Annotated in this window: 108 protein-coding genes and 1 riboswitch (1 of these 109 running past the window's edge); of the genes, 47 read left to right on the top strand and 61 right to left on the bottom strand. The window is 59.8% G+C overall.

Annotated features, from left to right (window positions below; genetic code table 11):
- The 3 genes from AB5Y86_RS15525 to AB5Y86_RS15515 all read right to left on the bottom strand — a co-directional run.
- A protein-coding gene (locus AB5Y86_RS15525; RefSeq protein ID WP_368193307.1) for a FapA family protein crosses the window boundary here: on the bottom strand, positions 1-611 show its beginning. Its footprint begins 1,057 nt before the window's first position; only the first 611 of its 1,668 coding nucleotides appear in the window; the start codon lies at positions 609-611; its stop codon lies off the left edge, out of view.
- 255 nt (positions 612-866) lie between these two features.
- The gene (locus AB5Y86_RS15520) at positions 867-2,015 is read right to left on the bottom strand and encodes a CinA family nicotinamide mononucleotide deamidase-related protein (protein WP_368193305.1); all 1,149 of its coding nucleotides are present in this window, start codon (positions 2,013-2,015) and stop codon (positions 867-869) included.
- A 43-nt stretch (positions 2,016-2,058) separates the two neighbouring features.
- Positions 2,059-3,297, bottom strand: coding sequence for a DUF3391 domain-containing protein (locus tag AB5Y86_RS15515; protein WP_005336014.1), 1,239 nt, complete (start codon positions 3,295-3,297; stop codon positions 2,059-2,061).
- A 144-nt stretch (positions 3,298-3,441) separates the two neighbouring features.
- Here AB5Y86_RS15515 and metA point away from each other — a divergent pair, with 144 nt between their 5' ends.
- Positions 3,442-4,389 (top strand): homoserine O-succinyltransferase, encoded by a 948-nt coding sequence (metA, locus tag AB5Y86_RS15510; protein ID WP_042053667.1) that lies wholly within the window; start codon positions 3,442-3,444, stop codon positions 4,387-4,389.
- Here the strand turns inward: metA and AB5Y86_RS15505 are convergent, their stop codons facing one another.
- Entirely contained in the window at positions 4,390-4,908 is a 519-nt protein-coding gene (locus tag AB5Y86_RS15505) for a cyclin-dependent kinase inhibitor 3 family protein (protein ID WP_043825993.1), read from the bottom strand.
- A 143-nt stretch (positions 4,909-5,051) separates the two neighbouring features.
- On the opposite strand from AB5Y86_RS15505, the gene AB5Y86_RS15500 reads away from it, so the two are divergent.
- Positions 5,052-5,522, top strand: coding sequence for an Lrp/AsnC family transcriptional regulator (locus tag AB5Y86_RS15500; protein WP_005336001.1), 471 nt, complete (start codon positions 5,052-5,054; stop codon positions 5,520-5,522).
- A 90-nt stretch (positions 5,523-5,612) separates the two neighbouring features.
- On the opposite strand, the gene AB5Y86_RS15495 is transcribed toward AB5Y86_RS15500, so the two are convergent.
- Positions 5,613-7,577, bottom strand: a complete 1,965-nt coding sequence (locus tag AB5Y86_RS15495) for an LTA synthase family protein (RefSeq protein WP_368193303.1) — start codon at positions 7,575-7,577, stop codon at positions 5,613-5,615.
- A gap of 259 nt (positions 7,578-7,836) precedes the next feature.
- Here AB5Y86_RS15495 and AB5Y86_RS15490 point away from each other — a divergent pair, with 259 nt between their 5' ends.
- From AB5Y86_RS15490 to AB5Y86_RS15480, 3 genes are all read left to right on the top strand, one after another.
- A complete protein-coding gene (locus tag AB5Y86_RS15490; protein ID WP_005335997.1) occupies positions 7,837-8,094 on the top strand; it encodes a DUF2442 domain-containing protein in 258 nt (85 codons plus the stop codon).
- Between the two features lie 245 nt (positions 8,095-8,339).
- Complete coding sequence (locus tag AB5Y86_RS15485; protein WP_368193301.1) at positions 8,340-10,307, top strand: TonB-dependent copper receptor; 1,968 nt, start codon at positions 8,340-8,342, stop codon at positions 10,305-10,307.
- A gap of 109 nt (positions 10,308-10,416) precedes the next feature.
- A complete protein-coding gene (locus AB5Y86_RS15480; RefSeq protein ID WP_368193300.1) occupies positions 10,417-12,045 on the top strand; it encodes an alpha-amylase family glycosyl hydrolase in 1,629 nt (542 codons plus the stop codon).
- A gap of 83 nt (positions 12,046-12,128) precedes the next feature.
- Here the strand turns inward: AB5Y86_RS15480 and AB5Y86_RS15475 are convergent, their stop codons facing one another.
- Positions 12,129-13,568: a RimK family alpha-L-glutamate ligase gene (locus AB5Y86_RS15475; protein ID WP_021231661.1), complete on the bottom strand. Its 1,440-nt coding sequence runs from the start codon at positions 13,566-13,568 to the stop codon at positions 12,129-12,131.
- 186 nt (positions 13,569-13,754) lie between these two features.
- Between AB5Y86_RS15475 and AB5Y86_RS15470 the strand changes: the two genes are divergently transcribed.
- The 3 genes from AB5Y86_RS15470 to AB5Y86_RS15460 are packed head-to-tail and all read left to right on the top strand — an operon-like array spanning position 13,755 to position 15,356.
- Positions 13,755-14,276: a GNAT family N-acetyltransferase gene (locus tag AB5Y86_RS15470; protein WP_021231662.1), complete on the top strand. Its 522-nt coding sequence runs from the start codon at positions 13,755-13,757 to the stop codon at positions 14,274-14,276.
- 31 nt (positions 14,277-14,307) lie between these two features.
- Positions 14,308-14,553, top strand: coding sequence for a DUF3624 domain-containing protein (locus AB5Y86_RS15465; protein ID WP_202005688.1), 246 nt, complete (start codon positions 14,308-14,310; stop codon positions 14,551-14,553).
- Positions 14,554-14,609: 56 nt separating this feature from the next.
- Positions 14,610-15,356, top strand: coding sequence for an SDR family oxidoreductase (locus AB5Y86_RS15460; protein WP_368193298.1), 747 nt, complete (start codon positions 14,610-14,612; stop codon positions 15,354-15,356).
- A gap of 61 nt (positions 15,357-15,417) precedes the next feature.
- On the opposite strand, the gene AB5Y86_RS15455 is transcribed toward AB5Y86_RS15460, so the two are convergent.
- Complete coding sequence (locus AB5Y86_RS15455) at positions 15,418-16,890, bottom strand: C69 family dipeptidase (protein ID WP_368193297.1); 1,473 nt, start codon at positions 16,888-16,890, stop codon at positions 15,418-15,420.
- Between the two features lie 474 nt (positions 16,891-17,364).
- Here AB5Y86_RS15455 and AB5Y86_RS15450 point away from each other — a divergent pair, with 474 nt between their 5' ends.
- A complete protein-coding gene (locus AB5Y86_RS15450) occupies positions 17,365-17,820 on the top strand; it encodes a hypothetical protein (protein ID WP_368193296.1) in 456 nt (151 codons plus the stop codon).
- A gap of 143 nt (positions 17,821-17,963) precedes the next feature.
- Positions 17,964-19,115, top strand: coding sequence for an iron-containing alcohol dehydrogenase (locus AB5Y86_RS15445; protein ID WP_368193295.1), 1,152 nt, complete (start codon positions 17,964-17,966; stop codon positions 19,113-19,115).
- An 89-nt stretch (positions 19,116-19,204) separates the two neighbouring features.
- Here the strand turns inward: AB5Y86_RS15445 and AB5Y86_RS15440 are convergent, their stop codons facing one another.
- The 3 genes from AB5Y86_RS15440 to AB5Y86_RS15430 all read right to left on the bottom strand — a co-directional run bounded on the left by AB5Y86_RS15440 (position 19,205) and on the right by AB5Y86_RS15430 (position 20,662).
- Positions 19,205-19,663, bottom strand: coding sequence for a methylglyoxal synthase (locus tag AB5Y86_RS15440; RefSeq protein WP_005363178.1), 459 nt, complete (start codon positions 19,661-19,663; stop codon positions 19,205-19,207).
- A gap of 171 nt (positions 19,664-19,834) precedes the next feature.
- Positions 19,835-20,311, bottom strand: coding sequence for a bacterioferritin (gene bfr, locus AB5Y86_RS15435; protein ID WP_005354959.1), 477 nt, complete (start codon positions 20,309-20,311; stop codon positions 19,835-19,837).
- A gap of 144 nt (positions 20,312-20,455) precedes the next feature.
- Positions 20,456-20,662 (bottom strand): bacterioferritin-associated ferredoxin, encoded by a 207-nt coding sequence (locus AB5Y86_RS15430; RefSeq protein WP_127006029.1) that lies wholly within the window; start codon positions 20,660-20,662, stop codon positions 20,456-20,458.
- 136 nt (positions 20,663-20,798) lie between these two features.
- Here AB5Y86_RS15430 and AB5Y86_RS15425 point away from each other — a divergent pair, with 136 nt between their 5' ends.
- Together AB5Y86_RS15425 and AB5Y86_RS15420 are read left to right on the top strand one after the other, a co-directional pair.
- Positions 20,799-21,110, top strand: coding sequence for an HlyU family transcriptional regulator (locus AB5Y86_RS15425; RefSeq protein ID WP_005354958.1), 312 nt, complete (start codon positions 20,799-20,801; stop codon positions 21,108-21,110).
- Positions 21,107-23,173: a tRNA(Met) cytidine acetyltransferase TmcA gene (locus AB5Y86_RS15420; protein WP_368193293.1), complete on the top strand. Its 2,067-nt coding sequence runs from the start codon at positions 21,107-21,109 to the stop codon at positions 23,171-23,173. Before AB5Y86_RS15425 ends, AB5Y86_RS15420 begins: the two co-directional genes overlap by 4 nt.
- Here the strand turns inward: AB5Y86_RS15420 and AB5Y86_RS15415 are convergent.
- Positions 23,160-23,879, bottom strand: a complete 720-nt coding sequence (locus AB5Y86_RS15415) for an SDR family NAD(P)-dependent oxidoreductase (protein ID WP_368193291.1) — start codon at positions 23,877-23,879, stop codon at positions 23,160-23,162. The two genes, AB5Y86_RS15420 and AB5Y86_RS15415, sit on opposite strands and share 14 nt — an antisense overlap.
- Positions 23,880-24,080: 201 nt before the next feature.
- On the opposite strand from AB5Y86_RS15415, the gene AB5Y86_RS15410 reads away from it, so the two are divergent.
- From AB5Y86_RS15410 to AB5Y86_RS15400, 3 genes are all read left to right on the top strand, one after another.
- The gene (locus AB5Y86_RS15410) at positions 24,081-25,097 is read left to right on the top strand and encodes a chemotaxis protein (RefSeq protein ID WP_005335957.1); all 1,017 of its coding nucleotides are present in this window, start codon (positions 24,081-24,083) and stop codon (positions 25,095-25,097) included.
- Positions 25,098-25,271: 174 nt separating this feature from the next.
- The gene (locus AB5Y86_RS15405; protein WP_005354955.1) at positions 25,272-25,751 is read left to right on the top strand and encodes a hypothetical protein; all 480 of its coding nucleotides are present in this window, start codon (positions 25,272-25,274) and stop codon (positions 25,749-25,751) included.
- Between the two features lie 17 nt (positions 25,752-25,768).
- The gene (locus AB5Y86_RS15400; protein ID WP_368193290.1) at positions 25,769-26,383 is read left to right on the top strand and encodes a superoxide dismutase; all 615 of its coding nucleotides are present in this window, start codon (positions 25,769-25,771) and stop codon (positions 26,381-26,383) included.
- 84 nt (positions 26,384-26,467) lie between these two features.
- Here AB5Y86_RS15400 and AB5Y86_RS15395 read toward each other — a convergent pair whose 3' ends face one another.
- The 3 genes from AB5Y86_RS15395 to AB5Y86_RS15385 all read right to left on the bottom strand — a co-directional run bounded on the left by AB5Y86_RS15395 (position 26,468) and on the right by AB5Y86_RS15385 (position 31,063).
- Positions 26,468-27,328, bottom strand: coding sequence for a vancomycin high temperature exclusion protein (locus tag AB5Y86_RS15395; protein ID WP_368193288.1), 861 nt, complete (start codon positions 27,326-27,328; stop codon positions 26,468-26,470).
- A 187-nt stretch (positions 27,329-27,515) separates the two neighbouring features.
- Complete coding sequence (locus AB5Y86_RS15390) at positions 27,516-30,275, bottom strand: collagenase (RefSeq protein ID WP_368193287.1); 2,760 nt, start codon at positions 30,273-30,275, stop codon at positions 27,516-27,518.
- Positions 30,276-30,745: 470 nt separating this feature from the next.
- The gene (locus tag AB5Y86_RS15385) at positions 30,746-31,063 is read right to left on the bottom strand and encodes a hypothetical protein (RefSeq protein WP_005354947.1); all 318 of its coding nucleotides are present in this window, start codon (positions 31,061-31,063) and stop codon (positions 30,746-30,748) included.
- 91 nt (positions 31,064-31,154) lie between these two features.
- Positions 31,155-31,241: riboswitch (cyclic di-GMP riboswitch) on the bottom strand.
- Between the two features lie 807 nt (positions 31,242-32,048).
- Between AB5Y86_RS15385 and AB5Y86_RS15380 the strand changes: the two genes are divergently transcribed.
- From AB5Y86_RS15380 to AB5Y86_RS15355, 6 genes are all read left to right on the top strand, one after another.
- Positions 32,049-32,591, top strand: a complete 543-nt coding sequence (locus AB5Y86_RS15380) for a fimbrial protein (RefSeq protein WP_026034942.1) — start codon at positions 32,049-32,051, stop codon at positions 32,589-32,591.
- Between the two features lie 99 nt (positions 32,592-32,690).
- Positions 32,691-33,080 carry a hypothetical protein gene (locus tag AB5Y86_RS15375; RefSeq protein WP_019445468.1) on the top strand — a complete coding sequence of 130 codons (390 nt, stop codon included), beginning with the start codon at positions 32,691-32,693 and terminating at the stop codon, positions 33,078-33,080.
- A gap of 67 nt (positions 33,081-33,147) precedes the next feature.
- Positions 33,148-35,682 (top strand): fimbria/pilus outer membrane usher protein, encoded by a 2,535-nt coding sequence (locus AB5Y86_RS15370; protein ID WP_110303626.1) that lies wholly within the window; start codon positions 33,148-33,150, stop codon positions 35,680-35,682.
- A 10-nt stretch (positions 35,683-35,692) separates the two neighbouring features.
- Entirely contained in the window at positions 35,693-36,424 is a 732-nt protein-coding gene (locus AB5Y86_RS15365; protein WP_139741653.1) for a molecular chaperone, read from the top strand.
- A 5-nt stretch (positions 36,425-36,429) separates the two neighbouring features.
- Positions 36,430-37,458 (top strand): fimbrial protein, encoded by a 1,029-nt coding sequence (locus AB5Y86_RS15360; RefSeq protein ID WP_368193285.1) that lies wholly within the window; start codon positions 36,430-36,432, stop codon positions 37,456-37,458.
- A gap of 11 nt (positions 37,459-37,469) precedes the next feature.
- Positions 37,470-38,021: a fimbrial protein gene (locus tag AB5Y86_RS15355; protein WP_368193283.1), complete on the top strand. Its 552-nt coding sequence runs from the start codon at positions 37,470-37,472 to the stop codon at positions 38,019-38,021.
- A gap of 2 nt (positions 38,022-38,023) precedes the next feature.
- Here AB5Y86_RS15355 and AB5Y86_RS15350 read toward each other — a convergent pair whose 3' ends face one another.
- From AB5Y86_RS15350 to AB5Y86_RS15315, 8 genes are all read right to left on the bottom strand, one after another.
- Complete coding sequence (locus AB5Y86_RS15350) at positions 38,024-39,259, bottom strand: transcriptional regulator (RefSeq protein WP_368193281.1); 1,236 nt, start codon at positions 39,257-39,259, stop codon at positions 38,024-38,026.
- 301 nt (positions 39,260-39,560) lie between these two features.
- Positions 39,561-40,964 carry an o-succinylbenzoate--CoA ligase gene (gene menE, locus AB5Y86_RS15345; RefSeq protein ID WP_368193279.1) on the bottom strand — a complete coding sequence of 468 codons (1,404 nt, stop codon included), beginning with the start codon at positions 40,962-40,964 and terminating at the stop codon, positions 39,561-39,563.
- Entirely contained in the window at positions 40,957-41,886 is a 930-nt protein-coding gene (gene menC, locus AB5Y86_RS15340; protein ID WP_368193277.1) for an o-succinylbenzoate synthase, read from the bottom strand. The genes menE and menC overlap by 8 nt, the downstream gene beginning before the upstream one ends.
- Positions 41,886-42,734, bottom strand: a complete 849-nt coding sequence (gene menB, locus AB5Y86_RS15335) for a 1,4-dihydroxy-2-naphthoyl-CoA synthase (protein WP_197971580.1) — start codon at positions 42,732-42,734, stop codon at positions 41,886-41,888. Before menB ends, menC begins: the two co-directional genes overlap by 1 nt.
- Before the next feature lie 4 nt (positions 42,735-42,738).
- Positions 42,739-42,864 (bottom strand): hypothetical protein, encoded by a 126-nt coding sequence (locus tag AB5Y86_RS15330; protein ID WP_259265626.1) that lies wholly within the window; start codon positions 42,862-42,864, stop codon positions 42,739-42,741.
- The gene (gene menH, locus AB5Y86_RS15325) at positions 42,857-43,654 is read right to left on the bottom strand and encodes a 2-succinyl-6-hydroxy-2,4-cyclohexadiene-1-carboxylate synthase (RefSeq protein ID WP_368193275.1); all 798 of its coding nucleotides are present in this window, start codon (positions 43,652-43,654) and stop codon (positions 42,857-42,859) included. The genes AB5Y86_RS15330 and menH overlap by 8 nt, the downstream gene beginning before the upstream one ends.
- The gene (menD, locus tag AB5Y86_RS15320; protein WP_368193273.1) at positions 43,614-45,371 is read right to left on the bottom strand and encodes a 2-succinyl-5-enolpyruvyl-6-hydroxy-3-cyclohexene-1-carboxylic-acid synthase; all 1,758 of its coding nucleotides are present in this window, start codon (positions 45,369-45,371) and stop codon (positions 43,614-43,616) included. Before menD ends, menH begins: the two co-directional genes overlap by 41 nt.
- 32 nt (positions 45,372-45,403) lie before the next feature.
- Positions 45,404-46,726, bottom strand: a complete 1,323-nt coding sequence (locus AB5Y86_RS15315; protein WP_368193271.1) for an isochorismate synthase MenF — start codon at positions 46,724-46,726, stop codon at positions 45,404-45,406.
- A gap of 208 nt (positions 46,727-46,934) precedes the next feature.
- On the opposite strand from AB5Y86_RS15315, the gene AB5Y86_RS15310 reads away from it, so the two are divergent.
- Entirely contained in the window at positions 46,935-47,840 is a 906-nt protein-coding gene (locus AB5Y86_RS15310; RefSeq protein WP_042053617.1) for a 1,4-dihydroxy-2-naphthoate polyprenyltransferase, read from the top strand.
- Between the two features lie 75 nt (positions 47,841-47,915).
- Here AB5Y86_RS15310 and AB5Y86_RS15305 read toward each other — a convergent pair whose 3' ends face one another.
- A complete protein-coding gene (locus AB5Y86_RS15305) occupies positions 47,916-49,310 on the bottom strand; it encodes a PepSY-associated TM helix domain-containing protein (RefSeq protein ID WP_368193269.1) in 1,395 nt (464 codons plus the stop codon).
- Between the two features lie 268 nt (positions 49,311-49,578).
- Here AB5Y86_RS15305 and AB5Y86_RS15300 point away from each other — a divergent pair, with 268 nt between their 5' ends.
- Entirely contained in the window at positions 49,579-49,986 is a 408-nt protein-coding gene (locus AB5Y86_RS15300; RefSeq protein WP_216947442.1) for a hypothetical protein, read from the top strand.
- 26 nt (positions 49,987-50,012) lie between these two features.
- Here AB5Y86_RS15300 and AB5Y86_RS15295 read toward each other — a convergent pair whose 3' ends face one another.
- On the bottom strand, positions 50,013-50,303 hold the full coding sequence (locus AB5Y86_RS15295) for a YkgJ family cysteine cluster protein (RefSeq protein ID WP_005341481.1): 291 nt from the start codon (positions 50,301-50,303) through the stop codon (positions 50,013-50,015).
- A gap of 89 nt (positions 50,304-50,392) precedes the next feature.
- The gene (dbpA, locus tag AB5Y86_RS15290; RefSeq protein WP_236272699.1) at positions 50,393-51,772 is read right to left on the bottom strand and encodes an ATP-dependent RNA helicase DbpA; all 1,380 of its coding nucleotides are present in this window, start codon (positions 51,770-51,772) and stop codon (positions 50,393-50,395) included.
- A gap of 542 nt (positions 51,773-52,314) precedes the next feature.
- On the opposite strand from dbpA, the gene AB5Y86_RS15285 reads away from it, so the two are divergent.
- Positions 52,315-53,520 carry a NupC/NupG family nucleoside CNT transporter gene (locus AB5Y86_RS15285; RefSeq protein ID WP_005363118.1) on the top strand — a complete coding sequence of 402 codons (1,206 nt, stop codon included), beginning with the start codon at positions 52,315-52,317 and terminating at the stop codon, positions 53,518-53,520.
- A gap of 64 nt (positions 53,521-53,584) precedes the next feature.
- On the opposite strand, the gene AB5Y86_RS15280 is transcribed toward AB5Y86_RS15285, so the two are convergent.
- The gene (locus tag AB5Y86_RS15280; protein ID WP_213387784.1) at positions 53,585-54,085 is read right to left on the bottom strand and encodes a metal-dependent hydrolase; all 501 of its coding nucleotides are present in this window, start codon (positions 54,083-54,085) and stop codon (positions 53,585-53,587) included.
- Positions 54,086-54,210: 125 nt separating this feature from the next.
- Positions 54,211-54,660: a YaiI/YqxD family protein gene (locus tag AB5Y86_RS15275; RefSeq protein WP_005335916.1), complete on the bottom strand. Its 450-nt coding sequence runs from the start codon at positions 54,658-54,660 to the stop codon at positions 54,211-54,213.
- Positions 54,661-54,800: 140 nt separating this feature from the next.
- Between AB5Y86_RS15275 and zntB the strand changes: the two genes are divergently transcribed.
- Positions 54,801-55,766, top strand: coding sequence for a zinc transporter ZntB (gene zntB / locus AB5Y86_RS15270; protein ID WP_368193313.1), 966 nt, complete (start codon positions 54,801-54,803; stop codon positions 55,764-55,766).
- 13 nt (positions 55,767-55,779) lie between these two features.
- Complete coding sequence (locus tag AB5Y86_RS15265) at positions 55,780-56,292, top strand: mechanosensitive ion channel domain-containing protein (protein WP_005335914.1); 513 nt, start codon at positions 55,780-55,782, stop codon at positions 56,290-56,292.
- Between the two features lie 61 nt (positions 56,293-56,353).
- Here AB5Y86_RS15265 and AB5Y86_RS15260 read toward each other — a convergent pair whose 3' ends face one another.
- The 7 genes from AB5Y86_RS15260 to lpxL all read right to left on the bottom strand — a co-directional run bounded on the left by AB5Y86_RS15260 (position 56,354) and on the right by lpxL (position 64,525).
- The gene (locus AB5Y86_RS15260; protein WP_005363113.1) at positions 56,354-56,602 is read right to left on the bottom strand and encodes a hypothetical protein; all 249 of its coding nucleotides are present in this window, start codon (positions 56,600-56,602) and stop codon (positions 56,354-56,356) included.
- Between the two features lie 64 nt (positions 56,603-56,666).
- Positions 56,667-57,239, bottom strand: coding sequence for a DNA-J related domain-containing protein (locus AB5Y86_RS15255; protein WP_368193267.1), 573 nt, complete (start codon positions 57,237-57,239; stop codon positions 56,667-56,669).
- Entirely contained in the window at positions 57,236-59,023 is a 1,788-nt protein-coding gene (locus AB5Y86_RS15250) for a cation:proton antiporter (RefSeq protein WP_368193266.1), read from the bottom strand. The genes AB5Y86_RS15255 and AB5Y86_RS15250 overlap by 4 nt, the downstream gene beginning before the upstream one ends.
- Before the next feature lie 190 nt (positions 59,024-59,213).
- Positions 59,214-59,735 carry an MltR family transcriptional regulator gene (locus AB5Y86_RS15245; protein WP_005335907.1) on the bottom strand — a complete coding sequence of 174 codons (522 nt, stop codon included), beginning with the start codon at positions 59,733-59,735 and terminating at the stop codon, positions 59,214-59,216.
- Between the two features lie 133 nt (positions 59,736-59,868).
- Positions 59,869-61,014, bottom strand: a complete 1,146-nt coding sequence (locus AB5Y86_RS15240) for a mannitol-1-phosphate 5-dehydrogenase (protein ID WP_368193264.1) — start codon at positions 61,012-61,014, stop codon at positions 59,869-59,871.
- Between the two features lie 37 nt (positions 61,015-61,051).
- Positions 61,052-62,974, bottom strand: a complete 1,923-nt coding sequence (locus tag AB5Y86_RS15235; protein WP_136502367.1) for a PTS mannitol transporter subunit IICBA — start codon at positions 62,972-62,974, stop codon at positions 61,052-61,054.
- A 627-nt stretch (positions 62,975-63,601) separates the two neighbouring features.
- Positions 63,602-64,525: an LpxL/LpxP family Kdo(2)-lipid IV(A) lauroyl/palmitoleoyl acyltransferase gene (gene lpxL, locus AB5Y86_RS15230; protein ID WP_021231687.1), complete on the bottom strand. Its 924-nt coding sequence runs from the start codon at positions 64,523-64,525 to the stop codon at positions 63,602-63,604.
- 204 nt (positions 64,526-64,729) lie between these two features.
- Here lpxL and hldE point away from each other — a divergent pair, with 204 nt between their 5' ends.
- Positions 64,730-66,157, top strand: a complete 1,428-nt coding sequence (gene hldE / locus AB5Y86_RS15225) for a bifunctional D-glycero-beta-D-manno-heptose-7-phosphate kinase/D-glycero-beta-D-manno-heptose 1-phosphate adenylyltransferase HldE (RefSeq protein WP_058058377.1) — start codon at positions 64,730-64,732, stop codon at positions 66,155-66,157.
- Between the two features lie 116 nt (positions 66,158-66,273).
- Here the strand turns inward: hldE and tolC are convergent, their stop codons facing one another.
- On the bottom strand, positions 66,274-67,593 hold the full coding sequence (tolC, locus tag AB5Y86_RS15220; protein ID WP_236288755.1) for an outer membrane channel protein TolC: 1,320 nt from the start codon (positions 67,591-67,593) through the stop codon (positions 66,274-66,276).
- Positions 67,594-67,897: 304 nt separating this feature from the next.
- Here tolC and nudF point away from each other — a divergent pair, with 304 nt between their 5' ends.
- From nudF to parC, 6 genes are all read left to right on the top strand, one after another.
- Entirely contained in the window at positions 67,898-68,539 is a 642-nt protein-coding gene (nudF, locus tag AB5Y86_RS15215) for an ADP-ribose diphosphatase (RefSeq protein WP_005335901.1), read from the top strand.
- Between the two features lie 108 nt (positions 68,540-68,647).
- Positions 68,648-69,097 (top strand): DUF1249 domain-containing protein, encoded by a 450-nt coding sequence (locus AB5Y86_RS15210; RefSeq protein WP_042052480.1) that lies wholly within the window; start codon positions 68,648-68,650, stop codon positions 69,095-69,097.
- A 22-nt stretch (positions 69,098-69,119) separates the two neighbouring features.
- Positions 69,120-69,938, top strand: a complete 819-nt coding sequence (cpdA, locus tag AB5Y86_RS15205) for a 3',5'-cyclic-AMP phosphodiesterase (RefSeq protein ID WP_160880987.1) — start codon at positions 69,120-69,122, stop codon at positions 69,936-69,938.
- A 12-nt stretch (positions 69,939-69,950) separates the two neighbouring features.
- Positions 69,951-70,538: a YqiA/YcfP family alpha/beta fold hydrolase gene (locus tag AB5Y86_RS15200; protein WP_368193261.1), complete on the top strand. Its 588-nt coding sequence runs from the start codon at positions 69,951-69,953 to the stop codon at positions 70,536-70,538.
- A 132-nt stretch (positions 70,539-70,670) separates the two neighbouring features.
- Positions 70,671-72,581: a DNA topoisomerase IV subunit B gene (gene parE, locus AB5Y86_RS15195; RefSeq protein WP_368193259.1), complete on the top strand. Its 1,911-nt coding sequence runs from the start codon at positions 70,671-70,673 to the stop codon at positions 72,579-72,581.
- 83 nt (positions 72,582-72,664) lie between these two features.
- Positions 72,665-74,959 carry a DNA topoisomerase IV subunit A gene (gene parC / locus AB5Y86_RS15190; RefSeq protein ID WP_368193257.1) on the top strand — a complete coding sequence of 765 codons (2,295 nt, stop codon included), beginning with the start codon at positions 72,665-72,667 and terminating at the stop codon, positions 74,957-74,959.
- Positions 74,960-75,017: 58 nt separating this feature from the next.
- Here parC and AB5Y86_RS15185 read toward each other — a convergent pair whose 3' ends face one another.
- Complete coding sequence (locus AB5Y86_RS15185; RefSeq protein WP_368193255.1) at positions 75,018-75,362, bottom strand: hypothetical protein; 345 nt, start codon at positions 75,360-75,362, stop codon at positions 75,018-75,020.
- 1,477 nt (positions 75,363-76,839) lie between these two features.
- Between AB5Y86_RS15185 and AB5Y86_RS15180 the strand changes: the two genes are divergently transcribed.
- A complete protein-coding gene (locus AB5Y86_RS15180; RefSeq protein ID WP_368193253.1) occupies positions 76,840-77,220 on the top strand; it encodes a VOC family protein in 381 nt (126 codons plus the stop codon).
- Between the two features lie 105 nt (positions 77,221-77,325).
- Here the strand turns inward: AB5Y86_RS15180 and AB5Y86_RS15175 are convergent, their stop codons facing one another.
- From AB5Y86_RS15175 to AB5Y86_RS15145, 7 genes are all read right to left on the bottom strand, one after another.
- The gene (locus tag AB5Y86_RS15175) at positions 77,326-78,813 is read right to left on the bottom strand and encodes a peptide MFS transporter (RefSeq protein ID WP_368193251.1); all 1,488 of its coding nucleotides are present in this window, start codon (positions 78,811-78,813) and stop codon (positions 77,326-77,328) included.
- Between the two features lie 525 nt (positions 78,814-79,338).
- Positions 79,339-80,241, bottom strand: a complete 903-nt coding sequence (locus tag AB5Y86_RS15170; RefSeq protein WP_368193249.1) for a hypothetical protein — start codon at positions 80,239-80,241, stop codon at positions 79,339-79,341.
- Between the two features lie 11 nt (positions 80,242-80,252).
- Complete coding sequence (locus tag AB5Y86_RS15165; RefSeq protein WP_139733520.1) at positions 80,253-81,020, bottom strand: hypothetical protein; 768 nt, start codon at positions 81,018-81,020, stop codon at positions 80,253-80,255.
- A 12-nt stretch (positions 81,021-81,032) separates the two neighbouring features.
- Complete coding sequence (locus tag AB5Y86_RS15160; protein ID WP_042032639.1) at positions 81,033-81,575, bottom strand: hypothetical protein; 543 nt, start codon at positions 81,573-81,575, stop codon at positions 81,033-81,035.
- Positions 81,576-81,598: 23 nt separating this feature from the next.
- Positions 81,599-81,883 (bottom strand): DnaJ domain-containing protein, encoded by a 285-nt coding sequence (locus AB5Y86_RS15155; protein ID WP_005343121.1) that lies wholly within the window; start codon positions 81,881-81,883, stop codon positions 81,599-81,601.
- A gap of 280 nt (positions 81,884-82,163) precedes the next feature.
- The gene (locus tag AB5Y86_RS15150; protein WP_368193247.1) at positions 82,164-82,916 is read right to left on the bottom strand and encodes an SDR family NAD(P)-dependent oxidoreductase; all 753 of its coding nucleotides are present in this window, start codon (positions 82,914-82,916) and stop codon (positions 82,164-82,166) included.
- Positions 82,913-83,791: an NAD(P)-dependent oxidoreductase gene (locus AB5Y86_RS15145; protein WP_279500870.1), complete on the bottom strand. Its 879-nt coding sequence runs from the start codon at positions 83,789-83,791 to the stop codon at positions 82,913-82,915. The genes AB5Y86_RS15150 and AB5Y86_RS15145 overlap by 4 nt, the downstream gene beginning before the upstream one ends.
- A gap of 130 nt (positions 83,792-83,921) precedes the next feature.
- Here AB5Y86_RS15145 and AB5Y86_RS15140 point away from each other — a divergent pair, with 130 nt between their 5' ends.
- A complete protein-coding gene (locus tag AB5Y86_RS15140; protein ID WP_368193245.1) occupies positions 83,922-84,746 on the top strand; it encodes a LysR family transcriptional regulator in 825 nt (274 codons plus the stop codon).
- A 76-nt stretch (positions 84,747-84,822) separates the two neighbouring features.
- On the opposite strand, the gene AB5Y86_RS15135 is transcribed toward AB5Y86_RS15140, so the two are convergent.
- The 4 genes from AB5Y86_RS15135 to AB5Y86_RS15120 are packed head-to-tail and all read right to left on the bottom strand — an operon-like array spanning position 84,823 to position 88,568.
- Positions 84,823-85,338 (bottom strand): protein disulfide oxidoreductase, encoded by a 516-nt coding sequence (locus AB5Y86_RS15135; RefSeq protein ID WP_150389743.1) that lies wholly within the window; start codon positions 85,336-85,338, stop codon positions 84,823-84,825.
- A gap of 3 nt (positions 85,339-85,341) precedes the next feature.
- On the bottom strand, positions 85,342-86,085 hold the full coding sequence (locus AB5Y86_RS15130) for a DsbA family protein (protein ID WP_005354886.1): 744 nt from the start codon (positions 86,083-86,085) through the stop codon (positions 85,342-85,344).
- A 9-nt stretch (positions 86,086-86,094) separates the two neighbouring features.
- The gene (locus AB5Y86_RS15125; RefSeq protein ID WP_150389741.1) at positions 86,095-88,137 is read right to left on the bottom strand and encodes a protein-disulfide reductase DsbD; all 2,043 of its coding nucleotides are present in this window, start codon (positions 88,135-88,137) and stop codon (positions 86,095-86,097) included.
- A 53-nt stretch (positions 88,138-88,190) separates the two neighbouring features.
- Positions 88,191-88,568: a hypothetical protein gene (locus tag AB5Y86_RS15120; protein ID WP_108570753.1), complete on the bottom strand. Its 378-nt coding sequence runs from the start codon at positions 88,566-88,568 to the stop codon at positions 88,191-88,193.
- A gap of 186 nt (positions 88,569-88,754) precedes the next feature.
- Between AB5Y86_RS15120 and AB5Y86_RS15115 the strand changes: the two genes are divergently transcribed.
- The 4 genes from AB5Y86_RS15115 to pspG all read left to right on the top strand — a co-directional run bounded on the left by AB5Y86_RS15115 (position 88,755) and on the right by pspG (position 90,832).
- Positions 88,755-89,483, top strand: a complete 729-nt coding sequence (locus AB5Y86_RS15115; RefSeq protein WP_005335875.1) for a 1-acylglycerol-3-phosphate O-acyltransferase — start codon at positions 88,755-88,757, stop codon at positions 89,481-89,483.
- A 210-nt stretch (positions 89,484-89,693) separates the two neighbouring features.
- A complete protein-coding gene (gene pspA / locus AB5Y86_RS15110) occupies positions 89,694-90,356 on the top strand; it encodes a phage shock protein PspA (RefSeq protein WP_304520505.1) in 663 nt (220 codons plus the stop codon).
- Between the two features lie 2 nt (positions 90,357-90,358).
- The gene (locus tag AB5Y86_RS15105) at positions 90,359-90,565 is read left to right on the top strand and encodes a PspC domain-containing protein (RefSeq protein WP_005335873.1); all 207 of its coding nucleotides are present in this window, start codon (positions 90,359-90,361) and stop codon (positions 90,563-90,565) included.
- A gap of 48 nt (positions 90,566-90,613) precedes the next feature.
- Complete coding sequence (gene pspG / locus AB5Y86_RS15100; protein ID WP_005335871.1) at positions 90,614-90,832, top strand: envelope stress response protein PspG; 219 nt, start codon at positions 90,614-90,616, stop codon at positions 90,830-90,832.
- Between the two features lie 90 nt (positions 90,833-90,922).
- On the opposite strand, the gene AB5Y86_RS15095 is transcribed toward pspG, so the two are convergent.
- The gene (locus AB5Y86_RS15095) at positions 90,923-91,267 is read right to left on the bottom strand and encodes a GIY-YIG nuclease family protein (RefSeq protein WP_304520506.1); all 345 of its coding nucleotides are present in this window, start codon (positions 91,265-91,267) and stop codon (positions 90,923-90,925) included.
- 44 nt (positions 91,268-91,311) lie between these two features.
- Between AB5Y86_RS15095 and AB5Y86_RS15090 the strand changes: the two genes are divergently transcribed.
- Positions 91,312-92,046, top strand: a complete 735-nt coding sequence (locus AB5Y86_RS15090; RefSeq protein ID WP_368193242.1) for a substrate-binding periplasmic protein — start codon at positions 91,312-91,314, stop codon at positions 92,044-92,046.
- On the opposite strand, the gene rarD is transcribed toward AB5Y86_RS15090, so the two are convergent.
- Positions 92,028-92,918, bottom strand: coding sequence for an EamA family transporter RarD (gene rarD / locus AB5Y86_RS15085; protein ID WP_368193240.1), 891 nt, complete (start codon positions 92,916-92,918; stop codon positions 92,028-92,030). The two genes, AB5Y86_RS15090 and rarD, sit on opposite strands and share 19 nt — an antisense overlap.
- A gap of 99 nt (positions 92,919-93,017) precedes the next feature.
- Here rarD and AB5Y86_RS15080 point away from each other — a divergent pair, with 99 nt between their 5' ends.
- On the top strand, positions 93,018-93,605 hold the full coding sequence (locus tag AB5Y86_RS15080) for a uracil-DNA glycosylase family protein (RefSeq protein ID WP_021231710.1): 588 nt from the start codon (positions 93,018-93,020) through the stop codon (positions 93,603-93,605).
- Positions 93,606-93,608: 3 nt separating this feature from the next.
- On the opposite strand, the gene AB5Y86_RS15075 is transcribed toward AB5Y86_RS15080, so the two are convergent.
- Positions 93,609-94,466, bottom strand: coding sequence for a DMT family transporter (locus tag AB5Y86_RS15075; protein ID WP_021231711.1), 858 nt, complete (start codon positions 94,464-94,466; stop codon positions 93,609-93,611).
- Between the two features lie 91 nt (positions 94,467-94,557).
- Here AB5Y86_RS15075 and AB5Y86_RS15070 point away from each other — a divergent pair, with 91 nt between their 5' ends.
- Positions 94,558-95,448 (top strand): LysR substrate-binding domain-containing protein, encoded by an 891-nt coding sequence (locus tag AB5Y86_RS15070; RefSeq protein WP_069526908.1) that lies wholly within the window; start codon positions 94,558-94,560, stop codon positions 95,446-95,448.
- 9 nt (positions 95,449-95,457) lie between these two features.
- Here the strand turns inward: AB5Y86_RS15070 and znuB are convergent, their stop codons facing one another.
- Both znuB and znuC read right to left on the bottom strand, forming a co-directional pair.
- The gene (gene znuB / locus AB5Y86_RS15065; protein ID WP_005354863.1) at positions 95,458-96,237 is read right to left on the bottom strand and encodes a zinc ABC transporter permease subunit ZnuB; all 780 of its coding nucleotides are present in this window, start codon (positions 96,235-96,237) and stop codon (positions 95,458-95,460) included.
- Positions 96,238-96,258: 21 nt separating this feature from the next.
- Entirely contained in the window at positions 96,259-97,035 is a 777-nt protein-coding gene (gene znuC, locus AB5Y86_RS15060; protein WP_108612112.1) for a zinc ABC transporter ATP-binding protein ZnuC, read from the bottom strand.
- A 93-nt stretch (positions 97,036-97,128) separates the two neighbouring features.
- On the opposite strand from znuC, the gene znuA reads away from it, so the two are divergent.
- Positions 97,129-98,061: a zinc ABC transporter substrate-binding protein ZnuA gene (znuA, locus tag AB5Y86_RS15055; RefSeq protein ID WP_368193237.1), complete on the top strand. Its 933-nt coding sequence runs from the start codon at positions 97,129-97,131 to the stop codon at positions 98,059-98,061.
- Between the two features lie 67 nt (positions 98,062-98,128).
- Positions 98,129-98,803, top strand: coding sequence for a transglutaminase-like cysteine peptidase (locus AB5Y86_RS15050; RefSeq protein WP_368193235.1), 675 nt, complete (start codon positions 98,129-98,131; stop codon positions 98,801-98,803).
- Here AB5Y86_RS15050 and AB5Y86_RS15045 read toward each other — a convergent pair.
- Entirely contained in the window at positions 98,798-99,739 is a 942-nt protein-coding gene (locus AB5Y86_RS15045; protein ID WP_368193233.1) for a TAXI family TRAP transporter solute-binding subunit, read from the bottom strand. The two genes, AB5Y86_RS15050 and AB5Y86_RS15045, sit on opposite strands and share 6 nt — an antisense overlap.
- Entirely contained in the window at positions 99,736-101,034 is a 1,299-nt protein-coding gene (locus AB5Y86_RS15040) for a LapD/MoxY N-terminal periplasmic domain-containing protein (protein ID WP_279500889.1), read from the bottom strand. Before AB5Y86_RS15040 ends, AB5Y86_RS15045 begins: the two co-directional genes overlap by 4 nt.
- A gap of 260 nt (positions 101,035-101,294) precedes the next feature.
- Here AB5Y86_RS15040 and mepM point away from each other — a divergent pair, with 260 nt between their 5' ends.
- Positions 101,295-102,632 (top strand): murein DD-endopeptidase MepM, encoded by a 1,338-nt coding sequence (mepM, locus tag AB5Y86_RS15035; RefSeq protein ID WP_042081590.1) that lies wholly within the window; start codon positions 101,295-101,297, stop codon positions 102,630-102,632.
- 71 nt (positions 102,633-102,703) lie between these two features.
- Here mepM and AB5Y86_RS15030 read toward each other — a convergent pair whose 3' ends face one another.
- A complete protein-coding gene (locus AB5Y86_RS15030) occupies positions 102,704-103,648 on the bottom strand; it encodes a D-2-hydroxyacid dehydrogenase (protein WP_005363043.1) in 945 nt (314 codons plus the stop codon).
- 162 nt (positions 103,649-103,810) lie between these two features.
- Here AB5Y86_RS15030 and AB5Y86_RS15025 point away from each other — a divergent pair, with 162 nt between their 5' ends.
- Entirely contained in the window at positions 103,811-104,392 is a 582-nt protein-coding gene (locus AB5Y86_RS15025; RefSeq protein ID WP_021231718.1) for a YjaG family protein, read from the top strand.
- 212 nt (positions 104,393-104,604) lie between these two features.
- Here AB5Y86_RS15025 and AB5Y86_RS15020 read toward each other — a convergent pair whose 3' ends face one another.
- From AB5Y86_RS15020 to AB5Y86_RS15010, 3 genes are read right to left on the bottom strand one after another with little or no spacing between them, the layout of a single operon-like run.
- Positions 104,605-105,174, bottom strand: a complete 570-nt coding sequence (locus AB5Y86_RS15020) for a membrane integrity-associated transporter subunit PqiC (protein ID WP_368193231.1) — start codon at positions 105,172-105,174, stop codon at positions 104,605-104,607.
- Positions 105,171-106,820, bottom strand: a complete 1,650-nt coding sequence (gene pqiB / locus AB5Y86_RS15015; protein ID WP_005335774.1) for an intermembrane transport protein PqiB — start codon at positions 106,818-106,820, stop codon at positions 105,171-105,173. Before pqiB ends, AB5Y86_RS15020 begins: the two co-directional genes overlap by 4 nt.
- Positions 106,813-108,084 carry a paraquat-inducible protein A gene (locus AB5Y86_RS15010; RefSeq protein ID WP_279500922.1) on the bottom strand — a complete coding sequence of 424 codons (1,272 nt, stop codon included), beginning with the start codon at positions 108,082-108,084 and terminating at the stop codon, positions 106,813-106,815. The genes pqiB and AB5Y86_RS15010 overlap by 8 nt, the downstream gene beginning before the upstream one ends.
- Positions 108,085-108,260: 176 nt before the next feature.
- Between AB5Y86_RS15010 and hfq the strand changes: the two genes are divergently transcribed.
- On the top strand, positions 108,261-108,620 hold the full coding sequence (gene hfq / locus AB5Y86_RS15005) for an RNA chaperone Hfq (protein WP_005335772.1): 360 nt from the start codon (positions 108,261-108,263) through the stop codon (positions 108,618-108,620).
- Positions 108,621-108,752: 132 nt separating this feature from the next.
- On the opposite strand, the gene AB5Y86_RS15000 is transcribed toward hfq, so the two are convergent.
- The 3 genes from AB5Y86_RS15000 to AB5Y86_RS14990 all read right to left on the bottom strand — a co-directional run bounded on the left by AB5Y86_RS15000 (position 108,753) and on the right by AB5Y86_RS14990 (position 112,157).
- On the bottom strand, positions 108,753-109,343 hold the full coding sequence (locus tag AB5Y86_RS15000) for an HAD family hydrolase (RefSeq protein WP_368193228.1): 591 nt from the start codon (positions 109,341-109,343) through the stop codon (positions 108,753-108,755).
- 65 nt (positions 109,344-109,408) lie between these two features.
- A complete protein-coding gene (locus AB5Y86_RS14995; protein WP_368193227.1) occupies positions 109,409-110,512 on the bottom strand; it encodes an EAL and HDOD domain-containing protein in 1,104 nt (367 codons plus the stop codon).
- A gap of 4 nt (positions 110,513-110,516) precedes the next feature.
- Positions 110,517-112,157: a diguanylate cyclase gene (locus AB5Y86_RS14990; RefSeq protein WP_368193225.1), complete on the bottom strand. Its 1,641-nt coding sequence runs from the start codon at positions 112,155-112,157 to the stop codon at positions 110,517-110,519.
- Positions 112,158-112,492: the final 335 nt, after the last annotated feature.

Below are 112,492 nucleotides of genomic sequence, written 5' to 3'. Positions count from 1 at the left end.
GGAGCGCCTGCCTTGACGGTGACGATGGAGCCGAGATCCCGCAGGTCGACTTTGCCATGCCCTAACTCCTGCGGTTTGAGGATCCGTTCGGCCGGGGTCTCCACCAGCCGCTCATAGCGAGTGTCCTGACCATTGACGGCAGGCTGGCCGTTGGCAATCACCAGCTTGAGCTGACTGCCGGGGGCGGCCTCCTTGGCTGACTGGATGGCAGCGGTGAGCAGTTGCTCACTCACCCCCTGTTTGATTTCGCTGATGGCGATCGCCTCTTTCAGCTGTTCCAGCGTCACATACTTGCCACCCCAGTCGGCAGTGATCTGGGCGATGGCGCTCATGCGATCCTTCTCCACTATTACGGCGAGTCGGGCATCCTGACGCTTGCCGATGGGGATGGGGTTGGCAGGGACGGGGGCGGCAGGGTTGGTGAGCAGGGTATTGAGCAGGCTGATGGCCTGTTTGATCCCCTCGGGCAGCGGCTGATAGCGGCGACAGTTGGAAGCGAGCAGCAGAGCCTGCACATCCTGTTCCGTGACAGGCTTGGTGAGACCGGCGGCAATCCGCAGGCAGACCAGTTCCATATCGCTTGATAGCAGCAACCACTCTTTGCTTAACACCGCATCTCCTTGCTGGATGAGAACGGAACGATCGGCTCATTCCTCTACTGTTATTTAATCTCTCAATGATTAATAAAGCGAGTCACCAACCCTGAGAGTGGGCAGTATTCAGATATTTCCTCTGAATGGTCAATGAATTGAAGTCAAATCGGTGATGGCGGCCAGATAAATGTGGGCGCTGTTTGGAAACGGAGTGAAAAGACGGATCGCAGCGCCAGCGACATAGGGTCGCTGGCAGGTGAATGGCGGTTCTTATCAGCTGCGCTGGGCTGTTCTGGCCAGGGTGAGGTAATCGCCGAGCACCGGCAATCCCAGCAGATGGCGGCGCAGCATGTCGAGGGCGGCGAAGGCGAGGATCTTGCGGCGACTCTCCGGGTCGGGGTGGCTGACCTTGACCGTCTGACCGACGTGTTTTCCATCGGCGCTGAGTAGCAGTGGTACACCCTCAGTGCCCTCTCGCCCTATGGTCAGTTGCAGGCCCGCATCGGCGGTCGGCAATTGCGCCAGCTCATCGGCCAGTTGCGCGCTGAAGTTGGCCTCCAGCCTGGGATGGCCGTGACAAAGCGCCAGCAGCGCACCTCCACTCTCTCCCTCCAGCAGAGTCAGCGGTTTGTCTTGCAGCAGCGCAAGGATCTGCTGCGCCGGTTCCGTATCTCCGCTGCCAACCAGCCAGGGGCGGATCGTATCCAGCAGTCGGCGCTCGGCACTCTCCATGTCAGCGGCACTGGCGCTGTGGCCGATCAGTTTCAGCTCGATAAGGGGCATGGAGGAGCGGTAACCCAGCTCAATACCAGCTGGCCAGGATTCGGCATCCAGCATATCGCTGAGCGCCGACTCCGAGACGCCGAAGGTGTAAAAGCGACGCAGCTCGGTATCGATCTGCGCCCCGGCCAGCTGTTTGAGGCGCGGCAGAATTTGCTCGCGCACCATCTGCTTGAATTCGAACGGCACGCCCGGGGTGAAGAAGAGCTGGCTCTGGCCACTTCGCACCACAAAGCCGCAGGCGGTGCCGACCGGGTTGTCGAGGATTTCGCACCCCTGTGGCAGCCATGCCTGTTTGGCATTGCTTTGTGCCATGGGGCGGCCACGGCTGGCGTAGCTCGCTTCGATGGTAGAGAGCCAGTCGGGGAACAGGGTGAGCGGTTGTTCAAAGGCCTCGGCTGCCGCCTGAGCGGTCAGGTCGTCGGCAGTGGGCCCGAGCCCGCCACACACCAGCACCACCTCGGCGCGGCTGGCACTCTCTTGCAGCACCGTTTTCAGGTCAGCGAGGTTGTCCCCCACCGTCAGGCGACGGCGGACCTGCCACCCCTGTTCCAGCAGCAGAGCGCTTAGCCAGGCCGCGTTGGTATCCACCACCAGACCCGTCACTATCTCGTCTCCGGTACTGATGATCTCGATACGCATGGCAGGCTCCTTGGATTAAACGGTTGGCCTCGGGCCAACACAATCAGGCTTTGTTGTGCTCGAAGTAGTAGCTGATCCGGGTACGCGGATTGAGGTACTCGAACACGGCGGGCGGCAGCCGTTTGGGGTGGATCACCTTGGCGATCGACAGTTCGGCTTGCTGCAGGTCGATGATGGCGGCTTCCTGACGGGGAATGCGCGGATCGTAGACCAGCACCGAGGGGTAGAGCAGGCGGGAAGCGTTGACCGACATCACCAGCCCCACCTGACCGTTGGAGAGTTGCACCACGCTGCCGGGGGGGTAGATCCCCATCAACCGGATCAGCATGCTGAGGTACTCCGGATTGAACTGCGCCTTGCGCTGCTTGTAGAGGCCGCTCAGGGCCGAGTAGGGCACCTTGGCCTGCATATGGCAGAGGTTATCGTACTCGTTGATCAGCGACACCATCTGGGTCAGCGGATCGAGCTGGCCACCCTTGAGCCCTTCCGGCCCGCTGCCATCGAGATATTCGTGGTGATGGAGCACGATCCCCTTCGCCTCGGCCGGGAAATCCTTGGCCAGATTGAGCAGATCCAGCCCGTAGCGCGGGTGCTGTGCCATCAGGTTTTGCTCCGGCTTGGTGAGCGGCTCGGTCTTGCGCAGGATCTGGCTCGGGATTTTCAATTTACCGATGTCGTGGAACAGCGCCCCCATACCGACCTGACGGATCTCGTCGGCCGTCATGCAGCACTCCTTGGCCAGCAGCATGCTGAGCACGCTCACATTGAGGGAGTGGAAGTAGAGGTTGTTGCCATCCTCGCTGTCGGAGACCAAGTGCAGCACCATCTCGTCCACCGAGAGCAGTTGCTCGGTCATGGCGTTGACCAGCTCCTGCGCCTCGCCGATGGCATTGAGGGGGCGGGACTGGATCTTGCTCATCACGCTGCGCACCTGCGCCAGCGACTGCTGGAACTGCTTCTCGCACTGCTGCAGGTTGCGGCGATAGAGTTGCAACTGTTCGATGCGGCGATCTTTCTCCTGCTGCATCTGGGCCTGACGCTGGGCGGCGTCTGCGCTCTCTTGTTGCTGAGGTTGTACCTGATTGAGGGGCTTGGGCGGAACGTCGCTCTTGTCGGGAATGATGGTGACCAGTTTCAGGCCGAGACGGCGGATCAGCTCGATCTCTTCTTCACTTTTGATCTTGAAGCTGGAAAACAGGAACGGGTGTTCGCGCCACCCCAGTGGCAGGGATACATAGTTGCCGACTTGCAGTCGATCTACGGAAATCTTGATACCGGTCATTATCTTGGAAGCAGGAGACACACTGAGCCGTATGCTAGTCAAAGGCGGGGGTGAATACAAAAGGTATCTGATGACAGGGCAAGAGCTTTATTATAGGCTTCTGGATGTCCAGACATATTTACTGATGCAGTACAGGGAGTAAGCATGCCGATCAAGATCCCGGATCAGTTACCCGCCGCCGAAGTGCTGGGGCAGGAGAACATCTTCGTGATGACGGAATCCCGGGCCGTCACCCAGAACATCCGCCCGCTGCGGGTGCTCATCCTCAACCTGATGCCAAAGAAGATTGAGACCGAGATCCAGCTGATGCGGATGCTCTCCAACTCGCCGCTGCAGGTGGATGTGGATCTGCTGCGCATCGATGACAGGGAGTCAAAGAACACGCCTCAGGCCCATCTGGAGAACTTCTATCACGACTTCGAACAGGTGCGTGGCAATAACTACGACGGCATGATCATCACAGGGGCGCCGCTCGGGCTGGTGGAGTTCGAGGAGGTGGTCTACTGGCCGCGCATCGTCGAGATCATCGAGTGGTCCCATCAGCATGTCACCTCCACCCTGTTCCTCTGCTGGGCGGTGCAGGCGGCGCTGAAAGCCTTGTATGGTATGGAGAAGCAGACCCACGGCGAGAAGCTCTCCGGGGTTTACCGCCACCATCGCCTCGATGAGCACGAGCCGCTGCTGCGCGGTTTCGATGACGAGTTTGTCGCCCCGCACTCCCGTTACGCGGCGTTTGATGGCGATCTGATCCGTGCCCAGACCGACTTGCAGATTTTTGCCGAGTCAGAAGAGGCGGGAGTCTATCTGGCGGCGACCAAGGATTGTCGTCAGGTGTTTGTCACCGGGCACCCGGAGTACGATGCCCTGACGCTGGACGGGGAGTATCAGCGGGATCTGGCGGCAGGGCTCGACCCGGCCATTCCGGTCAACTACTACCCGAATAATGATCCGAGCCGGACGCCGCGCGCCAGCTGGCGCAGCCATGGTCATCTGCTGTTTGCCAACTGGCTCAACTACTACGTTTATCAGCTCACCAGCTATCGGGTGGAAGATATCGGCAAGGTCTTTACCTACGACCAGGGAGGCAAGTAGTCAGTCGCCCTGCGCCAGCCGCTCGGCCAGCTGGTCGAGCCATTGGCGGTGGCAGGCCAGGGTAAACGCCTTGGGTCTGTGGGCCTTGATGGCGGCCATCGCCTCTTGCTGTGGCTGGCCGAGGGTCATCAGCAGCGCGGCGGCGACCAGACCGGTACGACCGCTGCCCCCTTTGCAGTGGATGACCAGATGTTTGCCATCGCCCAGCAGCTCGCGCAGCTGTGGCAGCGCCTGTTGCCAGGCAGCCTCGAAGTCGGCATCGGGGGCCAGATCATCCTCGATGGGCAGATGGAACCAGCGCATCCCTTCGTGCTCGACTTGCTGGCCGAGCTGCGCCAGTTCGAGTCGGATCAACTCGGCGCTTGTCATCAGGGTCACCACTCCGTGGGCTCCGGCCAACCGCAGTTGATCGAGCGCCAGGGTCAGCGGCACCTGCTGGGTGCCGGGGCAGGGGGTCAGCAGCAGCTGACCGTCGACACGGGGAACCTCAAGGCTCCAGAAGGGGTGATACGGGTGCATGGCGGATCCTCGCGTGGTGGCCGCAGGGCTGCGGCCGGTGAATGGCGCCAAGGATAGGCGGGGCAGGGGGGATGTCAATGGCCGTTGTGTTTGCCCCGGTTTACGGGCAGAGTCTAAAAAATTGAGCGGTTCAAGGAGTTAAGATGAGAAACCTGGATCAACTGGATTTGGATATCCTGGCCCATCTGTTTCGGGATGCGGGCATGACCAACAAGGATCTGGCCGCGCTGGTGGGCGTTGCCCCCTCCACCTGTCTGGAGCGGGTGCGCAAGTTGCAGCAGGATGGCGTGCTCAAGGGAGCGCACTGCGAAGTGGATTATCAGGCCCTCGGTGGCCACATTCAGGCCATGGTCTCCCTGCAGCTGGCACGTCACAGCCGCCAGATCATCGATGCTTTCCGCGATGCCATTCTGGCGCTGCCCGAAGTGATCAGTCTGTTCCACATGGGGGGCAAGGATGATTTTCTGGTGCACCTCTGTGTCTCCGACACCGAGCACCTGCGCAACTTCGTCTTCGATCACTTCACCTCCCGCGAGGAGGTGGTGCACCTCGAAACTTCGCTGGTGTTCGAGCACAAGTTCAGCCGCTCCCTGCCCTGCTTTCCCCAGCCATAGCGGCCAGTGGGCCGACAATATGGGGAGATGAAAAAACCGCCAGCTGGCGGTTTTTTCTAGTCTGCTATCGGCTGAATCAGCACGGTTGGCTCAATTGGCGGCGGTGCGTTCATCCTTGGCCGTCTGATAGAGACTCTTCTGATAGGCCATGCTGCCCCACAGGGCCAGACCAAGCGCATCCTCCTTCAAGGCGTCCGGCTGCGCCGCCAGGGTCAGCTTCTCGCTGGCATTGTCGTAGACATAACCCTCTGCCGCCCGCTCCGGTTGCAGGATCACCACATCCTTGCCGCGCATCAGGGCGAAGTTCTTGTCGTACTGCATGATGGCGCGCCCTGGCCAGTCGGCAGGCATGCGGGTCAGATCCTTGCCGAGCATGGGGTAGTCGGCACTGATCCCCATCAGGGAGAGCAGAGTCGGCGCCATGTCGATCTGGCTGACGATGCGCGGATCCTTTCTCGGCGCAATGCCGTCGCCCACGATAACCCCCGGAATATGGAAGCGGGGGATGGGCACCAGACTGGCGCCACCGACTCGGCTGTCGTGGTCGGCGATGACCAGGAACAGGGTGTCCTGCCAGTATTCGGACTGTTTCGCCCTCTTGAAGAATTCGCCGATGGCGTAATCCGCATACTTGGCCGCGTTGTTGCGGGTCTGTTTGGGTTGCTCGAAGAGTTCGATGCGGTTGTCCGGGAATTCGAACGGATCGTGGTTGCTGGAGCTGAACACCAGACTGAAGAAGGGTTTACCCTCCTTGTGCAGCGCTTTGAAGGTCTCGTCGGCCTTGGCCATCAGATCCTCGTCGGAAGCTCCCCAGGAGCCCTTGAACACCGGATTGTCGAAATCCTTCTGTTCGACGATGGTGGTGAAGCCGTTGCCGAGGAAGAAACTGCGCATGTTGTCGAAGTGGCTTTCGCCGCCATAAATAAAGCTGGTGTCGTAACCCCGCTGCTTAAGCAGATCAGCGATGGTGAAGAAGTTGGTCTGGCTCTTGCCGAGTTTGACCACCGCCTGTGCCGGGGTCGGCGTGAAGCCAGTCAGTACCGCCTCGATACCGCGCACCGAGCGGGTGCCGGTGGCGTAGAGCTGCTCGAAGGCCCAACCCTGCTGCGACAGGGCATCGATGTTGGGGGTGAGCGGCAGGCCGCCGAGGGAGCCGACAAACTGGGCGCCCAGACTCTCCTGAAGCAGGATCACCAGATTCTTCGGTTTACCCTGGAAGCTCGCCTCGTTGAAGGTCTGGCTGGGCAGCAGATCGGAGTTGAAATCACTGGCCGGACGGCCACTCTCCTTGCGCATGACCTCGAGCACCTTCTGAGGGGTCATCTCGCCGTAAAACAGGCCGGCATCCTCCTCGGCGCCCATCTGCTTCATGGCAAAGAAGAGGGAGTAGGCGGAGTTGACGGTGAGCGAGTTGACCAGCGGATCCTCGGCAAAGGCGACCATGGCCGGGTTCAGGGCGCGGTGGCCGAGACTGGAGCGGGCACCGAGAAAACCTATGGCCAGAATGAGCAGGGCGAAGGCCGGACGCAGATACCAGCGGGGGAAGCTGAGGCCATGCACCAGACGGCCGCTCAGCCACCAGCCACCGGCCAGCACGGCGCCACTGAAGAGTACCGCCAGCAGCAGCTCGGCTTTGCGCCCCGCCCACAGCATGGCGAATACCTCTTTCGGATAGATGAGGTACTCCACATAGAGGCGGTTGGGGCGCACGCCATACTCGGTGACAAACGAGGGGGTGGAGATCTCGAGGAACAGCATCAGCCAGAGTCCGACGGTCAGCCAGACGCGCATCAGTTGCAGCCAGCCCCGGCCGATGGCATGGGGGCCTGCCAGCAGCAGAGTGAGCATGGCGGGGACACCCCAGACCCAGCAGAGGGTCGCAAAGTCGACTCGGATCCCTTGCAGCAGCATCTCCTGCCAACCGGCCACGGCATCCACCCGTTCCAGTTGCCAGAGACCGAGGGCGATTCGGCTGAAAGAGAGAGAAAAAAGCGCGAGCGCGCAGAAGACGGCGAAGGGCCAAAACGGGCCGAGTCGCTGTTTTAGAGCTGTCATGTTTGTTCCTGAATGAGACTGTAAACGTCTGTCCACAGACGTTTTTTTAGTTGTTGTGAGGTTATGACAGATCGAATTGGTTAAGGTTGCATTCAAGTTTGTTAAAAGTCGGCATTAACACATTTATCATCTAAAAATGTGATGTCGCGCCACTAATGAGCACAGCATAATCTGCTGGGTAAAATGTGAGCCGCCGCGTGTATGGATGGGGAGCTGGTGTTTATAATTGCCGCGAATTATCTCAATCGGAGCCGAAGGGATGCCGGTCTTTATCGATGTCGAGTATGTGCGGGGATGGCGCCTGTTTCTGGTGTTATCGGATGGCACCACGGGTGTGCTGGATCTGACCCCCTGGCGAACCCAGCCGCTGTTTGCAAAGCTGGAGAGCGAGCGTCACTGCGCCCGGGTCTTCATCAACCGTCACCACCAGCTGGAGTGGCCTGTTGGCTGCACGCTATCCGCTCATGAGGTCTATCACCTCATCTCTCCCATCGATGAGCGGGAAGCCTTCAGCTAATCCCCATTTTTTGTGAGCCAACGCCAGATTCCTGTTACTGGAATGTTTGCCCGTTTGCCTTTCTGAGCCAACTTGGGTAAAACCTGCGCAACATTTTGCCAACTTGCCTTCGCTTCACCTGACAGAGGCTTGCCGCTTTCGCGCCGCAGGCCTTTTTTACGGCCTGACGGCAAACCTTTCCCTTGCTGAAAGGTTTAGTTGGTTGAATGAAAATAACAAAACAAACAAATACATAAGGAAAATGTATGGCTTGTCATATGCGCACACCCCTTGCCCTGCTGGTTGGTGGACTCGCCTGTCACGGCGCTGCCGGTCAGGAACAGGTGCAACAGCTGGATCCCATGGTGGTGGTGGCAACCCGCCCCGCCAGCACCCTGGAGGTGACACTGGATCCCAAGAAGCCCGGTTCCCCCATGCCCGCTGCCGACGGCGCCGGTTATCTGAAGAATGTCACCGGCATGAGCATGGTGCGCAAAGGGGGGCTTGGTGGCGACCCTGTACTGCGGGGGATGGGGATGTCCCGCCTCAACGTGCAGATGGATGGCGGCATGCTGGCCGGTGGGTGTGGTGGCCGGATGGACCCGCCCACCGCCTATGTGTTCCCCCAATCCTTTGATCGGATCCGGGTGCTGAAGGGGCCGCAATCCCTGGAGCAGGGTGCCACCCTGGCGGGAACTGTGCTGTTCGAGCGGGACAGACCCGAGTTCACCGCACCGGGCCTCAAGGCCGATGCCTCGGCCCTCTATGGCAGCTTTGGCCGTGATGATCAGATGGTGGATATGACGGCGGGCTCGACCGACGGTTATCTGCGCGGTCAGTTCACCCACTCCGACAGCGACGATTACCGCGATGGTCACGGCAACGAGGTGCGATCTTTCTATCGCCGCGAGAACGGCACCGCCCAGCTGGGCTGGACGCCGGGGGAGCACACCTGGCTGGAACTCACCGCCGAGCGTAGCAATGCCCGTGCCGCCTATGCGGACCGCACCATGGATGGCCCCATGTTTGATCGCGAATCCTTCGGGCTGAAGCTCAAGCAGGAGCAGATCACCACTCACTGGCAGCGCAGCGAGCTGACCCTGTGGGACAACTACATCGACCACATCATGGACAACTTCAGCCTGCGGCAAAACAGCGGCATGAAGATGCTCTCCAACCCGGATCGCCGCAACACCGGCGGTCGCTGGGCCAACGACATCGCCTTGCCAGCAGACTGGCTGCTGACCGCCGGGCTCGACAGCAACCGGGATCAACACAGATTTCGCAAGGAACTGGATTATGCAGACAAGCCACGCCAGCGCACCCTGCGCTTCGAGCAGCGGGGCGGCTTTGCCGAGCTGGGTCGTCAGCAGGGGGCTCACAGCTACAAGGGCGGTTACCGGCAGGATCGGGTCGAGACCACCCGCTATGGCGCCGGTGAACAGACCCTCTACAGCGATACCCTGAGTCTTAACAGCGGGTTTGGCCGCTACGAATATCAGTGGTCGCCACGCTGGTCCAGCTATCTGGCCTGGGGGCAGGCAGAGCGTGCGCCGGACTACTGGGAGCGCAGCAAGGACAGTACCCCGTTCACCCTCAACCCGGAGCGCAGTCGCCAGTGGGATGCGGGGTTGGCCCTGCGCAGTCGCGAGCTGGACCTGACCCTCTCCCTCTTTAGCGCCGACATCAAGGACTACCTGCTCTACAACAGCAAGTCGAACAAGGTGCGCAATATCGATGCCCAGACCCGGGGTGGCGAGTTGGAAGGGCGCTGGCAGTTTGCCGAGCAGTGGCGTCTCGATGGTGGTCTGGCGGTGGTCTACGGCGAAAACCAGAGCGACAACAAACCGCTGGCGCAGATGCCGCCCCTCGATGGCAAACTGGCGCTGGGCTGGCAGCCGGACGAGGCGCTGAGTTTCACCCTGCTGGGGCGCGCCGTGGCGGCGCAGGATCGGGTGGATGTGGGCTCCGGCACGGTCGCCGGTCAGGATCAGGGGGAGACCCCGGGCTTCTTCACCATGAACCTGAGCGGCGCCTGGCAGTTTGCCAAAGGGTGGCAGCTTTCGGCCGGGGTGGATAACCTGTTCGACACCTTCTACTACGAGCACCTCTCCAAGTCGGTGCACGCCAGTCAGGCGGGGTTGGGCTATGAGCAGAGCGGCCGCATCCCCGAGCCGGGTCGCTCCTACTGGCTCTCGCTCAACTACCGTTTTGCCTCGGCAGGGGTGCTCTAACCAGTTGAGTCAGATAACGTTTTCAGTCACAGACACCGCTGTGTGAGCATCGCTATCATGGTGAAAAACAGGCGTATCAGACGCCTGCTCTCACAGCGGGAACATAACAATGAAACAGGGAACGTTACGCTATGGCGGCCTGCTCGGGGCCGCCCTGTTACTTGCGGCTTGCGGCGGCAGCGGTAGTTCAGGTGGGGAGAGCGCTCCCCCCGTCGTCAATCCGCCGGTCACCCACCCTCCGGTCGCCACGGCCAGTCGTGCCTGCTATGGCGACGATCAACCCGCCTGCAACCTGCGCATCTATCAGGTAATGGTGGAGTCGTTTGCCGATGGTGACGGCAGTGCCAACTACGGCGTCGGCTATGGCCCCTCCCAGCACAACGGCGATCTGCAGGGGATCATCGACAGTCTCGACCACATCAAGAGTCTCAACGTCAACGCCATCTGGCTCACCCCGGTGTTCGACTCCTGCGCGGGGCAAGGCGGCGATAACAAGCTCGATGCCACCGGCTACTTCGCCTGCGACTTTTTCACCGTGGATCCCAACTTTGGCAGCAATGCCAAGCTCAAACAGCTGGTGGATGGGGCGCACCAGCGCGGCCTCTACGTCTTCCTCGATGGGGTGTTTGGCCACGTCAACAAGGTGGGGATGAGCAAGCCCTCGCCAGAGGGGCGTCTGCCAGCCCTCACCAGCGGCGGTGCGGGTTATCCCGGCCAGCTGGTGGATTACAGCAAGCCGGAGAGCCTCGCCTACTTCAAGGAGGTGGCCCGCTACTGGGTCGAGCAGTACGGTATCGACGGCTGGCGCCTCGATCAGGCCTATCAGCTTGGGTTGGATGATTGGCGCGCAATTCGCAGCGAGGTGGAGCAGGCCAGCGCAACGCGCAAGGCGGCAGGGCAGCAGTGGGGCACCCTTGGCTACATGGTGGGCGAGGTGTGGAAGGGGGCTGACGATATTCGCGCCCAGGCTTACGGCAGCAGCGACAATCCGGCGCTTTCCTCGGCCTTTGACTTCCCGTTGCGCTACGGCATCGTGCAGGCGCTGGCGGTGGAGGAGTCCGGCAAGGGCGGGCAGGGGGCCAGCGTGCTTGACGCCAGCTGGAACAAGGTGGAGAACTACCCGAATCACGCCATGCCGAACCTGATGCTGGGCAACCATGATCTGGTGCGTTTTGGCGATCTGCTGGAGCGCGGCAACTTCAAGTCGGCCGAGTACTGGCAGCGCCACAAGGCAGCCTTCAGCTTTATGGCGGCCCGCTCCGGCCCCATCACCTTCTACTATGGCGAGGAGTTTGGCGACGAGGTGCCGGGTTTTGCTGCCAAGGTCAGCGGTGACTGTGCGGCGCAGGGCTTGTGCGACGATCATGTGGCCCGCAGCGACGGCAAGGTGCCCGCTGTCACCGGTTTTGTGCCGGGTAGCGAACAGGCTGAGTTGAAAGAGTGGCTCGCCCAGCTGCTGGCGATGCGTGCCGCGCACCCCGCTCTCTATCAGGGAGAGCGAGTCAAACTGGTGGCCGAGGGTAGTCTCTATGGTGACATCAAGCAGACGGCGGGAGAGCAGATAGTCTACCTGCTTAACCTCTCCACCACAGCGCTTAGCTACAACCTGCCAGCGGGCAAACTGCGCAGCGGTAGTGCGCTGGTGGATCTGCAAAGCGGCGAGAGTCTGGCCATCGGCGGCAGCAGCGTGACGGTGGAGATACCGCCCTTGAGCGGGCGTTTCCTGCGTCTGCAATAAGTCAGCCACAGCACGCTTTGATATGAGAGAGGGCCCCATCGCGGGGCCCTCTCTGTCATTGCGGGCGACAAAGTCATGGCGGGTTATGCGGTAGTCTGGCCCCGGTTTTCCAGCCGCTGGCGGAAGGCGCGGGCCAGTCGCTCGTAGAGATCCTGCGCCTCCTTGTCTTCGATATCGCCGCGGATCCAGGGGTTGTCGACGATCTCCAGCAGCACGCAGTCACGCCCTTGCTGGCGCAAATCGAGCCCGTAGAGGCCATTGCCGAGCTGATGCACGGCACGGCGAGCGGTCTGCAGTACCCGCTCCGGCACCTCGTTAAGCGGCAGCGCCTCGATGCGGCTCATGTCGAGGGGGTGCTTGCGGCGGCGAATGCGGTTGCCCGGTTCGGGCCGGTAGCGGCGACAGGCGAACAGCGGCGAGCCGTCGAGAAAGCCGATGCGCCAGTCAAACTCGGCGGGGATCCGGCTCTGCACCAGCAGCAGGGCGGAGCGGCCCAGCCCCTCGTCCAGCAGGCGGGCCAGCTGCTGCTCGTCGCTGGCCATGGCGAGATCGCGCCCCTGCGCCCCGTCGGGCACCTTCACCATCAGCGGCAGGCCGAGCCGCTGCACCAGCTCATCCACATGGTGGCGGCCGCGGCGGGTCACCACCATGGTGGGCGGCATGGGTACGCCGCTGCGCACCATCAGCTCGTAGAGGTAGAGCTTGTTGCTGCAGGCTAGGATGGCGCGGGAGCTGTCGATCACCGGCATCTTGAGCTGTTCGGCGCGATGGGCAAATTCGAAGGTGTAGTGACCGACCGCGGTTTCGGCACGCAGCCAGAGGGTGTCGAACTCCGGCAGCCGCTCGATGGCTGACGGTGGCAGGATCTCGGCCCGGATGCCCTGGGCGGCGGCAGCCCGGATAAAGCGCTCCAGCGCCAGCCCGTCACTGCTGGCACGGCCATCATCGGGGTCGACCAGAATGGCGAGCTGATAGAGCGGCGCCGCCTGCTCCTCGTCGCCGGTCCCCACCAGTGCCTGAGCGTGGTGCAGCATCAACTCTTTCTCGCTTGGGCTCAGCTCCAGCGGCGACAGGCTCTGCTGCTGGCGTACCGACCAGCCGTGGCGGCCGCGCTTGAGGGTCAGCTCCTGCAGCGGCAACTGGCTGAGGCCATAGTAATAGCGCGCCAGCCCCGCCAGCTCGCTCTGTTCACACTGGCCGAAGATGGCACGTACCCGGATCCGATCCTCGCTCTGCTGGGCCAGCCACCCTTGTGCCTTGCGCCACAGTTTGGCCGGTGGCTGCTGGGGTTGCAGCCGGCTGATGGCCTGCAAACCCGGCAGGCAGTGGTGGCCGCGGGCCTGGGCCAGCAGCGAGCAGTAGTAGCCTGCGCTCAGGTGCTCCAGATTGCGGCAGAGGTTGATGATGCGGGGTCGGCCGCCGGTGGTCGGCACGCCATGTTGCAGATAGGTGCGGGCGGTCAGCAGATAATCGGCATGGCAAGGCCAGTCGCCCAGCTCTTCGACGATGACATAGGTACTCATATTTTCGGCTCCACAGATCAGACTGCCTGAACAGGCAGGATCCCCAGTGGGCTTCGATGCACCGACAAGCACGACAATGGCGCGAGGGGAAACAAGAGGTTACAGTGCCTAATATGACGCCTTGGTAACTTGTGATACAAGTCGCATTTTTGGTGCTGAGGATAAATAACCGAACAAGGACTCCCCGTGTTGACCGTACGTGCGGCCCGAACCGATGATCTGGGCGCCATCGTTAATCTGGAACGCTACTGTTTTCCTCCCGAAGTCGCCTTTGGCCGCAGCCGCTGGCACTATCTGCTGGCCCACGCCAAGGGGCGCACCCTGTTACTGCTGGACGAGAAACATCAGCTGATGGGCTATCTCTGCCTGCTGGAGCACAGGGGCTGGGATCGGCTGGTCATTCAGGCGCTGGCTATCCGCTGGACGGTGCGCCGTCTGGGCTGGGCCCGCCGCCTGCTGGAGCAGGTGATCCGCGAGGGCAAGGCCGCTGGCTGGGGGGCGATTCGCCTCGAAGTGGGGGACGCCAACGAAGAGGCGCTGGCGCTCTATCAGGGATTGGGATTTCGTCCCCAGCAGCGGCTGGCGGACTACTATGGCCGCGACCAGCACGCCCACCGGCTGGTGCTGCCGCTGGTGAGCGACGAGGAGCGTGAGCGGCGCAGAGTGGCTCGCACTCAGGCGCGCAAGCCATCTTCACAGGCCAACTGATCATGTTGAACGAGCAGAATTGAGGAGCAGGATGAGCTGCGACAACTGTCTTGCCACCGCCATCAGGGCAAAGCTGGGGCGCTGTCCGGTCTGCGCTGGCCAGACCTTCATCATCGGTCTGAGTGGCTGGCTGGTCTGGTGGTGGTGTGGCGCCGATACCTCGGTCAACGCCCTCACCGGCCTGCTGTTCGCGCTGGGAGGCTCGGGCCTGTTGCTGCTCCATCTGGTGGTATTTGTCTGGCGCAAGGCGACCGGACGTGAATTGAGCGATGAATGAATCTGAATAGATTCAAACAGATAAACAACAATATCGGTGTAGATATGGAGGTTCAGATGATTGCAATGGTAACGGGCGCCTCGTCCGGTTTTGGTGAAGCTATCAGCCGCCAGCTGGTGCAGGCGGGCTACAAGGTGATCGGCACCGGTCGCCGTGCCGAGCGGCTGGCTGCGCTGGCTGACGAGCTGGGCGAGCAGTTCCTGCCGCTGGCGTTCGATGTGCAGGACAAGGTGGCCACCCGCGCCGCCATCGCCGGCCTGCCAGCCGAGTGGAGCGAGGTGGATCTGCTGGTCAACAACGCCGGTCTGGCGCTGGGGCTGGAGCCGGCCCACAAGGCGGATCTGGAAGATTGGGAGCAGATGATTGCCACCAACATCAGCGGCCTGACCCTGCTCACCCGCCTGCTGCTGCCGGGCATGGTGGCGCGCAATCGCGGCCACGTCATCAATATCGGCTCCATCGCCGGCACTTACCCCTATCCGGGCGGCAACGTCTACGGCGCCACCAAGGCGTTCGTGAAGCAGTTCAGCCTCAACCTGCGTGCCGATCTGGCTGGCAGCGCCATCCGCGTCACCAACGTGGAGCCGGGCCTGTGCGGCGGCACCGAGTTCTCCAACGTGCGCTTCCACGGTGACGACGCCAAGGCGGCCTCCGTCTATCAGGGGGTGGAGGCGATCCAGCCGGAAGATATCGCCAATACCGTGCTCTGGGTGAGCCAGCAACCGGCTCACGTCAACATCAACAGCATCGAGATCATGCCGGTGGCCCAGACCTTCGGCCCGCTCAATATCAGCCGTCGCTGATTGCTGCATTTGACGAAATGAAAGAGGCTCCCATGGGAGCCTCTTTGTGTTGGCGAGCCGATTAGAGGCTCATGATCTTCTTGAACTCCTCCTCCGAGTACTTCTTCTCGCTGCGCTTGGTCAGATCCGTCGTCAGCTTGTAGCGCAGATCTTTGGCCATCTGATAGGTCTGCTCCAACTGGCCATAGGAGTAGTCGGCAGCCAGCCCGATGGCGGTAGCCTTGTCGCTGGCATAGGCCTGCTTCAGGCTCTGGTCGAGTAGCGCTACCTCCTTGTAAAGCTTGCTGCTCTCCTTGCTCCAGACGCCGCGCAGCAGCGGCAGGTACTTGTCCGGATCGGCGCTGGCCAGCGCGGTCAGGCTGCGGAACTGCCAGTAGGCAGAGTCATCGGAGTAGCTGTCGCTACCGGTGCGATAGGGCAGGGGGTAGGACTCCAGGGTGTTGTAGAGCGGCACCATCACAGATTCAGCCAGCACGCCGTAGCTCTGCCAGATCAATCCCTGCAGCTCTTTGGGCATCTCCTTGCGCAGCTGGATGACGTGGGATTCGAGCTGCCTGTCGATGCGGATCGGCCGCTCCGCCTTGCCCGCCAGCGGCGTGCCCTCATAGGTGGCGCTCAGCAGCCTGGCCACGTCCGGCACGGCGATGGGGGCATCCGGCTTCATAAAGAGCGGATATTGCGCCTGCCGGGTCGGCTGCGGATGGCTGGCTGTCAGCATTTTCTGGCCGAGCCACTCCCGATCCACGTTATACGGGTCAGCGATGACCCCAAACGCCTTGGCGAAGTTGAACTCTTTCGGGTCGGCGTTATCCAGCAGTTTGTGCTCGCGTACAAACTCCAGCAGCTTGGGCGAGTGCAGCACATCGGCGCTGTCGAGATTGACGCCGTGGATGCGCAGGCCGTTGGCCACCATGGCGTAGCTGTCGTCCGGCACCCGTACCGCAATCCAGTGGTGGCCGGAGCCGATCTCCATCAGCCAGGCCTCGTTCACATCCGCCAGATAGAGGCTGTTGCCCTCACCGGCTCCATATTGCTCTACATAGCGGCCAAGCAGCTCGACCCCCTCTTTGGCCGTTTTGGCCTGCGGCAGGATCAGGGTGGGGATGATGGCTTCAATCACTCCCTTCTCGATCAGCGGATCGGCTTTTTGGGCCTTGTCGTTGACCTCGGCACTGGTGGTGGCCGAAATGGCGACGTTGAACTCGTTGATGCCGCGCTCCTCGTAATACTTGCCGTCCGGGTCGCTGGCTGTGGCATCCCAGTCACGAATGGCTGAGTAGGCGAAAAACGCCTTTGGCATCGGCACTTCCAGTCCGTTGCCCAGTTTCCAGAGTTTGCCCTCGTTCTGCTGCGCAGGCCGGAAGGCGAGGTATTTGTTCCAGTTGTTGACGCCAAAATCCTCGTTTCTGGCGATCATCACGCTGCCATCGGCACTGGCCCCCTTGCCGACGATAAGGCCGGTACAGGCGTCGGCACTGGTGCCAAGCAGGGTGAGCAGGGTGGCGGAGAGAAGACTCAAGGTGTGTTTTTTCATCGTTATGCCCGAAAGGTTGCGGTGAGTGAGAGTCAGACGAGGGGATGAGGTGTGGGGAGGCCGCAACTCCGAACTGGCAGCGGAGCGAGCTCGGCAGATTGGTCTGCCTGTTATTGGTTTGACGAACAGATCATCCATGACACGGCTGGCTGGTTGCGATGTGCGCCAAAATTGTATTCCTGATAGGTTGTTTGTTTTGTGATCGAACGGCTGTTCCTGACTTTTCTCTGGCGTCGTGGTGCGTGGACGGCGAAATGTGCCAAAACAGCGAGAACCGGCAGCAGATGAGTCATGATTCTGACGCCAGCCTTGCGTGTGGGGCGTGGTGAGATCCGCCATAGCGCGGGATCTTGCACCATCTGACAAGTTGGCCTGTAACTTGCTGGTTTAATTGATAATGGTGGGGCATGACGCCCCATGTGACCGGATCAGCCTGTGCCCATTGCCGCAGATGCGCACTGAATTGGAGCCCCCATGGATATCAAACCCTACAGCCAGCAGCTTGCCCAGAGCGCATCCAACAACCGCGCCCTCGCTACCCTCAACAGTGCCAGTAGCGGCGGTCAGGGCGGTGGCTGGGAGGAGATGGTCAGCCTCTCCACCCAACGCATGACCGGCCAGGCCCAGCAGGTGCTGACCTACGAACATCTGGCCAAGAACAACAAGTTGCCACCGGCGCTGGATATGAGCTCCGACAAGAGGGGCGTGGTGCAGCAGCTGGTGGACAAGGCGCTCGGTTTCGATCGCAAGAAGTTCAACGAGATCGAAGAGAAGCTCAAGACCATCGCCGATAACAAGAAGCTGACTCCGGAAGAGCGGGCGGAGCAGAGCAAGCCGCTCAACGAGCAGCGAGAGGCGATGCTCAAGGAGGCGATGGATCGCCTGACCGGCAAGAAGAGCTCATCCACAGATAAGGCCAAAACTGCCTGATCCTGCCGCTGTTCTGAGATCTACCCGGTCGGCACCGATGGGCCAGTGTCGACCGCCGATGGGCAAGCTTCTGCCACCTCTTTTGACCTCACCTCCCCACAGGCGCACAATGTCCGCGCATTGAGCCAGTCGAGGAGTCCGCCGTGTACAACTTCCAATATGCCAATCCGACCCGCATCTGTTTCGGCGAGGGGCAGATCGCCAGCCTGCCCGAACTGATCCCGCCCGGCAGCCGGCTGCTGGTGCTCTACGGCGGTGGCAGCATCAAGCAGAACGGGGTGTATGAGCAGTTGACCCGGGCGCTGGAGGGAGTGACGTGGCAGGAGTTTTCCGGCATCGGCGCCAACCCCAGATACGAGCTGTTGATGGAGGCGGTGGCGCAGGTGAAGCGCGAGCGCATCGACTTCCTGTTGGCGGTCGGTGGCGGCTCGGTAGTCGATGGCACCAAGTTTGTTGCGGCCGCCGCCTGCTACGAGGGGGATGATCCCTGGGATATCTGCGGTAAACAGGCGAGCGTGCACAAGGCGCTGCCGATGGGCTGTGTGCTGACCCTGCCAGCCACCGGCTCCGAGAGCAATCCCACCTCGGTGGTGAGCAGGGGGGATGTGAAGATCTCCTTCAGAAGCCCGCTGGTGCAGCCGCAATTTGCGGTGCTCGATCCGGCGACCACCTACAGTTTGCCGCCGCGTCAGACCGGCAACGGGGTGGTGGATGCCTTCGTCCATATTGCCGAGCAGTACCTCACCTTCCCGGTCGGCGGCGAGGTGCAAGATCGGCTGGCAGAAGGCCTGCTGCAGGTGCTGGTGGAGAACGGCCCCAAAGCGCTGGCTGAGCCGACCAACTATCAGGTGCGGGCCAATCTGATGTGGGCGGCCAGTCTGGCACTCAACGGCCTTATCGGTTGCGGAGTGCCGCAGGATTGGGCCTCTCACGCCATCGGCCATCAGCTGACGGCGCTCTACGGGCTGGATCACGGCCAGAGCTTGGCGGTGGTGCTCCCCTCACTGCTGCGTGAGCGGGCGAGCCAGAAGCAGGACAAGCTGGCTCAGTTTGCCGAGCGGGTGTGGCATTCGACCCGCGAGGACAAGGCCCTGCGCATCGAAGAGGCGATCATCCGTACCGAGCAGTTCTTCCAGAAGATGGGATTGGGTACCCGGCTGGCTGACTATGGCCTCAGCGAAAGTTGCATTCCGGCGGTCTGCTCCAACCTCAAGCGGGTGGGGCGCACCGCGCTCGGTGAACAGCAGGATATCGACCCGGATCGGGTGGCGCGCATTCTCGCCCGAGCGTTATAAGCCAGCGTCGATTTGTTTCCCTGGTTGATGCATTTTCCCAATTAAAGAGGGCCGCTTGTTGCGGCCCTCTTGTATGACGGGTTAGCCGATCACTCGGTGCGTGCCTTCAGATAACCGGCGTAATCCGGGATCTGTACGCTGAACGCTTGCCGCATATGGGGGCTGTCCATGATGAAGTCGGCGGTCGCTTCGTTGGTGGCGACCGGGATGTTCCAGACCGCTGCCAGCCGCAGCAGCGCCTTCACGTCCGGATCGTGCGGCACCGCATTGAGGGGATCCCAGAAGAAGATCAGCACGTCGATCTTCCCTTCGGCGATCAGGGCGCCGAGCTGCTGGTCACCCCCCATGGGGCCGGAGAAGAGGCAGGTGATGGGCAGTTGCGCCTTCTTGCCGAGCATGGTGCCGGTGGTGCCGGTCGCATAGAGATGGTGGAGCTTGAGCTCCTCCTTGCGGCGCATTACCCAGTTCAGCAGAGGGGTCTTCATGTTGTCGTGAGCCACCAGTGCCACCCGTTTGTGGGGCGCCATCTCGCGTGCAATCTGTTCCATGGAAATCGTCCGTAGCATTGTTATTGGAAGAGAGCCGTATCCTAATCGAAAGCCATGACAGATGCTGTGTCGGGCGTATTAACTGTGATCCTGTCGAAAAGTTTTCGGGTCATGGCTGCTCAAATGAAGAGACCCGCGCTGGCGGGTCTCTTTATTTGCTGGCCTGCTGGCTCAGGAGCCGTGGTGCAGTTGCGACTGCTGGTAGTTCTCCAGCCCGATGCGATCGATAAGGTCTAGCTGGGTCTCCAGCCAGTCCACGTGCTCCTCCTCATCCTCCAGGATCTCCTGGAACAGGTCGCGGCTGATGTAGTCCTGCACCGACTCGGCGTAGGCGATGGCTACCTTGAGGTCTGGGATGGCATCCATCTCCAGCGAGAGGTCGCAGCGCAGCATCTCTTCTACGGTCTCGCCGATGCGCAGCTTGCCCAGATCCTGCAAATTGGGCAGCCCTTCGAGAAACAGCACGCGTTTGACCAGCTCGTCGGCGTGTTTCATCTCATCGATAGACTCGTGATACTCCTTGTGCCCGAGCGCCTTGAGGCCCCAGTCATCGTAGATGCGGGCGTGCAGGAAGTATTGGTTGATGGCAATCAGCTCATTGGCCAGCACCTTGTTGAGGTGGGCAATGATCTTGGGATCTCCTTTCATCGACAGTGCTCCTTGGTTCGTGCCTGAGGCTTCGATCGTTAGAGCTTAGTCCAGAAAAGTGACAACAAGAGGTCTGGCGAGCCAGCTCGCCTGAGAAAAGGGGTGACCCTGTTGGCGGGTCGCATCAGAAAAGAGGTGTCCGGATCAGGCCACTTCGTAGTAGAGCACGGGTTGATCCTGCTCCATCTTGTCGAGTTCGGTGGCGATAATCTCCATGGTCATGCGCACGCATTTGCCACATTGGGCGCCCACCTCGAGCGACTGCTTGAGCTGGCGGAATTCGCTTTTACCTGACTGCACCGCTTTGCGGATCTGGGTATCTGTGATGCCGCGGCACAAACAGACGTACATGATGATCACCTCTTGTGGAATGAGATGAAATCTAAATGAGAATGGTTCGTAGTGCAAATAACCATTGGTAATAAGATCCCCTGCTTGCCACTGTGCAACCCCTTGGGGACAATGCTGGCAACCAGAGGAGATCACCATGCTCAAGAAACTGTTCAGCGCCCTGTTCGGGGGCGAGCCGACCAAGGCGCCGGAAGTCACTCCCACCGAATATGCCGGCTATCTCATCTATCCGGAGCCCATGGCAGAAGGTGGCCAGTATCGGCTGGCAGGACGCATCACCAAGGAGCTGGATGGGGTGCTGCAAACCCACCGTTTCATCCGCTCCGATCTGTTTGCCAATCCGGCCGATGCCGAGCGTTTCATGGTGCAAAAGGCTCACACCTTTATCGATCAGATGGGAGATCGCATGTTCGAGCCCCGCAAGCCGGCTGACAGCCAAGCTTCATGACACAGCAAGAGGTCACCCTGCTGCGCGAGGCGCTGGCCCGCGCCGGTGAACGGCGCCTGATATGGCTGGAGGGGGAGGAGGCCGAGTGCATTGCCCGCGCTCAATCCCTGCTCGGCGAGACCGTCTTCTGGCTGGGTGCCGGGCCCGAGAGTTATGCCCCGCAACCCGCCGCCAAGGCGCTGCAGTGGCTCGGTCAGGAGTGCGACACGCTGGTGTTCAACGCCTTCAGCGGCTTTCACCCCGACGCCTTCGGGGCGCTGGCGGGCACTCTATGCGCCGGTGGCTTGCTGTTGCTGCTGACGCCGCCCAGAGTAGAGTGGCCTTCATGGCCGGATCCTGACCGGATCCGGCTGGTGGCCCAGCCGGAGGAGGCGGGCCGGGCCGGCCACGGCTTTATAGCCCGGCTGGTGCGGTTGCTGGAAGGTGATCCTGCCCTCTCTCTGGAGCCTCCGGTTTGCTCGCAGCCGTGGCAACCGATTGGGCCGGAGCGCAGGCTGAGCTGCGATCAGACACGGGCACTGCCCGCTATCCACAAGGTGTTGCACGGCCATCGTCGTCGGCCGCTGGTGCTGAGCGCCGACCGCGGTCGTGGCAAGAGTGCCTTGCTGGGGCTGGCTGCCGCCGAGCTGCTGCGCCAGCAGCCCGCGCTGAACATAGTGGTGACGGCCCCCTCGCAGGCAACGGTAGCGACCCTGTTTGCCCACGCAGCTCGCGGGCTAGATACCACGCCTGAACAGCTGGCCGGACTGAGCTACTGCTCGCCGGATCGGCTGGTGCACGAGGCGATGAATCCCGATCTGCTGCTGGTGGATGAAGCGGCTGCCATTCCGACCCCGCTGCTCGAGGCCATGCTGGCCCGCCACAGCCGCATCGTGTTTGCCACCACCGAGCACGGTTACGAGGGGACGGGTCGCGGTTTTCACCTGCGCTTCAAGCGGGTGCTCGATAGCCAGACCCCGGAGTGGCAGGAGATCCACCTCTCTGAGCCCATTCGCTGGAGTGAGCGTGATCCGCTGGAGCCGCTGATTTTCCGCCTGCTGGGGCTTGATGCCGAAGTGGCAACGCCCTTGCCGCCGACCAGCCCGAGCTGGCGTCTGGTCAGTCAGGAGGTGCTGGCGAGCGACGAGACGTTGCTCAACCAGCTGTTCGGCTTGCTGGTGCTGGCTCACTACCAGACTACGCCGAGCGATCTTAGGTCCCTGCTGGAGAGCCCGGATCTCGACATCCATCTGCTGGAGCAGGATGCGAGCCTGCTGGGAGTGGCGCTGGTGGCGAGGGAAGGGGGGATAGAGCCCGAGCTGGCCGAGGCGATATGGGCCGGTCGCCGCCGTCCGCGCGGCCATCTGCTGCCCCAGTCGCTGCTGGCCCACGCCGGTTTCAAAACGGCGGGGGGGCGCAGCTACGCCCGGGTGATGCGTATCGCCATCCACCCCGAGCTGCACCGCCACGGGTTGGGTTCGCTGCTGCTTGGCAAGCTTGAGGAGCACTATCGTCAGATTGGCACCGACTACCTCGGCTCGGCTTTTTCGGCCAGCGCCGACCTGCTCCCTTTCTGGCGCAAGGCCGGACTGGCGGTGCTGCGCATCGGTTTGCAACGGGATGCCGCCAGCGGCTGCCACGCAGCCCTGCTGCTCAAGGCGCTGAAACCCGAGCATGAGCCCGAGCTGGATCAGTGGCAGCAGCGTTTCATTCGCCAGTTGCCTACCCTGCTGGCTGGTGAGTTGAGCGAGCTGGATCCCGAGCTGGTATGGCAATGTCTGCAAGGCAGCACCGTCACCGCGGCTGAGCTTGGCGAGTTCGAGCGCGATGAGGTTGAGTGCTTTGCCCTGCATCACAAGCCGTTCGAACTGAGCCAATCCAGCTTGCAGCTGTGGCTGGCGCGCAATCTGGATGTGCTGGCTTCGCTGACTCCTGACGAGCGTTATCTGCTGATCGCAGCCATCTGGCAATATGCCGACTGGGGAAGACTGGCTGCGAGGTTGCAACTGGCGGGCAAGCCCGCCGTGATCAAGAGGTTGCGGGCGCTGCTGGCGCGTCTCTTGAGTTCCTCTACCACTCGATAGGTTTGCCCTGCCAGTCGAGAAAGCTAAGTTCGCCATCCGGTTGCAGCCGGTTCATCTGGTTAATCAGATGGTCGGCTACCAGCTCGGGACTCTGCACATTTCCTGGCGGTACATTGGCGTGAAACGGGCGAGAGAGTTGGGTATCCACTGTGCCGGGGTGGAAAGCCAGCAATTTGACGCCTGGGGCCCGCCGGGCCAGCTCGATGGCGGCACACTTGAGCAGCATGTTGAGGGCGGCCTTGGATGCGCGATAGCCATACCAGCCGCCCGCTCGGTTGTCGCCAATGCTGCCGACCCGAGCGCTGAGAACGGCCAGAGTGCAAGGCTCGCGGCCAAACAGCGGTAACAACTGGCTGATCCAGCGCAGCGGCAGCAAGGCATTGGTCTGGTAGACGCGGGTCATGGCATCGAGATTGATTGTTTCGAGTCGCTTCTCTGGCTGGATTTCCCCCTGATGCAGTATGCCGTTGCAGATAACCACCCGATGCGGTCTCGGTGCCAACTCCGCGATGCGGGCTACCGCAGTTGCCATCTGCTCATCGCTGTAATCACAACATAGCCAGTGCAGGACTGGCGAAGAGGCTCCTGCAGTTGCGGGCTGGCGGCTGATGGCAATCACTGGCCCGACACCCGCCGCCAGCCAGTGTGTCACCAGAGCCGCCCCGATACCGCCAGAAGCGCCAATCACGACGATACCTTCACTCATCTCAGGCTCCTTGTGAGTGCATGATGGATTTCACCATCCGCCAATGTTGTCCTGATTGGCAGGTACGATCCCGCCAGTCTGCGGGATCAAGCGGTTAAGGCTGCAATCTTGCCGAGATCCGAGCCGTTGGGTGAATTCCATTCCTATACTGAGGGAAAACCGCAGCGGTCTGCTGCCCGCGCAACCAGAATGAGAGTCACCATGATGTCCAAAGATGGGGAAGAGCGTAAATCTATCCTGACCGAAAGTGGCACCAACGAGCTTGAGATCATCGAGTTTCACCTCAAGAAGCAGCTACCGGACGGTCGTGAAAAAACCGCTTATTACGGGATAAACGTCGCCAAGGTGCGCGAGGTGATCCGGGTGCCGGAGACCACAGATTACCCCAACGCCCAGCGTCATATGGTGGGGGTCTTCTCCCTGCGGGATCGGCTGATCCCGCTGGTGGATCTGGCGGGCTGGCTTGGCATCAAGACCAACCCGGACCCCAGCCACAAGGTGGTGATCGTCACCGACTTCAACAAGATGGCCAACGGTTTTCTGATCGATAGCGTCAGCAGGATCCACCGGGTCTCCTGGGAGGATGTGGAGTCCCCCAGCCAGTTTCTGGAAGCGGGGGAGAACGACTGCGTGGTGGCCGTGGTCAGGCGTGATGGCAACCTCATCATGATCCTCGACTTCGAGAAGATCATCGCCGATATCAACCCCGAGCTCAGCATGGAGAAGTACGACGTCACCCAGGATCGCAAGGTGCTCATCGACGATCGCATGATGGCGCTGCGCCAGGGCAAAACCATTCTGGTGGTGGACGACTCGGCCTTTATCCGCAAGATGATCGAGACCACCCTGCGTACCGCTGGCTACAACGTGATCACGGCCAAGGACGGCGGCGAGGGGCTGGAGATGATGACGGATTTCGATCGCCTGGCCCAGGAGGAGAGAATGCCGGTGACCGGCTTCGTCAATGCGGTGATCACCGATGTGGAGATGCCGCGCATGGATGGCATGCACCTGCTCAAGCGACTGCGGGATACCCCCTCCTACAAGGAGATGCCCATCGTGATGTTCTCCTCCCTGATGAGCGATGATAACCGCCAGAAAGCGCTACAACTGGGGGCCAACGATACCATCACCAAGCCCGAGATAGGGCGCATGGTGGGGATGATGGATCACATGCTGCTGGGGATCGCCCCGCCTTCGCCCGCCAACAACATCTGACCTGCCGTTAACTTCCAATTAGCCGGTCGAATCCACTGACCGGTGCCTCAAGCGGCCACTCCTTGCCAAGGGGTGGCCGCGCTGTTTTGGCTGTTTGCTGCGATCCCGACCCCCCTTGTCTCCCGGACATGATTCATGTAATGATAATTATTATCATTTGTTGGTGTGAAGCATATGACAGCAACCTGGGTGAAGGGGTGGGTCGAGTCGACCGAAGGTGGCAGCAGCATGAGTCACTGGAAACAGCAGACCAGAGAGGGCAACCGGCTGTTTGACTGCGGCGAGTATCATCAGGCGTTGGCCCATTATCAGCAGGCGCTCTGGCTGGCTCGTCAGCAATTGGTGCAGTGGCATGACGCCGATGAGGCGGTGGCGGCGCTGGTGGTGGCTCACCACAATCTGGCGGATCTGCTGGTGGCCATGACCCTGCCCGATCGCGCCGCCGACCTGCTCTGCTATGTGCACGACTGCCTGCTGGCGACCTGTCACTCCCCCGCTTGCTCCTCTCGGCTGCGAGAGGCGGCTTTGCGCCATACCCGCACAACCCGTGCCGAGTTGCTGACGTTCGTACAGCGCCACGGCAGCCACGCCGGGATCATGCGTTCGCTCGGTCACTGCCTGTGTCAGAGCGAGCCCTCATCCCGGCTCCATTAATCCGAATAGAGGTCATCATGAGTCATACCCTGCCTGCCCTGAACTATGCCTACGACGCACTGGAACCCCATATCGATGCACTGACCATGGAGATCCACCACAGCCGTCATCACCAGACCTATATCAACAACCTCAACGCCGCGCTGGAAGGGGCGCTCGAGCTGGCTGCAATGCCAGTAGAGGAGTTGCTGCGCCGCTTCGATACCCTACCCGCCACCTTGCAGGGGGCGGTACGCAACCATGGCGGCGGTCATGCCAACCACTCCCTGTTCTGGCTGGTGATGAGCCCGCAGGGGGGCGGTGAGCCGGGTGGTGAGCTGGCTCTGGCCATCGAGCGGGAATTGGGGGGATTCGATGCCTTCAAGCAGGCTTTCACTCAGGCTGCTCTGAGCCGTTTTGGTAGCGGCTGGGCCTGGCTGGTGGTGGACAACGCGGGAAGATTGCAGGTGGAGAGCAGTGCCAATCAGGATAGTCCCCTGATGCATGGACATACCCCGATCCTGGGGCTGGATGTGTGGGAGCACGCCTACTATCTCAAGTACCAGAACAAGCGTCCTGACTATATCGCAGCCTTCTATCAGGTGGTGGATTGGGTCGAAGTGGCCCGCCGCTATCAAGCGGCGCGAGGCTGACTTGGTCGCTGGGAATTGGTGTACAGGCTCACCGCCACAACCCGCGCTGTAATAACAAGACCCGCCAGTTGGCGGGTCGTCTGTTTATGGTGTGGCGGTGCTGGCGCTGGCGGCTGAAGAGGTCACCGGCAATGTGGGCAAGGCCGCGCTGGGCGCCTCTGCGGTGGTTTCTGCCGCAGATTTGGCGGGAGTGACCGGATCAGTCGTTGCCGCTGGCTTGGCCTCATCCACCGCCGGTTTGGGCTGTTTGAGGCAGGGTTGCAGACTGCCGATGGTACTTAGTGATTGGCAAGGCACAGGCAGACCGATGGGCACAGGAGCGCCGAGGAACTTGGGCCCCTTGTCCAGTACATAGAGGTCGAGCAGCCCCATCAGGCGGGCAAAGACTTCCCGTACCCGGGTGCGGATCCCTTGATAGGCGCTGGGATCCTCGGCATTAAAGCCAACCGCGTCGATACCGAAATGGCGGGCGATGAAAATGGCCCGCTCGTTATGAAAGCCCTGGGATACCACGGTAAAGCGCTCCTGGCCGAACACCTCCTTGGCGCGAACCACAGAGTCGAGGGTGCGGAATCCGGCGAAATCCATATAGATGGCGGAGGCGGGGATGCCCGCCTTGATCAGGGCGCGGCGCATCTGGCGTGGCTCGTTGTACTGCACGGTGGCGTTGTCACCGGAGACGATGATGAAGTCCACCTTGGCATTGTTGTAGAGCTCGGCCGCCGCCTTGATGCGGTATTTGAAGTAGTGGTTGGGGCCGCCACCGGAGAGATATTTGGAGGTCCCCAGCACCACCGCAACCCGGTTGTAGGGCACCTTGTCCACCTGATCGTAGGTGTAGTGACGGGCATCCGAGACGATCCACTCGCTGTAGCCCAGCAGCATGGCAATCAGGGCCAGCAGCAAAACGAGGCAGGCGAGGAGGATCTTGACAAACTTCTTCATGCGCGGTGCGGTCAGGGTCTGAAGTTGGGAGTGGCTATCGGCATTCTATTACAACTCGGCCGCCGGCGTCAGGCTTGATAACGGGCGGGCACCTCATTCGGGCAGAGGTTGTCGCAGCAGAGGCTGGGAGAGCGGGAGGATAAAGCGAGGGGCTGCGGTGGCAGCCCCTCTGGTAGGTGAAGGTTTATCAGTGGGCGGAGTCGTTACCCTTGCAGGCGTCTGACTCCTTGTTGGCTTGCCACCAGGGCAGCAGATCCCGGGCGAGCCACGCCTGATAGGCGTCGCTGTCGTTGGCGATCAGCCGGTCCAGCTCCCCTTCGAAGTCGCTCATCGCCTGCTGCCGATCCGGATTGCGCAGCGCCTGTGCCAGCGCCAGCCAGCTGGCGCCGCGACCGGTATCGTTGAGGAAGCGGTGCACGGTATAGGACCAGGAGTAGACCATCTCGCCACCCTGCTCGTAGTCAAGGTGGAGGATAGCCGCCAGTGTCGGGCGCTGGTTGGCGGGGCGGTTTGCCACGTTATCCAGACCCCGGGCAAAGCACTGGCCGTGGGCGATGTACTCTGCAATCCCCTCGGCCCACCAGGTGGTGCGGTTGAGTGGATAGTGGCCGAAGCTGCCGTACTGGTTGAAGCGGCCATCCAGATAGTGAACGTACTCGTGGCGCAGGTTCCACACCTGGAAGGCAGGGCGTTTCCACTCCGCCTCATAGGCGAAGAAGCGGGCCTGATTGCCGGGGCGAGCCGGATCCCCCTCGATATAGATGCCGCCATTGTCGGTGGAGACGCCAAACAGCGCGCTGCCGTAGCGGCCCCAGTCGGCGGAGGAGTTGAAGATCACCAGCTCCAGCGCTTCGTTGTGATCATCGGCCACCGGTTGCCAGCCAGTCTCCATCTGCTGGTGGAAGCGCTGCTCTTCATCACCCAGCTCGCGGCAGATCCCTTCGGCCTGAGCCTGAGTCAGATCCTGGGCGCGCAGACGCAGGGTGGGTGAGCAGGTGTGCTCGAACGGCAGAATATCTTCCATGCGGATCGGGGTACAAAGCCCGGCGAACTCGCCGCTGACACAAGCCTCGCTGGTGCGATCCGTGTAGGTGAGGTAGTAGCTGGAGAGGGTCAGGGAGACCTCTTCCAGCATGGCGGCCGGATGTTGGCCACCCGGGATCAGCCCCTGCTGGCGCATGATGGCGATGACATCGCGATCCAGCTGTTGGCGATAGGCGATCGCCTTATCCGGGCTGGTGTGATGGAGGTAGCGCATCATCTGATAGAGGCGGCTGTGGGCATCAAGGATGTTGTTGAAGATAAACAGATCCCGTGAGCCATCGCGCTGTTTCCAGAGGGCCAGCTCGCTCAGGCCCAGTTGCAGCAGGCTCTGGCGCAATGCTGCCTCCTGTTGCAGCACAGCTGCGCTGAAGTCAGCCTGCTGACCGTAAGAGGCGCTCTGATCGACCAGATTGAGCAGCTCGAACAGGCCATCGGCCCAGGGTTTGTGGCCATTGATCTGCGCCGCATGTTGCACCGCATAGCCGAGCGCCTGGTTGAGCTGGGCCAGCATGGGGGCGGCACTCTGGCGGAAGGCAGCTTGCCCAAGTTGTCCCTGCGCCGCCACGCTCCAGGCTTCCAGCACTGTGCCAGCCTGATCCTGTGGTTCGGCACCCAGCAGCAGGGGGTGGTTGAGCAGATCAATCATCACCCCGGCCAGTGCCCGGGCGGCCTGATCACTCTCCTTGCCAACGCCGCCGTGGTAGTTGTGGGCGCGCACATAGTAGAGCAGCTTGTCCATTGCCGGATGGGTCGGCTGGTTGGCCGCCAGCAGGGCACGCATGCCGCGCACCACCGCCATCAGCTTGGCGTCATCGTGGCCGTAATCCGCCTGCCAGGCAGGGCTGTTCTGGCCGCTCACGTCGGCCACCAGTTTGGCGGCATCGCTGTCGAGCAGATCCACATCGGGTTGCTCTGGCTCGGAGCAGAGACGACCGTTGGCGCGGCGACACTCCAGCAGCTCCTCCTTGCTGGCCAGCACGATGGGGCGATTGAGCACCCGGCTCTCCTGCCACTCTTTGCTCTCTGGCAGGGGTTGCCACTCGCCGCCGGCGACCGGGTATTGGTAGCCGCTATCTTGCAACGTTACTTGAACCTCGCTGCCAGCGGGGATCACCTGACGGCAGATGCGATAGCGGATGGTGTTGCTCCCCTCCTTGCGCTCCTGCGGCTCATCACACTCCTGCTGAGGCGTGAGCTGATCCAGCTGCCACTGATAGCGGCGCCAGACATGGATCTCGCTGACCTGAGCGGCAGCCTGACTGCCTGCCACCGGCTGCAGGCGGAAGAAGATCTGCTCCAACCGGCCATCCCGCTCACTCGGGGTCTCTTCAAGTACCTGCAACTGCTGCCAATCCTGCGGCTGATAGTGCCACTCCGACTCGGCGCAGCGGCCCTGCGCGTTGAGTTCGCAGCGATCCAGCTCCCTTTCGCTCTGACCCAGGATGATGGCTTGTGGCAGCGGCAGACGATCCTGCCGCTGGGCGGTCGGCGTGCCCGCCAGCTGCTCCCAGCGACCCTGCTTGAGGCCATAACCAAAGTCATAACTGCTGGCGGGAATGAGCTTACCCGCCGGAATCCGATCTTCACAGCGCACGAAGCGGATCTGCCAGCCTGCATCTACCTTGAGCTGCGGCTCGCCACACTGCTGCTCGGCCAGTGCGGCGAGATCGCTGCTCTGCCAGTCGAAGCGACGGTAGACCCTAAGCTGTTGGTAAGGAGCATTGCTGCTGCGCGCCTTGAGCTCGTAGGTGATCTCGGTGATGCGAGCGGCCAGTTGCTGGCTCGATTCGCCAGTCAGCTGATACTGTCGCCAGTCATTGGGGGAGTAGTTGGCTTGCGCCGAGGATGTCGCCAAAAGCAGGGGGCCTGCCAGCAGCAGCCACCCGGTACCTGAACGGTTCATTTTTATCCCTTTGTTCTTGTTTGTGTATTGTCTTGCGAGTAATCGCAAGGCAATTTACAGGGACTCAAAAGAATATCAATGATTTTTTAAATGACATACAAATCAATGATATGGCGTTGATTTATATGCTTGCTGTTTTTGAACTCCTGCTGCCGTAGTGAGGGCTCACATGCGACTTTATTGAAGAAGTTGTTAGTTGTGTAAAGTGCGTGTCAGATCTCATTTAATCAACACGAGACATGCAGCAAATGACCTGGAAAAGCGAGATGTCCCTATGGCTTAAGCCACATTATCTGGGCGGATGATGACTGGTGACTCAATCAGCAAAGCCAGCTATTTGTTCGTGAGGAGGCGGGATGAAAAGATATTGGCCGCCTGTATGGGTAGCACAGGCGACCTGATAAGAGTTGCTTTCAACATCACCTGCTCATCTGTTTCGCGCCAATTTCAGCGTCACTACAGATGAGTCATCAGAGATAGCTGACAGTCACGATCGCCATGTTGCTGGCATTGGTCACTTTGTAGCTAATAGTGCTGCTAATTGAGCTGATTTGACCGGCTTGCTGCAAGTGAGCCAAAGGCATGGTTTGCTTGTTCATGCCTGAATAGCAGGTCACGCTGCTGTCAGAAAAATCACATGGAGATTCATAGATAGTGCCAGTAAACGTCACTGAGCCATCAGCCGCAGAAGCGGTGGATGGCAACAAGGCGGTACCAAGCAGCAAGGAGGTGCATACAGAGAAAACTGTCTTGCGAACTAAACGGGAGGCGGTGTGTTGAGCTTTCATATCTATGTCCTTTTCGTCACAGGTGTTGTACGAAAAGGGCAACGCAATCAAAGAGTAATGCCATAAATCGGCAATAACATCACTCTTCTCAGATGGCAGCTCCGCTGTCTTAGGTATCAAAACCCTTAGACCGGTGGCTTTGCGTCCCGACCTTTCGATCGGTTTGCCCTTTACTCTATGTCTAGATGATAACACTCCACTTTGAGAAATCAATCGGCTTAAAAATCATGAGAGATGGATCACAGTTAGTCTGCATAATTAATAACGTATATTTATTTTTTATCTCAAATCTTGCCTGTGAATATTGCGGACAAGCCTCTATATTAGCGCGTCATATCTATGATTAATATGTAATGTAGTAGATGTATATTTATGTGTGGGCTGCCAATGATTTGATTAGCTGATTACCTGATTACCTGATTACCTGATTACCTCTTTAGGGGGTGATTCATGAAGTGGTTGATAACTATTGTCAAAAATAGATAGGTTATCTTTGTTGTGTTTTTGTTGGAGTTTTGTGTGCGACTTTAAATTCATAGTCTGACAATATTACAATAGATGTCCTTTATATGAACTTTATTTATTTCACGATCTCGCTTTATGTTTTATTGCTGCCTTAACTCATTGTTTTTTATGTGTTTATAAAAAAATTTATACAAATCAAAATGTATTTGATGTGCATCAAACGAGTCGTTAATTTGTTCGTCAAGCAAAAGCGGAATGCGGCTTTCTGCACAGACAACAAGGACGTATGTAGTTGTGCAGTTGAGGTGTAGCGGGAACTACTCCTGATGCGGTGTGCTGCTTTTGCTTATTTAAATAAACCTGAAGAGGCACAGTTTATTATTGGCATGACTTCTCATCGGCTTAATGAGAGACGAGCGCCAACAGTTGCTGTGCAGTATATCGCGGCATCACTTAATATCGTGACTCCAGCATGATTGGAGTGATGCAGTACAACACACGTTAATGTAGGTATAAACGAATGAAAGCTAATAAGATTCTGGTTGCTATGGGTGTTGGTTCCATGCTGCTGTGCGGCTCCGCTTTTGCTGCTGGTGGTGCCGGTTCCGGTAAAGTCACTTTTAACGGTGAAATCATCAACGCTCCTTGCTCTGTAGCCCCTGAGTCTGTTGACCAGGTAGTTGAAATGGGCCAGATCAGCACCAAAGAGCTGGCCAACGGTGGTGAGTCCAACTCCAAGCCGTTCAGCATCAAGCTGCTGAACTGTGAAATCTCCGACGCCGAAGATGCTGTCAAGGTGACTTTCAGCGGTGCCAAAGACCCGGTAGATTCCAGCCTGCTGGTGATCGGTGGTGGTGACGCCGCTGGTGCCGGTATCAAGATGACCGCTCCGGGTGGTGCTCCGATCGTGCTGGGTACTCCGACTTCAGCCTTTACCCTGGTTAATGGTGATAACGAACTGCCGTTCAGCGCCGTGCTGAAAGGCTATGCAAAACAAGACACCAACCCGCTGAAAGCCGGTGCTTTCACTGCAGTGACCAACTTTACTCTCTCCTACGAGTAATAGAGTGCCTTAACGTGTGACAAGGGTTGTGGTGGTGCGAGCCACCACAACTTCACACATTCTGTTTCCTCACATCGAACCCTAATCATGAAAACTTCAATGATGGCGGCCATGGTGCTGCAGCTGGTGATGATGGCGGGATCAGTCCACGCCAACGAACTCACGGATGGACTAGCCGAATCGGGCTGTACGCTGAAGGTGCTGCGCAGCATTCCGCTGCAGGCTCAGCAACCGGGTACGTTGAAAATCAGCGGTTGTCAGGTTGACGGGGCGACGGTGGCATCACTGCCTTTTATTTCCATGTCCGTGCGTGGTGCCATGAGCGATGAGCTGGGCATTCTCAATAACGGCCAATATCACAAGGTATCCGGTGAGCGCTTTATTGTCTCGGATATCGTCAACAGTGATCTGGAATTCAATTTGGGGCTCATCAGCAGTCAGCTGTTTTTTCCGGACAGTACGACGCTGTTAGAACTCAATTATATGTAAGCAAACCAATTGCTTAGTGTAGATACCTCATTACGTGAGACCTTTATGCAATTCCTAGAGTGAAAATATGAGCGTTTCAACATCAGACTCTGTGAGAAAAAAACATTATTCAAAAATGGCTTTTATGCTATGCGTGCCCGGCCTGATGGCGGTGGCAAATCACGCATGGGCAGAAACGGAGTTTAATATTGATGCGCTCGATCTGGATGAGCGGACCAAGATCGACCTCTCCCAGTTTGCCGACGAAGGCTACATCCTGCCCGGCGACTACTACCTCGAGATCGAGGTCAACAAGAACAAGCTGCCCCTGCAGAAAATCCCTTTCTACGAGAGCGATACTGGCAAGGGAAAGGGTGGGGTAGCCTGCCTGCCGCAAGACGTGATCCCCAAGCTGGCGCTGACCGACGAGGCCATCGCCAAGATCGATACTTGGCACGATGGTCAGTGTGCCAACCTGTTGGCGCTGGACGGCGTAGTGATCTCGAACGATATCGGTAACGGCTTGCTGCGCATTGCCATCCCTCAGGCGTGGATGAAGTACAGCGATCCCAACTGGATTCCGCCCGAGCAATGGGATGAAGGGATCCCGGGGATGATGCTGGATTACAACATCAATGCCCAGGTCAACGAAGGCGATGGTTACTCCAATCACAACATCAGCAGCTATGGTACGCTGGGGTTCAACTACGGCGCCTGGCGTCTGCGGGGTGACTATCAGGCCAGCTCTTACTGGGGTGATAATGAGCGGACGTCGACCGAGCTGAACCGTATCTATGCCTATCGTCCGCTGCCGAACATGGCCGCCAAGCTGACAGTAGGTGAGCAGCAGCTCAACTCCCAGTTAATCGATGGTTTCCGCTATACCGGCGTCAACCTGGCCAATGACGAGCGCATGCTGCCGCCTAGTCTGCAGGGTTATGCGCCGGAAGTGAGCGGTATTGCCAAGACCAACGCCAAGGTCACTATTTCCCAGTCCGGCCGGATCATCTATGAAACCAACGTGCCGGCGGGCCCGTTTCGCATCCAGGGGCTGGACAGCTCGGTGCGCGGCCGCCTTGATGTGCGGGTAGAGGAGCAAGATGGCAGTGTCAATTCGTTCCAGGTAGACACGGCAACCGTTCCCTACCTGACTCGCCCTGGCTATGTCCGATACAACCTGGCGGTTGGTGCACCTTCCGAACAGACGGATTCGGTGCACGATGTGCACGGCCCTGCCTTTGTGACCGGTGATTTCTCCTGGGGGGTGGCGAACTCCTGGTCGCTGTACGGCGGCAGCCTGATTGCGGGTGAATACAACTCCATGGGATTGGGTATCGGTCGTGATCTCTATGCCTTCGGCGCTATTTCCGCCGACCTGACCCAGTCCATCGCCAAGTTGCCGGGCCTGTCGACCAAGATTGGCCAGTCGGTACGGGTGAACTACGCCAAGCAGTTTGATGAATACAACAGCTCGATCACCTTCGCGGGTTATCGCTTCTCCCAACATGACTTCATGACCATGTCGCAGTTCCTCAATAACAAGGATCGGTTGGAGAACAACACTACGACCTCGAATGATGACTACAACACCTGGGGTGACAAGGAGCTCTACACCATCACCGCCAACAAGACCTTCTGGGCGGAGGATGCAGCCAAGGCGCTGACTGTTTATCTGGACTACACCCACAGAACCTACTGGGATCACGAGGCAGAGGATCGCTACGGCCTCACTATCAACAAGAACGTGAACATCGGCAGCTTCAAGGATGTTTCCGTCTATGTGTCGGCCTACAAGACCAAGACCGAGAACTACGAGGATGACAAGAGCGTCATGTTGACCCTCAGCGTGCCAATAGGGGACAGAAAGAGCGCGGGATACAGCGTACAGTCCTCCAACGGCAAGGTGACTCACCTGGCCACCTATCAGGACTACAGTCGACCGGATGATACCTATCAGTTGGGGGCGGGCGTGCAGAGCAATGGCCACGCCGTGGCGCGGGGTTACTACAACCACAACAGCGACATCGGAGCGGTCAGTCTCAATGCCTACAGCGTGCAGAGCGAATACACCTCGGTTGGTGCCAGCCTGCGTGGCGGTCTGACGGCGACCCAGCACGGTGCAGCCCTGCACCAGGCGACTCGTCGTGGCGGTACCCGTATGATGGTGGATACCGACAATACCTCCGGCATCTCTTTCAACAATGGCCGCGCCGTGACCAACCGCTTTGGCGTCGCGGTGATCAGCGACATGACCGACTATCGCAAGAGCGACACCCGGGTCGATGTGGATCAGCTGAGCGACGACATCGATGCGATGAATGCCATCAAGCAGGGGACCCTGACCGAGGGCGCAATTGGGTATAATGCTTTCGAAATTGCGGAAGGGTTCAAGCTGCTGGCCAATGTCAGACTACCCGATGGCTCAGTGCCGCCGTTTGGTGCCACCGTCGTCAAGGATTCCGGCCGTGTGCTCTCGGTGGTGGATGAAGATGGCCTGGTCTATCTGACCGGGGTGAAACCGAATGAAGCGTTTGAACTCTCCTGGGGCGGGGCCCGCCAGTGCAAGATAGTGGCGCCGCAACAAGTAACCGATCTGTCGATGAAGACTCTCACTTGCAAGTAATGGGATACCGATGAAAAAGCTGCTCTCTTATATCTGTCTGGCTGCGCTTGGCATGACCTCACTCAACGTCAGTGCCGCCATTGTGCTGGATCGTACTCGTGCCGTTTATCCGGGCGGCGCAAAGTCCATCAGCCTCAACATCAAGAACGAGAACCAGAAGCTGCCCTACTTGGCGCAGGCCTGGATTGAAGATGCCCAAGGCCAGAAGATCTCTTCTCCCTTCGTGGTGCTGCCGCCGGTACAGCGGGTGGATGCCAACCAGAAGTCCATCGTGCGCATCGCCAGTGTGCCGGCCATCGATAGCTTGCCCAAGGATCGCGAGTCCATCTACTACTTCAACCTGCGCGAGATCCCGCCCAAGAGCGAGAAGAGCAACGTGATGCAGATTGCCGTGCAGTCCAAGATCAAGCTGTTCTACCGCCCCGAGGCTATTCTGCCGGAGCGTGGAGCCGTCTGGCAGGATCAGGTGCTGATCACCAAGCAGGGCAAAGCCCTCAAGGTCAACAATCCGACCCCTTACTACATCACCTACGTGGGCCTAGGTCATCCACAGGGCAAGGAGCGGACCACTATCAAGGGTTTCTCCGCCTTTATGGTTTCTCCCAAGTCAGAGCTGACGGTCACTATCCCGGAAACCCTGGGCAACGAATTTGTGATCAGCTATGTCAATGACTACGGCGGATATATGGATATCAAATACCAGTGCACAGGCAATGCCTGTAAAGCCGTGAAGAGCGAGTAAGCCTTATGCTACGTTCCATCTTCTGTTCAAGTCTTATGCTGTTGGCAGGAACGGCATTGGCAAATGGCTATGTGACGCCTAACCCAACCCATGATTACTATATATCGTTGGACAAGGCTGACATTCAAAACAGACCTGGTTTTACTACCAAGGCATTTGAGTGGAATTTGAGAGGGCAATACTCAGGTATCGTTACCTGCCCAGATAGAAGCATTCCGCAATCTCCAGTGTACTATAAAGCAACAATGACGGATGGCTTGCCTCAAGTTGGTGATGGTTTTGTAAAACTGAATGACTTTTTGGATATGAAAGTCGAAATTTGGATAGCCGGTTGGAAGAAAAAATTTGTTACAGCCCCATTTCCGAATGAAAGTAACGATTACCCAAATTACTCTTGTACTAAAGGGAAAGAGACAAGAATAAATAATTTCGAAAGTGGTAGCCGTGGAAAGGTAACTTTTCGCGTGAGAAAACAAATAATTAATGGTGTGCAAATATCAGATCGTCAAGTTGTAGAGATGTATGGTCGTCTAGGGGCTACAACTACAGACTTTAATAATTTGCCAATGTCTAGAATTACGATTACATCTGCAATTTTATATGTACCAGAAGAGTGTGTAATCAATGGCGGGCAAACTATCGAAGTCGAGTTTGGCGATTTACCTGGAACAGGATTGGATGGTAATAATTTTGAAAGAGCTGTGCCACTAACTTTCCAATGTAAGGGGGGCGCGTTTGAAGGTGATGCATTGAAAATAAACCTTGGTATCTCAGGACGACCAGCCTCATTCAGCCAGGATTATTTGAGAACAACCAGTGACAGCTATACGGGTAACAAGGTTATTCCCGATTTGGGAATAAAATTCAAGCAGCTGGATGGTTCACCGTTGCAGTTAAACAAATTCTATCCGGTTTCCATGCAGGGCAATATCGGTGATTGGGGCTTTATCGCTGCACCGGTAACCCCGACAGGTGCAGATATTCCGGCGGGCGATTTCTATGCGACAGCCACCATCGTTGCCGAGTTCCAGTGAGGAGTTGTCATATGTTGCGGACATTGTGGATAGGTTTGGCGCTTTGCCCGATGCTGGCCGTGACGGCGGCCCCTCGTGCTGGCGATGATCTGGAGTTGCTGGGCAATACAGTCAATCTCCATGGCCGGATCATCGACCAACCCTGTGTGGTTTCCCCTGAATCCCTTGATCAGGAGGTCGCGATGGGGGTAGTTGATGTGAAGGAACTCTATGCCAACGGAGTCGCGGAGCTAGTGCCGTTCTCCATTCGTCTGACCAATTGCAAGCCGGGTATTTTCCGCATGGCCAAGGTGACCTTTACTGGCTCGCAGGATCCCGAACTAAGCGGCGGATTGGCATTCACGGCTGGGATTGCCAGGGGGGCAGGCATCCGCCTGTATGACGTGGCTCAATCACCTCTGAATTTGGGTAGTGCCTCCCGCGGCTATCTGCTAGGTGGTGCGGCAGATAATGAGCTTCAATTTTTTGCTAGGGTTGAAGGACATCCTGCTGCATTGACCGCCAAAAACATCCAGCCTGGCGACTATTCTGCCGTCGCCAATTTCATCGTTGCTTATGAATAAACTCAGAAGTCATTGCGCTGGATGACTTTTGTATTGCCATGGCTGGGCCAGGTGATGACGCCACCTAGATAATTGGAAAGGTAAATACCTCCAGGCAATTGAATGAACTTGGCTTTTTGTTTGGGGGGAGTTAGCGCCGCGACCAGAGTGGCGACCATAGCGTTATTGGTCAGCGCCTGCTGGTCAATGAAATTGACAATAGTATTTTTTATCTCGACCGAAATATCGCCATTATCCCGCTCCAGATCCCCAACAGAATCCAGATTGAACAGCGTCTTTCCCTGATTGTCAGTGGCTATCACGGTAGCCACTACTATTTCTCTGTTCATGGTCACAATATATTTACTCTTTCTGGTCATTTCTACCCAGTTGTCTGGTGCCTGACAATCTCTGTGATATCTGACTGTAGTTTCTTGATTATTGTAATAGTTGTTGGAAACATTATTTCCCTGCTGGTTCATGGTTGTGATAACGCATTGAACTTCTTCGGCCACCGGGTGACCGCTACGCAACAGGAAGATATTTTCGGATAATTTCCTGCTGCTATTGTTGATGGAAAAATAGCTGATGGCTTCTTTTCCAACCAGAATTGAAATCTGCTCATCAGCCTTACGTGAAACAGGCTTTATCAAGTGCGTCAGCGAATCTATTTTCACATTCAGTGCTTTTTCCGTCTCGCTGGTCATATAGAGAGAAATCTGACCTAAATTGATAGTGCGTAGTGTATTTGCTGTCGCATAGTTATAAATGACGAGGGCTAGTGAAGTCAGCGAGACCAGCAGCAATGCAAACAGCAAAATACGCTTTGGGCTGAAATATCGGTCATATTTTCGGCGAGTATATTGCCGTCTGGCTTGAGGTGCAGGGGAAGGCGTCGGTGCTTGAATTTCTTCCGCTGGTGCTGGTTCTTCACTTTCCCCTGCGAGCTCAATCGGAGCACAAAACATATAGCCAACCCGTGGAATGGTATCGATCGCATCCATTAAGCCGAAGGATTCCAGCTTTCTTCTCAACGAGAGTATCTGCCGGTTCAAATTGGTATCGGTATTGTCCTGATTTGGCCACAAGGCATCCTGCAGTTTGCTTCTTGGAATGACAGTGCCTGCCTCATCACACAGCATTTCGAGTAGCTCGGCTTCCTTGTTGCTGAGCTTGATGTCCTTGTCCCCTTTCGAGATTCGGAATATTGCAGCGGAGAAAAAGATATCCTCTGCAATTTTATAAATTCTGTTACTCATGTGTGACTCGTCTTACTGCCAAGGAGAGCATTTTACCACCACGCAGTCTTTGTTCAAATAATGATAAATCGTCAATTTCTTTTATTATCATATGGTTAGCTTTCCTACTAAATGCATGGTGGAGGGTATGGTACTACAGCCAATTAATTTGGTTCAAAAAATGTGCAAAAAAAAGGCCGTTTATGTAATCGTTCTCACTTATTCAGAGTGAGGAGGAGGATTTTGATACCACCAGCATTTTATTTTGAGTCATATGTGTATTTGGATGGCTCCACGGTGTCAGTTTTTGTCGCATGAATAATTATTGCAACCTAATGATATTCTGAAATTGTTTTCGCTGTGGCTTGAGATTGCCGCCAAGATCGGGCCAGGGGAGCCAGTGGTCGGGCACCATAAAGCCGGGCAGGGTGGCACGGATCCAGGCAGCCAGTTCGGAGTCGGGAACCGGCTCGCCGTGCCAGTCGATAAAGGCGGCGGGGCGTTGCCCCCACTCGTCGCTCGGTACCGGCACCACCAGCGCCTGGGCGACAGCGGGATGATCTACCAGTCGCTGCTCTATGGTTTCGGGCTGGATGTTTTCGCCACCCGAGATAAAGAGGTTATCGAGCCGTCCCTCTACCAGCAGCTCCCCTGCCGCAGTGAACCTCCCCTTGTCGCGAGTATGAAACCAGCCTTCGCCATCGAGGGGCAGATCCAGCTCGCCAGCCCGGTAGTAACCGGCAAACAGGGTGGCGCCGCGCACGCAGATCTCCTGCTCCCTGATGCACACTTCCCGTCCCGGTAGCGGTTTGCCAACTACGCCTGCATCGCCGGGGATAGCAGTGCAGACCTGACTGCCCATCTCGGAGAGACCATAACTCACCTTGGGTTCGAGCCCCATGGCGCAGAGGCGGCTCACCAGCGGTTGCGGGATGGCGGCGCCACCGAGCAGCAGCTCGCGCAATCGGGTGCGAGCGGGATCAAAACCCTCTGCCAGCAGGCGCCAGAGTTGGGTCGGCACCAGAGACAAGTGAGTGATGGGTTGGCACTCCAGCCGCTCCTTGAGGGAGCGTTCACGTTGATCCAGCACCAGAGCTGCACCCGCCAGAAAGACCCGAAACAGGATGGCGTAGCCGCCTACATGGAACAGCGGCAGGGAGAGCAGCCAGCCGGACTTCTCATCGAGGGGAATGAGGGTGGCAGAGCCGTGTGCCGAGGCCAGGTGGTTGCAGAGCCGATGCACCACAGCTTTCGGCGTGCCGCTGGAGCCGGAGGTGAGGATCATATTGTTGAGCTGGGTCGATGCCAGCGGCCACGCTTCCTCGCTTGCCGGCAGTTCGTGCGTGAAGTCGAGGCACAAGGGTTGCCAGTTGCCTGCCGGGATCTCCCCTGCCGACCAGAAGGCATCGGCATCGAGTTGCACCGCCAGCTCGCGCTGCTTTTCGAGAGGAAAGGCGGGATTGAGCGGGCAGAACACCACGCCGCTGCGCACGCAGGCCCACGCCAGCAGCACATCTTCCAGCGCACCGCGCACCACTGCAGCCAGATGATCGCCACGGCGCACTCCGGCTTGTTCCAGCTGTTGGCACAGGCTGTTGATGCGGGCATCGAGCTGGCGGTAACTGAGAGGTGAGGCGATGTGGATGGCAATGCGGTTCGGGGCTGTGATTGCCCGGTGTCGTACCGGGCAAGGTGTCTGTTCGGATGAGCGGGAGGGGTCAATCACGGTAATACAGTTGCTCCAGTCGGCTCAGATCCGGTTTGCCATCTTCCCCCAGCAGGTTGCCTGCCATCCAGCGGCGGGTATCCAGACCCGGCGCCTGTTCGGGAGCCCATTCGCCCGCCAGATGAAAGAGCTGGTTCAGGCCCAGATCCGATTCGAAGCAGGAGGAGATGACCACCTTGAGCCGCAGTTCGCGGGCGCGGGCGATCAGCGCTTCGCAGTTGGCGAGTGAACCGAGCAGGGTAGGCTTGAGCACCAGCGCGCGCAGTTGCGGGATCGGCTCCCACGGCTTGCCTTGTGCCAGCAGTTCGTCCAGCGCCACCGGCATGCCGGTGCGGTTGGCGACAAAGGCGATGTCGGCAAAGTCAGCGCAGGGGTCTTCCAGATACTCGATGCGATTCGGGTCGAGGTGGCCGCAGAAGGTCCACGCCTCCTCGCGAGTCCAGCCCTGGTTGGCATCCAGCACCAGCTTGAGGGAGGGGATGCGGTCGCATAGCAGGCGGATCAGCGCCAGCTCGTCACGCATCGGGTAGCGCGCCACCTTCAGCTTGGCCTTGCCAGGCGTGCGGTGCAGCCACTCTTTCCAGTTGCGCAGCAGCTCCTGGGGGGAACCTTGAATGAGGGGATAGGGCTCCGGCAGCGGGTTGCGCTGCTCGGGCCATGTCCGGCGCGCGCAGTCGAGGCCAAATTGCACCGACGGCTGCACGGGGTTCGGGGTGTCGCCAGCGGCCAAGGCTGCCAGCGTGGCAAGGGCTTCTGCCTCTGCCTGTTGCAGGCTCTCTTTCGAGAAGCCGGGCAGGGGGGCAATTTCCCCCCAGCCGTCGTTGATGCGCACCAACAGCCCCTCTCGCGCCACCTCCACCTTGCCGTGAAAGGTCAGTGGCTGGGTAAAAGGCAGTTGATAGCGATACAGGGCGAGTGTCATCAGGGGTTCCGCTTGTATTTGGAGAAGTCGGGGCGACGCTTTTCGTTGAAGGCGTTGCGGCCTTCCTGACCCTCTTCGGTCATGTAGAACAGCATGGTGGCATTGCCCGCCAGCTCCTGCAAGCCCGCCTGACCATCACAGTCAGCGTTGAGGGCGGCTTTCAGGCAGCGCAGCGCCATCGGGCTGTTTTGCAGCATTTCACGGCACCAGCGCACGGTTTCGCGCTCCAGTTCCGCCAGCGGCACGACAGTGTTGACCAGACCCATGTCGAGGGCTTGCTGAGCATCGTACATGCGGCAGAGGAACCAGATTTCGCGGGCCTTTTTCTGGCCGACGATGCGAGCCATGTAGGAAGCACCCCAACCGCCATCGAAGGAGCCCACTTTCGGGCCGGTCTGGCCAAACTGGGCGTTGTCGGCGGCGATGGTCAGGTCACACATCATGTGCAGCACGTGGCCGCCCCCGACTGCGTAGCCCGCTACCATGGCAACCACAGGTTTCGGGCAGGTGCGGATGTCGCGCTGGAAGTCGAGCACGTTGAGGTGGTGAGTCCCCTCGTCATCGCGATATCCACCGTAGTCGCCACGGATCTTCTGGTCGCCGCCGGCGCAGAAGGCTTTCTCACCAAAACCAGTCAGGATGATAGTGCCGATCTGATCGTCATAACGGGCATCGGCCAGCGCCTGCAGCATCTCTTTGACGGTACGGGGGCGGAAGGCGTTGCGCACCTGGGGACGGTTGATGGTGATCTTGGCAATGCCATCGTTGGACTTGTGATAGAGGATGTCCTCGTAACCGGCGGAGCAATCCTGCCACTCAACCGGAGCGTACAGTTCCGCTTCCGTCATTGCTTCAATCATGTTTTTTTCCTTCTGATCTGGGAGAGTGCAGTTGAGCACCGAGTTGACCACTGAGTTGAGCAATCCCGGCATGTTGAACAGGTGCATACAGTTCAGCTTCCGTCATTGCTTCAATCATGACTCGTCTCTTCTTGTTGGTTGACCCACTCCGCGAGGAGTCGGGCAAAGTTATCAGGCTGATGGGCGTGCAGATTATGGCCGCCATCCAGCACCAAGTGGTTGATTCTGCGATCCTGGTTCGCCAGCTGGCAAGCCAGCTGATGGAATTTGTGATCCCGCTTGCCACTCACATAAGTAACCGGCAGCTGGCTCGCCATGAGCCAGGGGACGAGATCCGGCTGCTTGCCTAGCGAGGTGGCGCGCAGCATGGTGGCGATGCCCTGACCGTCGTTGCCAAGGCGGCGGGCGATCTGGCGGGCCCGGGCCGCATCGTCAAGATCGGCAAACACCCCTTGCAGGTACCAGTCAGCCAGCACGTCAGCCAGGGGCTCCTGCTCGAAGCGCCGCGCCCACTGTTCATCGTGCTGGATGCGGGCGGCCCGTTCACAGGCCGGTAACCCCGGGTTGCAGTTCTCCAGCAGCAGCCCCTGCAGCCCGGCGGGCTCGCGGCTGGCGTGATAGAGGGCCAGTCTCCCCCCCAGCGAGTAACCCGCCAGCAGATAGCGTTCAATGTTGCGGCTGGCCAGCTCGGCAACAAGCCACTGGTGGCTCTGTTCAAAGTCGCTGATGTTGAGAGCGCTATGCTGGCCGTGACCCGGCAGATCGAGGGCGATGCAGCGGATGGCGGGCAGCCGGTCGATCACCGGTTGCCAGTCGCCGCTATCCCCCAGCAGGCCGTGCAGCAGCACCAGCGGCACATTGGCATCTTTATTTGCCACGGATGGCGGCCCCCAGCGCCTTGAGATCATCGGCCACCTGCTCGCTCGGTACCCGGATCTCGATCAAGGTAACGCCATGTTTGAGGGCTGCGCTGTAATCGCGTTCGAACTCGGGCAGGGTGGTCGGCGCCCGATAGGCGAGACCAAACATGGCTGCGGCATGTTCAAAGCTGAGACCGTGGGGCAGCCGGTAGTAGCTCTCCAGCAGCTCCCCTTCGGTGGGCACCGGCAACATACGAAAAATGCTGCCGCCATCGTTGTTGAGCAGGATCACCACCAGCGGTCGGCTCGCCTTGCTGAGCAGGGCGAGGCTATTGAGATCGTGCAGGGCGCTGAGATCCCCAAGCAGCAGGGTGGTGGGCTCATCACTGCCCGGCTCTATCGATTGGGCAAACCCGTAGGCGGTGGCGATCAGGCCATCGATGCCGGAGGCGCCACGGTTGGTCATCACCCGGCTCGGCCCCTTGCCCGTTTCGCCGAGCATATCCATCAGTCGGGCTGGCATGCTGTTGCCGACAAACAGCTGTCCTTCGATAAGGGAATTGAGGCGATGGCAGACCCCAAGCTCGGAGAAGTGCTCGCAGGCAGCGGCGATCTGCTGGCTGGCGTTATGTTGCAGCTCGGGCAATGTGTGCCAAGGGCCCTGGGTAGTAACCGGATGGGCCGCAGCAAAGGCGCTGGCACTGCAGAGCAGCCGGTTGCGCAGCCGGTAGTCGGGATCGAGCCGCGCCGGTTGCGGATCCACCAGCCAGTAATCCTGCCATGAATGCTGTTTGATGAACTGGCCAAGCCGCTTGGAGACAAGCCGCGCGCCAAATTGCAGCAGCACCTCGGCGCGTCCCAGTTCGGCGACGAATTCAGGGGCGTTGAGCGCCATATCCATGTGGATGAGGTTGCGGCTATCGAAGCGGATCTGGCTCTGCAGATCTGCCAGCAGCGGCCAGCCGAGTTGCTCCGCCAGCGCGGCGGCGGCCTGTGCCTGCTTCGGGTCGGTAATGCGGCCAGCTACAACGATGCCGCGCTGTTGCCGAAAGGTTTCCCACTCCGCCTGAGGTGGGCAGGTCGGCTCGTTTTGCTGCCACGGGCTCCATGGCTTGTGCGAGCCGAGCCAGTCACCGAGGGGGGCCAGATAGTCGGAGAAATCCTGATAGTGCTCCCTCGGGTAGAGGGGCTCGGGGTACATGCAGTTGAAGTGCACCACCCCGGGGGTGAGCGCCTGTTTGGCCAGCGCCTGATCCACCGAGCTCAGCACAAACGCCGCCGGAATGGTCGGGGTGGGGCTCGGCAGGTTCTGCTGATAGACGGGGTAGTGGCCGAAGATCCCCTGCTGGTCGATCGCCTGATTGGCGCCGTTGTCGATCAGTTCGTGAGGACGATCGGCGGAGAGAATAATCAGCGGCACGCCGGTGAGCTGGGCCTCAGCCACTGCGGGCCAGAGGTTGGCCACCGCGGTGCCCGAGGTCATGATCACCGCCACCGGCCGGTTGCTCCCCTTGGCCAGCCCCAGCGCCATAAAGCCGAGGCCGCGCTCGTCAAAATGCTGATGGCGGCGAAAACCGGTATGGGCGGCTGCCGCCATGGTCAGCGGCGCGGAGCGGGAGCCGGGGGCCAGCGCGATGTCGCGCACCCCGAGGCGAAAGAGCTCCTCCAGCAAGAGGGAGGACCAGACGTGGTTGAAGGTGGCGTGCTGGCTCGAAAACGGGGGGCAGGCAAACTCTTCGCTGGCAGGCTCTTTACGGGTGGGCATAGGGGCTCTCGTAGCGTGAAAAGGGTGAGTGACTATCCCAGCAGGGAGAGCACATTGGCGATCTTGTTGTCGAGTTCGGCCCACTCGGCGACAGGCTCGGAACCGGCGACAATGCCGGCACCGGCAAACAGGGTGACGCTGCCCGGCTGAATGCGGGCGCTGCGAATGGCGACCGAGAACTCGGACGTCTCCCGACTCAGCATGCCGCAGGCTCCGGCGTACCAGCCCCGATCGTAGGGTTCGAACTCGCGGATAAAGGCGAGCGCTGCCTCGCGCGGAGCGCCGCCCACAGCAGGAGTTGGGTGGAGGGCGTCGAGCAGCTGCCAGTCGCAGACTCCGGGCTTGAGCTCGGCTTCGATATCGCACTTGAGATGCTGCAGCAGCCGCAGTTTGAGAATGCGCGGCTCGGTCAGGGTGGCATCGTGGGTCAGTGGCGCCAGACGGCTGAGGATGTCGGCGTGTACCAGCCGGTTCTCCAGCCGGTTCTTGCTGTCGGCCAGCAGCTCGGCGGCCAGTTGGGCATCCACCTCTTCATCGCCGGAGCGGCGAATGGTGCCCGCCAGCGCCTCGGTAAAGAGGTGGCGATCTTCCCGGCGGTAGAGCCGCTCGGGAGAACAGGCGATAAAGGCCTGCTCGGGGGAGAATTGAAAACCGAAGTGGAAGCAGTCCTGGGCGTGGCGGGCCCACTGGTCGAGCATGGCCCAGGGATTGATATCCGCATCATGGTTCGGACTGGTCAGCACGCTCTCCCGCGATAGCACCACCTTGGGAGTGTGGGCCTGAAAATCGGGGGTGGTGACGCGCTCCACCAGCGTCTGCCACTGGGCGGGGCCGGGGCAATCCTGTCGCTGCCAGGGCTGCTTTTGCAGGGCGGGCAGCGGAGCTTCCGGGTGCAGGGCATCGAGGGCGGCTTCGGCCGCCTGAAGTTCGGCCTCGAGATTGTTTTCATCTAGCCAGAGGTTGAGGCAGAGACTGACGCACTCGCCACGGCGCACCAGCTCGATGCGGGGTAGCACGAAACGGCAGGGGCCAAACCCTTGCCAGCCGGACTGGGCCGGATCGAACGCCAGTCCGCCATAGTAGCGAGGGCTGTCGTCATGATGCTGGTTGGCTGTGTTAGTGCACACCTGCTTGATGGCGTGCGGTTCGGTCAGTTCATGGATGGCGCCCAGCGCGACATACTCGGGACGAGCCTCTCCACGGGCCTGCCAGTAGATGCGGGGATAGAGGGTTTGCGCCGCGAGCCAGCCCAGAAAGGAGCGGATTTCGATCGCCACTCGCAACCGTACGAAGCCGCTGACGTTGCTGTGACGCAGGGCGTCCAGTTGTTGCTTGATATGGGTCTGAGCCAACATGGATTCTTTTCTGAGCCGGGTAGTAACGAGCGATCCGGTAGCTGGATGCCGTAGGTTTATGCCAAAGGGCGATGATTTCCTATATATTATCTGCCCATTCGTCCATGTAAATCGCCCGCGGGAGCTTCACTCTCCGGGGCCAAGTATACCCAAATCCGGTTCGATAACCCTTAACACGATCAATATCCGATTGTTTGGCCATCACAAAATGACAAATACCTTCTCTGTTTGGTTGCTGGCGGCGCGTTTGCGAACATTGCCGCTCGCCTGCTCTTCCATCCTGCTGGGCTCGGGGCTGGCTGCCAGTCGTGGTGCCTTCGATGGCACCATCATGGCGCTCTCTCTGCTGACCGCCATCCTGCTGCAGATCCTCTCCAATCTGGCCAACGATTACGGCGATGCGGTCTCCGGCGCCGACAACGGTGAGCGGATCGGCCCGCAGCGGGCGGTGGTCTCCGGCCTCATCACTAAAAAGCAGATGTGCGTGGCGATGGGGCTGACCGCGCTGGCGGCGGTGGCCAGTGGCCTGCTGCTGCTCGGCTGCGCCTTCGGTGGCCAGTGGCTGCAGATTTTGGCATTTGTGGTGCTGGGTGGCGCGGCCATCGTTGCGGCGGTGACCTACACCGTCGGCAAGACCCCTTACGGCTATCGCGGGTTTGGCGATATCTCGGTGTTCCTCTTCTTTGGTCTGTTGGGGGTGCTCGGCTCCTACTACCTCTTTACCAAGACGCTGGAGTGGGATCTGCTGTTGCCTGCCACCGCCTGTGGCCTGCTGGCCACCGCCGTGCTCAATATAAACAATGTGCGCGACATCGAGACCGACGCCGCCAGTGGCAAGATCACTCTTGCGGTGCGCCTTGGCCGCAACCGCGCCATCGCTTATCACTGGGTGTTGCTGGGGGCGGCGCTGCTGGCAACCATCGCCTTTATCCTGATCCAGCCCGCCAGTTTCTGGCCGTGGATCTTTCTGCCCGCCATGAAGCCTCTTAGCGATGCGGCCAAGACCCTTCGCGAAAGCTACGATGGCGAGGTGCTGACCGGTGCCCTCAAGAAGACCGCCATCAGCGCCTTTCTGTTCAGCCTGCTGCTCTCCATCGGGTTGGCGCTCTCCTGACAGCTGGTCGCAGCGCGCCAAGGCGAATAATGAAAAGGGCTCCCGAGATGGGAGCCCTTTTGGGTTTTGGCCGGTTTAGCTGGCTCGAGCCACTTTGAGCGTGCGGCGGGAGAATAGCAGAGTATCCAGCAGCCAGATGGCGACCATGGAGGCGCCCACCAGCGGGAAGGCGATCCCCAGCAGGATCAGCAGGGCGATGGCACCGCGCATCGGCGGGAGTTTGGCGGGCAGCGGCGGCGCGGCGAGACGGCCCTGCGGGCGGCGGCACCACCAGATCCAGAGGCCACTCACGGCGCTGGTCAGCACCATCAGGCAGATAAGCAGCATGGCCAGCTGATGGGGCCAGCCGTAGAGCCTGCCCATGTGCAGCATGACGCCGCTCTCCACCGTTTTGGCGACCGGGCCGTAATCCTGCCAGCGCACATCGGCCAGCACCTTGCCGCTGTATTGATCGATATGCAGGGTGGCGTCGTTGCGCGGATCATCGGCAAAGATCGCGATGGTATAGACACCGGTGGCGCCGACCGGCGGGGTAATGCTGTAACCCGGTTGGACTCCCCGCTCATGGGCGATCTCGACCACCCGTTGCAGCGCAATGTGCTGGCTCGCCATCACCACTCCCTCGTGCTCGCCGTGGTTCATGGCACCATGATCGTGCGCTTCATCGACCGGCTGCGAACTGGGCATGGGGGTATTCTCCACCGCCCAGGGGACGGTCTGCTCATGGGCCTGATTCAGGGGGCGGGCCAGCGGTGCCGATTTGGGCACCTCGTTCCACATGGCGGCCGGGAAGCGGTTCCAGACCGCGGCGAACTGATCGCCCCAGAAGCCGGTCCAGGTCATGCCGCTCAGCAACAGCAGCAGCAGGAAACCGGCGCCCCAGAAGCCGACCACAGCGTGCAGATCGCGCCACCAGAGACGGCCACGCTGGCTGACTCTGGGCCAGAGAATACCGCCCACCCCGGGCCCCTTGCGTGGCCACCAGAGATAGAGTCCGCTCAACAGCAACACAATGCCCCAGCCAGCTGCCAGCTCGATCAGCCGATCTCCGGTGGTACCGAGCAGCAGGTCGGCGTGCAGGGAGCGAGCCACCGCTTGCAGATTCCACTTGTTATCCATGGTGCCGAGCAGGGCGCCGCTGGCGGGATCCATAAACAGAGTCAGCTCGCGATCCCCCTGATTGACGATGAACTGGGCGCTCTGATCGGGTGCGACAGGCGGCAGGTATTTACGCAGGCTGGCATCGGGCATGGTCATCATCGCCTTGGCCAGCAGCTGGTCGGCACTCAGGGTCTGGCTGGCGGGGGCGACCTTCATCAACTCGGGGTACATCAGGTTGTCGAGCTGGGGTTTGAACAGATAGACGATCCCGGTCAGCGACAGCAGGATCAGGAAAGGGGCGACAAAGAGACCGGCGTAGAAGTGCCAGCGCCAGATCCGTTGGTAATGACTCGAGTCCCTGTTTTTCATTGCACATCCTTGTTGGGGTGCCAAACCTTTCGGCTGGTGGAATGTTTGTGGCGGCGCGGATAATAGCAGTAACGTTTCGTTAACTGCAATCACACATCTTGAGACCGATTCAGTGCGGGATGTGGGTAACATGAGGTGCCGACGGTTTGCTGGATAGGATGATCACGCTTTGGGGAAAGCCTGTTTGCTGCTGGACTTTTCCTTATAAATTATTACCTTGTGGTAACAATTTGCAGGCGATGGTGGTGGTAACGGAATGGGAGCAGTCATGCAGCCACATGGGCAATTTGACATGGAGTGCAGGGGCCAGATGCTGATCTGCCGCCCGAGTGGCCCCTTCAATCTGGCTGGTGCCATGGCCTATGAGGCGCGCTTTCGTCACGAACTGGCCGGTCTGATGGATGGCCCCTGGGGGATTGTCGAGGTCGCGACCGAGTTTGAAGCGGCCGGGCCCGAGGTGCTGGCCCGTTTTCGTCGCCAGTTTGGCTGGTGTGCCGAGAGTGGCTGTCAGTTTCTGGCGGTGGTTTTCGTAGGGGGCTTCAAGCGCTATCTGGCGGATAACATCTTCAAGGGATTGCCCTTTCGGGCGGTACGTTACTTCGAGCAGGAGGCAGCGGCCATCCAGTGGCTGGGGGAGCAGCTCAACACCGCTCCCTGTGAACCTGCGAGCGCTTGACCACCCTTATCCTGACTTGCCTTGGCTCAATCCAGCTTGATAAACCACTTGTCCCGCTCGTCAACGCAGTCGGGTTCACCCATTTCGAATTCGCGGCAGATCAGCGGCCGTACCTCGTAGATACGGCACATCATGGTGTTGCGGTCGAGGGCGGCGCACCAGCCATCGTCCAGCCGGCGCATGACCGGTATCTCGCCATCCCGTTCCAGTACATAACGGTCCGGCACGCCGGTATCGGTAAAGAGCATCACTTCGAGGCGGCAGCAGCAGGCTTCGCAGTTCTGGCAGCTCACATCGGTTTGGATTGCTTGGGTCATGGTGCCTGTCTTGCCGCATGGCGGCATCGGAGATATGAAACAGGCGCCTGTCAGGCGCCTGTGGTCTGGCTAACGGCTTGCAAAGAACCTTAGCCCAGTTTGCGGGCGCGGTAGCTGCGACCCTTGATCTTGCCTTCCTGCAACCGCTTGAGGGCGGTGCTCGCCACGCTGCGCTTCACGGCGACGTAGGAGTACTGCTCGGAGATCTGGATCTTGCCCACATCGGCACCGGCAATGCCGCCTTCTCCGGTCAGGGCGCCCAGAATGTCACCGGCCCGTACCTTGGTCTTGCGGCCTGCATCGATGGAGAGGGTCACCATCTGCGGGGCGATCGGCTTGATGTCGCGGCCGATGCTGTCGAGATCACCCAGCGGCATCGGAGCCTGCTGGTACTCTTCGATAAAGTTGACGCGCTGGGCCTCGTTCGGCTGATAGAGGCTCAGGGCCAGACCTTGCTGGCCGGCACGACCGGTACGGCCGATGCGGTGCACGTGCACTTCCGGATCATAGGTCAGCTCGTAGTTGATGACGGCGCCCAGCTCCTTGATGTCGAGACCGCGGGCCGCCACATCGGTGGCCACCAGAATAGTGGCGCTGCCGTTGGCAAAGCGCACCAGCACCTGATCCCGCTCGCGCTGTTCCAGATCGCCATTCAGCGCCAGCGCCGAGAAGCCCTTGGCGGCCAGATGGTCGGCCACGTCGTTACAGGCGCGCTTGGTGTTGCAGAACACCACGCAGGAGCTTGGCTGGTAGTGGCTCAGCAGCCAGGTGAGGGCGTCGAGGCGCTGACCGGCAGGCACTTCGTAGAGCTTCTGTTCGATGGCGCTCCCCTCGTGCAGAGACTCCACGCTCACCTCGACCGGATTGCGCTGCACGCCGCGGCTCATCTGGGCGATCCCTTCCGGATAGGTGGCAGAGAAGAGCAGGGTCTGGCGCTGCTGGGGGGCATAGCTGATGACCCGGTTGATATCTTCGCCAAAGCCCATGTCCAGCATGCGATCCGCTTCATCCAGCACCAGCGTCTTGAGGCCGGATAGCTCCAGCGTGCCTTGCTCCAGATGCTTGAGAATACGACCCGGGGTGCCGACGGCGATGTGGGCACCAAAGCTCAGGGTGGCGGACTGCGGTGCGGTCGGGGTGCCGCCGCACAGGGTGACCAGCTTGACGTTGGGCAGGGCGCGCGCCAGACGGCGGATCTCGGTGGCCACCTGATCCGCCAGTTCGCGGGTCGGACAGAGCACCAGCGCCTGCACTTCGAGGCGGTTGACGTTAAGCTTGGCCAGCAGGCCGAGGCCGAAGGCGGCGGTCTTGCCGCTGCCGGTTTTTGCCTTGGCAATCAGGTCTTTGCCATCGAGCACCAAGGGCAGGCTCTGGGCCTGGATCGGGGTCATCTGCAGGTAACCCAGGCTGGTGAGGTTCTCTTGCAGGGCGGGGGAGAGATTGAGGCTGCTAAATTCGCTGTTGTTCACAAAAGGACTCTATTTCGGAGAAAACGGGGATGCGCGAGCGCTAAGGCCGCGCATCATACCAGAATGTGGCACCGGATGTGGCGGATTTTTGAACGGCTGGTCACGAGGGGCCATGAAAGGTTCATTTGTTGCCAAACCGATCGCGGGCGAGCACTGACAATGAAATAAGGACTATTTTTCAAACACTCATCTAATTATTTATCGAGGATAAACGTTTTCTATTTTCGGTGTTTTAATATAATGATTGGGAAATATTCCACGAACAGTTACTGCGCCACAGGGAATGTTGCGAAAATGCTGATGAAATATTTTCAAAGAACATGAAAATGGCGCCAATCTTACTCAGTATGTTGTTTTTAAAAGAATTTATATTTCCATGTTGCGCGATTAATATCAGTTCATTGCACAATTAATTTAAAAACGTTTGTATTATCCTGCCTCCATAATATTGCGCGGGATTGTGATGGCTATCTGATTTTTAAATGTGCAAATGTCTATGATGGCGCCGGTCAAAAATTACAATTTACTCAGGTGCTACAGGTATGGAATACGTTCACTTTGTGCTCGGACTGGTGATGGTCCTTGCTCTCTCTCTGCTGGCGAACCGCCACAACTGGAAACAGATCAAGCTGCGTTATATCGGCCAACTGCTGGTGGTCGAACTGGCGCTGGCCTGGTTCATGCTGAACTCTGAAGTGGGTCTGGCGGTGGTGGGTGGCTTTGCCGCCGGCTTCACCAAGTTGATGGAGTTTGCCAAACAGGGTACCGACTTCGTGTTCGGTGGTCTGGTCAACGAAGGGGCCTTCTCCTTCTTCCTGATGGTGCTGATGCCCATCGTCTTCATCTCCGTGCTGATCGGTATTCTGCAGTACATCCGCCTGCTGCCGCTGGTGATCCGTGGCATAGGTACTGTGCTGGCCAAGATCAACGGCATGGGCAAGCTGGAGTCTTTCAACGCCATCAGCTCGATGATCGTCGGCCAGTCCGAGAACTTCATCGCCCTCAAGAACATCCTGCCGCACCTGAACGAGAAGCAGATGTACACCCTGGCTGCGACGGCCATGTCTACCGTCTCCATGTCCATCGTCGGTGCCTACATGCAGCTGATCGAGCCGCGCTATGTGGTTGCCGCGCTGGTGCTCAACATGTTCAGTACCTTCGTGGTGCTGTCGCTGATCAACCCCTACGAGCCGGATAACTCCGTGACCGACATCAAGGCCATTGCCGAAGGTGACGAGCACCACACGCCGAAGAAAGAGAACTTCTTCGAGATGCTGGGCGAGTACATCATGGCCGGTTTCACCGTTGCCGTGATCGTGGGTGCCATGCTGGTGGGCTTTATCGCCCTGATCGCTCTGATCAACTACCTGTTCGAGATGGCATTTGGCGTGAACTTCCAGTTCGTCATGGGTTACCTCTTCTACCCGATCGCCTGGATCCTGGGTATCCCGAGTGGTGAAGCGCTGCAAGCGGGCTCCATCATGGCGACCAAGCTGGTGACCAACGAGTTCGTGGCGATGATGGATCTGGGCAAGGTGGCTGCCGAGCTCTCTCCGCGTACCGTTGGCATCCTCTCCATCTTTATGGTCTCTTTCGCCAACTTCAGTTCCATCGGCATCATCGCCGGTGCGGTAAAAGCGCTGAACGAAGAGAAGGGCAACATGGTTTCCCGCTTCGGCCTGAAGCTGGTCTACGGTTCTACCCTGGTCAGCCTGCTCTCTGCGGTTATCGCTGGCATCATGATCTGATCCTCTGGCGGCACTCGCCACGGTTTGAGCCCCTGACTTTGTCAGGGGCTTTTTTGTTTCTGGCTTACAGCTGCCAGCCGCACCACCAGCCGGCAACAAGCAGGGTGAGGGTGCAAAAGCCGGTTTCGATGGCGCCGCCACTGCGCAGCGGCCAGCCCGGCAGGCGGTAACGGCGTTTGATGGGCCAGAAGAGCGGAATGCCCGCCGGGGTGAGCCAGTCCCCCAGCAGATGGCTGAGGTAGCCGACGATCAGGGCATCCTTGACCCCCATGGGCAGGGTGTCCGGCGGCAGGCTCTGGTTCAGCCCCCAGATAGCGGCGGCGACCGCCAGCAGGCTGTGGGTGAAGCCGCGATGGCCGAACAGCCGCGACAGAGGTTTCGAGATCCACGGCAGGCGCTGCCCCAGCACCGATTTGGGGTGGTCGAGGTCGGGCAACAGGGCGCTGGCCAGCGCGGCAGGGATGGTCTGCCACAGGCTGGCATCGGCCAGTGCTGGAGTGAGCTGCAGTTTGTGGGCGATCAGGGTGCAAGTAACGGAGAAGAGCAGGTGCCCTTGGGCGGTCATGATGATTACGGCGTGGACAAGATGGCGGCGCATCTTACCAGCCTGACGGTTGTGGTCAGCTCTTATTTTAAAAATCAGGATGTTACGGCGAAAAAGCGCCCATGTTGGGCGCCTTTAGGGTCTCTTTATAGCTTGCCTTTGACCAGCCACTTGTCGAGGGCGTTGGCGAAGCGCTGTTTGTCGGCGGCATTGAAGGGGGCCGGGCCGCCGGTCTGCACGCCGGCCGAGCGCAGCTCTTCCATAAAGTTGCGCATGCCGAGCCGTGCCTTGATGGTCTCGCGGGTGTAGATCTCGCCGCGAGGATTGAGCGCCTCGCCGCCGGCATCGATCACCCAGGAGGCGAGGGGGATGTCACCGGTGATCACCAGATCGCCGGGCTGAACCTGCTGAGCGATGACATGATCTGCCACATCGAATCCCTTCTCCACCTGCTGGGTTTTGATGAAAGGCGAGGGGGGCACCCGCAATCCCTGATTGGCCACCAGGGTGGTGACGACCTGGGCGCGGTGGGCGGCGCGGTAGAGGATCTCCTTGACCGGAATGGGACAGGCATCGGCATCAACCCAGATGGGCATGGCATGGTTTCCTGTAGTGAAAGCGGATAGAAAACGAGAGCGGCCATGTTAACACAAGCCTCCCCTTCCAGGCACGGGGCTGAGTCGGCCCCGCCTTTGGTGTAAGCTGGGGCCAGCACATGAAACGAGAAGGAGACGAGATGGATCGGGTGCCCAGTGAAGTGATTTATGCCCTGACCCTGGATGGCAAGGGTGGCATGGCGCCGCTGACGGCGGGAAGCGAAGTCCCGGCGGCGCATCCCGGCTGGCTGCATCTGGATTACGGCAATCCCGATTCGGCGCGCTGGCTGTTGCAGACCCCCTTGCTCAGCGAGGCGGCCAGGGAGTCGCTGCTCGGCCAGAGCAATCGTCCCAAGCTGGTGCGGATGGGGGAGACGGTGCTGCTGATCCTGCGCGGCATCAACCACAACAAGGATCACAGGCCCGAAGAGATGGTGGCGCTGCGCATCTTCATCACCCCGGATCTCATTATCAGCAGCCGTCGTCGTCCGCTGCTCTCCGAGCAGGATGTCTTCAACCAGCTCAAGCTGGGGGGCGGCGCCGATACCCCGGCCGACTGGCTGGTGGAGATCTGCGATGCCCTGACCGATCGGGCGGGGGAGTTTGTCGAGGAGCTGCACGACAAGATCCTCGATCTGGAGGAGATGGTGCTGATGCGCGACATGCCCGCCAATGGCCGCTTGGCGCTGATCCGTAAGCAGCTCATCATGATCCGTCGTTACCTCTCCCCCCAGCGGGATCTGGTGGCGCGGCTGGCCAACGAGAAGATCAGCTGGCTGGATGAGGATGACCGCCGTCGTCTGCTCGATATCGCCGATCGGCTGCGGCGCTGGCTCGACGACCTCGATGCCGGAGTAGCGCGCACCGCTGTGCTGGCAGACGAGATCAACAATCTGATGGCGGAGGCGACCAACCGCCGCGCCTACCAGATGTCGGTGATGGCGCTGCTCTTTTTGCCCGCCAGCTTCCTGACCGGTCTGTTTGGCATCAACCTCGGTGGTATCCCCGGGGCCGAGAATCCGACCGCCTTCTGGGTCTTCTGTGGTTCGCTGGTGGCGCTGGCAAGCGGGCTGGCTATCTGGCTCAAACATCGGCGCTGGTGGTAAGGAGGCATAACCCATGTGGCAATCAATTGGCCTGACCCTGCTGCTGTTGCTGGGGCATACCCTGATCCGGCGGCTTATTCACAAGAGTCTGCTGGCGCTCGGCCAGAGCAGGCAGGTGAGCGAGAACCGGGTGCTCTACGTGGCCCATGTGTTCCACTTCCTGCTCGGCTGCGCCACCCTGCTGGTGCTGGCCGGGGTGTGGGGGCTCGACTTCTCCCGACTGGTGGTGCTCGCCTCCTCCTTCTTTGCAGTATTGGGGGTCGCCATGGTGGCCCAGTGGTCGATCCTCTCCAACATCACCGCCAGCATCACCATCTTCTTCGCCTTCCCCTACAAGATTGGCGACCGGATCCGCATCCTCGACAAGGATGATTCGGTCACCGGCGTCATCACCGAGATCGGCCTCTTCTATGTGCGGGTGCGTGATGACAACGGCGATCTGGTCACCTATCCGGCCAACCTGATCCTGCAAAAGCCGGTCAGAAAGCTGGAGGGCAAGGTGGTGGAACCACTGCAACCGGAATAGAAAGCAACCGGAATAACAAAAAGGCTCCCTCGGGAGCCTTTTTACTGTGCGGTGGGTGGCGCTAGCGCTCGAAGAAGCGGTAGAGGTGCTCCACCTGAACCGGGCAGTCGGCCACCTGATGCAGATGTTCGCGGGCCTGCTCGACGGTGCCGAAACTGACCGGGCAGCCGAGGGTGTCGGTCAGCTCGTAGAGGGCGCCATCCTTGCCTCTGAATTCGATGAGCCAGCCGGGAATGGCCACATCGTGGAGTATTTCAGCCTCTTGCAGGATCTGTTGCTGATAGAGCTTACGAAGTTCACTGACTGTCATGATGCTCTCCTGTGGGGAATATCCAGCTCCAGTCTATGCCTGCCCTTTATATGCGGCAACGGGATCATCCCCGCAGGACCTCCCATGCCCAGCGGATGCGGATAAAGGTCTCTGCATTGCCGCCCCGATCCGGATGGTGCTGCAATGCCAGCTCCCGCCAGCGGCGGCGGATCGCCTCCTGACTCGCCCCTTCATTCAGTTCTAACAGAGCGAGCGCCTCGGCTTTGTGCCCCTCACCGTCATAAGCGCGCCAGAAGCGGTTGAGCAGGGCCTCAACTTCGGCACGATCGGTCTGCCAGAACACCTGCCAGTCGAGATAGTAGCTACGCAGATTTTCGCCAAGGGCAAAGCCGTGACTGGCCTCCGAGCTCCCGACCAGTGGTTCGAGCCGGATATCCAGGGTGCTGATCACCAGCCACCAACCCTCTTCATAAAGCTCGGCTTGCAACTGGTAGAGGGCGTTCATGATCAGGAAGTTGACCCGAAACAGCTGCAGCTGCTCATCGTCGGCCAGTACCGGAATTGCCCCCTGCTGGCGCAGAGCAGCCATCAGTTCATGCACCTTGTAGCTGCCCGCCGCCTGTTGCAATAGCACCAGTAGCGGGGCGACCAGCGGATTGTGGTTGGCGTCGCTCATTCGGCACCCTGCTCTCTGGGCGGTTGCAGGGCGATCAGCAGCTCACCCGCCTGCGGGGTGACGGGGCCGGTAACGATCTGGGGTTTGCCCTTGCCATCCATGATGAACAGCGGGATGGCGCCGGGATTGGCGGCCTGATACTGGGCCCAGTCGAACGCCTCGCTCAGGCGGGTCGCTTTGATCTGGCCACCCCGGCTCAGCAGGCCGCTCAGCCGGGCATAGTTGATGTCGGGGCCGAACAGGTTCTGGCGAGCGCGAAAGGTGGCGCTCTCCCGGTTGGCCTTGCCGTGTTGCTCGCTGGAGCGCAGGGAGTAGACCTGCTCCTCGCCGTAGAGGTGGGCAAAATGCAGCACCCCGAGGGCGTTGTTGTGGCGATTGGGGGAGAGCGCCAGCACGGTACTGATGCTGGTGAGCGGCAGGTGCAGCTCGGCATGTTCTGACTGGGGGTTGCCGAAGTAGCAGGGGAGGTTGCTCATCCGCGCCTGTTTGCAGAACTCCCAGGCGGGATCGCAGAGTTGCACCGGCACACCCTGATCCGCCAGCGCCCGGCCTATGGCTCGCGCCACCGAGTTGGCCCCTATGATGAGCCAGGTATTGGGGGCGCTCTGGCGCATCTTGAGCAGGCTGGCCAGCGGTGCCGAGGTGAGGCTCTGCAACACCACGGTAGAGATGATCACCGCAAATACCAGCGGCACCAGCTTGTCGGCATCAGGGATCTCGGCCTGATGCAGGCTGATGGCGAACGAGGCACTGACCGCCGCCGCGACTATGCCGCGCGGGGCGATCCAGCTTAGCAGGGCGCGAGCTCGCCAGGAGAGATCCGAGCCCCAGGTCGAGACCAGAATACAGAGCGGACGAGCTACGAATTGCACCACGCAGAGCAGCGCCAGCACCATGGGGCCGAGCTGCCAGAGCTGTGCCAGATCGAGGCGGGCCGCCAGCAGGATAAACAGGCTGGAGATAAGGATGACCGCGAGATCCTCCTTGAACGCCAGCACCTCCTCCAGATCCAGCCCCTCCTGATTGGCGAGCCAGATGCCGAACACGGTCACCGCCAGCAGACCGGACTCGTGGCTGAGCCAGTTGGAGAGGCTGAAGGTGACCAGCACCAGCGCCAGCACGCCGAATTTGTGCAGGCTGACCGGTAGCCAGTCCTTGCGAATGAGCAGAGTGGTGAGCCAGCCTGCCACCACCCCGATCAGGGAACCGACCAGCACTGTCTTGCCCAGCGCCAGCAGGGTATGGCTGATGAGATCTCCCTGACTGCCGAGGCGCACCGCCTCGAACACCAGCACCGCAAACAGGGCGCCGATGGGGTCGATGACGATCCCCTCCCAGCGCAGGATACGGTCCACCTCCCGGGTGGGGCGGATTACGTTGAGCATGGGGGCGATCACCGTCGGGCCCGTTACCACCAGTACCGCACCGAGCATGGTGGCAACCCGCCAGTCCAGCCCCAGCAGGAAGTAACCGGCGCTGCCGATGACGGCGAAACTGACCAGCATGCCGGTGGAGCAGAGATTGCGCACCACCTTGCCGATCCCCTTGAGCTCGGCCAGATGGAGGGTCAGCGCTCCCTCGAACAGGATGATGGCTACCGACAGGGAGACCAGCGGAAACAGCAGATCCCCGAGCAGGGCATCGGGGTCGAGCAGGCCGCTGACCGGACCCAGAGTCAGGCCGGTAAGAAGTAGAAACAGGATGGCGGGTACCCGCAGCGACCAGGCGAGCCATTGGGCCAGCACGGAGACCAGGGCGATCCCGGCCAGAGAGAGGGCAATCATGCAGACCTCGATTCAGGCAGTGAGTATGGAGCTAGTGTAGTGGCTAAGTTGGTCAGATTGACACCTGAAGGAGCGTGCATCATGGCCGGGATGGGGAGATGTGCGACAGTCGGCGTCATGGTGGCTGGCGGTGGTGTGAAGGGCGCCAGCCAGACGCCAACCGTGGTGATGGGGTGGCCTCGGGGCTGGATTAGATGGGGCTCTCCTTGTGGAGCTCGCCGACACAGTCGGCCAGCGCCAGTACCAGTGCGGAGCGCACCATCTGATCGAGCCGGTTGAGCTGCATCTGGTAGAAGGCCCAATCCTCTTCGCTGGCGGGGGGCTCCAGCTTCATCATGCCGCCCTGATTGACCCCGTGCAGGCGGTCGAGCAGATCGCGGATCGGCTTGTCGCTGAAGCGGTAATCCTTGGGGTCACGCACCAGAAAGTCGCGGATCTTGATATAGGCTTCGATATCCTGATAGCGCTCGAGTGAGATGAGGCCGAGGGCGAAGATGAGCTTGAGGCGCACCTCCAGCTGGCCGAGGGGGCCGCTCTGGTTGAGCAGGGGTTCGATGGCGTATTTGACGGCATACTCCTCCTGACGGAACGCGCGTCGCATCAGGGAGTCGACCGCCTCTTCCAGGATGGTCACGGCTTCGAGAAAGAAGCCGCGGGGGCCATCCTGCTCGTTCAGTCGTTCCAGTACTTCATCTTCCTGGTGTGTGGTCATAGGTGCATTGGGTCCAGCTGACAGGGAGAGAGTGGGCCTCTCTCCCGGTTTTTATCATATGGGGCACATTCCCTTGCCATTCAAGCGCTTGGCGCGCTATCAGTGGTGGCTGAATGCGCCGCAAGCAGGGTTATTACAGGGTTTCGTAACGGGCGACGATGGCGCGAACCACTTCGCTCTCTTCATCCAGTCCGGTGACGCGGGCCAGCGTTTTTGCCGGGCCAAGCTCCGCGAGCAGGGCTTGCAGCTCCACCGCCTGCGGATCATCGGCATTGCGATAGTGGAGCGCCGCGGCGATCCCTTCCTGCAACTGCTCGTTAGGCAGGCCGTACTCCAGAGTGCCCAGCAGCGGCTTCACCAGTCGATCCCCCGCCGCCAGCTTGCGCAGTGGCTGACGACCGACCCGGTCAATCTCGTCCACCAGATAGGGGTTGGCGAAGCGGGCCAGGATCTTCTCGATATAGGCGGCGTGCAGGCGCGGGTCGAAGCCGTAGCGTTTTACCAGCACGGCACCGCTCTCCTCCATGGCGCGGCGTACCTTGCTGCGGATCACCGGATCCTCGATCGCCTCGCGCACTGTGCGGTAGCCCCGCAGTTTGCCGAGGTAGGCGGTGACGATGTGGCCGGTGTTGAGGGTGAACAGCTTGCGCTCGACGAAGGCCATCAGGTTGTCGGTGGGCTCCATGCCCACCACCTGTGGCAGCTCTCCCTTGAACTGGGTCTGGTCGACGATCCACTCGCTGAAGCTCTCTACCGTCACTTCCAGCGGATCATCGTTGGCAGCCGCGGAGGGCGGCACGATGCGATCCACCGCCGAGTCGACGAAGCCGATACAGGATTCGAGCGTGGCATGATACGCGACCGGCAGGTACTTGAGTACCTCCCGCTTGAGGTGGCTGGTGCCGCGTACCATGTTTTCACAGGCGATGACGTTCAGCGGTGTCAGGTTGCCGGCATCGAAGCGAGCTTGCAGCCCCTTGGCCAGGGTGCTGGCAATCTTGTCCAGAATGTTGGGGCCGACGGCGGTGGTGACCAGATCGGCGGTGATGATGCGGGCGATCACCTCGTGACCGGCGGAACTGACCGCCGCCACGTTGCGCACCACGTCCAGCTTCTGATCCGCACCTACCACATGGACCTTGTACTCCTGGCGGTGGTTGAGCTGGTCGATCAGGGTGTCGTTGACGTCGGCGAAGGTGACCTGATGGCTGGCATCCGCCAGCACTTTGCCGATAAAGCCGCGACCGATGTTACCAGCACCAAAATGCAATGTTTTCATGATATTAACCTCTTGAACCAAAGACGATGAAAGATGATTACGCAGCCTGTTCGGCACCCAGCAGATCCAGGAAGGCCTGGGGATCCGTGGTGCTGGCCAGCCGGTCGATGAGACCGGGTTCATCCAGTGCATTGGTCAGGCGGGTTATCACCTGCATGTGTTCGTCGTTGCGGGCGGCGATACCGATCACCAGCCGCGCCACCTCATCGGCGGCTTCGCCAAAGGCGACCCCAGCCGGGTACTGGCAGATGACGATGCCGGTCCGCTTCACAAACTCCTTGGCGGCGATGGTGCCGTGGGGCACGGCGATGGACTCGCCGAGGTAAGTGGAGACCAGCTGTTCACGCTCCAGCATGGCGTTGACGTAGTCGGGCGCCACGTAGCCGCGCTCCGCCAGCAGTCGGCCTGCGGTCAGGATGGCAGCCTCCTTGCTGTCGGCTTTCAGTCCCAGATGCACGTCATGACGGCTCAGGGTAAAGACTTCGGCTGTCTGTGGCTCGTAGCTGTCGTCGTTGGCCGCTACCAGCAGTTGCGGGTTGGCGACGTCATCGTTGGCGGCGCGGCTCAGGCTCTGTACCAGCTCCTGATAGAGGCCGTTGTCGAGGAAGTTGGTCAGGGAAATATGGTGAGCGTTCGGCGCATGGCGACGGGCCCGCTCGGTCAAATCCTTGTGGGTGATGACCCAGTCCACCTGATCGTCGAGCTGATCGATGGCGCGGTTGGTGACGCTGATATCGAGCCCTGCGGCTTGCACCCGCTTGCGCAGCATGCCGGCGCCCATGGCGCTGGAGCCCATGCCCGCATCGCAGGCGACCACGATATTGCGTACCGCCATCAGTTCGCCGCCCGGCTTCTTGGCCGCTGCGGTTTCGGGTTTGCCTCCCTTCATGGCTTTCATCTTGCGAGTGGCTTCACCGAGGGCATCGGCCTCGTCAGCTTCCGGCTGCTGAGCGCGAACGAATACGGCAGCTACCAGGAAGGAGACCAGAGTTGCGCTGATGATGGAGAGGGCGACCCCGATCAGGGAGGCTTTCGGCGTCATCAACAGCACGGCGAAGATGGAGCCCGGTGAGGCGGGGGAGACCAGACCGGCGTTGAACAGGGTCAGGGTAAAGACCCCGGTCATGCCACCGGCGATCACCGCCAGAATGAGGCGTGGGTTCATCAGCACATACGGGAAGTAGATCTCGTGGATGCCGCCGAAGAAGTGAATGATTGAGGCGCCAGCCGCAGACTGCTTGGCCGCACCACGACCGAACACCATGTAGGCCAGCAGCACACCCATGCCCGGGCCCGGGTTCGCTTCAATCAGGAAGAAGATGGAGCTGCCGTGCTCGGTCGCCTGCTGGATCCCCAGCGGCGAGAAGATGCCGTGGTTGATGGCGTTGTTGAGGAACAGGATCTTGGCCGGTTCGACGAAGATGGAGGTGAGCGGCAGCATGTGGTTTTCCACCAGGAAGCCGACGCCACCGGCAAGCATGCCGGAGAGCACCTTGACGAAGGGGCCAATCACGAAGAAAGCGAGGATCGCCAGCAGCATGCCGATAAGCCCGGCGGAGAAGTTGTTGACCAGCATCTCGAAGCCGCTTTTGACGCGCCCGTCCATCGCCTTGTCGAAGCGCTTGATGGCCCAGCCACCGAGCGGGCCGACCATCATGGCGCCCATAAACATGGGGATATCGGTGCCCACGATGACACCCATGGTGGTGATGGCACCGACCACGCCGCCGCGCTCACCGCCCATTAGCTTGCCGCCGGTGTAGCCAATCAGCAGCGGCAGCAGGTAGGTGATCATGGGGCCGACCAGCTTGGCCAAGGTTTCATTGGGCAGCCAGCCGGTGGGGATGAAGAGGGCGGTGATAAAGCCCCAGGCGATAAAGGCGCCTATGTTGGGCATGACCATATTGGACAGGAAGCGTCCAAAATTCTGTATCTTGACTTTGGTATCCGGTGATAACATGTCGGGACCCCGTTTTAAGCCTGTTTGATTAAAAGTGGTAGTCGGGATGGCCGGTTTTGCCGAACCGCCATCCCGGTCGTCTAAGCAACTTCAATCTACCAGCTTGCGATCAAATTAGGCTGAAAACGGGGTGTCTTGTGATCCAGCTCTCAGATACCCCGTCATACCCCCTCCAGAACCAGTGACCTGTGTCACATTCACATGCTGTAATTCGGCTACATTTCGGTCTTTTCTGTTTTTCATGGTCATTTTTTGTGACTCAAATCACTAAATTTGTTTTGTGGCTCTCTTGTTGAATAGTGACTTTCATCACAAATTCAATTTTTGTATTCGAATGGGACAAATCACTTAATTACTCATCAGTGGGTAGTGACGATGGATCTATCGAAATACTCCATTGCTTACAAATGAATCAATAAATTTGTAACCTGCTTTCAGTTTTTACGGTCGGCGATGAGGTCTCTTTTGCGGCTGATTGATGGGAATGGGCGCCAACATGCAGGATGTTATCGAGCGGCAGACGTTCGGGGCGCTTGCTTGCCGCGCAGGGCTGACAGCAGATAAAAACAAACCGCCAGCAGGCGGTTTGTCGGTTTTGGCGATCAGGCTCCATTCGGAGGCTGCGGCTTAGTAGAAACCCGCATCCTCGGGGGAGGGGCGGGTCTTGAAGCGGCGATGGAGCCACATGTACTGCTCCGGTGCCTTGCGCACCGCGGCTTCAATCTCGCGGTTGGCGCGAGCCGCATCGACCATGTCATCCCCGCTCGGGTAGTCGGCGAGGGGCGCCCCGATATGGAGGGTGTAACCCTCGCTGGTGCGGATGTTGTAGCAGGGCAGAGTGACGGTGTTCTTCACCCGCGCCAGTGTGGCGGTGCCGGTGATGGTGGCGGCCTGCTCTACCGCGAAGTAAGGCACGAACACGCTGGCGTGGCTGCCGTAGTCATGATCCGGCGCGTACCAGAGGGCGTCGCCGTTGCGCAGAGCCTTGATCATCCCCTTCACGTCCATCCGATCCACCAGATATTTGTTGGAGGCACAGCGCCCGTGGTACTGGGCATACTCCAGCACCGGGTTGGTGTTGGGGCGATAGACCCCCACGCCGGGGCGCACCAGCCCGAAACAGCGGGCGTTGAGTTCCAGCGTCAGGAAGTGGCAGGAGAGCAGCAGCATGCCCTGACCTTTTTCCATGGCTGCGATGACGTGCTCTTCCCCTTCCACCTTCATCAGGTTGCGCATCCGCCAGTCTGGCCAGAACCAGGCGATCCCCACCTCGAACACGGCGCAGCCCACGCTCTCGAAGTTTGCCTTAAGCAGTTTCTCCCGCTCATCCCGGGTCAGCTCGGGCATCGCCAGCTCCAGATTGCGACGGGCAATCTTGACTCGGGACTTCAATATCCTGGCGGCGAGACGACCGAGCTGACGGCCCAGCCACATCTGGCTACGCCACGGCAGCAGGGTCAGCAGCCAGAGCAGGCCGAGGCCGAACCAGCTGGCCCAGTAACGGGGATGAAACAGGCGGGGCTCCAGGCGGGGAGCGTTGTCGTGGGCCATGGCTAATCTCTTGTTCGCAAACACAATCGGGGGATTCTAGCCGAAAAGGGGGGGCGGGGGCGAATGGCTGTGTGCTGGTCAGAGGGGTAGCCTGCGTCCGGTTAGCGTGACAGCGGCGGCAACTGCGGTCGGCTTTTTCTACACCGGATAAAAGAGTGTGATAAAATCGCCCGCTGATTTTTCAGGTTTTGAGAGTCGATACAGATGAAGATCACCCTGCCCGATTTTGAAAAAGCCCGCGTTCTGGTCGTTGGCGATGTCATGTTGGACCGTTACTGGCATGGCCCTACCGGTCGGATCTCCCCCGAGGCGCCGGTGCCCGTGGTCAAGGTTGAACACATTGAGGAGCGTCCCGGTGGCGCGGCCAACGTGGCCCTCAACTCCGCCGCCCTTGGCGCTCACGCTGTGCTACTTGGCCTGACCGGTCAGGACGAGGCTGCCGATGCCTTGGCTGGCCAGATGGCTGGCGTCAAGGTGGCCTGTGATTTCGTTCGTCTGGCCGACTTCCCGACCATCACCAAGCTGCGGGTGCTGTCCCGCAACCAGCAGCTGCTGCGTCTGGACTTTGAAGAGCCCTTCCACTCCGTCGATGCCACCCTGCTGATGAGCAAGGTCGAGCAGGCGCTGCCTAATAGCGACGTGATGATCCTCTCCGACTATGGCAAGGGTGCTCTCAACGACGTGCCAGGCATGATCCAGCGCGCCCGAGCCGCCGGTATTCCGGTGCTGGTCGACCCCAAGGGGACCGACTTCGAGAAGTATCGCGGTGCCACCCTGCTGACCCCCAACATGTCCGAGTTCGAGGCTGTGGTAGGCAAGGTGAAGAGCGAAGAGGAGCTGGTCGCCAAGGGGCTGGATCTGGTCAAGCGTTTCGAGCTGGATGCCCTGCTGGTCACCCGTTCCGAGAACGGCATGACCCTGATCCGCGAAGGTCAGCCGGAGTTGCATCTGCCGGCTCAGGCCCACGAGGTTTATGATGTGACCGGTGCCGGTGATACCGTGATTTCGACCCTGGCTACCTCGCTGGCGGCAGGCAAGAGCCTGGACGAAGCTTGTGCGCTGGCCAATACCGCAGCCGGTATCGTGGTCGGCAAGCTGGGTACCTCTACCGTCAGTCCGGTCGAGCTGGCCAACGCCCTCTATACCGAGCAGGAGACCGGCTTCGGCGTCATGTCCGAAGCCCAGCTGAAAGTGGCGGTTCGTGCCGCCCGTCTGCGCGGCGAGAAGGTAGTGATGACCAACGGTTGCTTCGACATCCTGCATGCCGGTCACGTCTCCTATCTGGCCAACGCCGGCAAGCTGGGGGATCGCCTGATCGTGGCGGTCAATACCGACGAATCGGTTCGCCGTCTGAAAGGGCCGGGTCGTCCGGTCAACCCGACCGAGCGCCGCATGGCCGTACTGGCTGCGCTGGGCGCGGTGGACTGGGTGGTGCCCTTCTCCGAGGATACCCCGCAGCGTCTGATTGCCGAGATCCTGCCGGATCTGCTGGTCAAGGGCGGCGACTACAAGCCGGAAGATATCGCCGGTTACGCCGAGGTGACCGCCAATGGCGGCGAGGTGCGCGTTCTCAACTTCGAGGATGGCTGCTCCACCACCGACATCATCAAGACGATCCGCGAGCGCGGCTAACGCGCCGCTGGCCCCGCAATCTGGCGGGGCTCATTATCGGCGGTAGCAAGCCGACAGAAATACGGATAACAAAAAGGCGACCTTGCGGTCGCCTTTTTCATGTCCGATAGCGGCTATCAGCTTTTGGCTTTTGCCGTGGCAGGCATCAGACCCTGGTTTACTTCCACCAGATCCTGCGCTTCCAGAATACCGGCAGCCTGTTTCAGGCTCAGGATATTGAGAATGTAGTTGTAACGGGCTTCGGAGAGCTTCTGCTTGGCCTCGTACAGCTTGCGAGTGGAGTCCAGCACGTCGACGATGGTACGGGTACCCACTTCGTAACCGGCTTCGGTCGCCTTCAGGGCGCTGTCGGCGGAGACCACAGACTGGCTGTAGGCGCGCACCGAGCCGATGCTGGCGTTCACGTTGTTGTAGGAGGAGCGCACTGTGCTCTGCACCGAGCGGAAGTTCTTCTCAAGCAGTTCGCTGGCCGCTACGTAGTTGTATTGAGCCTGCTTCACCTTGGAGCTGGTGGCGCCACCGCTGTAGATGGGCAGCTTGAAGGTCAGACCGATATTGGCCTGATTGTCATTGCCGCCCGGCATGCTATCCAGCTTGTAATCGGTATTGCTGGTTTGCAGTCCGGCATCCAGATCCAGCGTCGGCTCATGGCCGGTCTTGGCCAGATCGATCTGCTCCTTGGCAATGTCCTTGCTGATGCGGGCACTGTGCAGTTGCAGGTTCTTGTCCAGCGCCAGCTCCAGCCACTTGTCGGAGCCGAAGGCGGTCTTCTGTGGGCTGAAACGATCTGTGTTCAGCACGTCCAGATTGCGATGATCGATACCGGTCAGCTCGCGCAGGGTCTCGTAGCTGTTGTCCAGCGAGTTTTCGGCATTGATCTCGTCAGCCAGCGCCTGGTCGCGGGAGGCTTCGGCTTCATGGACGTCGGTGATGGCGGTCAGGCCCACTTCGAAACGCTGCTGGGTTTGCTCCAGCTGACGCTCTACCGCAACCTTGTTGGCACGAACGAACTCCAGGGTATCCATCGCCTTGAGCACATCAAAGTAGGCTTTGGCGGTGCGCACCATCAGGTTCTGGATTTCGAGGTTGTAGGCAACATCTGACTGGGTAGCCTGCTTCTCGCTGATATCCAGATTGACCCAGTTACTGCGACGATAGAGGGATTGCGACAGCGTCACTTCACCCTTGGCTTTGGTATTACTCTGGGTATCGTTCTTGTTTTGCAGATAATTGAGCCCGGCACCCAGATCGATCTGGGGCAGCAGAGGAGCACGGGATTCGTTGATCTTCTCGAAGGCCTGGTCGCGAACGGCTTTGGACTGCAGCAACTGCGGGTCTTTGATCTGGGCTTGCTGGTAGATGTCGAGCAGGTTTTCGGCATGGGCACCGGCACTGACGCCCAGCAACACCATGACTGACAAAAGTGTTCTTTTCATAGATCGTTTTAACCTTATGTAGTAACCCAAACTGGTTGCTGGAGAGGCAAATATTGTCACCGACCAAGCTTGATTGCAGCTTAATCACTCTACTATAAGCAAAATTTAATGCTAAGAGTCTCAGGTCCGGTGACGGGAACGTCAAGAACCGGACGCAGTTTTCTCCCCGCGCGCCTAGCCAAATGGTCTGTGGCTGCTAAAATCCACCCCTCATTGCCATGGTACGCCGAGTGAATGAACGTTCATTCATGTTCCTCGGATTTTATGGTCAAACTGATACAAGTCAAGCTGACGGGAGCCCCGGATGTCGCAGCAACCCTTGCCGCAAGATCGGCATTACGCCGCCGATGATGTGAAAATCATTGAAAAATCAGCTGGATATAACGGCTTCTTCAAGGTGAATGTCTATCGTTTGCAGCATCGGTTATTTGCAGGCGGCTGGAACCAGCCCATCGTGCGTGAGCTGTTCGAGCGGGGCCATGCTGCCGCGCTGCTGCCCTATGATCCGGTACGCGACCAGATCGTGCTGGTGGAGCAGTTCCGTATCGGCGCCATGGAGACCAGCCCGACCCCCTGGCTGCTGGAGCTGGTGGCCGGCATCATTGACGAAGGGGAGACCGCCGAGGCAGTGGTGCGTCGCGAAGCGGTGGAAGAGGCTGGTATCGAGGTGGCCCGCTGCGAGCATGCCATCAGCTATCTGGTGAGCCCGGGCGGCAGCACCGAGCGGATCGAGGTCTTTGTGGGCGAGGTGGATGCCAGCAAGGCCGAGGGGCTGCACGGTCTGGCTGATGAAGGTGAGGATATCCGGGTGCACGTGGTGAGCCGCGAACAGGCCTACGCCTGGCTCAAAGAGGGACGCATCGACAATGCGGCCTCGGTCATCGCCCTGCAGTGGCTGGCCCTCAACCATGGCGAGCTGCGTGCCCGCTGGCTGGCGGATCGCTGAGGTGGCGCTGACCCTGCAACAGAGCAGGCGCTATGTGCCTGATCTGATGTCCTTGCAGCGTACCTGCGAGGTCAACTACTCACGGGTGTTGATTGATGGAACTTTGCGATGCCGTTAGTTCAATCCCGGACCAAACGTTATGTGCCGGATTTGATGTCTTTGCAGAGAACTTGCGAGGTCAACTACATGGCATTGATGAAACTGCTGCCGCCAGATGGGGAAGTCGGGGCCGAGCGCCGCTATCGGGTCGGCAACGATCTGCAGTTCCAGCTCACCATCATTGGCGAGAGTCGCTTCACCAATCAGGTGATCCTGAGCCAGCACAACCCCGAATTGCCCGAATATTTACAAGCTCAGATAGAGATTCGTTTGTATCATGACGTGCGGATGGCGGAAGTGTGTGCAGCGCAACAGATTTCCCGTTTGCAACCACGTTATGATTATCCCAATAAAAAGATGCACCAGCGGGACGAAAAGGAGCAGGTAAATCTGTTTCTGGCCGAATGGCTAAAATTTTGTCTCAGACATGGTACCAGCCCGATCAATATCTCCAGTTGAACAAATAAAAAGAAGCGTGATTTTGGAAACAGAGCTCCCCCAGGCGCAGGACGGCAGTGTGCGCCTGTTGCAAATTACCGACACCCACCTCTTCGCGAGTGCCGAAGGGCGGCTGTTGGCTGTGCGCACCGCAGAGAGTCTGGCCGCCGTGCTGGAACAGGTGCAGGCCAATGAACACCCCTACGAGGTGATTCTGGCGACCGGCGATCTGTCGCAGGATCACAGTCCGGAATCCTATCAGCGTTTCGCCTCCATGATGGCGCCCCTTGGCCGCCCCATCTACTGGCTGCCGGGCAATCACGATGACAGCCCGCTGATGACCGAATATCTCCATGCCGCCGGGATCAGCGAATCCAAACAGCTGGTGGGCGACCACTGGCAGGTGATCCTGCTCGACACCCAGGTGCGCGGCAAACCCCACGGCATGATTGGCGATCACCAGCTGGCCGCCCTCGACCGCGCCCTGCGTCAATATCCTGAGCGCCACGCTCTTATCACCCTGCACCATCAGGCGGTGCCGGTGGGCTGCGCCTGGCTGGATCAGCACAATCTCAAGAATGCCGACGACCTGTTCGCCGTGCTGGCTCGTCATCCGCAGCAGAAGACCATCCTGTTCGGCCACGTTCATCAGGAGTTTGACGAGGTGCACCGCGGGGTGCGGCTGATTGCCAGCCCATCGACTTGCATTCAGTTCAAACCGCTATCCGACGGCTTCGCGCTGGACGAGTCCGGCCCGGGCTGGCGCTATCTCACCCTCTATCCGGATGGGCGGGTGGCCAGCGAGGTGTGGCGCCTGCCGGTGGGGCAGTTTGTGCCTGACCCCAACGCTACCGGTTATTGAGGAGAGCATTCCATGAAGTCGGTTCTCCTTTATCTGCACGGTTTCAACTCCTCACCGGGCTCCGCCAAGGCGCAGCAGATGGCTGCCTGGGTGGCCGCCAACCGGCCCGACATCGAGGTGATCATTCCGGCCCAGCCCAACACCCCGGCGGCGGCCTGGGCGGCTATCGAGCAGACCATCGCCGATCTGCAGGGTCGTTATGGTAGTGAATTCAAGCTCGGCGCCGTGGGTAGTTCCCTCGGCGGCTTTATGGCGACCCGGGTCAGCGAGCAGTACGGCTGCCGCGCCGCGCTGATCAATCCGGCAGTGCGCCCGCACGAGCTGCTCTGTGACTACCTTGGCCCCCAGACCAACCTCTATACGGGTGAGCAGTATGTACTGCTGCCTGAACATATGGATGAGCTGCGGACACTGGCGGTACCGGTGACGGCGCCGGAGCGACTCTGGATCCTGCAACAGCAGGGAGATGAGGTGCTCGACTATCGCAAGGCGCTGGATGAATACCGCTTTGCCCGCCTCTCGCTGGAGTGCGGCGGCAACCACGCCTTTGTCGCGTTCGAGCGCTACCCCGCCCAGATCATCCGTTTCCTCGGGTTATAGTCAGGTTTGAGTCAATAAGGGCGGTCTCGCCCTGCTTGTTCTTCTCCAGATCAAGCTTTCGGTGCGGGGAGTTTGTTCTACCCCCGCCTAGCAGTTAAGATTCCCTCCAAACGTCAATTCGCAAGGCCCTCCATGTCTACTCAATACAATGCGGATGCCATTGAGGTCCTCAATGGCCTTGAGCCGGTGCGTCGCCGCCCCGGCATGTATACCGACACCACCCGGCCCAATCACCTCGGCCAGGAGGTCATCGACAACAGCGTCGATGAAGCGCTGGCGGGTCACGCCCGCAATCTGGAGGTGATCCTGCATGAAGACCAGTCCCTCGAAGTGATCGACGACGGCCGCGGCATGCCGGTCGATATCCACCCGGAAGAGGGGGTCAGCGGGGTGGAGCTGATCCTCTGCAAGCTGCACGCGGGTGGCAAGTTCTCCAACAAGAACTACCAGTTCTCCGGCGGTCTGCACGGGGTGGGTATTTCGGTCGTAAACGCCCTCTCCGATCGGGTCGAGGTGACGGTACGTCGCGACGGTCAGGTCTATGACATCGCCTTCGAGCGTGGCGAGAAGGTGCAGGAGCTGACCATCACCGGCACCTGCGGTCGTCGCAACACCGGCACCCGGGTGCGCTTCTGGCCGCAGGCGAGCTACTTTGATTCGCCCAAATTCTCGGTCACCAAGCTGGAACACCTGCTCAAAGCCAAGGCCGTACTCTGCCCCGGCCTCACCATCAAGTTCCTCGACAAGAACACCGGCATCAAGCTGGAGTGGTGCTACGAAGATGGCCTCAAGGATTATCTGGTCGACGCGGTCAAGCAGTTCACCTGCCTGCCGGAGCAGCCCTTTATCGGCTCGTTCAGCTCCGAACAATCGGCGGTGGACTGGGCGCTCTGCTGGTTGCCGGAAGGGGGCGAATGCCTCGCCGAATCCTATGTGAACCTCATTCCCACCGCGCAGGGCGGTACTCACGTCAACGGCCTGCGTCAGGGGCTGCTCGACGCCATGCGTGAGTTCTGCGAGTTCCGCAACCTGCTGCCGCGGGGGATCAAGCTGACTCCGGAAGATATCTGGGATCGCTGCGCCTATATCCTCTCCATCAAGATGCAGGATCCGCAGTTTGCCGGTCAGACCAAGGAGCGCCTCTCCTCCCGCCAGAGCTCGGCGTTTGTCTCCGGCGTGGTGAAGGATGCCTTCAGCCTCTATCTGAACAGCAACACCGAGCTGGCGGAGCAGATCGCCGAGATCTGTATCTCCAGCGCCCAGCGCCGGATGCGCGCCGCCAAGACGGTGGTGCGCAAGAAGATTACCCAAGGCCCGGCGCTGCCCGGCAAGCTGACCGACTGTAACTGCGCCGACCCCATGCAGGGCGAACTGTTCCTGGTGGAGGGTGACTCCGCGGGCGGCAGTGCCAAGCAGGCGCGGGATCGCGAGTTTCAGGCCATCATGCCGCTGCGCGGCAAGATCCTGAACACCTGGGAGGTGGAGGCCGGTCAGGTGCTCGCCTCGCAAGAAGTTCACGATATCTCGGTCGCTATCGGTCTTGACCCCGACTCCGAGGATCTCAGCGGCTTGCGCTACGGCAAGGTGTGCATCCTCGCGGATGCGGACTCGGACGGTCTGCACATCGCCACCCTGCTCTGCGCCCTGTTCGTGAAGCACTTCCGCACGCTGGTGGAGAAGGGCCACGTCTACGTTGCCATGCCGCCCCTCTACCGGATCGATATCGGTAAAGAGGTCTACTACGCCCTCGACGAGGACGAGAAGAACGGCGTGCTGCAGCGGGTCGAAGCCGAGAAGAAGAAGGGCAAGGTGATGGTGACCCGATTCAAGGGTCTGGGTGAGATGAACCCGAAACAGCTGCGGGAAACCACCATGGATCCCAACACTCGCCGTCTGGTGCAGCTCACCATGGAGCCGACAGGGGAGAGCGAAGGGGATGCGGCTGACGAGACCCTGCAGCTGATGGACATGCTGCTGGCCAAGAAGCGGGCGAGCGATCGCCGCGAATGGCTCGAAGAGAAGGGCAACCTCGCCATCATCTAAGCCGTCGGCCGGCCCTGTCGGGGCCGGCAAGCATTTAGCCGGAGTCGCCCTGTGGCGGCTCCCGAACCGAAAGAGAAAATCACATGAGTGATGCTATCGAGCTCAGTCTGGACGGGGTAGAGCGCCAGCCAATGCGCACCTTTACCGAACAGGCTTACTTGAACTACTCCATGTACGTCATCATGGATCGGGCCTTGCCGCATATTGGCGACGGCCTCAAACCGGTGCAGCGGCGCATCATCTACGCCATGAGCGAGCTGGGTCTGTCGGCGCTCTCCAAGCACAAGAAATCCGCCCGTACCGTGGGTGACGTGCTGGGTAAGTACCACCCCCACGGCGACAGCGCCTGTTATGAAGCCATGGTGCTGATGGCCCAGCCCTTCTCCTACCGCTACCCGCTGGTGGATGGTCAGGGCAACTGGGGTGCGCCGGACGATCCCAAATCCTTCGCTGCGATGCGTTATACCGAGGCGCGCCTGTCCCGCTTCTCCGAGCTGCTGCTCTCAGAGCTGGGGCAAGGCACGGTGGAGTGGACGCCGAACTTCGACGGCACCATGAAGGAGCCGGTGGTGCTGCCCGCCCGCCTGCCACACATCCTGCTCAACGGGGTGACCGGTATCGCGGTGGGGATGGCGACCGACATCCCGCCCCACAACGCGCGGGAGGTGGCTTACGCCTGTGCCGAGCTGCTCGACAACCCCAATGCGGGGCTGGATGTGTTGATGCAGCACATTCAGGGGCCGGACTACCCGACCAACGCCGAGATCATCACCCCGCGTGACGATATCCGCAAAATCTACGAGACCGGCAAGGGCTCCATCAAGCAGCGGGCGGTCTGGAGCGAGGAGGATGGCGACATCGTCATCACCGCGCTGCCTCATCAGGCCTCTGGCGCCAAGATCATGGAGCAGATCGCCGCCCAGATGGTGGCGAAAAAGCTGCCGATGGTCACCGATCTGCGCGATGAATCTGACCACGAGAACCCGACCCGTCTGGTGATCGTGCCGCGCTCCAACCGGGTGGACGTGGAGGGGCTGATGGCCCACCTGTTCGCCACCACGGATCTGGAGAAGAACTACCGGGTCAACCTCAACATCCTCGGCCTCGACAACCGGCCGCAGGTGAAGTGCCTCAAGACCATCCTCAGCGAGTGGATCCAGTTCCGCCGCGAGACAGTGCGTCGCCGTCTGCAATTCCGCCTCGACAAGGTGCTGGCTCGCCTGCACATCCTCGAAGGCTTGCTGATCGCCTATCTCAACATCGACGAGGTGATCGAGATCATCCGCACCGAGGATGAGCCGGGCAAGGTGATGGTGGAGCGCTTCAACATTACCGAGACCCAGGCCGAAGCGATCCTCGAGCTGAAACTGCGCCATCTGGCCAAGCTCGAAGAGTTCAAGCTGCGCGCCGAACAGAACGAACTGGCCGAAGAGCGCGACAAGCTGGAGCTTATTCTGGGCTCCGAGCGTCGCCTCAACACCCTGCTCAAGAAAGAGCTGCTGGCCGATGCCGAGAAGTACGGCGACGATCGCCGCACCCCGCTGGTGGAGCGTGCCACCGCCGTGGCGCTGACCGAGAAAGAGCTGGTGCCTAGCGAACCGGTCACCGTCATCCTCTCCGACAAGGGGTGGGTGCGTGCCGCCAAGGGCCACGATGTGGATGTCGAGGGGCTCTCCTACAAGGCGGGGGACAGCTATCTGACCCACGCCTGTGGCCGCAGCAACCAGCAGGCGGTGTTCCTCTCCACGTTGGGCCGAACTTACGCCCTCGAATCTCACACCTTGCCATCCGCCCGCAGTCAGGGCGAGCCGCTCACCGGCCGCTTTGCGCTGGGGGCAGGGGAAGAGGTGCGCCATCTGGTGATGGGCAACGAGGGCGAGCCCTACCTCATCTGCTCCGATGCCGGTTACGGCTTTGTCTGCACCTATGACGACCTGATCGGCAAGAACAAGAACGGCAAGGCGCTGCTCACCGTGCCGGAAGGGGGTCAGGTGATGGCACCCCAGAAGATCGGCTCGCCAGAGACCGATCTCTGCATGGCCATCTCCAACGAAGGGCGCATGCTGCTGTTCCCGCTCAACACCTTGCCGGTACTCGGCAAAGGCAAGGGCAACAAGCTCATCAGCATTCCGTCGGCTCGGGTGAAAGCACGGGAGGAGTTTGTGGTGATGGCCGCCGTGATCCCGCAGGGCCAGTCGGTCACCCTGTTTGCCGGCAAGCGCAAGCTCACTCTTAAGCCATCTGACCTTGACTACTACCGCGGCGAGCGCGGCCGCCGTGGCGCCAAGCTGCCCCGCGGTTTGCAGCGAGTCGATCGCATCGAGATTGAACCCGCCGCCGGCACCGAACCGGCAGCCGGGGAAAATCAGGAAGGGTAATTAATATAGAAGGGCGCGAAAGCGCCCTCATGAAATCAGAAGTATATTTGGCTGTTACTTAGTTTAAATTTAAGCCATTAACAACTGTTCCTACACAAAGTCTATTGAAAAATGTCCCACTAGTATTTGTATAAGTGACAACTTTTCCATTTATAACTATGGTCGCTATTTCGGTGCCATCATTATAACTCTGAACGAATATTAGCTTATCAGATGAAGAGTTTACATCTACGAATTGGCCTGAATAAAGGTCAGTGGTCATTTTATATCCAGACTTGTCTTGTGTGATCGAAAACTTCATATTGTCAAAGTAGTTTTTTTCAAAGTCACGTGTTTGAAATTCATCATTGGTTGGTTTAAAAATAACTGCGGCACAAGTTAAATTTCTAAACTTACCCTCCATTACAACTCGATTTGCATTTGCAGAAAAAGGTAAGAGAGTTAACATTGTAAAAAGGGAGTGTATAATCACTTTGAGGGTCATTGTTTGTACTTATATCCGGAAATTATTTTACGGTTTATTATAAATAGCTAACGCAGTTATTTCTTCATGCTTAACCTCATGAATTACAACTGTAGTTTTTGAACCATGATATCAATGAGTCAGAGGTCGATGAGTATTTAAGATTGTTTATCTCAACATACTCAATAAAATCATCTCCTATAACTTCGACAGATTTATGCTCTATGCAGTTATATTTTTTTTCATCATGAGATTTCATAATCGAGAAGGTACTTTTATAAATGTCACCTAACTCAGCCTTTTTATTAAAACACGTCTGCGAGTCTATGTAATCATTACAATCCATAGTAAATAGAAGTGCGGCATCCCAAGCATTATTGGGATAATAATATGAAAACTGAGCTGCGGATGGTTTTGCACATCCAGTTATAAAAATACAACAGCTAATGGTTATCAGATATAAACGCATTACATTCTTCCCTCACAGTATGGTTCTGCACCACCAGCTCGGCTATATGCACTTCGTAAGCCACATCGATTTCCTTGGGCATCAAGGTCACCTGGGCAAGCACAGTTACCTGTATAACTTGAAGAGTTGTTGGTATTGTTCTGAGCTGCTCCCGCAGCTCCCAAGATCATCACGGTTACCAATACAACATCAGCTGCGACAGCAGCACTACATTTTGCATAATTGAAACGTTCTTTTTCTGCAGCATATTTCTCATCGCTACAATATGTTTGGCTTACACACCCAAATAGGAAAATTGTGCATGCAGCGACTATGAATACTCTCATCCTCGTCCCATTCTCATTGAGTTATTTGGTTTTTAAATTTTAATTAATCCTGATGAAATTGCAGGTAAAAGTTAAGGTTTTAATTGAGGCTGTTCAGCGTGAATACAGCTTTGTTGGTAACGGTGGAATATATTGTTGGATGTTGTTTTAATTTTGTTTTATCAAAAGGCTGATTAGCGAGACATAGCCCGTAGGTCTGATTAGCGAAGTGTAATCAGATGATCGCGAAAACAGGTTGCCGCAATTCTACATGTGCTCCAGCTGATCTCTTCTCTATGTCTATAGCCACCGAGATTGCGGTGCGGACGATTACGCTTTGCTAATCGACCCTACGCGCTCCTGCTTGATTTAACGCACTGCTGCTTGTCGATGGTTTGCCCCCTCATCCCCGACCCGTCTTCCCTTGTCTATGGCAAAGAGTGGGAGAAGGGAGCAGAGATCGCAGCCATTTTGGTATGGCGTGACAACTAGGGCCAAAGGTTGGCATGCACTTGTCCCCTGCGAGATCGTGCTTCTCAGCGCACCATCTGGTCTTTTGACCCTGATGGATGGCTTCATGGCAATAATGGGGGCATGATTCTGCCTGCACGGCGCTTTCGCTAACTAACAAGGAAGGGGTTCGATGGTCAATATTGGGATGCATTTCGAGATTCCGGTGGCGGATATGCAGCGGGCAATCGCCTTTTATTCTGCTGTTTTTGATATCGAGTTCGAGCGTGCTGATATCGATGGCAATGAGATGGCGCTATTTCCGCTTATTGACGGTGCCGAAGGCTGCTCTGGTGCGTTGGCCAGAGGGGAGAGTTATGTCCCGAGTCTGGATGGCACGCGTATTTATCTGACGGTGAACGATATTGAGCGGGTGATGGCAGATGCGCTATCGGCGGGCGCCAGGTTGCTTTACCCCGTGACCCGGGTGGGGGAAGTCATCAAGGTGGCCGAATTTCAGGATCCTGAAGGTAACCGGATTGCCTTGCTGGATAAGGCGATTTGCGCTGATTAGCGAAGTCTAAACGATCCATGCCACCAAAAGCAGAGGCCCCGCAATCCATGATTGCGGGGCCTCTGGTCTTGTCTGTGGCTCACGCCGCCAAGTGATTCAAACGGATTAGGTGGGGATAGCTGTCGCCGCCGGTGGCGGAGCAATTTTCGAGGCGATCAGTTGGCGCAGGCGGGGCACCAGCAGCAGCAACACCACGCCGCCTGCCAGCGAACCCCAGCCCAGCATATTGAACACCGAGCTGTAGCCCGGGTTGGTGGCGACCGGGGTGTTGCCGATATTTTGCGGCATGGCGCCGGAGACATAGCCCGCCAGCACCGAGGCGATGCCGGTCACCATCATCCAGCAGCCCATCATCAAGCCTTGCAGGCTGGCGGGGGCCAGCTTGCCAATCATGGCGTAGCCGATGGGGGAGATCAGCAGCTCGCCAAAGCTCTGCAGCACATAGCTGATGGCGATCCACTTGAAGGCGACCAGTCCGTCTGCCCCCGCCAGATGAATGCCGATCGGCAGCACCAGCATGCCGAGCCCCATGCAGAACAGGGAGGCGGCAAACTGGGAGGGGATATCGATATTCCACCCCTGTTCGCGCAGTCGCTTGAATAGCAGCGCCATCAGCGGGCCACCGATAACGATGACGAGGGTGTTGATGTTCTGGATCCACTGGGGGGCGACCCGCAGCCCGAACACGTTGAGGTTGATGTTGTGCTCGGAGAAGAGCATCAGTCCCATGGGCGCCAACTGGTAGAGCGACCAGAAGATGAGGGATCCCAAGGCGAGGATCAGATAGGCCACCATGCGGCTGCGCTCGGCGGCGTCCGGGTGGCGGGCGGTCATCACGCAGAGCAGTACCAGCACCACGGCCCCCAGGATCAGCACGAAGCTGCCGCTAAAGCTGGCGTGGGTCAGCAACAGACGCAGCGCCGGCACCAGCATGGCCAGAATGGCGATCCCGGCCAGCATGCGGCGGTAGAAACCGCTCCCCTTGATATGGCGCAGCGGGGTGCTGATATCCGCCAGAATCGGCCAGCAGGCGAAGGTAGCAATGATGGCGATGATGTTGCCCAGCGTCGCAAACAGGAACAGGGTGCGGTAATCCTCGGTGAGCTGGAAGTAGCCCGCCACCGTGAAGCCGATAAAGAAGCCCAGATTCATCCCGGCGTAGTTCCATAGGAAGGCGCTCTCGCGGCGGTGATCATCCGGGGCGAAGCGCTGGGTCAGCATCATGTTGAGGCAGGTGACGTTGAGGCCGCTGCCGGTAAGGAACATGGCGAGCCCCCAGTAGAGGCCGGTGATCCCCATCTCGGCGATGAAGTAGCAGCCGATCACCTGCAGCACCATCCCCATCACGAACAGGTTGCGGTTGCTGAGGTAGCGCCCGCCGAGATAACCGCCAAACAGGTGCAGGCCATAGTTGAAGGCCCCGAAGACCCCCATCATGGCATTGGCTTGGGATTCGCTAAAGCCGAGCCGCTTGGTGGCGTAGAGCACCAGGGTGGAGTAGAGCACGGCAAACCCCAGGGTCGAGAAGGTCTGGATAAAGAACAGCGCCCCGGAGCCGGGGGGAATGGTGGGGTGTTGATTCGAAGCGCTCACGGTCTGTCTCCTGTGAGAGAAGAAAGTCATTACTCGTCCTGAGAGCGTGCCGGTCTGCTGCCGGCTAGCCTTGTGCGCTTCCATGCTGGTCTGAAGGCCGGTCTGTCATTTAGCGGCCAAGCGGTGCAAATAGCCATACCTGAAATTTAATCCGGCGCGATTAATTGCTTTTTATTGATCTATTCCGCCTTTTTATGCGTGATTGAGTCGTGGTTGTAGCTCGGCTTACCACGCGATTGCGGCACGGTTGATGTGATCCAGTCGGCTATTTGGTGCTGATTCTGGCGCTGTAGCGGGATCTGCATCCCGCTTTGTTGTCCCGAAACGCAGCTGGCGCCAAGCGGTTGTATCGCAGGTTGTTTATTCATCCTTGGGTATTGAGTGAATAAATATCGGTAAGAGAAGGGGGCGCAGCAGGGTGACTTGCGTGTGTTCTCTCTTTGCTGTCGAGAGGGTGAGGGGAGGATAGAACAACGCCCGGCAGGCCGGGCGTTGTGGTGCGACTGATGGGCGGCGAAAGCGGCCTTAGAAGTCGTGGTAGAGCGGCCAGCCGAGTAGCGGGTGCTTGAGACCGGCGCGCATCTCGACGTTGTCGAGCTTCTCCGGCGAGGCGTTCTCTTTTTGCAGCAGCTGGTACTGGCGCACAAAGCCGAGTGTGTGGAGCAGGTTGGGCACAAAGCCCGGGCTCAGCTCCTGACGCAGGGCGGCGGCCATGTCGGCGGGCAGCGCATTCAGCATCAGGGCCAGCTGGGCGGCGAGGTAGTCGGTGTCGTACCAGCGCTCGTCGAGCTCAATCTCCCGCGCCAGTTTGCGCTTGAGATCCTGCTTCACCTTGAGCGGGGCGGCGCCACTGCCCTTGCCGCAGAGGATGCGGTAGAGCAGCGCTTCGGCCAGCTTGTCCTCCATGGTGGGGTGGTCGCTCTCGCAGGCGAAGAAGTGCTGGTCGATGAGATCCATCAGGCGGCTCTTGTTGTGCTCGCTCAGCGCCTTCTCGTACTCCTGCCACCCTTGCCACTCCTCCACATCGGGCGGGCTCGAGATCTTGTCCAGCAGGCGGGCATCCACGTCACCGTAGAGGCTGTTGCCAGCCTGCTTGGGGCTGACGGTGATGAGCATTGACCAGCCCTTCTGGAACGGCTTGATGGGGCCTTCCGGCGCCTGCAGCAGCGCCAGCGCCTTGGTCGGATCCCGCGCCGAGAGCTCCTGCAGACCGAGGCTCACCACGCCGATGACGTCGTGGGCCGCCTGCTCCAGCAGGTGCATCTTGTACTTGTTGTAGTACTTGTCGGCGAATTTGAGGCTCATCAGCACCGCCTTGCCCTTGATGGCGGCCAGCTGTTGCTCGCTCAAACGTTCATTGTCGCGGCCAAAGCGCAGCACCTGAGTCAGAAAGGGGCCCCGGTTGGCATCGCGAATGACTAACTGCATGAATGGGCTCCTTAATCCAGAAAGCTGAACATGTCGTCGACGTCGCCGTACTCGTCTTCCTCGACCTTGTTCTTCTCTTTGGCCTGCATCACCAGCTCGGCGGCAAACTTGTTGATGATGCCGTCCCAGGTTGAGTGCTCGTTGCGCAGCAGCGCCTTGATGGCTTTCTCCACCTCGGGGGCCAGCTCGCGAATGAGCATCAAGAGGCTGCGCGGGTCGTCCAGCGCGTAGTCGTGGACATCCTCACTCTGCTGGCGCTCGCTGTAGCGCAGGGACTCTTCGAGATCTTCCTCTTCGGCGTGCAGCACGTCGCGATAGCCTTCGTCCTCTTCATAGCGTTCGCCGCGATAGAACTCGATAAAGGGGATGGCGAGGTAGAAGAGACCGGCCGGATCTTCGGCCACGCACTCGAGGATCTCGCGCTGCTTGGCTTCGCTATCCTGGGTGCGGATCAGGTAGTTGAGGAAGTCGAAGGTGTGCTGTTGCAGCTCGTCGGCGTTGTTCTTGATCGCCTCTTCCCAGTAGAGCGGCTGCTGGCAGACGATGTCGCGGATCCGCTCCGGGGTCATCAGCTCGGAGATGATGGAGGGGAAGGAGATGTCGTGCTGGCCGTTAATCTGGGTCAGGGTAACGATATCAATGTTTTCAATCACTTCTGCCAGCTGGTCGTCAGACATGGTCTTGGCGATCAGCTCGAACTTCTCGCTGGCCTGCTTCGGCTCGATAACGGCCAGCTCTTTGATCTCGATGGCGGTAATTTCTATCAGACTGTTGCTCATGCCTTGCCCCAATTAGAAACGGACTTCGTCGTACATATCCTGATCGCCGTCGTCATCACCATAGCGGTCACTGCCGCCGTGGTAGTCGGCGTCGGCATCTTCCCCGTCTTCATCTTCTTCGTCGCGCAGCTCATAGTCGTCATCGCCGCGGTGGCTACCGCGGGGTAGCGGGTTGTCGAGCAGGAACAGCACGGCGCAGGCTTCCATCAGCTGATCTTCGCTCTGGGCCCGCACCGCCTTGACCAGCGGCAGGGCGGCGTTGTTGAAGCCGACGCTCACCTTGAACTCGTCCCAGCTTGGCTGCTCGCCGCTGGCGAGCCACTTGTTCCACTGCGACTTGGCCTTGGCCGGGAACTGCACCCGGCCATAGAGGGCCAGCGGCAGATACTCGGGCATAAACTCCAGCATGCTCATATCGGCCAGCAGCAGGCTCTTCATCTGATCGGTGAACTGTTCCAGCCCCTTGGGGTCGTCCTGATCCCGGTAGGATTCGATGTTTTCGCTGGCATCGCTTTGCAGCGACTTGAGCCGCGCCTGGTCCCATCTCTTTTGCATAGTTGCTCTTTCTGCCTGCTGTTTCAGGGGTAGAACTGATCCCACATCTCCTGCATGGCGGAGGCGGGGTCGGTCACGATGACGTTGTTGAAATCCTTGATAAAGGCGGCCCGCTGTTTCGGATCGGACAGCACTTCATAGGCCTGCTTTACCTGGTGCAGCTTGATGGCTGCCTGCTCTTTCTCTTCTTCACTGGCCCCGTGCAGCTTGTCGGGGTGGTACTGGTTCGACAGCCGACGATAGGCTTTCTTGATGTCGTTTTCGCTGGCGTTGGACTTGACGCCCAGCACCCGAAAGTAGTTGTTCATGGCAGATCCTGCATCACTGGCATCATAGGATTCACGCTGCGAGTGCCTGATGGTGGGGATTGGCAAACCAGGCACGGCAAAAACCCGTCATTTTAACGGAAACAGCCCGCCAACGCGATGAGTTGGGCGATCAATTAACGGGCGAGATGAAGAGGGGTCAGTTGAGCGTCTATTGTTGCCAGTCGGTCTGGCCAGTGCAAGGGCTGCGGGGCAAAAGCGATGAAAAAACGGGCAGGAAAGGGGTGGGCGGCAGGCCGGGGTAAGGCTGCCGCCGCAGGGGTTACTCCTCCCAGAAGGAGGCGGATGTGTGGTAGATCATCTTCTTGCTCATCCCGCCATCGACCACCAGATTGGCGCCGTTGATAAAGTCGTTGCGAGGATCCGCCAGAAAGAGGCAGGCGCGGGTGATGTCGTCGGGGCGACCGACCCGGCCACTCGGGTGCTGGCGATGATCCGCCTCGGTCAGGGTGTGGTAATCCTCCGCCTGGATCCAGCCCGGACTGATGGCATTGACCGTGATGGGGTAGTCGGCCAGCGAGTTGGCGAGGGACTGGGTGAGGGCGACCAGCGCCCCCTTGGAGGCGCCGTAGGCATCCCAACCCGGTTCGTTCTGCTGCCAGCGGGTGGAGGCGATATTGATGATGCGACCATAGGGCAACCCGCGGTTGGCCTGCACAAAGGCGCGGGCGCAGAGCATGGCGCCGCGCACATTGACCGTCATCACCTGATCGAATTGGGCTGCGCTCAGCTCCTCGAAGCGGGTGTGGAACTTGCTGATGGCGCCGTTGTTGATCAGCAGATGGACGCCGCCATGCTGCGCGCGCACCTCGGCAAAGAGGCGTTCGATGGCCTGCTCGTCCCGCAAGTCGAGCGGGTGAAAGTGGATCTCGGGATGGTCGAAAGCGTGAGGAGCCAGATCGGTGGCGATCACCCGATAACCCGCCTCGGCCAGCCCGATGCAGAGCTGGCGGCCAATCCCGCCAGCGGCGCCGGTGACCAGTGCAATTGGGGTGTGGTTGGTCAACTCGTTCATTGTGCCGCTCCATTGCGCGCCCGCAGCACCTTGATGAGGGCTGACACCTCCTGCTGACCAAACCCTTGTGCCACCCCTTCCTCAAACAGATCGGCGGCAAAGCGCGGGAAGCGGCTGTCGATCCCGGCGTCGGTGGCATGACCGGCCAAGCGGCTGATGGCGGCGCTCCAGGTTTTCAGACTGGCGTAGGGGTGATCGAAATCGCCGCTCGCGAGCGTCTTGCCAAGGTGGGCCACATCGCCACCGAGAATGGGCGAGAGCTCGCTGAACTGGGCGCACACCTTGGCCACCGGCAGCCCTTCTGCCTCGCAGATCAGCGCGCCGTGCAGGGCACCGAGCAGACCACCGGCAAAGTAGGCGGCGACGGCACAATCTTGCGCCGCGGCGGCGCCCACCGCCTCGGCCACATGGTCGAGGGTGGGGGCGAGCAGGCGCAGCACCGGCTCGGCGTCGCTAAAGGCAGCGCTGGCCCCCGAGCAGATGATGCTGGCATCAGTGGTGCCGATCTGATCCGGGAAGCAGAGGATGGCGCCATCGAGATAGCGGGTGCCGCGGGCGTGGCTCCAGCTCTCCAGCGCTCTGGCCCCCTGCGGGCTGCCGGTAGAGAGCTGCACCAGCAGCTTGCCCGCCACCGCATCGCTCGCCTCGTCCAGCAACTGCTGGCTGACGGCGTAGTTATCGACGCAGACAAGGGTCATATCGCTTGCGGCAATAGCCTCGCCAACCGAGGGGGCGAGAGTCGCACCCAGCGCTTGCAGCGGGGCTGCCTTGGCGGCGCTGCGATTCCAGACGGTGACCGGATGGCCCGCCTTGAGCAAGGTGGTGGCGAGGGCGGAGCCCATGGCCCCGAGGCCGATGACAGAGAGATGGCGCATGATGGCTCCTGACGCTGTTGATAGACGCTGATATAGAAAATTGAGATGCCTTGTGGCTGGTAAGCCACTATATTTGCCCAGTGTCGCCGTGAAAAATGGCTTTTATGACTGTCTGGTATAGGTGAATTCTATGGATGTGCGAACCCTGCGTGCGTTTGTGGCTGTCTTCGAGGAGCGCAACATCACGGCGGCGGCCACCCGCCTCTTCATTACCCAACCCACCCTCTCCACCACCATCAAAACGCTGGAGGATGAGCTGGGGGTGACCCTGTTTGTGCGGCAGGCGCGCGGGGTGGAGGGGACCGAAGCGGCCCACCGGCTCTATCCCCGTGCCAAGCGGCTGATCGCCGACACCGACTCCCTCGCCCGCGAGTTTCGTGAAACCTCCCCCTGCCTCGAGCTGACGGTGGGGATTGAGGCAGACCTTGGTGATGGCGTGGTGGGGGCGCTGGTGCAAGGGGCGCTCGCCCACGAGGAGATCCTGCTGACCCTGGAGGAGGGCTGTTGTGGCGATGTGCGGCTGGGGTGCGAATCCCTGCGCTGTGGCGACGAGCTCTTTATCCCCCTGCTGGAGGAGGAGTTTGTGCTGGTGCTGCCGCCGGATCACCCGCTGACGGGCAAGGGAGCGCTCACACCGGCAGCGTTGGCGGACGAGCCCTGGGTCACTTGCCCGCGCCACGACTCCCACCTGCGGCTGATCGCCATCCTCGGCAATCAGGCGCCCCTCTATCCGCGGCGGGCAGGGTCGTTGCGACTGGCGGCAACCATGGTGGCCGCCGGGGCGGGGATTGCCTGGTTGCCCCGTTCCCTCTGTCCGCACGGCTGTACGGTCGCCGAGCTGGCGGCCTCTTCCTTCAAGCGGCGGGTGGGGCTCTGCTACGCCCCGGATGCGTTGCGATCGGTGGCGGTGACCGCCTTGCTGGAGCAGGTGCGCGGGATGCAGCTTCCCGTCTGATGTCGGGATAAAAATGTCGGCATAAAAAAGGGCCATCCGGTGGGATGGCCCTGTTGCAGGCAACGATGCTGCTTGGCTAGAGCGACGCCCACCAGAGCCGCAGCTGCAAGCCCCACTTCGAGCTCCAGCCGGTGGTGCTGCTCACAAGCGTCCCATCCTTGATGACGAGGAACGTCGGGGTGACCCCTACCTGCCACTTGGCGGCCAGCGTTCCCGACTCGTCGTTGTGGGTCGGGAAGGTGAGCCCCTTCTTGCTCATCCCCTTGCCTAACTGCTCCGAATTGCCGGAGCGCAGCGCCACCGTCAGCACGTTTTCACCCTCCTGCCAGAGCTGCTGCACCGCCGGGGTGGTGAAACGGCAGACACCGCACCAGCTGGCCCAGTAGTAGACCAGCAGCGGCTTGCCCTGACTTAAGGTAGCGAGATCCGTGCTGCTGCCATCCTGCAGGGTGACGGGGGCGCTCATCGCCCCCTCTGGCAGGGTCGGGCTGCGCCACAGATCGAGCAGGGTCGAGATGACCAGCGCCATCAGCAGCAGCCAGAGCGCCTCCTTGCCCCAGCGGCGCCAGCGGGGTTGAGGATTGGTGGTCATCCCTTACCCCTGCTTGGCCAGTTCGGCCTTCACCAGCTGCTCCAGCTCCTCATAGGGGATGGCGCCCGGCACCAGCTGGTTGCCGATAAGCGTCGCCGGTGTGCCCTGTACCCCCAGAATGGTGCCGATGCGCAGGCTGTTGCGCAGCTCCTCGGTCGCCTTGGCGGCCGGTTTGAGCGCGGTGTTGCCGGTGGCGGCCAGCGCCTTGTTGATATCCGCCTCGGTCAGCATCCCCTGCTTGCTCATCAGCTTGTCGTGCAGGGTGAGGAAGCGGGCGGGATCTTGCTGCCACAGGGTCAGGCTGTATTGGGCCGCCTTGGCGGAGGTCTGCCCCTTGAACGGCAGCAGCTTGATCACCAGCCCCAGATCGTCCGGATAGGCCTTGAGCAGCTTGGTCAGCTGGGGATCGAACTGCTTGCAGTAGGGGCAGTTGTAGTCGGTGAACAGCACCAGCGTCAGCTTGGGGTTCTTGGCGCCGAGGCGCGGGCTGGTGGCGCTGTTGAACAGCACATCCTTGTTGCCCTTGATGAAGTTGCCAAGCTGCGCCTCCTGGGCTGCCGCGTTCTGCTTCTCCCAGGATTCGGCGGCCTCGTCGAGGATCTTGGGGTTGGCGATCAGGGTCTCGCGGATCAGCTCCTTGATGCGTGCCTCCTGCTCCGGGGTGAAAGGGGCTGCGTGCAGGGCCGGAGCCAGCAGGGTTGCGGAAAGGGAGGCCAGCAGGGTCAGGGCGCTAAGAGTCGGTTTCATGGTTGCTCCTTAAAATCGGGTGGTGCCAGCCTGAAGCAGGCCAGCCTTGTGCAATGTGGTCAGCAGATCGTCCTTGTCGAGCAGGGGTGACAGCGTGACCCCCTGCGGCAACTCCGGGCCGTAAATCTGGTTGAAGGGGACGGCCGCCGCGCCCCGCTTACGCAGGAAGGCGGCGATGGTGTCGTTCGGTTTGCTCCAGTCGCCGCGCAGGGCCACCACATCGGGGGCCGAGAGGGCCTGTTGTACCTCATCGCGCAGCAACACGTTGTATTTGTTGGCCTTGCAGGTAACGCACCAGTCGGCGGTGACATCGATAAAGACCCGTTTGTTCTGGGCCAGCGCATCTGTGATGGCGCGTTCAGAGAGCGGCTGCCAGACCACCTTGTCAACGCTGGCCGAGCCCTGCGCGCTAAAGGCACCGCTCAGCAGCAGGGGGCTGCCAATCAGGGCTGCTAGGGCGATCGCCAGTGTGAAGCCGCGCATGCCGTAACGCCAGATGATGCCAATCAGCAGTGCCAGCAGCATGGCAACCATCAGCCAGCCGGTGGCATAGCTGCCGAGATGGTTGTCGAGCAGGCTGGTGAGCCAGAGGCTGGAGCCCAGCATCATCAAGCCGAGCAGGATGCGCAGATGGTTCATCCAGCGCCCCGGTTTCGGCAACCAGAGGGCGAGCCGTGGCAGGGCTGCCACCAGCAGCCAGGGCAGGCTCATGCCAATCCCCAAAGCTGTGAAGATCAGCCAGAGCTGGCCGAGCGGCGCCGCCAGCGCAAAGGCTACCGCAGTGCCGAGGAAGGGGGCCGAGCAGGGGGTTGCCAGCAGAGTGGCGAAGCTCCCCTGCAGGAAGTGACCGCCGAGGCCGTTGCCGCCGCTGGTGGCGAGGCGGGTGCTGAGGGCGCTGGGCAGGCGGATCTCGAACAGCCCCAACAGGTTGGCGCAAAACAGCATGGTGACCAGCACCATCAAGCCGATAAAACCGGCGCTCTGGAACTGGATGCCCCAGCCGACGGCCCCTTGCGTGGCGCGTAGCAGGCTGCTCATGGCCGCCAGCACCCAGAAGGAGGCGATGATCCCGGCGCTGGCGGCGAGGAACTGCTTGCGCACCGCGCCCTGTTCACGCTGCTGATGTTGCAACACAGTTCCCAGCTTGAGCGCCAGCACCGGCAGCACGCAGGGCATCAGGTTGAGGATCAGGCCGCCGAGCAGCGCTGCTCCCAGCAACCAGAACAGCGAATGGCTCTGGTTGGGCAGTGCGAGTGGCGCGCCGATCGTCCCCTTGCCCTGCCACGCCTGTTCGCCGCTGGTGAGCAGCAGGCCGAGGGATTGGCCGCGCAGATCCGGCGCATCCCCCTGCCAGCCATCGCTCACCGGCACCCGGGCGATCAGGGTGTTGCCTTCGACCTCAAGCGCCGGTTTGCCAAACTCGGCACCCTCCAGCCCATCGATAAAGAGCGCTGGTGATTGCCAGCCCTCTGCCCGCTCGGCGCGCAGTTGCAGTTGGTTGTGCTGATAACCGAGCTCGATCCGGGTCTCGGCAGGCAGCGGCTGGGGCAGGTTGCTGATGGCCTTGGCCCAGCCGAAGTCGAAACCGGCTGGCGCTCGCCCATCCACCGCCAGGGTGAAGGGAAAGTCGGTCAGGATGCAGACATTGCTGCAGGTGGATAGGCGTAGAGTTCCCTTGAGCGGTTGCCCTGCGGGATAGTTGAGGCTGAGGGGGAAGGTCACCTCCCCCTGATAACCCTGGGTGCTGAGCCCGGCTACCTCGAAGTGGCGTGGCACCGGCCAGCGCCACTGAAAGTCACCGACCGGCTCATCCCACAGGATCTGGGGGGCAATCCCCCCTTCTCCCGGACTGTGCCAGTAGGTTTTCCAGCCTGACTCCAGCTCGACATCGAGCAGGATGCGGGTCTGATCTGCCGTGCTGCGGTCGGCCTGCAGACGTACCCGGGCGTGATCATTCTGTGGGCTGGTGAGCCAGCCCGTGTCGCTGGCCAATCCCATGGATTGCCACAGCAGACCGCCCAGTAGCAGGGCCGCCTTGAAGAGATTCGACATCTTTTTGGTCTCGCAAAAATTGAGTGACAGCTAACGAAAGAACGCTGCCGAACTCATTCCCGCCAGACGCAGAGGGTGAGGTGCAGACGCCGCTCGGGCGGCGAGATGACTCTGGGAGGGGGCAGTGGCGGTGTGTAGCGCCAAAGGGGGGCCAGCAGGGCGATCAGCAGGGCGACGGCAAAGAAGAGCTGTTCGACGCAGAGCAGGGTGGCGGCGCTCAGCCACTTGCCGTTGAGCTGGCAGCTGGTGGGTTGCGGGCTGGCCGGTTTGGCATCCTCTTGATCCGTTGCCGAGCCTGGAACGGGCAGTGCCTGACAGCTGAGGGCGTGATCGAGCAGTGCAAGCCGGGCCAGCGGCTGGGCCGCACAATTGAGCACCAGCAGGCAGACCAGCAGCAGGAGATGTTTCGCTACCCGTTGTTGCAAAATCATGTTCGCCCCGTCAATCAAGATGGGGCCATCCTAACGACCAATGGCGGGTGGGGCAAGTCGGCGGCGTATTGATGTGCAGGACTGTGTGGTGGCGCGACGGGGAGGGTGGTCGGTTCTGTTTGGCGAACGCTTGTTCGCTAAAAGGGGGATCAGTATACTGCGCCGAGTTAAAACTCGAGGTGTTCGATGCTCAAAATTGCCCGTGTGCTGCTGCTTGGTCTGCTGCTCATTTTCTGGTTCCTGTTCGGCCTGCTGCTCTGTCTGGTTCGTCCGCGCCATCCCAACAACGTCTATGTCTTCGCCCGCATGTATCACGCGGTCTGCCCGCTAATCGGGCTGCGAGTCAAGGTGACGGTGGCCGACGAGGTCAAATCGGTCGGCCCGGCGGTCTACGTCTGCAACCACCAGAGCAACTTCGACATCTTCACCGTGACCGGTGCGGTGCAGCCCGGTGTGGTGGCGGTGGGCAAGAAGAGCCTGCTCTGGCTGCCGCTGTTCGGCCTTATCTTCTGGCTCTCCGGCAACGTGCTGATTGACCGCTCCAACCGCTCCCGTGCCATCGGCACCATAGGTCAGGTGGTGGATCGCATCAAGAACCGTGGCACTTCCATCTGGATGTTCCCGGAAGGGACCCGCTCCCAGGGGCGTGGCTTGCTGCCGTTCAAGGCGGGCGCTTTCCACACTGCGGTGCAGGCTGAAGTGCCCGTGGTGCCCATCGTCTGCTCCAGCTACTTTGGTCAGGTCGACCTCAATCGCTGGGACAACGGCGAAGTGCTGGTGGAAGTGATGGCCCCGGTCTGCAGCAAGGAGCACGGTGCCAGCGGCATTCGCGATCTCTCCGACACCTGCCGCGCCCGGATGGAGGCCAAGCTGACTGAACTGGACAGCAAGCTGGGCCACAGCCACGCCGCCTGACGGATAGCGCAGACGAATCGACAAGGGAGCAAGATGCTCCCTTTTTTATTGGTAAAAATCACCACCTGGTTGGCTATTCTCACCAATAAACGCTTCTTGAATTTCCTCGGTAAATTCCCATCTATATGTAAAACAACAATAATTTTTCTTGGCACGGCTCTTGTAATGCAATGGGAAGAGATAGCCATCCCATCAACAAGGAGCCAGACCATGAGCGTATTCAGCCGCCTGACCGACGTGATTAATGCCAACCTGCACAGCCTGCTCGACAAGAGTGAAGAGCCGGAGAAGATGCTGCGCCTGATGATCGAAGAGATGGAGCAGGTGCAGGTCGAGATGCGTACCCAGGCCGCCCGCGTGATTGCCGAACAGAAGCAGCTGGAGCGTCACCAGCAGGCGTTGCAGGCGCAGATCCTGGAGTGGTCGGCCAAGGCCGAGCTCGCCATTCAGAAGGGACGTGAGGATCTGGCCCGCGCCGCCCTCACCGAGAAGCTGGCGGAGGTCAAAAAATGTGAACAGCTGGAGCAGGACAAGGCTCGGGTGGCCGAGGTGCTGGCTCAGCTCACCGCCGACAGCGAGCGGTTGGCAGCCAAGCTGACCGAGGCGCGCGAGAAGCAGAAACTGCTGACCCTGCGCGAGCAGACAGCCCACAGCCGCATTCGTGCCCGCGCCCAGGTGGACAACCAGCGCATGCATGAGCTGATGGCGCGCTTTGATGGTTTTCAGGGCCGGGTCGATCAGCTGGAAGCCCAGCTGGAGGCGGCCACCCTGGGGCAGAATCCCTCGCTGGATGCCCAGTTCCGCGAGTTGGAGCTCAATGACGAGATCGAGCGCGAGCTGGCTCGCCTCAAAGGCCAGAAGGCGGAGGTGTAATCATGAGCCCCTGGCCCAAGGATCTGGTGCATCGCAAGCTGACCGGGGTCTGCGCCGGTATTGCCAGGCGGTTGGGGGTCTCCAGAGTCACGGTGCGGGTGGTGGCACTGCTCGCCCTGATCCTGATGCCGCCGCTGGCTCTGGCCGCCTATCTGCTGGCGGTGCTGGTGATGCCGCCCCGTTATGAATTGAAGCGCTGGCTGGATTGACCGAAGGGTTGATCAGCCGGCAGAGAAGGTATTGATAAGGAGCAAGTTATGCTGGAATTTTTCATATTGCTGGTGGTGCTGCTGGTCATGGCACTGACCGGTTTTACCCTGGTAGCCATGTTGCTGGTGAGCGGCCTGTTTGTGCTGCTTGGGGCGCTGGGCGGCATGCTTGCTTTGATCATCAAGCTGGCCCCCTGGTTGCTGCTGGTGCTGGCGGTTTGCTGGCTGATCAGCAACCGCAGCAAGCGTTCCAATACCTACCTCTAACCCGCCTGAGGTTGTGCAAGACGTTGTGTGATGCTCCCTGATTTCCCCTTTCCGGCCACTCATCGAGTGGCCTTTTTTTGCCTGTCGTCCTCAAGGCTGGGTGGCTGCGGGTAACCACTGGGGGCTCCAGCTCTGCCAGAGTGCCGGGCTGTGGATCAGCTGCTCCTTGAAGGATTTTGGCTGCTGCTTGAGGCGATATTCGATGCGCAGAGCCGCCCCCTTCTCGCCGACTTCCTGTTGCCACGCCAGCGTCAGTGGCCCCTTGCCGCGCAGGGCGCGAGCGCCCTTGCCACTCTGGTGCTGACGAAGACGGCGCAGCGGCTCCGTGCTGATCCCGGTATAGAGCAGGCCGGTGGCGGTACGCACCATATAGACAGACCAGCGGGAAGGGGCGGATGGTTGCGGCGCTGGAGTGGTGGTCGCGGGTTCTCTCATTCAAATTCTCTGTGCCAAACTCAGAGGCAGCTCAAGGAGGTGCGATGAGAGTCTGGTTTTGGTTGTGGTTACTGTTGTCGGTCCCGGCTCTGGGGGAGACGATCCGTCTCTATGATTATCATCAGCATCCCCCCTTCAACACCGGAGTGGATGCAGGGCTGAGCCGCGAGCTGGTCAAGTATCTCAATGAAAAGCTGGGTGGTGAACCCAGAATCGAGCTTTGGTTGGTCAATCGCGCCCGGCTGGCGCTGGAGATGGCGGATCCAGACTTTGACGGTCTGGTGGTCTGGGTCAATCCCGCCTGGGTGGGGGATACCCATCGCGAGCGCTATCTCTGGACTTTCCCGGTGATGCGCGACACCAACGAGCTGGTCTCGAACATCGATAACCCAGTCACCTATCGCGGACCCGACTCCCTCAAGGGGTTGGTGTTTGGCGGGGTGGAGGGCTACCGCTATCAGGGGATCGATGATGCGGCCAGCCGCGGCGAGCTGGTACGTCAGGATGCCAAGAAGGTGAAGACCAATCTTGAGCTGCTGGTGCGCGGCCGCATTGATGTGACGCTGGTGAGTGGTTCATCGCTGGGCTTTTTCATCGACGCACAGCACTATCAGGGCAAGCTGTTTATCTCACCCTTCCCCCAATCCAGCTATACCCGCCATATCCTGCTGCCCAAGTCTCGCCCCGAGCTGCATGCCACCCTCAACGACATCGCCGAGCAGATGGATAGGGATCCCCGTTGGCACAAGGTGCTGGAGTCCTATCGCGGCACGCTCTGAGGGCGGCGCTTGAGCCGGTGTAGCGGCAACAGGCTCACCAGCAGACCAGCCCAGACGAAGGCGAAACCGACCGCCTTGATGGGGTCCGGCGCCTCACCAAACCAGTAGATGGCGAGCAGGAAGGCGAGGCTGGGCTCGATATATTGCAGCAGTCCCACAGTGCTCATCCGGGTTCTCGCCACCGCATAGCAGAACAGCCCCACCGGCAGCAGAGTAGCGGGCGCACTGCCCATCAGCAGCAGCTTGTCGGCCAGATCCCCGTTCACGAATGCCCCTTCCCCGTGCCATGCCAGCGTGCCGATGATGATCAGCGCGACGGGCAGTTGCACCATGGCTTCCAGATAGAGGCTGGTGCCGGTGTCGTAGTGGATCTTCTTCTTGATAAGGCCATAGCAGGCGAAGTTGGCCCCCATGATGAGGGAGAACCAGGGGAGCTGGCCGTAGCAGAAGAGCATGTAGGCGAGACCCGCCAGCGCCAGGGCGACCGCCAGATGCTTTTGCGGGGTGAGCCGCTCTTTTAGGAAGATGACGGCGAATACGATATTGAACAGCGGGGTCATAAAGAAGGCGAGGCTGGTGGTCAGCACCTGCCCGGTAGTGAGGCACCAGGTGAACATGCACCAGCTGATGGACATAACGGGGCCCGCCAGCAGAATGAGGCCGAGCTGGCGCGGCTCGCTGCGCAGTTGTGCCCAGGGCACCTTGTGGCCAAGCAGCAAAAACAGGGCACCCAGCAGCACCACAGACCAGAGCACCCGGTGGGAGAGCAGCTCCCACATGTTGACCTCGGGCATGAATTGATAATAGAGCGGCAGCATCCCCCACAGGATGAAGGAGAGGGTCGCGGTGCCGGTACCTAGCCAGTTTTTCATTATTGTCCGTTTATTAAATTAAACACCCATGGCGATAGTAGGGGGTGCGCCCTGTTTCCACAAGAGGGAAAACAGGGAAATGCTGGTACTATCAACGTCATGCAGCGAATCGATAAGTTGTTTGAGCAAATCAGGGCCTGCCGTCTGTGCGAGGCTCATCTGCCGCTGGGGCCTCGTCCGGTGATCCGCGGGGCCGAGAGTGCCCGGCTGCTGATCATCGGTCAGGCGCCCGGCACCCGGGTGCATGCCAGCGGTATCCCGTGGGATGACCCCTCCGGTGACCGGCTGCGCCAGTGGCTTGGTGTCGATAAGGCCACCTTCTACGACGAATCCCGCATCGCCATCATGCCGATGGGTCTCTGCTATCCCGGCAGGGGAAAATCCGGCGATCTGCCACCCAGACCCGAGTGCGCACCCACCTGGCACGACAAGGTGCTGATGCTGCTGCCCAATATTGAGCTGACCCTGCTGATCGGCCAATATTCACAAGCCTACTATCTGCGGGGGGCAGCCAAGGGATCGCTCACCGATACGGTGCGCAGCTGGGCCGACTATGGCCCCGGCTGGCTGCCGTTGCCGCATCCCTCCCCGCGCAACACCCTCTGGCTCAGGAAGAACCCCTGGTTCGAGCAGGAGATCGTCCCCCATCTGCAGCAAAGGGTCGCCCCGCTTCTGGGGAGACCCTGAGTATTAGAGCGCTGGCTCGGCCAGCGGTTTTGGTTTGCTGCGGGCCATGGCGATGAGCGGCAGGACGATGCAGATACAGCCCAGCAGCAGCGGCAGGCCCGGCTGCTCGTCAAACAGCCACACCCCGATGGCCACCGCCATCAGCAGACCGGTGTACTCCGCCGAGGCGATCTTGCTCGCCTCCGCCTTGCGATAGGCCACCACGCATAATCCCGCATAGACCATGATCAGCGCCGAGGAGCCAAAAGCGGGCCACCACATCTGCCACTGCCAGTTGCCCCCTTCCCACAATGCCAGCGCCAGAATGAAGGGCATGCTCAGCACGTTGGTGAAAAACAGGGTCTGGGCGATGGGCTGCTTGAGCGGGATCCGCTTGATCAGCAGATTGTTGAGCGCCATCGACAGCGCCACCCCAAGCGCCGCCAGCGCGGCCCAGTTCACCTCGGTCGGGCGCAGCACGATCAATACCCCGATAAACCCGATAACCGCGGTCAGCACCTTCTGGCGCGAGATCGCTTCCCCCGCCATCCACACTGCCAGCGGCACCATCATCAGGGGGGCGGCATAGAAGAGGGCATTGGCAGTGGCGAGCGGCAAGCGGGTGAGGGCCACCACCATCAGGCAGACGCCGACCGCCCAGATATGAGCCCGCAGCAGGTGCCACTTGATGGCCACCGGCGGGTTGCGGCGCCATGACCAGAGCAGCCAGGGCATCAGCAGAATGGCGGCCGAGAGCTGGCGAAAAAAGACAAACTGGAAGATGGGTTGATCCGGCTCCAGTACCTTGACCAGCGCATCGGAAAAGACCGCCACCATATTGCCCAGCACCAGATAAAGGATGCCGATCCCTACTGCATTCATACCACCTCCCACTTCAGATGAGGGGAGGGTAGCGCGGGGGCCTTTATCCAGTAAAATGATAAAAAATGACCACCCATGAGATATTTAGATAATGAAGCTTCCTCCTCTGCGTGCGGTGCAATATTTCGAGGTAGTGGCCCGGCTGCTCAGCTTCTCCCGTGCCGCCCTTGAACTGAACGTCAGCCAGAGTGCGGTCAGCCACCAGATCCGCCTGCTGGAGGATTTTCTGGGGGAACGCTTGCTACTGCGTCAGGGGCGGCTGCTCTCGCTGACGCCACAGGGGGAGAGCTACTTCGAGGGGATTGCCGCCGGCCTCGGCCAGATAGCCCAGAGCAGCGAGCAACTGCGCGGTGGCGGCGAGATGCGGCTGCGCCTCGCGGTCTACAGCTCCTTTGCGGTGAAGTGGCTGATCCCGCGGTTGGCCGGATTGCGCCAGCTCTACCCCGAGCTGGATCTGAGTCTGGAGATGGTGGCGGAAGATCCCGAACTTTCCGATCGGGTGGCGGACTGCTTTATCACCGTCTCACCCCACGGTCGGGGCTACTGCCACGACCTTATCTATCAGGAGCGGCTCTTTCCGGTCTGTAGTCGCCGCCTGTTGCAGCAGATCTGCGGGGAGTGGCCTGAGGCCATCTGGCAGTTGCCGCTGCTCTCGGTGCAGTCCATTTACAAGGCGCGGGGCGAGGATTGGCAGCGCTGGGCCAAGGCGGGCGGGCTGGTGATCCCGGACGAGGCGCGGATGCACCATTTCAGCCATGTGCTGCTGGCGATGGAGGCGGCTGCCTGGGATCAGGGGGTGGCGTTCGTGAATGACTACATGCTGCGGCCCGATGATCCCCAGCTGGTGGCCTTGCCGGTACACCAGCTGGAGACGGGGGATGCCTTCTACTTCACCTGCAAGCGCTCGCGGGCTCATGAGCCTGCCATCAGCCGGTTGCGCCAGTGGCTGATGATGGAGACACGCCAGAGCATGCCGCTCTAGCCTGCACCGTTACGCTCTCTTGAACTGGCTCAGTACAAACAGGCTGGTGGCACAGACGACGACCGAAGGCCCAGCTGGGGTGTCCTGATACCAGGAGAGGGTCAGCCCCCCCAGCACGGCGAGACAGCCGATCAGCGCGGCAAAGCCAGCCATCTGCTCCGGCGTCTGGCTGAAGCGGCGGGCGGTGGCGGCGGGGATGATCAGCAGGGAGGTGATGATCAGCGCCCCGACAAACTTCATCGCCACGGCAATCACCAGCCCAATCAGCAGCATCAATACACAGCGCAGCACATCGACCCGGATCCCCTCGACCCGTGCCAGCTCTTCCGAGATGGTCATGGAGAGCAGGGGATCCCACAGTCGCCACAGGGTGAGCAGCACCAGTGCGCCACCGCCGTAGATCCAGAGCAGGTCCATCGGTTGTACCGAGAGCAGGTCGCCAAACAGGTAGGCCATCAGATCCACCCGCACGTTATCCATAAAACTCAAGGTAACCAGACCGAGGGACAGGGCGCTGTGGGCCAGAATGCCGAGCAGGGTATCGGTGGCCACCTGCTGGTTGCGACTCATGATCACCAGCAGCATCGCCATGGCGAGGCAGCAGACCACCACCGCCAGGGTGAGATCGACCTGCAGCAGGATGCCCAGCGCGATGCCGAACAGACAGGCATGGGAGAGGGTGTCGCCAAAATAGGCCATCTTGCGCCATACCACGAAGCTACCGAGGGGGCCGGCCAGCAGGGCGATGCCGAGGCCGGCCGCGAGGGCGTATAACAGAAAGCTGTCCACTTGAATGTCCTGTTGCTTGCGCTATTTGCTGTGAGCGTTGTTGCGAGAGGGCAGGCGGATGACGGGAGCCTGCGGTTCATGATGATGGTGTTCGCCGTCGCAGTGGTGATGATGGGTATAGACCGCCAGTACCTCCTGCTCCGGTCGCCCGAACAGGCGGGCAAATTCGGGGTGGCGCGCCACGCTTTGCGGCTCGCCATGACAGCAGACGTGGCGATTGAGGCAGATCACCTCGTGGGTGCTGGCCATCACCAGATGCAGGTCGTGGGAGACCATCAGCACGGCGCAATTAAATTCGGCGGCGAGCTGGCCGATCAGGGCGTAGAGCTCGATCTGGCCGGTGATATCAACCCCTTGCACCGGCTCATCCAGCACCAGCAGCTCGGGCTTGACCAGCAGGGCGCGAGCCAGCAGCACGCGCTGCATCTCGCCGCCGGAGAGCTTCTGCATCCGGTTTTCCAGCAATCCCTCTGCGCCCACCCGGGCCAGTGCTTCCTCGATGGAGAGGCGGCTATTTTTGCCCAGTTGCAGGAAGCGGCGAACCGTCAGCGGCAGGGTGGGATCCAGATAGAGGCGCTGTGGCACATAGCCGACTCTCAGATCGCGGCTGCGGGTGATCTTGCCCGAGTCCGGGGTGAGCAGACCCAGCACCAGCTTGCTCAGGGTGCTCTTGCCCGCCCCGTTGGGGCCGACGAGCGTGGTGATTTTGCCTTTATTGAGGGTAAAGGAGACCTTGTCGAGCACAGAGCGTCCATCAAACGAGAGAGAGACCTCTTTCAGCTCTACCAGTTGGCTCATGACAACTCCGGGGTTTACAGCCAGTGAGAGTTATAATATAACAAAAAGCAGCTGTTATATTATCACATACTCACCCCCTGACGAGATTCACCAATGAGAATTATTGCGCTTTTCACTGCCCTGCTGGCGGTGAGTTTGCCTGTTCGTGCCATTGAGGTACTGACCACCATCAAGCCGCTAGGCTTCATCGCAGCAGCGATCACTGACGGCGTGAGCGAGCCCAAGGTATTGCTGCCCACCGGTGCCTCTCCCCACGATTTTTCCCTGCGTCCGTCCGATATTCGCAGCATCAACAGTGCTGGGCTGGTGGTATGGGTTGGCCCCGAGCTGGAAGGTTTTATGGCCAAGCCGCTGGCCAATCATCCCCATGCTCTGGCCCTGACTCAGGTTGAGGGGATGCCACTGTTCAACTACGCGACTCAGGATAGTCACGATTCCCATGACCATGATGATCACGATCATGCCGCCCACGAGCACGGTGACCATGATGAAGGGCATGAGGGACATCATCACGAAGGGGTCGATCCCCATATCTGGCTTGGCCCGACGCAGGCCAAAGTGATTGCCAAGGCGATTGCAAGTGAATTGGGCAAGCTGGATCCGGCCAATCAGGCTCGTTATGACGCCAACCTCGCGGCATTTGATGCCAAGGTAGATGCCAAGGACAAGGTGATTGCTGGCCAGATGAAGGCAGTGAATGAGAAGGGGTACTTTGTATTCCACGAGGCGTATGGCTACTGGGAGCGCCACTACGGCATGAGTTCAAAGGGTCACTTTACCGTGAGCCCTGAGCGTCGCCCGGGCGCCAAGACCCTGGTGGATATTCGCAAGGCACTGGAAGAGAAGCAGGCGAGCTGCATTTATGCCGAGCCGCAATTCTCACCGGCTGTGATCGAATCGGTGGCTCGCAATACCGGCGCCAAGGTGCTGTTGCTTGATGAGGTGGGTGAACAGGTACCGCTCGGCCCGGATGGTTATCCCCAATTCATGCAGCAACTGGCAGACGCATTCGCACAGTGTCGCTGATCGCCTGCTGAGCCTCTCATCCGGAGGGACTATACTGACCTCCAGCATCTGACATGGAGTGTCCGGTATGAAATGGTTGTTGATCCCGGCCTGCACGTTGGCGCTATGTTGCGCCAACGTGCAGGCTTCGCGTCTTTCCGAATATATTGCCAGTCCGGATCTGCGGGCCAAGCTGCAGGAAGTGTATGGTGGCCGGGCCATCCAGCGGGCCGAGGCATTCTCTCGCTTGCTCACCCCCAGAGCGGGTACAACCGACCAGCAGAAGATCGAGCTGGTGAACAACTACTTCAACAATCTAACCTACAGTGAAGACCCCAAGCTGTGGGGAGATGAGGATTACTGGGCCAATCCGCTGGAGTTCATCGGCGCCCGGGGTGGGGATTGCGAGGATTACAGCATCTCCAAGTACTACACCCTGATGGAGCTGGGGGTGGATGAGAAGAAGCTGCGACTGGCCTACGTCAAGGCGGTGCGTTACAACCAGTTCCACATGGTGACGCTCTACTTCCCGACACCCAAGGCTGACCCAATGGTGCTCGACAACATCAACAGCCGGATCCTGCCGGGCAGCAAGCGAACCGATCTCATCCCCGTCTACAGCTTCGATGCCAAAAGCATCTGGATCATGAAGTCACGGCGGGAAGGGACGCTGGCGGGGAGTGCCGATCGGTTGGCGCAGTGGACATCGATGAAGACCCGTTTCTCCAGCGAGCAACTGCGCTCTCCTCGTCGTCAGTTATAGCTTGCCCGCCGCCTTCAACTCATCGAAATATTTCACCGCGCCCGGATGCTGTTCAATACTCAGCACCGGGCCGGTTTTATTGCGTGCCCGGTGAAACATATTGGCGTAGCCATAAGTCTGCTCATTGAACTTGGTCTGCTGGGTCAGCATGGCCTTGGTCAGACGATAGACAGACTCTTCCGGCATGTTTGCATTGGTGACCAGGGTGGCGGCAATGGCAAAGGTGGGGGTCGCCTTCAGATTGCCGGGGTAGATGCGGGCGGGCACCTGACTACGTTGGTAATATTTGACCCCTTTGAGTAGCTGATCACGGGTGGCCCCATCGATGGGGAGGAAACTGACCGCGCAGCGTTTGGCGGTGTCGAGCACAATCCGGTTCGGGTGTCCCATCACCAGTGCAAATGCGTCGATCTGCTTGCTGCAGAGCGCATCCGGCAGGTTGGCCATGCTCTTTAGATCGAGATCCTGTTCTTTCGCTCCCAAGATGTTGAACAGGGTCAGCGCCGTCTGGCGGGTTCCCGAGCTCTTCAACCCCATGTCGATGGGGGCGAGCTTGAGCTGTTCCAGTGAAGTGATATCGCCATCGGCACGGATCACTATGGTGAAGGGCTCGGCATGGGTGGCAAACAGGGCGCGCAGCTCAGGTTGCGGCTGCGTGGCAAAAGGGCCCAAGCCCTGGCTTGCCTGATATAGCCAGTCTGATTGCACCATGGCGTAGGAGGTCTCGCCACTCTTCAGCCGCTTCAGGTTTTCTATTGAACCCGATGAGCTCTGCAATGTGCACGCAAGTTGCTCATCAACCTCATGGGCCAGACGGCAAAACTCTTTGGTTATCTGGTGATAAATCCCCTGCTCACCCCCGGTGGTGATGGTGACGGTTTCAGCCATCAGGCCGGGTTGCCACAGCAGGGGCAAAAGCATGGCGAGCTTCTTCATGATTGCGCCTCCTTGGCATAACCATCGATACCCCAGGTCCGCAGTTTGTCGATGTCGCGACACTCTCCCGATTCTGCCAGCAGGGTATAACCGGCGGCATGCATGGTTTGGGAGAGCAGATTCCAGTAGAGCGGCGCATCGGTCAGCTGACAGCTGATAAAAATGGGATTGAGTGGGTCAAGTTGATTGAAGGTATCCGCATTGAGGGGAATGGCGCTGAAGGCGAGCTCACACCCCTGTTCCTGCAACGCAGCCAATGTGGCTTGGCCATGGGCTGGGAATGTGGCTACATCCCAGCGCCAATCCAGTGTTTTTCCTCGACCCTGGCTTAGCAGAGGGGCGATCTCGGACCATTGCGGGTGATTGAGCAGGGAGAGGGGCAGCAAGACCCCTTCTATATGAGAGTGCTGCCACTGTTGCAGGGCGCTCTGGATGGTTGCGAGATCGCTGTCGGCACCGAGGGGCTGACTGGGCAAGAAACGCTGATAGAGCGCGATCTCCCCTTGTGTGGAGACAAATTTTTGCAGTTGCCCGCCTTCCGGCAGCGGGCTCACTCCTTGCAGCGGCTGTGGGGGCGTCAGCGGCAGTTGTTTTCCCAGCTGGGTGATTTTGAGTCGTTGTTGCAGCAGATCCCGTTTGCGTTCGGAAACCAGTTGGTTGATGGAAAGAGCCACTTCTTTGAGGTCTTGCAACCAGGGAGTGGGCAGGGTGCTGTTGAACTGGTGTTTGCGGATACGGATCAGCTGCAGGTTGATCTGCTCCAGAGGCTGCAGCAGGCGTTTGCACACCAGGGAGATGATCAGGGTAAATACGACGAGGCCCGCCAGCAGCGCCAGACCGGTGCGACTGATGGCATTCCACAGATGCTGATAGGCGTAGCCGCTATGTCCCTCAAGGGTCAGAGTGCCCAGCATGCGCCAGCCATCGGTCAACTCTTGCTCAATTTTGACGGGGGGCATGCCGATAACCGAGGGAAGCCAGCCGGGGACATTTTGCTGGGTAGAGTGGAAGACCTTCTGAAACAGCAACTGGCCATCGGGATCGATCAGGGTGACCGAGCTGACGAAGCCGCCGTCGAACATGGCATTGACGATGGTCTCGGCCAGTACATTGTCGTCATTGAGCAGGGTTCCTTGCAGCACCAGCCCGAGAGCGGTGATGGCGGTTTCCAGGTTGGCTGACATCTGGTCGAGGATGGATTGGCGGACTGTCGTGACTTCCAGTGCAAACAGCAGCGCTGCGCCGATCAGGAACAGGACGACAATTATTCTGATTAACAGTTTTGCTAACGACATATCCACTCCATGGAAAAGTTATCGCAACATTTTGGGTTTCTATTCAGTATCGAATCCGACCCGGTTCTTAAAAATAGGAAAAAATGGTTAAAAAAGACGATCATTTCTGCCCATCCGGGCGGGTTATGCATAAAATGTGAGGTTCATGCAGATTGTGATGAACTTTTTGTAACTATTTGTGTCCAACAAACAGTTTTATACGGTTTTGTCACAACTGACATCGCAACTCACACTCTTTAGATCTAAATACAGGATAGCGGATGAAACGTCTCCGTCCCTTGGTAGTACAGGCTGCCAATTGGGAACCACCGGTTCCCCGCAAACACTTTTACGCCATGCTGATGCTGACGGCCATGACCCTGTCAGCAGTGGCATTATTGCCAGCTCCGGGTGACATCCTCGAGCGGCCGCTGCGTCTTGAGTTGCCCATTGATACCGCAGGTACGGCAACCAACGAAAACAACACCGACTTTAACGAAATCCCCGATCACGAACTGGTTGATCAGAGTGCGCCGGATGACGACATCCCGGTCGACACCACCCCCCAGTGGCAGGATTACCGGGTCCGCAACGGCGAAAACCTGACCGCCATTTTTAACAATCTCGGTCTCTCCACCACCACTCTCTACAAGGTGCTGGACGCGGACAACAAGAACTATCTGGCGCGCCTCAAGCCGGGCCAGAATATCGAGCTGCTGATCGATCAGGACAACATCCTGCAGCAACTCAAAATCCGCCTGAACATCAAGCAGACGCTGGTGATGGCGCGCAGCGACGATGCCTATACCGCCTCCATGATTAATGAGAAGGTCGAGTGGCAACCGCAGCGTTACAACGGCGTGATCAACGGCAGCTTCTATGTCAGTGCCCGCAATGCGGGGATTCCGGCCAACCATATCCAGAAAATTGCCAACCTGTTCCAGTGGCGAATGAATTTCGCCAAGGATCTGCAGAAGGGCGACAAGTTCAAAGTGCTGGTACGCCAGGAGACGGTGGAAGGCAAAAGCACTGGCAACAGCCAGCTGCTGGGGGTGGAAGTGACCAGCCAGGGCAAGACGGTGTCGGCCTGGCTCTCCGATGACGGCAACTATTACGACGGTCAGGGCAACAGTCTAGAGCGCGGATTCCGCCGCTACCCGACCCACAGCCGCTATCGGATCAGCTCCAATTTCAACCCGGCGCGCAAACATCCGGTAACCGGTATGGTTCGTCCTCATGAGGGCACCGACTTCGCAGTGCCGGTGGGTACGCCAGTGCTGGCGACCGGCGATGGCGTCGTCCAGAAGGCAACCAGCCACCCGCTGGCGGGCACCTATATCGTCATCAAGCATGGCCGTACTCTCTCTACCCGTTATCTGCACCTGAGCAAGCTGCTGGTCAAAACCGGTCAGCGAGTGAAGATGGGCGACAAGATCGGCCTCTCCGGCAACACCGGTCGCTCGACCGGTGCTCACCTGCACTACGAGCTGCGGATCAACAACCGCCCGGTCAATGCCATGACCGCCAAGCTGCCGATGGCTGAACCGCTCAGCGGCAAGGAGCGTCGTCAGTTCCTTGCCAAGGTGAAGAGCTACCGCAAGGAGCTGGCCGCGGGTTGATTCCTGTCGTCACAGTCTGAAATGAAAGGCCCCGCCAGATTGGCGGGGCCTTTTTACATGCGCCGTGAGGGTCAATAACCCTTGTCGAAGTCGATCTTGCCATCCAGTGGCTGGCCATCGATAAAGCGGATGTAGTTGCGCACAAAGATCTGGGCTACATCATCCGGGAAGCTGTAGGCGCTGTTGTGGGGGGTGACGATGAGGTTGGGTTGGCCCCACAGTGGACTGTCGGCGGGTAGCGGCTCCTGCTCGAACACATCCAGCACCGCCATCGCCAGCTTGCCGGTGCGCAGTGCGGTGAGCAGATCGCCCGAGTGTACGGCGCTGCCACGGCCGACGTTGAACAGGATGGCGCCCGGTTTGCAGTGTTCGAAGCGGGCGGCATTGAACAGATGACGGGTATCGCGGGTGGCAGGCAGCACGCTGACGATGACATCGGCCTGCGCCAGCATCTTGTTGAGCGCAGGTAGTTGATAAACCTGATCAAACCCGGCCCGCTCCCGACCGCTGCGGCTGATGCCCAGCACCTTCATGCCAAAATGTTTGCCGGTATGGGCGATATGCTGGCCAATGCTGCCGGTCCCCAGGATCAGCATGGTGCGCCCCTTGAGGCCCTGATAGGGGTGGCTTTGCCACAGTCGCTGTTTCTGCTGTTCCCGATAAAGGGGGATTTGGCGCATCAGGCTGAGCAGATGACCAAAGACATACTCGCTCATCAGCGGGCCGAAGATGCCGCGCACATTGGTGAGTTGATAGTCGCGGCGACTGTCAGGGTCGAGCAGCACATCGACTCCCGCATAGGTGGACTGGAACCAGCTCAGCTTGTTGGCTTTGGGCAGCAGCGGTTTGGCACGGGCCGGTTCGGCCATCAGAATATGGGCTTCGCCGATCAGCTTCTCGGCATCGCTCTGGTTATCGGCTCGCAGAATGCGCAGATGGGGGAGATTGGCGGCCTTGAGCAGCCGTTCGTAGTGAGCATTATCCTGGCTGAGCAAAAGAAGGGTACGTTGGCTCATACTCTTGTTCCTTATCAGAATTTGCGGCGCAACAAGATGCCGCTCTCGACCCATCTTACCTGACTTCATATCGCAACATAGCCGACCAGGGCGCTTTTTCGTTTTCGCCGCGCCCCTCGTGGGCTACAATCTGCCCCACATTTTGCAAAGGATCCGACTCCAGTGTTTGGTGACAAGTTTTATAAGCGACTGGCCGAGCTACAGCCTTGGCAACAGACCGTCTACACCCTGGCGCTGGCAGAGCGCATGTACCCCAACTATGCCCTGTTCTGTCAGGCCTCCGGTTTTGGCAATGCTGGCGCTTTCCGGCATGCGCTGGATCAGATGTGGGTCTACCTCACCGTCAAGGGATCCCGGGTCAATCTGGGGGCCATTCTCGAAGAGTTCGAGTCTCACATTCCGGATCCCCGCAAGTTTGAATCCTACGGAGCCTATCCCGCGCTGGATGCCTGTGTTGCGCTGGGCTGCGCCTATAACTCGGTGATCTGCCGGGTTGGCGAAGAGGCCAACGATGCCAGTCATGCCTCAGTCGGTACTGTGGCCGGTTTTATCGAGCTGCTGGAAGAGCGGGATCTGACCGAAGAGGAGCTCTACGAGCACGAGTACATGGAAGCCGAGCTGGAGTTCCAGGTCGAGCTGCTCAAGCGGGTTGCCCATGAGCGCGACAGCGATCGTATCCTGGCCATCAGAGCATTCGCCTCTCAGGATGGCGTCTCCAATATCGGGATCAGCCTGGAAGAATAATCCTCTGCAGCCCCTGATCGAAAAAGCTCCCATTCGGGTAAGTGCGCCTCGAACAAGCTGTTTTGGGGATTGTCTAGTGTGAAAAAATCCGAAACCAATTGATTTGGTTTCGGATTTTTTATTTTTATTGCACAGGCGATAGATTGACTGGCATGACGGGCTTTATGCCAGCTGGCGTCGTTTTTTTATCTCTGCAATCGGCGGATGGCCGATTAGCTGGCGCTCTGGCGCACTTCTGCGGCGATTTGGTCGAGCAGCTGTTGCCAGCCCTGACCCAGTTCGTTCACCAGTGCGTTGTAGCCATCGGCTGGCAGTACTCGCTCCTGACGGAAGGGGGCATCGCGCAGCACTGTGCCATCTTCCGCCAGCAGGCGCCAGCGACCGCTCAGCACGGCGCTGCCGTCATGACGGCCCTGAAAGCGCTCCACCAGAATGGTCAGCACCGGCCCCTTGCGGGCGCCATCCTGCCGTACCACCCAGCCCGGCAGGCGGGTGGAGAGGCCATTGAGGGTTAGCTGGTTGAGCTGATCGTCCAGCGCACCGGCCCAGCGATGGTACTCGGTGAAGTGCAGCTCTTGACCTTCCAGCTGATAGACCAGACTGATCCGGTCGAGCTGGCTGGCCAGCGCCACCGGGCGCAGCACCAACTGGTGCTGCGGTTGGGCCGGGGCAGTCACGGGTTGCTGACTATCGGCATCGAGCGAGTAGTAGTGCAGGCTTGGTTGGCTGCTGCAACCCGCCAGCAGGCCCAGCAGGGCCAGCGTCAGGAGCTCTTTTTTCATTGTTTGCCTCGCTTGGGCTCAGGGTCCGATGGATGCGCGCGATCGAAGATCAGCGAGCTGGGCTGCTCGTTGAGGGAGTGCACCAGCGGCTGCAGTTCGCGCATCAACTGATTGAGGGTCTGCACCGACTGACGCAGATCCTGATTGGTCTGCGACTGGGCATCATAGGCCTGCAGGGTCTCCTGCAACTGCTTGAGGCTCTCGTTGAGCGAGGCGGGCAGCTGCTGGGTAGAATCCTTGGCTGTGAGCTTGTTCAGGTTGGCGCTGACTGCACTGATGTTCTTCAGGGTGCCATCCAGGGTGGTGAGTGACCCGTTGACCTTGGTCAGGGTGGTCGCCATGTCCATGTCGACAAACTTGTCGAGGATGAGGTTCACCTTGCGCTCGATCTGATCCAGCCCGCCCTGCACGGTGGGGAAGACCTGATAACCGGCCAGCTTGGCCTGCTCGAAGCGCGGCGCGTCCGGATAGAAGTTGAGATCGATGATCTTGCCGCCGGTCAGCAGGCTCGAGGTCTTGAGGCTGGCACGCAACCCCTCCTTGAACTGCTTGCCGAACAGGGCGCGCCATTGATCTTTCTCCGCCTTGGCATAGCGGTGGGAGAGGCGCTGTACCTCGATGCGGGCCAGCACCGGGATCTGGCGGCTCTTGAAGATCTGCACGCCCTTGTCCTCGATGAGGTAGGGGGCGGAGATGACGGTACCGACCCGGATACCGCGATACTGCACCGCCGCGCCCGGGTGCAGGCCACCCACGTTGTCATCGAACAGGAAGACGTAGTCGATGAACTGATCCAGACTACCGGCCAGCACGCTTGCCTCATCCTGGAACAGGGTGAACCCTTCCATCTGTTTGACCGGTTCGCCAGGCGCCCAGCCGGGTGGCAGACCCATGGTAATGCCGCCATCGATCAGGCTCTCCAGCGAATCCATCTTCACCTTCATCCCCTCGCTGCTCATGGAGACCTCGAAGCCCGGGGTCATCCAGAAGCGGGAGTTGCTGCTCACCAGAATGTCATAGGGGGCGTGGATGAAGATTTGATACTGCATCTCGCTCTTTTCCGGCAGGAACTTCGCCTCTTCCACCTGACCTATGGTGAAGCCCTGATAGTTGATGGGGGAGCCTTCTCCAAGCGCGCGAGTGTCGCGACTACTGAGGGTGAGACGCAGCCCCTTGGCATCGAGGGAGGCGAGCGGCGGTTTGTCGAGCATGGCGTATTCATCTCGCGCCCGACCTTTCTTGCCGGGGGCGAGCTCGATATAGGCGCCGGAGAGCAGGGTGCTCAGACCCGATACCCCTTCACGGCCCACTCTGGGCTTGACCACCCAGAACTGGCTGTCACCGCGCAGCATGCCGGAGGCGGCATTGGTCAGCCGTCCTTTCAGCACCGCATGGCTGTAGTCATCGCTCAGCTCGACGGCCTCGATGCGGCCGACGTCCACTTCGCGGGAGCGGATCACCGTCTTGCCAGCGACTATGCCCTCGGCAGTGGCGACTGTCAGGGTGAAACTGGGGCCCTGGGAGTACCAGTGCTGGAACAGCATCCAGAGACCGATGAACAGCGCCAGCAGGGGCACCATCCAGATTGCGGCGGCAGAGCTCAGAAAGTCAGAGCCCGGTTTCCACCTTTTTTTACGCTCACTCACGTTCGCGTTCTCCTTGTTGTAAATCCCAGATCAGGCGGGAGTCGAAACTCATGGCGGCGACCATGGTGATCAGCACCACACCAGCAAATGCGACGGCCGCAGGGCCGGGGTAGATGGTCATCAGATTGTCGAGCCGGATCAGGCCCGCCAGAATGGCCACCACGAAGACGTCGATCATCGACCAGCGTCCGACAAATTCGGTCATGCGATAGAGTTTGAGCTTGCCGAGGGGGGAGGTGACATTGCCGCGCTGCACCATATAGCAAAGCCAGAATAGCGCCAGTATTTTCACCAGCGGCACCACCACGCTGGCGAAAAAGATCACCGCAGCTATGGGGTAGGAGCCCATGGCCCACAGCAGCACCACACCGCCGAGGATGGTGGAGGGGCTGTCATCACCGAGGAACACTGTATCCATGATGGGATAGACGTTGGCCGGAATGTAGAGAATTGCGGAGGTAAACAGCAGCGCCCAGGTGCGGTTCAGGCCGCCCGGCTTGCGGGCATGCAGCTTGCCGCCGCAGCGGGAGCAGCTGTGGCTACCCACCTCGCTCAGGGCGCCACAGATATGACAGCCCACCAGACCTGATTCCAGCGCGCCCGCTTCCGGGTCGATCTCCCGCGCCTCGGTCGGGCCGAACAGCCGCTGCCACAGCCACATCTGATCCAGCGAGGAGATCATCTTGATGAGCAGCACGGTGTAACCGACGAAAGCCCAGAATGACAGCCCCATCTTGATGTCGGCCATCCCCATCAGCTTGACCAGCGAGATGAGCACGCCCACCAGAAAGACATCCACCATCAGCCAGGGTTTGATCCGGCAGAGCAGACGGCCGAGGGAGCGCAGGGCATTGCTGTGCAGATCTTTATCGATCCGCCACAGCACCAGCATGATGGAGCCCATATAGACCAGCGGCAGGCCGATCAGGGTCAGGCTCAGTACCGCGCCGAGAAACAGATAGCCCTCATCCACCAGGGTGGTGATGCTCTGCAAAAAGGTCATCTCCTGGCCCACCCCTTTGGCCGAGAAGGACATAAAGGTAAAGGCATTGGCGAGCACGAACATGATGAGTGCTGCGAACCCGTAGGAGATCGGCAGCAACTCCTGCTGTGGCAGGTGGCGACTCAGGGTGTGTCCGCAACGGGGGCAGCAGCTGGCCTGTCCCACCTCGAGCGGTGTGGCTGGTATCAGCAGGTCACACTCTTCGCAGGCAGTGGCATCATGGACATAGGTGGTGTGGTGTTGGTGTGAAACCGGATGCAAGATAAAACCCCAGATAAGGCCCGTGGTAGAGCCAGAGCTGGCGATTATCGCAGTTGTGCTGGTCAGCGACCAGCCCCCGGAGGCCGCTATTGCTGGCGGGAGTGAGAATGACTTTGACAAGCCAGTGCCCATTTAGCACAATCAAACGCCACTTTTTTTCCGCGGGACAATAATTTATGACAACTGAATCCCCCAGCTACTCCACGATTGAGCAAGCCTTCTCCCTCGGGAACGGGCAAGATTCTGCCCTCAACTGGTTGCGCAAGAACCGCAGTCAGGTCGCTATTTTTCTGGTGAGCGGCATCAAGCTGGAAGGCACCATCAGCGGGTTCGACCAGTACAGCGTGCTGCTGACAGATGCTCATGGTAACCAGCAGCTGGTCTACAAGGCCAAGATCTCCACCATCGCCATGCACACCGGCCGTCCGCAAGTGAACATCCAGCGTGCTCGCAAGCCGCGTGTCTCCATGGCGCCGCGCCCCCACGGTGCGCCGGGTCGTTATGACGACAATCAGGGCGGCGGCAACAACGAGTAATCGTCTGCCCCGCACGCCCCGTTGACGCGCCCTGCGTCAGCGGCTGACGGAACCTGCTCTCATTTTCATTCATGTCCCGTATGAGAGCCGGTTCCGGTTATCGCCCCTTGCAGGGCGATATTTTTTTCCGCACTACGCGGTTATGCCAACCGGTTGACCCTCTTTGACCATGCAGGTCTGCATACCCGCCGCTTCTCCGGCCTGTACCCCGATACCGGTATCTTCAAACACCAGACAGCCTGATGGCTCGACCCCCAGCTTGCTGGCGACCAGCAGGAAGGTGTCCGGATTGGGCTTGTGCAGCTCCACATCGTCTGCGGTGACCACCACAGAGAAGTAGCGTTCCAGCCCGGTGTTGCGCAGCACCGCTTCGGCGTTGACGCGGGGCGAGCCGGTGCCGATCCCCATCGGGATGACACCATGATAGCGCTCGACCAGCGCCTGCATGGCCGGAAAGACGGTCGCCTTGTGCAGGTTGGCCACATAGTGGGCGGTCTTGCAGCGGGTGACTTCGAGCGGATCGAGGGGGAGCTGCTGCTCCTGTGCGACCAGCAGGGCTATCTTGCCGCTCGGCATGCCACCCAGTTCATAGAACCAGTCGGCATCGAAGCGAAAGCCAAACTCACGGGCGGTATGTTCCCAGGCGGCGAGGTGCAGCGGCATGGAGTCGACCAGGGTGCCATCAAGGTCAAAGACCAGGCCTTGGAATCCGGAAAGGGTCATGGTGCGGGTCAGTCTCTGAAAAAAGGGAGCCCATTCTAGCCAGTGGCTCCCCGCCTCGCCATCACCTAGCTGGTGAGAAACGCTTGCCCCCACATTTGTGACTGAAAATAGACGGGGGTGAGCTGGGCCGGATCGAGTTGATATTTGGGGGCAAGCTGTTCCAGCAGGGCCCAGTTGCCCTGTTCATAGGTGCTGACCAGCTGAAACAGATGAAAGAGTGGCCCTTCGTGCAGTTCGATGGCGCGCTGCACGCTCTTGGGCAGGTGGGCCATCAACGGCTCCGACAGCAGGGAGCCATCGAGCACCAGTCCTACCAGAAAGGCCCAGCTGGCCTCCGCTTTACCGAGGGCGGTGAGGGCAATCAACTCGCAGAAGCGGCCGCGGGCGATGGCCATGCGGGTGCAGGCCTCCGGCATGTGCTGGCTCACCCGGGCCAGACCGTTGATCAGCACGAACTTGCGGATCTCCTGCTCCCCCAGATAGGAGAGGGCGCGGGGTACCGAGGTGATGGGGGCGGCATGATCGAAGCCGGGGGCGTTGACGTAGGTGAGCAGCAGGCCGGGCAGCCAGGCATCCTGCTCCAGCAGGCGGGCTACCTGGGCGAAGGAGAACTCTTCGTGGCAGATGAGCTGAAGGATCTGCTGCACCAGCGCCATATCGGGCTGGTTGGCCCGCTGATTAACCAGCTCCGGACGGGCGAGAAAGCCGCCGGCAAAGAAGTCGACCCCCGCCTCCCGCAGCGGGAGAAAATCCGCCCAGGTTTCGATGTTCAGCGCCATCCGCTTGTGCTCGGTGGGCTGACAGATCCCCTCTTCCCCCATCCAGTACACTAGCAAGCGGCTGGCGCCGAGCCAGCGCGGATCCCGGTTGGCGCCGTGCACCGCCAGTCTGCGCCGACTGTCGCGCCACTGCTCCAGCACCGGGAACGAGTTGGGCTGGCGTTCGCTGGAGGCTTCAACCAGCGGGATCGCGTCCTGATCCAACAGCAGGGGACGCTGTTCATCGAGCTGTTCGTGGGTGAAGGGCACCAGATATTGACGCCCCTGCGCCAGCAGGCGGCAATGTTGCGCCAGTGAAGACCATTCGACCGGTGAACTGAGCTGATAGTCGATGCCGTAGGCCACCAGAGCCAGGCGACGATTGAAGATGGGGTAGCGACGCAACAGCATGGGATCACCGATAGGCCAGAGTGCGGGCCCTCCCTTGTGACTTGGCGTGGTAGAGCGCCTGGTCAGCCTGTTCGGTCAGGGTCTGCCATGCTCCGTCCTGGGAGGGAACCAGATAGCTAAAGCCTATGCTAACCGTAATGAAATCAGCAACCCGCGAGGCGGGATGGGGCATTTTCAAGCGGGTTAGGCCATCATGGATCCTCTCGGCCAGTTGTTCGGCCTCACCGGGTTGGGGGGCGCAGAGCAGAATGACGAACTCCTCCCCGCCATAACGGGCTACCAGATTGGTGCAGCGCCGTTCAGCATCCCGCAGCACATGGGCCACCTGTTGCAGGCAGAGATCCCCCTTGGCATGGCCGAAGTGGTCGTTGTAGGCCTTGAACTCGTCCACATCGATCATCAATACCGCCAGCAGGTTCTGGGTGCGTCGTGCCCACTCCCACTCCCGCTGCATGGTGATGTCCCACTGGCGCCGGTTGGCGATGCCGGTGAGGGGATCTTCCAGCGACAACAGGGAGAGGCGGTGATTGGCCTCCTCCAGCGCACGGTTGGTCTTGGCCAGCTGCATGGTGCGCTCGGCGACCCGGGCCTCCAGCTGGCGGTTGAGGGTTTCCAGCTGCTCCTGAGTACGTTGGCGGATCAGCAGTTGTGACAGGATGGCGGCGTACTGTTTGAAGATCTCGCTCTGATAGGCCTTGAGCGGCCGGTGCCAGAGCAGGTTGTCGGCGGCGATCCAGCCGATGGGAGTGGTGCCATCCCATAGCGATACCATGGCGTTCCAGCCACGGCCCACCTGCTGCTTCTCGTAGTAGAGGGGGGTATCTTCCATCACCAGCACGTAATCCTTGCGCCTGAGCGCCTCTTGCACCGTGGGGTGATCCGGAATGGGGCTGATGAAGTTGTGTTCATCCATCAGCTCGCCCTCTTCGCTGGTGCCCCAGGTGCCGCGCATGGTCTTGCCATCGGGTTCGATCAGGAAGATGGCGACCCGATCGAACTGCAGCTCCTTGCGGGCCAGCAGCACGGCATCCCGCAGCAGATCGTTCTCGCTGCGACTGCGGGAGAGGGTAACGCTTACCATGTGCAGCGCCTGCAACATGGTGAGGAAGGAGCCTTGCAGTGCCTGACTCTGAACCAGATCGGTCTGGGTATGTAGCCGCTGGTCCCGCTCCTGATTGACCTGGCTGGAGAGCAGGTGATTGCTGAGCTCGGCAGTCAGATAGTGGATAAGGAGCTGGATGCCCTGACGCTGGTGGGAGGAGAGGCGATCGATGCGGCGGCGGGTCTCCAGATAGATGACCCCTTCCAGCTTCATGTGACGCTTGAGAGGGAAACAGGCGCGTAACTGCGGCTGGGCGGGCTCCACATTTTCGCCGGGATCCGGCGGTGCTTGGAGTTGCTCGATCACCAGTTGTCCCTTCTCCATCGCCTTGTCGATCAGGTGGTGGGGCAGGGTCAGTTGACCGAGATGGGCGAGATCAAGCGTGGTCAGCCCCTGATCGAGCTGAAAACTGTAGAGCTGCGGTTCGGGGGCTTTCAGCCAGAGGTAGAGGCGTTCGGCATCGGTCTTTTCACGGATGGTGGCGAGGCTCACTTCGCATAACTGAGCAAAGTTGGTGAAGTGTTCCGGGTCCCATTCCTGCATACCAATATCCCTTGGATTGTACCCAAGCGAGTATAGACATATTTCTCCTTGATTAATATGTCAGAAAGGAGATGCAGCGCACATAACGGTTGCTTTCAGCCCTGCTGGTGGAGACATTAACTGCGTTCTCTGCCAATCGTGGATAAAACTGTGTGCCATAACGGTATATATGGCAGCTTGTAGGGCGGGATGCCGGGCAAAAAAGAGCCCGCACGATGGCGGGCTCTCGGCAGATCAGATGATTCTGAGCGGCTTATTCTGCCTTGGGGGCAGCCTCAGCGGGCGTTTCACTGCTATCGGCTGGCGCACTCTCGGTCGCCGGGGCTTCCGGTGCC

It is taken from the genome of Aeromonas sp. s8, from assembly GCF_040907785.1.
In the GTDB taxonomy this organism is placed as follows: Bacteria; Pseudomonadota; Gammaproteobacteria; order Enterobacterales; family Aeromonadaceae; genus Aeromonas; species Aeromonas veronii.
Note: the sequence above shows the minus strand (reverse complement) of the source record. Positions and strands in the feature narration are given on the sequence as shown.

Coding starts and splice junctions, on each gene's coding strand:
- AB5Y86_RS15520 (WP_368193305.1), bottom strand. CDS start 2,015: ATGCGTATCGAGATCATCAGTACCGGAGACGAGATAGTGACGGGTCTG.
- AB5Y86_RS15515 (WP_005336014.1), bottom strand. CDS start 3,297: ATGACCGGTATCAAGATTTCCGTAGATCGACTGCAAGTCGGCAACTAT.
- metA (WP_042053667.1), top strand. CDS start 3,442: ATGCCGATCAAGATCCCGGATCAGTTACCCGCCGCCGAAGTGCTGGGG.
- AB5Y86_RS15505 (WP_043825993.1), bottom strand. CDS start 4,908: ATGCACCCGTATCACCCCTTCTGGAGCCTTGAGGTTCCCCGTGTCGAC.
- AB5Y86_RS15500 (WP_005336001.1), top strand. CDS start 5,052: ATGAGAAACCTGGATCAACTGGATTTGGATATCCTGGCCCATCTGTTT.
- AB5Y86_RS15495 (WP_368193303.1), bottom strand. CDS start 7,577: ATGACAGCTCTAAAACAGCGACTCGGCCCGTTTTGGCCCTTCGCCGTC.
- AB5Y86_RS15490 (WP_005335997.1), top strand. CDS start 7,837: ATGCCGGTCTTTATCGATGTCGAGTATGTGCGGGGATGGCGCCTGTTT.
- AB5Y86_RS15485 (WP_368193301.1), top strand. CDS start 8,340: ATGGCTTGTCATATGCGCACACCCCTTGCCCTGCTGGTTGGTGGACTC.
- AB5Y86_RS15480 (WP_368193300.1), top strand. CDS start 10,417: ATGAAACAGGGAACGTTACGCTATGGCGGCCTGCTCGGGGCCGCCCTG.
- AB5Y86_RS15475 (WP_021231661.1), bottom strand. CDS start 13,568: ATGAGTACCTATGTCATCGTCGAAGAGCTGGGCGACTGGCCTTGCCAT.
- AB5Y86_RS15465 (WP_202005688.1), top strand. CDS start 14,308: ATGAGCTGCGACAACTGTCTTGCCACCGCCATCAGGGCAAAGCTGGGG.
- AB5Y86_RS15460 (WP_368193298.1), top strand. CDS start 14,610: ATGATTGCAATGGTAACGGGCGCCTCGTCCGGTTTTGGTGAAGCTATC.
- AB5Y86_RS15455 (WP_368193297.1), bottom strand. CDS start 16,890: ATGAAAAAACACACCTTGAGTCTTCTCTCCGCCACCCTGCTCACCCTG.
- AB5Y86_RS15450 (WP_368193296.1), top strand. CDS start 17,365: ATGGATATCAAACCCTACAGCCAGCAGCTTGCCCAGAGCGCATCCAAC.
- AB5Y86_RS15440 (WP_005363178.1), bottom strand. CDS start 19,663: ATGGAACAGATTGCACGCGAGATGGCGCCCCACAAACGGGTGGCACTG.
- bfr (WP_005354959.1), bottom strand. CDS start 20,311: ATGAAAGGAGATCCCAAGATCATTGCCCACCTCAACAAGGTGCTGGCC.
- AB5Y86_RS15430 (WP_127006029.1), bottom strand. CDS start 20,662: ATGTACGTCTGTTTGTGCCGCGGCATCACAGATACCCAGATCCGCAAA.
- AB5Y86_RS15425 (WP_005354958.1), top strand. CDS start 20,799: ATGCTCAAGAAACTGTTCAGCGCCCTGTTCGGGGGCGAGCCGACCAAG.
- AB5Y86_RS15420 (WP_368193293.1), top strand. CDS start 21,107: ATGACACAGCAAGAGGTCACCCTGCTGCGCGAGGCGCTGGCCCGCGCC.
- AB5Y86_RS15415 (WP_368193291.1), bottom strand. CDS start 23,879: ATGAGTGAAGGTATCGTCGTGATTGGCGCTTCTGGCGGTATCGGGGCG.
- AB5Y86_RS15410 (WP_005335957.1), top strand. CDS start 24,081: ATGATGTCCAAAGATGGGGAAGAGCGTAAATCTATCCTGACCGAAAGT.
- AB5Y86_RS15405 (WP_005354955.1), top strand. CDS start 25,272: ATGACAGCAACCTGGGTGAAGGGGTGGGTCGAGTCGACCGAAGGTGGC.
- AB5Y86_RS15400 (WP_368193290.1), top strand. CDS start 25,769: ATGAGTCATACCCTGCCTGCCCTGAACTATGCCTACGACGCACTGGAA.
- AB5Y86_RS15395 (WP_368193288.1), bottom strand. CDS start 27,328: ATGAAGAAGTTTGTCAAGATCCTCCTCGCCTGCCTCGTTTTGCTGCTG.
- AB5Y86_RS15390 (WP_368193287.1), bottom strand. CDS start 30,275: ATGAACCGTTCAGGTACCGGGTGGCTGCTGCTGGCAGGCCCCCTGCTT.
- AB5Y86_RS15385 (WP_005354947.1), bottom strand. CDS start 31,063: ATGAAAGCTCAACACACCGCCTCCCGTTTAGTTCGCAAGACAGTTTTC.
- AB5Y86_RS15380 (WP_026034942.1), top strand. CDS start 32,049: ATGAAAGCTAATAAGATTCTGGTTGCTATGGGTGTTGGTTCCATGCTG.
- AB5Y86_RS15375 (WP_019445468.1), top strand. CDS start 32,691: ATGATGGCGGCCATGGTGCTGCAGCTGGTGATGATGGCGGGATCAGTC.
- AB5Y86_RS15370 (WP_110303626.1), top strand. CDS start 33,148: ATGAGCGTTTCAACATCAGACTCTGTGAGAAAAAAACATTATTCAAAA.
- AB5Y86_RS15365 (WP_139741653.1), top strand. CDS start 35,693: ATGAAAAAGCTGCTCTCTTATATCTGTCTGGCTGCGCTTGGCATGACC.
- AB5Y86_RS15360 (WP_368193285.1), top strand. CDS start 36,430: ATGCTACGTTCCATCTTCTGTTCAAGTCTTATGCTGTTGGCAGGAACG.
- AB5Y86_RS15355 (WP_368193283.1), top strand. CDS start 37,470: ATGTTGCGGACATTGTGGATAGGTTTGGCGCTTTGCCCGATGCTGGCC.
- AB5Y86_RS15350 (WP_368193281.1), bottom strand. CDS start 39,259: ATGAGTAACAGAATTTATAAAATTGCAGAGGATATCTTTTTCTCCGCT.
- menC (WP_368193277.1), bottom strand. CDS start 41,886: ATGACACTCGCCCTGTATCGCTATCAACTGCCTTTTACCCAGCCACTG.
- menB (WP_197971580.1), bottom strand. CDS start 42,734: ATGACGGAAGCGGAACTGTACGCTCCGGTTGAGTGGCAGGATTGCTCC.
- AB5Y86_RS15330 (WP_259265626.1), bottom strand. CDS start 42,864: ATGATTGAAGCAATGACGGAAGCTGAACTGTATGCACCTGTTCAACAT.
- menH (WP_368193275.1), bottom strand. CDS start 43,654: ATGATCTCAAGGCGCTGGGGGCCGCCATCCGTGGCAAATAAAGATGCC.
- menD (WP_368193273.1), bottom strand. CDS start 45,371: ATGCCCACCCGTAAAGAGCCTGCCAGCGAAGAGTTTGCCTGCCCCCCG.
- AB5Y86_RS15315 (WP_368193271.1), bottom strand. CDS start 46,726: ATGTTGGCTCAGACCCATATCAAGCAACAACTGGACGCCCTGCGTCAC.
- AB5Y86_RS15310 (WP_042053617.1), top strand. CDS start 46,935: ATGACAAATACCTTCTCTGTTTGGTTGCTGGCGGCGCGTTTGCGAACA.
- AB5Y86_RS15305 (WP_368193269.1), bottom strand. CDS start 49,310: ATGAAAAACAGGGACTCGAGTCATTACCAACGGATCTGGCGCTGGCAC.
- AB5Y86_RS15300 (WP_216947442.1), top strand. CDS start 49,579: ATGCAGCCACATGGGCAATTTGACATGGAGTGCAGGGGCCAGATGCTG.
- AB5Y86_RS15295 (WP_005341481.1), bottom strand. CDS start 50,303: ATGACCCAAGCAATCCAAACCGATGTGAGCTGCCAGAACTGCGAAGCC.
- AB5Y86_RS15285 (WP_005363118.1), top strand. CDS start 52,315: ATGGAATACGTTCACTTTGTGCTCGGACTGGTGATGGTCCTTGCTCTC.
- AB5Y86_RS15280 (WP_213387784.1), bottom strand. CDS start 54,085: ATGACCGCCCAAGGGCACCTGCTCTTCTCCGTTACTTGCACCCTGATC.
- AB5Y86_RS15275 (WP_005335916.1), bottom strand. CDS start 54,660: ATGCCCATCTGGGTTGATGCCGATGCCTGTCCCATTCCGGTCAAGGAG.
- zntB (WP_368193313.1), top strand. CDS start 54,801: ATGGATCGGGTGCCCAGTGAAGTGATTTATGCCCTGACCCTGGATGGC.
- AB5Y86_RS15265 (WP_005335914.1), top strand. CDS start 55,780: ATGTGGCAATCAATTGGCCTGACCCTGCTGCTGTTGCTGGGGCATACC.
- AB5Y86_RS15260 (WP_005363113.1), bottom strand. CDS start 56,602: ATGACAGTCAGTGAACTTCGTAAGCTCTATCAGCAACAGATCCTGCAA.
- AB5Y86_RS15255 (WP_368193267.1), bottom strand. CDS start 57,239: ATGAGCGACGCCAACCACAATCCGCTGGTCGCCCCGCTACTGGTGCTA.
- AB5Y86_RS15250 (WP_368193266.1), bottom strand. CDS start 59,023: ATGATTGCCCTCTCTCTGGCCGGGATCGCCCTGGTCTCCGTGCTGGCC.
- AB5Y86_RS15245 (WP_005335907.1), bottom strand. CDS start 59,735: ATGACCACACACCAGGAAGATGAAGTACTGGAACGACTGAACGAGCAG.
- AB5Y86_RS15240 (WP_368193264.1), bottom strand. CDS start 61,014: ATGAAAACATTGCATTTTGGTGCTGGTAACATCGGTCGCGGCTTTATC.
- AB5Y86_RS15235 (WP_136502367.1), bottom strand. CDS start 62,974: ATGTTATCACCGGATACCAAAGTCAAGATACAGAATTTTGGACGCTTC.
- lpxL (WP_021231687.1), bottom strand. CDS start 64,525: ATGGCCCACGACAACGCTCCCCGCCTGGAGCCCCGCCTGTTTCATCCC.
- hldE (WP_058058377.1), top strand. CDS start 64,730: ATGAAGATCACCCTGCCCGATTTTGAAAAAGCCCGCGTTCTGGTCGTT.
- tolC (WP_236288755.1), bottom strand. CDS start 67,593: ATGAAAAGAACACTTTTGTCAGTCATGGTGTTGCTGGGCGTCAGTGCC.
- nudF (WP_005335901.1), top strand. CDS start 67,898: ATGTCGCAGCAACCCTTGCCGCAAGATCGGCATTACGCCGCCGATGAT.
- AB5Y86_RS15210 (WP_042052480.1), top strand. CDS start 68,648: ATGCCGTTAGTTCAATCCCGGACCAAACGTTATGTGCCGGATTTGATG.
- AB5Y86_RS15200 (WP_368193261.1), top strand. CDS start 69,951: ATGAAGTCGGTTCTCCTTTATCTGCACGGTTTCAACTCCTCACCGGGC.
- parE (WP_368193259.1), top strand. CDS start 70,671: ATGTCTACTCAATACAATGCGGATGCCATTGAGGTCCTCAATGGCCTT.
- parC (WP_368193257.1), top strand. CDS start 72,665: ATGAGTGATGCTATCGAGCTCAGTCTGGACGGGGTAGAGCGCCAGCCA.
- AB5Y86_RS15185 (WP_368193255.1), bottom strand. CDS start 75,362: ATGGAGGGTAAGTTTAGAAATTTAACTTGTGCCGCAGTTATTTTTAAA.
- AB5Y86_RS15180 (WP_368193253.1), top strand. CDS start 76,840: ATGGTCAATATTGGGATGCATTTCGAGATTCCGGTGGCGGATATGCAG.
- AB5Y86_RS15170 (WP_368193249.1), bottom strand. CDS start 80,241: ATGCAGTTAGTCATTCGCGATGCCAACCGGGGCCCCTTTCTGACTCAG.
- AB5Y86_RS15165 (WP_139733520.1), bottom strand. CDS start 81,020: ATGAGCAACAGTCTGATAGAAATTACCGCCATCGAGATCAAAGAGCTG.
- AB5Y86_RS15160 (WP_042032639.1), bottom strand. CDS start 81,575: ATGCAAAAGAGATGGGACCAGGCGCGGCTCAAGTCGCTGCAAAGCGAT.
- AB5Y86_RS15155 (WP_005343121.1), bottom strand. CDS start 81,883: ATGAACAACTACTTTCGGGTGCTGGGCGTCAAGTCCAACGCCAGCGAA.
- AB5Y86_RS15150 (WP_368193247.1), bottom strand. CDS start 82,916: ATGAACGAGTTGACCAACCACACCCCAATTGCACTGGTCACCGGCGCC.
- AB5Y86_RS15145 (WP_279500870.1), bottom strand. CDS start 83,791: ATGCGCCATCTCTCTGTCATCGGCCTCGGGGCCATGGGCTCCGCCCTC.
- AB5Y86_RS15140 (WP_368193245.1), top strand. CDS start 83,922: ATGGATGTGCGAACCCTGCGTGCGTTTGTGGCTGTCTTCGAGGAGCGC.
- AB5Y86_RS15135 (WP_150389743.1), bottom strand. CDS start 85,338: ATGACCACCAATCCTCAACCCCGCTGGCGCCGCTGGGGCAAGGAGGCG.
- AB5Y86_RS15130 (WP_005354886.1), bottom strand. CDS start 86,085: ATGAAACCGACTCTTAGCGCCCTGACCCTGCTGGCCTCCCTTTCCGCA.
- AB5Y86_RS15125 (WP_150389741.1), bottom strand. CDS start 88,137: ATGTCGAATCTCTTCAAGGCGGCCCTGCTACTGGGCGGTCTGCTGTGG.
- AB5Y86_RS15120 (WP_108570753.1), bottom strand. CDS start 88,568: ATGATTTTGCAACAACGGGTAGCGAAACATCTCCTGCTGCTGGTCTGC.
- AB5Y86_RS15115 (WP_005335875.1), top strand. CDS start 88,755: ATGCTCAAAATTGCCCGTGTGCTGCTGCTTGGTCTGCTGCTCATTTTC.
- pspA (WP_304520505.1), top strand. CDS start 89,694: ATGAGCGTATTCAGCCGCCTGACCGACGTGATTAATGCCAACCTGCAC.
- AB5Y86_RS15105 (WP_005335873.1), top strand. CDS start 90,359: ATGAGCCCCTGGCCCAAGGATCTGGTGCATCGCAAGCTGACCGGGGTC.
- pspG (WP_005335871.1), top strand. CDS start 90,614: ATGCTGGAATTTTTCATATTGCTGGTGGTGCTGCTGGTCATGGCACTG.
- AB5Y86_RS15095 (WP_304520506.1), bottom strand. CDS start 91,267: ATGAGAGAACCCGCGACCACCACTCCAGCGCCGCAACCATCCGCCCCT.
- AB5Y86_RS15090 (WP_368193242.1), top strand. CDS start 91,312: ATGAGAGTCTGGTTTTGGTTGTGGTTACTGTTGTCGGTCCCGGCTCTG.
- rarD (WP_368193240.1), bottom strand. CDS start 92,918: ATGAAAAACTGGCTAGGTACCGGCACCGCGACCCTCTCCTTCATCCTG.
- AB5Y86_RS15080 (WP_021231710.1), top strand. CDS start 93,018: ATGCAGCGAATCGATAAGTTGTTTGAGCAAATCAGGGCCTGCCGTCTG.
- AB5Y86_RS15075 (WP_021231711.1), bottom strand. CDS start 94,466: ATGAATGCAGTAGGGATCGGCATCCTTTATCTGGTGCTGGGCAATATG.
- AB5Y86_RS15070 (WP_069526908.1), top strand. CDS start 94,558: ATGAAGCTTCCTCCTCTGCGTGCGGTGCAATATTTCGAGGTAGTGGCC.
- znuC (WP_108612112.1), bottom strand. CDS start 97,035: ATGAGCCAACTGGTAGAGCTGAAAGAGGTCTCTCTCTCGTTTGATGGA.
- znuA (WP_368193237.1), top strand. CDS start 97,129: ATGAGAATTATTGCGCTTTTCACTGCCCTGCTGGCGGTGAGTTTGCCT.
- AB5Y86_RS15050 (WP_368193235.1), top strand. CDS start 98,129: ATGAAATGGTTGTTGATCCCGGCCTGCACGTTGGCGCTATGTTGCGCC.
- AB5Y86_RS15045 (WP_368193233.1), bottom strand. CDS start 99,739: ATGAAGAAGCTCGCCATGCTTTTGCCCCTGCTGTGGCAACCCGGCCTG.
- AB5Y86_RS15040 (WP_279500889.1), bottom strand. CDS start 101,034: ATGTCGTTAGCAAAACTGTTAATCAGAATAATTGTCGTCCTGTTCCTG.
- mepM (WP_042081590.1), top strand. CDS start 101,295: ATGAAACGTCTCCGTCCCTTGGTAGTACAGGCTGCCAATTGGGAACCA.
- AB5Y86_RS15030 (WP_005363043.1), bottom strand. CDS start 103,648: ATGAGCCAACGTACCCTTCTTTTGCTCAGCCAGGATAATGCTCACTAC.
- AB5Y86_RS15020 (WP_368193231.1), bottom strand. CDS start 105,174: ATGAAAAAAGAGCTCCTGACGCTGGCCCTGCTGGGCCTGCTGGCGGGT.
- hfq (WP_005335772.1), top strand. CDS start 108,261: ATGACAACTGAATCCCCCAGCTACTCCACGATTGAGCAAGCCTTCTCC.
- AB5Y86_RS15000 (WP_368193228.1), bottom strand. CDS start 109,343: ATGACCCTTTCCGGATTCCAAGGCCTGGTCTTTGACCTTGATGGCACC.
- AB5Y86_RS14995 (WP_368193227.1), bottom strand. CDS start 110,512: ATGCTGTTGCGTCGCTACCCCATCTTCAATCGTCGCCTGGCTCTGGTG.
- AB5Y86_RS14990 (WP_368193225.1), bottom strand. CDS start 112,157: ATGCAGGAATGGGACCCGGAACACTTCACCAACTTTGCTCAGTTATGC.